The sequence below is a fragment of the Pseudomonas sp. H3_C08 genome, assembly GCF_054669455.1.
Genome location: NZ_CP162803.1, coordinates 6,274,632 through 6,386,502 on the forward strand (window position 1 = coordinate 6,274,632; position 111,871 = coordinate 6,386,502).

108 protein-coding genes and 1 pseudogene (2 of these 109 only partly in view) are annotated in these 111,871 nt (G+C 59.2%); 63 read left to right on the forward strand and 46 right to left on the reverse strand.

The annotated features are described in order from the left end of the window. Window positions 1-622, forward strand: the 3' portion of a protein-coding gene (locus tag AB4N74_RS28400) for a FadR/GntR family transcriptional regulator (RefSeq protein ID WP_175559635.1). It extends 128 nt beyond the left edge of the window; the window shows 622 of its 750 coding nt (coding positions 129-750); the start codon falls outside the window, past its left edge; it ends in the stop codon at window positions 620-622. Between the two features lie 4 nt (window positions 623-626). On the opposite strand, the gene AB4N74_RS28405 is transcribed toward AB4N74_RS28400, so the two are convergent. After that, window positions 627-1,007, reverse strand: coding sequence for a hypothetical protein (locus AB4N74_RS28405; RefSeq protein WP_099757993.1), 381 nt, complete (start codon window positions 1,005-1,007; stop codon window positions 627-629). Window positions 1,008-1,303: 296 nt separating this feature from the next. Between AB4N74_RS28405 and kdgD the strand changes: the two genes are divergently transcribed. The 5 genes from kdgD (at window position 1,304) to AB4N74_RS28430 (ending at window position 7,980) form a co-directional block, all read left to right on the forward strand. Further along, a complete protein-coding gene (gene kdgD, locus AB4N74_RS28410; protein WP_016984321.1) occupies window positions 1,304-2,215 on the forward strand; it encodes a 5-dehydro-4-deoxyglucarate dehydratase in 912 nt (303 codons plus the stop codon). Between the two features lie 75 nt (window positions 2,216-2,290). Next, window positions 2,291-3,736 carry an aldehyde dehydrogenase family protein gene (locus AB4N74_RS28415; RefSeq protein WP_093435896.1) on the forward strand — a complete coding sequence of 482 codons (1,446 nt, stop codon included), beginning with the start codon at window positions 2,291-2,293 and terminating at the stop codon, window positions 3,734-3,736. Between the two features lie 100 nt (window positions 3,737-3,836). Continuing rightward, on the forward strand, window positions 3,837-5,201 hold the full coding sequence (locus tag AB4N74_RS28420) for an MFS transporter (RefSeq protein WP_034154459.1): 1,365 nt from the start codon (window positions 3,837-3,839) through the stop codon (window positions 5,199-5,201). An 11-nt stretch (window positions 5,202-5,212) separates the two neighbouring features. After that, window positions 5,213-6,766, forward strand: coding sequence for a galactarate dehydratase (gene garD, locus AB4N74_RS28425; RefSeq protein WP_460097905.1), 1,554 nt, complete (start codon window positions 5,213-5,215; stop codon window positions 6,764-6,766). 272 nt (window positions 6,767-7,038) lie between these two features. Next, window positions 7,039-7,980, forward strand: coding sequence for an AEC family transporter (locus AB4N74_RS28430; RefSeq protein WP_186624814.1), 942 nt, complete (start codon window positions 7,039-7,041; stop codon window positions 7,978-7,980). A gap of 108 nt (window positions 7,981-8,088) precedes the next feature. Here the strand turns inward: AB4N74_RS28430 and AB4N74_RS28435 are convergent, their stop codons facing one another. The 6 genes from AB4N74_RS28435 to gatC all read right to left on the reverse strand — a co-directional run bounded on the left by AB4N74_RS28435 (window position 8,089) and on the right by gatC (window position 13,308). Beyond that, window positions 8,089-8,469: a carboxymuconolactone decarboxylase family protein gene (locus AB4N74_RS28435; RefSeq protein ID WP_093435910.1), complete on the reverse strand. Its 381-nt coding sequence runs from the start codon at window positions 8,467-8,469 to the stop codon at window positions 8,089-8,091. Further along, window positions 8,466-9,527: a calcium/sodium antiporter gene (locus AB4N74_RS28440; protein ID WP_093435915.1), complete on the reverse strand. Its 1,062-nt coding sequence runs from the start codon at window positions 9,525-9,527 to the stop codon at window positions 8,466-8,468. The genes AB4N74_RS28435 and AB4N74_RS28440 overlap by 4 nt, the downstream gene beginning before the upstream one ends. 46 nt (window positions 9,528-9,573) lie before the next feature. Next, a complete protein-coding gene (locus AB4N74_RS28445; protein ID WP_093435918.1) occupies window positions 9,574-9,948 on the reverse strand; it encodes a septal ring lytic transglycosylase RlpA family protein in 375 nt (124 codons plus the stop codon). 148 nt (window positions 9,949-10,096) lie between these two features. Then, complete coding sequence (gene gatB / locus AB4N74_RS28450; RefSeq protein ID WP_099757997.1) at window positions 10,097-11,542, reverse strand: Asp-tRNA(Asn)/Glu-tRNA(Gln) amidotransferase subunit GatB; 1,446 nt, start codon at window positions 11,540-11,542, stop codon at window positions 10,097-10,099. A gap of 10 nt (window positions 11,543-11,552) precedes the next feature. Next, complete coding sequence (gatA, locus tag AB4N74_RS28455) at window positions 11,553-13,004, reverse strand: Asp-tRNA(Asn)/Glu-tRNA(Gln) amidotransferase subunit GatA (RefSeq protein WP_093435926.1); 1,452 nt, start codon at window positions 13,002-13,004, stop codon at window positions 11,553-11,555. Window positions 13,005-13,020: 16 nt separating this feature from the next. Continuing rightward, entirely contained in the window at window positions 13,021-13,308 is a 288-nt protein-coding gene (gene gatC, locus AB4N74_RS28460; RefSeq protein ID WP_007901429.1) for an Asp-tRNA(Asn)/Glu-tRNA(Gln) amidotransferase subunit GatC, read from the reverse strand. Between the two features lie 211 nt (window positions 13,309-13,519). Between gatC and mreB the strand changes: the two genes are divergently transcribed. From mreB to tldD, 8 genes are all read left to right on the forward strand, one after another. Then, the gene (mreB, locus tag AB4N74_RS28465) at window positions 13,520-14,557 is read left to right on the forward strand and encodes a rod shape-determining protein MreB (RefSeq protein ID WP_002555108.1); all 1,038 of its coding nucleotides are present in this window, start codon (window positions 13,520-13,522) and stop codon (window positions 14,555-14,557) included. Between the two features lie 177 nt (window positions 14,558-14,734). Beyond that, complete coding sequence (gene mreC / locus AB4N74_RS28470) at window positions 14,735-15,841, forward strand: rod shape-determining protein MreC (RefSeq protein ID WP_460092316.1); 1,107 nt, start codon at window positions 14,735-14,737, stop codon at window positions 15,839-15,841. After that, complete coding sequence (gene mreD / locus AB4N74_RS28475) at window positions 15,841-16,332, forward strand: rod shape-determining protein MreD (RefSeq protein ID WP_034154468.1); 492 nt, start codon at window positions 15,841-15,843, stop codon at window positions 16,330-16,332. The genes mreC and mreD overlap by 1 nt, the downstream gene beginning before the upstream one ends. 37 nt (window positions 16,333-16,369) lie before the next feature. Further along, entirely contained in the window at window positions 16,370-16,966 is a 597-nt protein-coding gene (locus AB4N74_RS28480; protein WP_320335786.1) for a Maf family protein, read from the forward strand. Window positions 16,967-17,024: 58 nt separating this feature from the next. Continuing rightward, window positions 17,025-18,482: a ribonuclease G gene (rng, locus tag AB4N74_RS28485; protein WP_034154470.1), complete on the forward strand. Its 1,458-nt coding sequence runs from the start codon at window positions 17,025-17,027 to the stop codon at window positions 18,480-18,482. A gap of 75 nt (window positions 18,483-18,557) precedes the next feature. Continuing rightward, entirely contained in the window at window positions 18,558-22,364 is a 3,807-nt protein-coding gene (locus tag AB4N74_RS28490; RefSeq protein WP_460097906.1) for a YhdP family protein, read from the forward strand. 58 nt (window positions 22,365-22,422) lie between these two features. Continuing rightward, window positions 22,423-23,283, forward strand: a complete 861-nt coding sequence (locus tag AB4N74_RS28495) for a carbon-nitrogen hydrolase family protein (RefSeq protein WP_099758001.1) — start codon at window positions 22,423-22,425, stop codon at window positions 23,281-23,283. A 4-nt stretch (window positions 23,284-23,287) separates the two neighbouring features. Then, on the forward strand, window positions 23,288-24,730 hold the full coding sequence (tldD, locus tag AB4N74_RS28500; RefSeq protein WP_460097907.1) for a metalloprotease TldD: 1,443 nt from the start codon (window positions 23,288-23,290) through the stop codon (window positions 24,728-24,730). Between the two features lie 51 nt (window positions 24,731-24,781). Here tldD and yjgA read toward each other — a convergent pair whose 3' ends face one another. Continuing rightward, window positions 24,782-25,306: a ribosome biogenesis factor YjgA gene (gene yjgA, locus AB4N74_RS28505; RefSeq protein ID WP_007915377.1), complete on the reverse strand. Its 525-nt coding sequence runs from the start codon at window positions 25,304-25,306 to the stop codon at window positions 24,782-24,784. Between the two features lie 108 nt (window positions 25,307-25,414). On the opposite strand from yjgA, the gene pmbA reads away from it, so the two are divergent. The 6 genes from pmbA (at window position 25,415) to AB4N74_RS28535 (ending at window position 30,782) form a co-directional block, all read left to right on the forward strand. Further along, a complete protein-coding gene (gene pmbA / locus AB4N74_RS28510) occupies window positions 25,415-26,761 on the forward strand; it encodes a metalloprotease PmbA (RefSeq protein WP_093435945.1) in 1,347 nt (448 codons plus the stop codon). A 251-nt stretch (window positions 26,762-27,012) separates the two neighbouring features. Beyond that, on the forward strand, window positions 27,013-27,420 hold the full coding sequence (locus AB4N74_RS28515; protein ID WP_460097908.1) for a FagA protein: 408 nt from the start codon (window positions 27,013-27,015) through the stop codon (window positions 27,418-27,420). Next, window positions 27,401-28,777, forward strand: coding sequence for a class II fumarate hydratase (locus AB4N74_RS28520; RefSeq protein ID WP_460097909.1), 1,377 nt, complete (start codon window positions 27,401-27,403; stop codon window positions 28,775-28,777). The genes AB4N74_RS28515 and AB4N74_RS28520 overlap by 20 nt, the downstream gene beginning before the upstream one ends. A gap of 27 nt (window positions 28,778-28,804) precedes the next feature. Beyond that, window positions 28,805-29,245 (forward strand): hypothetical protein, encoded by a 441-nt coding sequence (locus AB4N74_RS28525; protein ID WP_016984162.1) that lies wholly within the window; start codon window positions 28,805-28,807, stop codon window positions 29,243-29,245. A gap of 1 nt (window position 29,246) precedes the next feature. Continuing rightward, window positions 29,247-29,858, forward strand: coding sequence for a superoxide dismutase (locus AB4N74_RS28530; protein WP_116254665.1), 612 nt, complete (start codon window positions 29,247-29,249; stop codon window positions 29,856-29,858). 30 nt (window positions 29,859-29,888) lie between these two features. Then, window positions 29,889-30,782, forward strand: a complete 894-nt coding sequence (locus AB4N74_RS28535) for a ZIP family metal transporter (RefSeq protein ID WP_257357012.1) — start codon at window positions 29,889-29,891, stop codon at window positions 30,780-30,782. 94 nt (window positions 30,783-30,876) lie between these two features. Here AB4N74_RS28535 and AB4N74_RS28540 read toward each other — a convergent pair whose 3' ends face one another. From AB4N74_RS28540 to AB4N74_RS28585, 10 genes are all read right to left on the reverse strand, one after another. Continuing rightward, window positions 30,877-31,152 (reverse strand): HPr family phosphocarrier protein, encoded by a 276-nt coding sequence (locus tag AB4N74_RS28540; protein ID WP_008085079.1) that lies wholly within the window; start codon window positions 31,150-31,152, stop codon window positions 30,877-30,879. Window positions 31,153-31,167: 15 nt separating this feature from the next. Beyond that, a complete protein-coding gene (rapZ, locus tag AB4N74_RS28545) occupies window positions 31,168-32,025 on the reverse strand; it encodes an RNase adapter RapZ (RefSeq protein ID WP_038357533.1) in 858 nt (285 codons plus the stop codon). A 2-nt stretch (window positions 32,026-32,027) separates the two neighbouring features. Further along, window positions 32,028-32,492, reverse strand: a complete 465-nt coding sequence (gene ptsN, locus AB4N74_RS28550; RefSeq protein WP_093435969.1) for a PTS IIA-like nitrogen regulatory protein PtsN — start codon at window positions 32,490-32,492, stop codon at window positions 32,028-32,030. An 11-nt stretch (window positions 32,493-32,503) separates the two neighbouring features. After that, window positions 32,504-32,812, reverse strand: a complete 309-nt coding sequence (gene hpf / locus AB4N74_RS28555; protein WP_093435973.1) for a ribosome hibernation-promoting factor, HPF/YfiA family — start codon at window positions 32,810-32,812, stop codon at window positions 32,504-32,506. Window positions 32,813-32,885: 73 nt separating this feature from the next. After that, the gene (locus AB4N74_RS28560; protein WP_093435977.1) at window positions 32,886-34,379 is read right to left on the reverse strand and encodes an RNA polymerase factor sigma-54; all 1,494 of its coding nucleotides are present in this window, start codon (window positions 34,377-34,379) and stop codon (window positions 32,886-32,888) included. A 187-nt stretch (window positions 34,380-34,566) separates the two neighbouring features. Further along, complete coding sequence (gene lptB / locus AB4N74_RS28565; RefSeq protein ID WP_008085069.1) at window positions 34,567-35,292, reverse strand: LPS export ABC transporter ATP-binding protein; 726 nt, start codon at window positions 35,290-35,292, stop codon at window positions 34,567-34,569. Further along, window positions 35,292-35,837 (reverse strand): lipopolysaccharide transport periplasmic protein LptA, encoded by a 546-nt coding sequence (gene lptA / locus AB4N74_RS28570; protein WP_016984154.1) that lies wholly within the window; start codon window positions 35,835-35,837, stop codon window positions 35,292-35,294. Before lptA ends, lptB begins: the two co-directional genes overlap by 1 nt. Further along, window positions 35,824-36,396 (reverse strand): LPS export ABC transporter periplasmic protein LptC, encoded by a 573-nt coding sequence (lptC, locus tag AB4N74_RS28575; RefSeq protein ID WP_038357537.1) that lies wholly within the window; start codon window positions 36,394-36,396, stop codon window positions 35,824-35,826. The genes lptA and lptC overlap by 14 nt, the downstream gene beginning before the upstream one ends. A gap of 8 nt (window positions 36,397-36,404) precedes the next feature. After that, window positions 36,405-36,929: a KdsC family phosphatase gene (locus AB4N74_RS28580; RefSeq protein ID WP_460097910.1), complete on the reverse strand. Its 525-nt coding sequence runs from the start codon at window positions 36,927-36,929 to the stop codon at window positions 36,405-36,407. Then, complete coding sequence (locus tag AB4N74_RS28585) at window positions 36,929-37,903, reverse strand: KpsF/GutQ family sugar-phosphate isomerase (protein ID WP_007912405.1); 975 nt, start codon at window positions 37,901-37,903, stop codon at window positions 36,929-36,931. Before AB4N74_RS28585 ends, AB4N74_RS28580 begins: the two co-directional genes overlap by 1 nt. Window positions 37,904-38,178: 275 nt before the next feature. Here AB4N74_RS28585 and AB4N74_RS28590 point away from each other — a divergent pair, with 275 nt between their 5' ends. The 10 genes from AB4N74_RS28590 (at window position 38,179) to hisC (ending at window position 46,135) form a co-directional block, all read left to right on the forward strand. Further along, a complete protein-coding gene (locus AB4N74_RS28590) occupies window positions 38,179-38,988 on the forward strand; it encodes an ATP-binding cassette domain-containing protein (RefSeq protein WP_007912403.1) in 810 nt (269 codons plus the stop codon). Next, on the forward strand, window positions 38,988-39,785 hold the full coding sequence (gene mlaE / locus AB4N74_RS28595; protein ID WP_003221704.1) for a lipid asymmetry maintenance ABC transporter permease subunit MlaE: 798 nt from the start codon (window positions 38,988-38,990) through the stop codon (window positions 39,783-39,785). Before AB4N74_RS28590 ends, mlaE begins: the two co-directional genes overlap by 1 nt. Continuing rightward, window positions 39,785-40,252, forward strand: coding sequence for an outer membrane lipid asymmetry maintenance protein MlaD (gene mlaD, locus AB4N74_RS28600; protein ID WP_007912400.1), 468 nt, complete (start codon window positions 39,785-39,787; stop codon window positions 40,250-40,252). Before mlaE ends, mlaD begins: the two co-directional genes overlap by 1 nt. 11 nt (window positions 40,253-40,263) lie before the next feature. Continuing rightward, the gene (locus AB4N74_RS28605) at window positions 40,264-40,911 is read left to right on the forward strand and encodes an MlaC/ttg2D family ABC transporter substrate-binding protein (protein WP_007912390.1); all 648 of its coding nucleotides are present in this window, start codon (window positions 40,264-40,266) and stop codon (window positions 40,909-40,911) included. Further along, window positions 40,908-41,213, forward strand: coding sequence for an STAS domain-containing protein (locus AB4N74_RS28610; protein ID WP_034154488.1), 306 nt, complete (start codon window positions 40,908-40,910; stop codon window positions 41,211-41,213). The genes AB4N74_RS28605 and AB4N74_RS28610 overlap by 4 nt, the downstream gene beginning before the upstream one ends. A gap of 115 nt (window positions 41,214-41,328) precedes the next feature. Then, complete coding sequence (locus AB4N74_RS28615) at window positions 41,329-41,568, forward strand: BolA family protein (RefSeq protein WP_008085051.1); 240 nt, start codon at window positions 41,329-41,331, stop codon at window positions 41,566-41,568. Window positions 41,569-41,590: 22 nt separating this feature from the next. Then, entirely contained in the window at window positions 41,591-42,856 is a 1,266-nt protein-coding gene (gene murA / locus AB4N74_RS28620; RefSeq protein ID WP_007912385.1) for a UDP-N-acetylglucosamine 1-carboxyvinyltransferase, read from the forward strand. 124 nt (window positions 42,857-42,980) lie between these two features. Continuing rightward, complete coding sequence (hisG, locus tag AB4N74_RS28625; protein ID WP_007912384.1) at window positions 42,981-43,616, forward strand: ATP phosphoribosyltransferase; 636 nt, start codon at window positions 42,981-42,983, stop codon at window positions 43,614-43,616. Window positions 43,617-43,741: 125 nt separating this feature from the next. Then, a complete protein-coding gene (gene hisD, locus AB4N74_RS28630; RefSeq protein WP_414926667.1) occupies window positions 43,742-45,079 on the forward strand; it encodes a histidinol dehydrogenase in 1,338 nt (445 codons plus the stop codon). Between the two features lie 3 nt (window positions 45,080-45,082). Continuing rightward, entirely contained in the window at window positions 45,083-46,135 is a 1,053-nt protein-coding gene (gene hisC / locus AB4N74_RS28635) for a histidinol-phosphate transaminase (protein WP_460097911.1), read from the forward strand. Between the two features lie 193 nt (window positions 46,136-46,328). Here hisC and AB4N74_RS28640 read toward each other — a convergent pair whose 3' ends face one another. From AB4N74_RS28640 to algW, 3 genes are all read right to left on the reverse strand, one after another. Continuing rightward, the gene (locus tag AB4N74_RS28640; RefSeq protein ID WP_460097912.1) at window positions 46,329-47,048 is read right to left on the reverse strand and encodes a DUF4198 domain-containing protein; all 720 of its coding nucleotides are present in this window, start codon (window positions 47,046-47,048) and stop codon (window positions 46,329-46,331) included. A 12-nt stretch (window positions 47,049-47,060) separates the two neighbouring features. Then, window positions 47,061-49,166 carry a TonB-dependent siderophore receptor gene (locus AB4N74_RS28645; protein ID WP_460097913.1) on the reverse strand — a complete coding sequence of 702 codons (2,106 nt, stop codon included), beginning with the start codon at window positions 49,164-49,166 and terminating at the stop codon, window positions 47,061-47,063. An 88-nt stretch (window positions 49,167-49,254) separates the two neighbouring features. Continuing rightward, a complete protein-coding gene (algW, locus tag AB4N74_RS28650; RefSeq protein ID WP_093436001.1) occupies window positions 49,255-50,412 on the reverse strand; it encodes a Do family serine endopeptidase AlgW in 1,158 nt (385 codons plus the stop codon). Window positions 50,413-50,515: 103 nt separating this feature from the next. On the opposite strand from algW, the gene AB4N74_RS28655 reads away from it, so the two are divergent. From AB4N74_RS28655 to cysN, 3 genes are all read left to right on the forward strand, one after another. After that, the gene (locus AB4N74_RS28655; RefSeq protein ID WP_099758011.1) at window positions 50,516-51,274 is read left to right on the forward strand and encodes a Nif3-like dinuclear metal center hexameric protein; all 759 of its coding nucleotides are present in this window, start codon (window positions 50,516-50,518) and stop codon (window positions 51,272-51,274) included. A gap of 253 nt (window positions 51,275-51,527) precedes the next feature. Next, complete coding sequence (gene cysD, locus AB4N74_RS28660; RefSeq protein ID WP_007912374.1) at window positions 51,528-52,445, forward strand: sulfate adenylyltransferase subunit CysD; 918 nt, start codon at window positions 51,528-51,530, stop codon at window positions 52,443-52,445. A 9-nt stretch (window positions 52,446-52,454) separates the two neighbouring features. Further along, a complete protein-coding gene (gene cysN, locus AB4N74_RS28665; protein ID WP_460097914.1) occupies window positions 52,455-54,353 on the forward strand; it encodes a sulfate adenylyltransferase subunit CysN in 1,899 nt (632 codons plus the stop codon). A 173-nt stretch (window positions 54,354-54,526) separates the two neighbouring features. Here the strand turns inward: cysN and AB4N74_RS28670 are convergent, their stop codons facing one another. Genes AB4N74_RS28670 through AB4N74_RS28680 form a run of 3 tightly spaced genes read right to left on the reverse strand, consistent with a single transcriptional unit; the run spans window position 54,527 to window position 57,919 of the window. Next, entirely contained in the window at window positions 54,527-55,432 is a 906-nt protein-coding gene (locus tag AB4N74_RS28670; RefSeq protein ID WP_460097915.1) for an acyltransferase, read from the reverse strand. Continuing rightward, window positions 55,433-57,532, reverse strand: a complete 2,100-nt coding sequence (pta, locus tag AB4N74_RS28675; RefSeq protein ID WP_460097916.1) for a phosphate acetyltransferase — start codon at window positions 57,530-57,532, stop codon at window positions 55,433-55,435. Window positions 57,533-57,592: 60 nt separating this feature from the next. Continuing rightward, complete coding sequence (locus AB4N74_RS28680) at window positions 57,593-57,919, reverse strand: DUF3565 domain-containing protein (RefSeq protein WP_320335777.1); 327 nt, start codon at window positions 57,917-57,919, stop codon at window positions 57,593-57,595. Between AB4N74_RS28680 and AB4N74_RS28685 the strand changes: the two genes are divergently transcribed. From AB4N74_RS28685 to AB4N74_RS28695, 3 genes are all read left to right on the forward strand, one after another. After that, window positions 57,888-58,373, forward strand: a complete 486-nt coding sequence (locus tag AB4N74_RS28685; RefSeq protein ID WP_008085027.1) for an FKBP-type peptidyl-prolyl cis-trans isomerase — start codon at window positions 57,888-57,890, stop codon at window positions 58,371-58,373. The genes AB4N74_RS28680 and AB4N74_RS28685 overlap by 32 nt on opposite strands. 123 nt (window positions 58,374-58,496) lie before the next feature. Then, window positions 58,497-58,979: a glutathione peroxidase gene (locus AB4N74_RS28690; RefSeq protein ID WP_093436016.1), complete on the forward strand. Its 483-nt coding sequence runs from the start codon at window positions 58,497-58,499 to the stop codon at window positions 58,977-58,979. Between the two features lie 166 nt (window positions 58,980-59,145). Then, complete coding sequence (locus AB4N74_RS28695) at window positions 59,146-60,249, forward strand: NADH:flavin oxidoreductase (RefSeq protein WP_093436019.1); 1,104 nt, start codon at window positions 59,146-59,148, stop codon at window positions 60,247-60,249. Window positions 60,250-60,385: 136 nt separating this feature from the next. Here AB4N74_RS28695 and AB4N74_RS28700 read toward each other — a convergent pair whose 3' ends face one another. After that, entirely contained in the window at window positions 60,386-61,585 is a 1,200-nt protein-coding gene (locus tag AB4N74_RS28700; RefSeq protein ID WP_093436022.1) for a glycosyltransferase family 4 protein, read from the reverse strand. 116 nt (window positions 61,586-61,701) lie between these two features. Here AB4N74_RS28700 and AB4N74_RS28705 point away from each other — a divergent pair, with 116 nt between their 5' ends. Next, window positions 61,702-62,277, forward strand: coding sequence for a hypothetical protein (locus AB4N74_RS28705; protein WP_414926663.1), 576 nt, complete (start codon window positions 61,702-61,704; stop codon window positions 62,275-62,277). Between the two features lie 27 nt (window positions 62,278-62,304). Here AB4N74_RS28705 and cysZ read toward each other — a convergent pair whose 3' ends face one another. After that, window positions 62,305-63,060 carry a sulfate transporter CysZ gene (cysZ, locus tag AB4N74_RS28710; protein ID WP_064119384.1) on the reverse strand — a complete coding sequence of 252 codons (756 nt, stop codon included), beginning with the start codon at window positions 63,058-63,060 and terminating at the stop codon, window positions 62,305-62,307. A gap of 311 nt (window positions 63,061-63,371) precedes the next feature. Between cysZ and trxB the strand changes: the two genes are divergently transcribed. Beyond that, the gene (gene trxB / locus AB4N74_RS28715) at window positions 63,372-64,334 is read left to right on the forward strand and encodes a thioredoxin-disulfide reductase (RefSeq protein WP_007912350.1); all 963 of its coding nucleotides are present in this window, start codon (window positions 63,372-63,374) and stop codon (window positions 64,332-64,334) included. 187 nt (window positions 64,335-64,521) lie between these two features. Here the strand turns inward: trxB and AB4N74_RS28720 are convergent, their stop codons facing one another. The 6 genes from AB4N74_RS28720 to AB4N74_RS28745 all read right to left on the reverse strand — a co-directional run bounded on the left by AB4N74_RS28720 (window position 64,522) and on the right by AB4N74_RS28745 (window position 67,610). Continuing rightward, on the reverse strand, window positions 64,522-64,860 hold the full coding sequence (locus AB4N74_RS28720) for a HopJ type III effector protein (RefSeq protein WP_093436028.1): 339 nt from the start codon (window positions 64,858-64,860) through the stop codon (window positions 64,522-64,524). Beyond that, the gene (locus AB4N74_RS28725) at window positions 64,853-65,149 is read right to left on the reverse strand and encodes a DUF1244 domain-containing protein (protein ID WP_093436032.1); all 297 of its coding nucleotides are present in this window, start codon (window positions 65,147-65,149) and stop codon (window positions 64,853-64,855) included. The genes AB4N74_RS28720 and AB4N74_RS28725 overlap by 8 nt, the downstream gene beginning before the upstream one ends. A 96-nt stretch (window positions 65,150-65,245) precedes the next feature. Then, window positions 65,246-65,617 (reverse strand): dihydroneopterin triphosphate 2'-epimerase, encoded by a 372-nt coding sequence (gene folX / locus AB4N74_RS28730; RefSeq protein WP_093436035.1) that lies wholly within the window; start codon window positions 65,615-65,617, stop codon window positions 65,246-65,248. After that, window positions 65,618-66,178: a GTP cyclohydrolase I FolE gene (gene folE, locus AB4N74_RS28735; RefSeq protein ID WP_093436038.1), complete on the reverse strand. Its 561-nt coding sequence runs from the start codon at window positions 66,176-66,178 to the stop codon at window positions 65,618-65,620. A 21-nt stretch (window positions 66,179-66,199) separates the two neighbouring features. Continuing rightward, window positions 66,200-66,910, reverse strand: coding sequence for a dihydromonapterin reductase (gene folM / locus AB4N74_RS28740; protein ID WP_460097917.1), 711 nt, complete (start codon window positions 66,908-66,910; stop codon window positions 66,200-66,202). A 133-nt stretch (window positions 66,911-67,043) separates the two neighbouring features. Further along, a complete protein-coding gene (locus tag AB4N74_RS28745) occupies window positions 67,044-67,610 on the reverse strand; it encodes an antibiotic biosynthesis monooxygenase (protein ID WP_093436046.1) in 567 nt (188 codons plus the stop codon). Between the two features lie 214 nt (window positions 67,611-67,824). On the opposite strand from AB4N74_RS28745, the gene AB4N74_RS28750 reads away from it, so the two are divergent. Further along, on the forward strand, window positions 67,825-68,784 hold the full coding sequence (locus AB4N74_RS28750; RefSeq protein WP_320335772.1) for a MerR family transcriptional regulator: 960 nt from the start codon (window positions 67,825-67,827) through the stop codon (window positions 68,782-68,784). A gap of 3 nt (window positions 68,785-68,787) precedes the next feature. On the opposite strand, the gene AB4N74_RS28755 is transcribed toward AB4N74_RS28750, so the two are convergent. Next, a complete protein-coding gene (locus AB4N74_RS28755; protein WP_016987019.1) occupies window positions 68,788-69,393 on the reverse strand; it encodes a hypothetical protein in 606 nt (201 codons plus the stop codon). Between the two features lie 54 nt (window positions 69,394-69,447). Beyond that, window positions 69,448-69,924: a PAS domain-containing protein gene (locus AB4N74_RS28760; RefSeq protein ID WP_095049774.1), complete on the reverse strand. Its 477-nt coding sequence runs from the start codon at window positions 69,922-69,924 to the stop codon at window positions 69,448-69,450. 153 nt (window positions 69,925-70,077) lie between these two features. Between AB4N74_RS28760 and AB4N74_RS28765 the strand changes: the two genes are divergently transcribed. Further along, window positions 70,078-70,533, forward strand: coding sequence for a flavodoxin (locus tag AB4N74_RS28765; RefSeq protein WP_093436056.1), 456 nt, complete (start codon window positions 70,078-70,080; stop codon window positions 70,531-70,533). On the opposite strand, the gene AB4N74_RS28770 is transcribed toward AB4N74_RS28765, so the two are convergent. Then, window positions 70,523-71,410 (reverse strand): LysR family transcriptional regulator, encoded by an 888-nt coding sequence (locus AB4N74_RS28770; protein WP_186625403.1) that lies wholly within the window; start codon window positions 71,408-71,410, stop codon window positions 70,523-70,525. The two genes, AB4N74_RS28765 and AB4N74_RS28770, sit on opposite strands and share 11 nt — an antisense overlap. A gap of 95 nt (window positions 71,411-71,505) precedes the next feature. Here AB4N74_RS28770 and AB4N74_RS28775 point away from each other — a divergent pair, with 95 nt between their 5' ends. The 5 genes from AB4N74_RS28775 (at window position 71,506) to AB4N74_RS28795 (ending at window position 75,497) form a co-directional block, all read left to right on the forward strand. Beyond that, entirely contained in the window at window positions 71,506-71,892 is a 387-nt protein-coding gene (locus tag AB4N74_RS28775) for a CidA/LrgA family protein (RefSeq protein ID WP_095049777.1), read from the forward strand. Continuing rightward, complete coding sequence (locus AB4N74_RS28780) at window positions 71,882-72,568, forward strand: LrgB family protein (protein WP_093436067.1); 687 nt, start codon at window positions 71,882-71,884, stop codon at window positions 72,566-72,568. The genes AB4N74_RS28775 and AB4N74_RS28780 overlap by 11 nt, the downstream gene beginning before the upstream one ends. A gap of 131 nt (window positions 72,569-72,699) precedes the next feature. Then, entirely contained in the window at window positions 72,700-73,482 is a 783-nt protein-coding gene (locus AB4N74_RS28785) for a class II aldolase/adducin family protein (RefSeq protein ID WP_093436071.1), read from the forward strand. Further along, on the forward strand, window positions 73,482-74,384 hold the full coding sequence (locus tag AB4N74_RS28790) for an alpha/beta fold hydrolase (protein ID WP_099758022.1): 903 nt from the start codon (window positions 73,482-73,484) through the stop codon (window positions 74,382-74,384). The genes AB4N74_RS28785 and AB4N74_RS28790 overlap by 1 nt, the downstream gene beginning before the upstream one ends. A gap of 201 nt (window positions 74,385-74,585) precedes the next feature. After that, window positions 74,586-75,497, forward strand: a complete 912-nt coding sequence (locus tag AB4N74_RS28795) for an SDR family oxidoreductase (protein WP_099758023.1) — start codon at window positions 74,586-74,588, stop codon at window positions 75,495-75,497. A gap of 48 nt (window positions 75,498-75,545) precedes the next feature. Here AB4N74_RS28795 and AB4N74_RS28800 read toward each other — a convergent pair whose 3' ends face one another. Then, the gene (locus AB4N74_RS28800) at window positions 75,546-76,169 is read right to left on the reverse strand and encodes a hypothetical protein (RefSeq protein ID WP_225919964.1); all 624 of its coding nucleotides are present in this window, start codon (window positions 76,167-76,169) and stop codon (window positions 75,546-75,548) included. A 669-nt stretch (window positions 76,170-76,838) separates the two neighbouring features. On the opposite strand from AB4N74_RS28800, the gene AB4N74_RS28805 reads away from it, so the two are divergent. The 4 genes from AB4N74_RS28805 (at window position 76,839) to AB4N74_RS28820 (ending at window position 86,412) form a co-directional block, all read left to right on the forward strand. After that, window positions 76,839-78,632, forward strand: a complete 1,794-nt coding sequence (locus AB4N74_RS28805) for a DUF1302 domain-containing protein (RefSeq protein ID WP_093436084.1) — start codon at window positions 76,839-76,841, stop codon at window positions 78,630-78,632. A gap of 23 nt (window positions 78,633-78,655) precedes the next feature. Next, entirely contained in the window at window positions 78,656-80,023 is a 1,368-nt protein-coding gene (locus AB4N74_RS28810; protein WP_093436089.1) for a DUF1329 domain-containing protein, read from the forward strand. Window positions 80,024-80,162: 139 nt separating this feature from the next. Beyond that, the gene (locus tag AB4N74_RS28815; RefSeq protein WP_460097918.1) at window positions 80,163-82,715 is read left to right on the forward strand and encodes a helix-turn-helix transcriptional regulator; all 2,553 of its coding nucleotides are present in this window, start codon (window positions 80,163-80,165) and stop codon (window positions 82,713-82,715) included. Window positions 82,716-82,896: 181 nt separating this feature from the next. After that, window positions 82,897-86,412, forward strand: coding sequence for a dermonecrotic toxin domain-containing protein (locus AB4N74_RS28820; protein WP_460097919.1), 3,516 nt, complete (start codon window positions 82,897-82,899; stop codon window positions 86,410-86,412). A gap of 52 nt (window positions 86,413-86,464) precedes the next feature. Here the strand turns inward: AB4N74_RS28820 and AB4N74_RS28825 are convergent, their stop codons facing one another. Next, window positions 86,465-87,253 (reverse strand): IclR family transcriptional regulator, encoded by a 789-nt coding sequence (locus AB4N74_RS28825; protein WP_093436103.1) that lies wholly within the window; start codon window positions 87,251-87,253, stop codon window positions 86,465-86,467. Window positions 87,254-87,417: 164 nt separating this feature from the next. On the opposite strand from AB4N74_RS28825, the gene hmgA reads away from it, so the two are divergent. The 4 genes from hmgA (at window position 87,418) to AB4N74_RS28845 (ending at window position 92,197) form a co-directional block, all read left to right on the forward strand. Continuing rightward, on the forward strand, window positions 87,418-88,722 hold the full coding sequence (gene hmgA, locus AB4N74_RS28830; RefSeq protein ID WP_095049786.1) for a homogentisate 1,2-dioxygenase: 1,305 nt from the start codon (window positions 87,418-87,420) through the stop codon (window positions 88,720-88,722). Between the two features lie 3 nt (window positions 88,723-88,725). Next, window positions 88,726-90,030 (forward strand): fumarylacetoacetase, encoded by a 1,305-nt coding sequence (gene fahA, locus AB4N74_RS28835; RefSeq protein ID WP_186625426.1) that lies wholly within the window; start codon window positions 88,726-88,728, stop codon window positions 90,028-90,030. 12 nt (window positions 90,031-90,042) lie between these two features. Beyond that, window positions 90,043-90,678 (forward strand): maleylacetoacetate isomerase, encoded by a 636-nt coding sequence (maiA, locus tag AB4N74_RS28840; RefSeq protein ID WP_460097920.1) that lies wholly within the window; start codon window positions 90,043-90,045, stop codon window positions 90,676-90,678. Window positions 90,679-90,826: 148 nt separating this feature from the next. Beyond that, entirely contained in the window at window positions 90,827-92,197 is a 1,371-nt protein-coding gene (locus tag AB4N74_RS28845; protein WP_460097921.1) for an MFS transporter, read from the forward strand. A gap of 165 nt (window positions 92,198-92,362) precedes the next feature. Here AB4N74_RS28845 and AB4N74_RS28850 read toward each other — a convergent pair whose 3' ends face one another. Beyond that, complete coding sequence (locus AB4N74_RS28850) at window positions 92,363-93,166, reverse strand: SirB1 family protein (protein ID WP_460089905.1); 804 nt, start codon at window positions 93,164-93,166, stop codon at window positions 92,363-92,365. A gap of 185 nt (window positions 93,167-93,351) precedes the next feature. On the opposite strand from AB4N74_RS28850, the gene AB4N74_RS28855 reads away from it, so the two are divergent. Next, window positions 93,352-94,371 (forward strand): Leu/Phe/Val dehydrogenase, encoded by a 1,020-nt coding sequence (locus AB4N74_RS28855; RefSeq protein WP_093436130.1) that lies wholly within the window; start codon window positions 93,352-93,354, stop codon window positions 94,369-94,371. 145 nt (window positions 94,372-94,516) lie between these two features. Here the strand turns inward: AB4N74_RS28855 and AB4N74_RS28860 are convergent. Further along, window positions 94,517-94,771, reverse strand: a pseudogene (locus AB4N74_RS28860) (YebG family protein); the annotation flags it as partial. Window positions 94,772-95,098: 327 nt separating this feature from the next. On the opposite strand from AB4N74_RS28860, the gene AB4N74_RS28865 reads away from it, so the two are divergent. After that, window positions 95,099-95,599 carry a phosphate-starvation-inducible protein PsiE gene (locus AB4N74_RS28865; RefSeq protein ID WP_026000737.1) on the forward strand — a complete coding sequence of 167 codons (501 nt, stop codon included), beginning with the start codon at window positions 95,099-95,101 and terminating at the stop codon, window positions 95,597-95,599. Here the strand turns inward: AB4N74_RS28865 and AB4N74_RS28870 are convergent. The 3 genes from AB4N74_RS28870 to AB4N74_RS28880 form a co-directional block, all read right to left on the reverse strand. Further along, on the reverse strand, window positions 95,596-95,913 hold the full coding sequence (locus AB4N74_RS28870) for a DUF3509 domain-containing protein (protein ID WP_093436161.1): 318 nt from the start codon (window positions 95,911-95,913) through the stop codon (window positions 95,596-95,598). The genes AB4N74_RS28865 and AB4N74_RS28870 overlap by 4 nt on opposite strands. Window positions 95,914-96,216: 303 nt before the next feature. Continuing rightward, the gene (locus tag AB4N74_RS28875) at window positions 96,217-97,518 is read right to left on the reverse strand and encodes a serine/threonine transporter (protein WP_257357029.1); all 1,302 of its coding nucleotides are present in this window, start codon (window positions 97,516-97,518) and stop codon (window positions 96,217-96,219) included. Window positions 97,519-97,604: 86 nt separating this feature from the next. Continuing rightward, window positions 97,605-98,981: an L-serine ammonia-lyase gene (locus AB4N74_RS28880; protein ID WP_460089907.1), complete on the reverse strand. Its 1,377-nt coding sequence runs from the start codon at window positions 98,979-98,981 to the stop codon at window positions 97,605-97,607. A 135-nt stretch (window positions 98,982-99,116) separates the two neighbouring features. Between AB4N74_RS28880 and AB4N74_RS28885 the strand changes: the two genes are divergently transcribed. After that, window positions 99,117-100,064 (forward strand): LysR substrate-binding domain-containing protein, encoded by a 948-nt coding sequence (locus AB4N74_RS28885; RefSeq protein ID WP_093436172.1) that lies wholly within the window; start codon window positions 99,117-99,119, stop codon window positions 100,062-100,064. A 200-nt stretch (window positions 100,065-100,264) separates the two neighbouring features. Next, entirely contained in the window at window positions 100,265-100,669 is a 405-nt protein-coding gene (locus tag AB4N74_RS28890) for an HPF/RaiA family ribosome-associated protein (protein WP_034154535.1), read from the forward strand. 409 nt (window positions 100,670-101,078) lie between these two features. On the opposite strand, the gene AB4N74_RS28895 is transcribed toward AB4N74_RS28890, so the two are convergent. The 4 genes from AB4N74_RS28895 to AB4N74_RS28910 all read right to left on the reverse strand — a co-directional run bounded on the left by AB4N74_RS28895 (window position 101,079) and on the right by AB4N74_RS28910 (window position 105,539). Beyond that, window positions 101,079-101,447, reverse strand: coding sequence for an endonuclease domain-containing protein (locus AB4N74_RS28895; RefSeq protein WP_460097922.1), 369 nt, complete (start codon window positions 101,445-101,447; stop codon window positions 101,079-101,081). A gap of 250 nt (window positions 101,448-101,697) precedes the next feature. Further along, window positions 101,698-104,031: a TonB-dependent Fe(3+) dicitrate receptor FecA gene (gene fecA, locus AB4N74_RS28900; RefSeq protein ID WP_460097923.1), complete on the reverse strand. Its 2,334-nt coding sequence runs from the start codon at window positions 104,029-104,031 to the stop codon at window positions 101,698-101,700. 90 nt (window positions 104,032-104,121) lie between these two features. Beyond that, window positions 104,122-105,054, reverse strand: a complete 933-nt coding sequence (locus tag AB4N74_RS28905; protein ID WP_460097924.1) for a DUF4880 domain-containing protein — start codon at window positions 105,052-105,054, stop codon at window positions 104,122-104,124. Beyond that, the gene (locus AB4N74_RS28910) at window positions 105,051-105,539 is read right to left on the reverse strand and encodes a sigma-70 family RNA polymerase sigma factor (protein WP_093436181.1); all 489 of its coding nucleotides are present in this window, start codon (window positions 105,537-105,539) and stop codon (window positions 105,051-105,053) included. Before AB4N74_RS28910 ends, AB4N74_RS28905 begins: the two co-directional genes overlap by 4 nt. Window positions 105,540-105,729: 190 nt before the next feature. Between AB4N74_RS28910 and AB4N74_RS28915 the strand changes: the two genes are divergently transcribed. The 6 genes from AB4N74_RS28915 to AB4N74_RS28940 form a co-directional block, all read left to right on the forward strand. Further along, window positions 105,730-106,035, forward strand: a complete 306-nt coding sequence (locus AB4N74_RS28915) for a DUF3649 domain-containing protein (RefSeq protein WP_016986986.1) — start codon at window positions 105,730-105,732, stop codon at window positions 106,033-106,035. Further along, window positions 106,032-107,618, forward strand: coding sequence for a PepSY-associated TM helix domain-containing protein (locus AB4N74_RS28920; protein WP_460097925.1), 1,587 nt, complete (start codon window positions 106,032-106,034; stop codon window positions 107,616-107,618). The genes AB4N74_RS28915 and AB4N74_RS28920 overlap by 4 nt, the downstream gene beginning before the upstream one ends. Then, on the forward strand, window positions 107,618-107,944 hold the full coding sequence (locus AB4N74_RS28925) for a DUF3325 domain-containing protein (RefSeq protein WP_093436188.1): 327 nt from the start codon (window positions 107,618-107,620) through the stop codon (window positions 107,942-107,944). Before AB4N74_RS28920 ends, AB4N74_RS28925 begins: the two co-directional genes overlap by 1 nt. Window position 107,945: 1 nt before the next feature. Continuing rightward, window positions 107,946-108,512: an RNA polymerase sigma factor gene (locus AB4N74_RS28930; RefSeq protein ID WP_093436192.1), complete on the forward strand. Its 567-nt coding sequence runs from the start codon at window positions 107,946-107,948 to the stop codon at window positions 108,510-108,512. Continuing rightward, window positions 108,509-109,498, forward strand: a complete 990-nt coding sequence (locus AB4N74_RS28935) for a FecR family protein (RefSeq protein WP_320335757.1) — start codon at window positions 108,509-108,511, stop codon at window positions 109,496-109,498. Before AB4N74_RS28930 ends, AB4N74_RS28935 begins: the two co-directional genes overlap by 4 nt. A 206-nt stretch (window positions 109,499-109,704) precedes the next feature. Continuing rightward, window positions 109,705-111,871, forward strand: the 5' portion of a protein-coding gene (locus AB4N74_RS28940; RefSeq protein ID WP_460097926.1) for a TonB-dependent siderophore receptor. Its footprint extends 263 nt past the window's final position; the window shows 2,167 of its 2,430 coding nt (coding positions 1-2,167); its start codon is at window positions 109,705-109,707; its stop codon lies beyond the right edge, outside the window.

Here is a 111,871-nt window from a genome sequence, read left to right on the forward strand (position 1 = left end):
GTCGGCGATCATGGAAGCCCATGGCGTTAGCCGCACCGTGGTGCGCGAGGCGATTTCCCGTTTGCAGGCGGCCGGTCAAGTTGAGACCCGCCACGGCATCGGCACGTTTGTGCTCGACACGCCAAGCCCGAGTGGTTTCCGCATCGACCCGGCCACTGTCGTCACCCTGCGTGATGTTCTGGCCATTCTCGAATTGCGCATCAGCCTCGAAGTCGAATCTGCCGGCCTCGCCGCGCAACGTCGCAGCGCCGAGCAACTGGCGACCATGCGCGCCGCCCTCGATGCACTCAACGAAAGCGCTGCCCATGCCAGTGATGCTGTTGCTTCGGACTTTGCCTTCCACCTGGAAATCGCCCTGTCCACCGGCAACCGTTACTTCACCGACATCATGACCCACTTGGGCACCAGCATCATTCCGCGTACGCGGCTGAATTCGGCACGACTGGCCCATGATGATCAGCAGCACTACATGAGCCGCCTGAGCCGTGAGCACGAAGAAATCTACGACGCGATTGCCCGCCAGGATTCAGATGCCGCGCGTGCGGCGATGCGTCTGCACCTGACCAACAGCCGTGAAAGACTGCGCCAGGCTCATGAAGAGGCACAGGCGCAGCGGGGTTAAGCCGTCAGGCCTCGATCCGCAACGTCAACGCCTGCGAAAACGGCTCCATACTCGACTCATCGACAAACTTGTAGCGCAATTCGACGTCCGTGTTCAGGTACGGACGCAGTGCCTCTTTGGGGATCTGCAATTCGATCCCCATTAGTTTCTCCATCTCGTCTTCAGCATCGTCCCAGGTGCCGGTATCCACTTCTTCGCCTGCCCACAGGGGCGTTTCCGGGTCGTCGCCGAGAATCGGGTAAACGCTCCAGTTCGCCGGGAAGTCGCTGGAATCCGGGACGAGTGCGGTCAACACATCGGGCAGTGTCGATAGCTGAAGCGTGAGGATGTCGGAGGACGAAGCGGCGATTTGCGAAAGGGTCGGTGCAGCGTAATTCGTGGACATTTCGGTTTCCTTCGGTGGTCCGCCACGATCCTTCGTGGCGGTCGTCGCACCTTACCCGGCGTGGTAGCTGCGCTCAGTAAACGAATCTTGACCAGACATTTCTGCAATGTAGCCCAGTAAAAACAGGCCTTTACGCTGATTCGCCATTTGGCTTAAACACTTTTGTCCGACAAAAAACCACCCACAACGATGAAATGCAGTTGACGGTTATCTTTTAAGTTGTACGATGACCTACAACTTCAGCGAAGGCTGAACGGACCAATCACAAAAAACGTTGCTACCAGGGTGTTCGAATAATGAATCCACAAGAACTGAAGTCCATCCTCTCTGCCGGCCTGCTGTCCTTCCCGGTGACCGATTTCAACGCGCAGGGCGATTTCAACCGCGCGGGCTACATCAAACGCCTGGAATGGCTGGCTCCGTATGGCGCTTCAGCCTTGTTCGCCGCCGGCGGCACCGGTGAGTTCTTCTCCCTGGCCGCCAGCGAATACTCGGAAATCATCAAGACTGCCGTCGACACTTGCGAAACCAGCGTGCCGATCCTCGCCGGTGTCGGTGGTTCGACCCGTCAGGCCATCGAATACGCTCAGGAAGCCGAGCGTCTGGGCGCCAAAGGCCTGTTGCTGCTGCCACACTACCTGACCGAAGCCAGCCAGGACGGGGTTGCCGCCCACGTTGAAGCCGTGTGTAAATCGGTCAACATCGGCGTAGTCGTGTACAACCGCAACGTTTGCCGCTTGACCGCGCCGCTGCTGGAACGTCTGGCCGAGCGCTGCCCGAACCTGATCGGTTACAAGGACGGTCTGGGTGATATCGAGTTGATGGTGTCGATCCGTCGCCGCCTCGGTGATCGCTTCAGCTACCTGGGTGGTCTGCCGACCGCCGAAGTCTACGCCGCGGCCTACAAGGCGCTGGGCGTGCCGGTTTACTCCTCGGCGGTGTTCAACTTCATCCCGAAAACCGCGATGGACTTCTACCACGCGATCGCCCGTGAAGATCACGCCACTGTCGGCAAGATCATCGACGACTTCTTCCTGCCTTACCTCGACATCCGCAACCGCAAGGCCGGTTACGCCGTGAGCATCGTCAAGGCTGGCGCGAAAATCGCCGGCTATGACGCAGGCCCGGTGCGGGCGCCGCTGACCGATCTGACCGGCGAAGAGTACGAAATGCTCGCCGCGCTGATCGACAAGCAAGGTGCGCAGTAACACCCGATAAAAGCGAGGCCGCTGAGCAATCAGCGGCTTTTTGCGTGAAGGCTTTGAGATGTGAGGGCTGCCCCTGTGACAACTGCAAAACGCTACGACAACTACATCAACGGTGAATGGGTTGCCGGTGCCGACTACTCGGCCAACATCAACCCTTCGGAACTGAGCGACACCATCGGCGACTACGCCAAGGCTGATCTGACTCAGGTTCACGCCGCCATCGACGCCGCCCGCGCCGCGTTCCCGGCGTACTCGACTTCGGGCATTCAGGCCCGTCACGATTCGCTGGATAAAGTCGGCAGCGAAATTCTCGCCCGTCGCGAAGAGCTCGGCACCCTGCTGGCCCGGGAAGAGGGCAAGACCCTGCCCGAAGCCATCGGTGAAGTGACCCGCGCCGGCAACATCTTCAAATTCTTCGCCGGTGAATGCCTGCGCTTGTCCGGCGACTACGTGCCGTCGGTGCGCCCGGGCGTCAACGTTGAAGTGACTCGCGAAGCGCTGGGCGTGGTCGGTCTGATCACCCCGTGGAACTTCCCGATCGCGATTCCTGCGTGGAAAATCGCCCCAGCCCTGGCCTACGGCAACTGCGTGGTATTGAAACCCGCCGATCTGGTTCCGGGCTGTGCCTGGGCATTGGCGGAAATCATCTCCCGCGCCGGCTTCCCGGCTGGCGTGTTCAACCTGGTGATGGGCAGCGGTCGCGTGGTTGGCGATGCGTTGGTGCAGAGCCCGAAAGTCGACGGCATCAGCTTCACCGGTTCGGTGGGCGTGGGTCGTCAGATCGCCGTTAACTGCGTGTCGCGTCAGGCGAAAGTGCAGCTGGAAATGGGCGGCAAGAACCCGCAGATCATTCTCGACGACGCCGACCTCAAACAAGCGGTCGAGCTGTCGGTGCAGAGCGCGTTCTACTCCACCGGTCAGCGTTGCACGGCTTCCAGCCGCTTGATCGTCACTGCCGGGATTCACGACAAGTTCGTTGAAGCCATGGCCGAGCGCATGAAGTCGATCAAGGTCGGCCACGCGCTGAAATCCGGTACCGATATTGGTCCAGTGGTTTCGCAAGCGCAGCTGGAACAGGACATGAAGTACATCGACATCGGCCAGTCCGAAGGTGCGCGTCTGGTCAGCGGCGGCGGTCTGGTGACCTGCGACACCGAAGGCTACTTCCTCGCGCCAACGCTGTTTGCCGACAGTGAAGCGTCGATGCGCATCAGCCGCGAAGAAATCTTTGGCCCGGTGGCCAACATCGTTCGCGTGGCCGATTACGACGCGGCGCTGGCGATGGCCAACGACACCGAGTTCGGTCTGTCGGCGGGTATTGCGACCACCTCGCTGAAGTACGCCAACCACTTCAAACGTCATTCGCAGGCCGGGATGGTGATGGTCAACCTGCCGACCGCTGGCGTCGATTACCACGTTCCGTTCGGTGGCCGTAAAGGTTCATCCTATGGCTCACGTGAGCAAGGCCGTTATGCGCAAGAGTTCTACACGGTCGTGAAGACCAGTTACATCGGTTCCTGATAAGGCAATACCCCTGTAGGAGCAGTCTTCGGCAGCTCCTACAGGGAAGACCAAAGAAGATTCACCCGCGCATAAAAATAATCAGTGGGAGTACATCTACATGCAATCGTCCAAGCCGACTCACGTCCGCTATTTGATCCTGCTCATGCTGTTTCTGGTGACCACGATCAACTACGCCGACCGCGCCACGATCGCCATCGCCGGCTCCAGCCTGCAAAAAGATCTGGGCATTGACGCGGTTACCCTCGGCTATATCTTCTCCGCATTCGGTTGGGCCTATGTGGCCGGGCAAATCCCCGGTGGCTGGCTGCTCGATCGCTTCGGCTCGAAAAAAGTCTATGCCCTGAGCATTTTCACCTGGTCGCTGTTCACCGTGCTGCAAGGCTTTGTCGGTGAGTTCGGCATGTCCACGGCGATCGTTGCGCTGTTCATGCTGCGCTTTCTGGTCGGTCTGGCTGAAGCGCCGTCGTTCCCCGGTAATGCGCGCATCGTGGCGGCATGGTTCCCGACCGCCGAGCGTGGTACGGCTTCGGCGATCTTCAACTCGGCGCAATACTTTGCCACCGTGTTGTTCGCTCCGCTCATGGGCTGGATCGTTTACTCCTTCGGCTGGGAACACGTGTTTATCGTCATGGGCGTGTTCGGCATCGTCTTCTCTGGCATCTGGCTGAAGGTTATCCACAGCCCGCGTCAACACCCGCTGGCCAACGAAGCGGAAGTGCAGTTCATTGCCGACAACGGCGGCATGGTCGACATGGACGTTAAGCAAGGCAAAAAGGCTGATGGTCCGAAATGGGATTACATCCGTCAGTTGCTGACCAACCGCATGATGCTCGGTGTGTATCTGGGTCAATACTGCATCAACGGCATCACCTATTTCTTTCTGACCTGGTTTCCGGTGTACCTGGTGCAAGAGCGTGGCATGACCATTCTCAAGGCCGGTTTCATCGCCTCGTTGCCGGCCATCTGCGGCTTTATCGGCGGCGTACTCGGCGGGGTAATTTCCGACTACCTGCTGCGCAAGGGCCACTCGCTGACCTTCGCCCGCAAGGCACCGATCATCGCTGGCCTGCTGGTTTCCAGCAGTATCGTCGCCTGCAACTATGTTGATGTGGAATGGATGGTGGTTGGCTTCATGGCTCTGGCCTTCTTCGGCAAAGGCGTTGGCGCACTCGGTTGGGCAGTGGTCTCCGACACTTCGCCAAAACAGATCGCCGGCCTGAGCGGTGGCCTGTTCAACACTTTCGGCAACATCGCTTCGATTACCACGCCGATCGTGATTGGCTACATCATCAGCTCCACTGGCTCGTTCAAATGGGCGCTGGTGTTTGTCGGTGCCAACGCACTGGTGGCGGTGTTCAGCTACCTGGTCATCGTTGGCCCGATCAAACGCGTGGTCCTCAAAGAGCCGCCAACCAATGGCGGTACTGAAGCCACCGGTAAATTGTCTCAAGCGCATTCCTAAGGAGCGGCGTCATGCAGTTGATTGAACATTCCGACTCGCCGCGCCACATCCGCCTGCACGAGCGGGACAATGTGGTGGTCGTGGTCAACGACCAGGGCGCACCGGCCGGCACTGAATTTGCCGATGGCCTGGTGACGCTGGAATTTGTGCCGCAGAGCCACAAGGTCACCCTCGAAGATATTCCCGAGGGCGGCCAGGTGATTCGCTACGGTCAGGTGATTGGCTACGCGTTGCAGCCGATTCGCCGTGGCAGTTGGGTCAAGGAAGATCAACTGCGCATGCCGACCGCGCCGCCGCTGGACAGCCTGCCGCTGTCCACCGAGGTGCCGGACGCGCAGGCACCGCTGGAAGGCTTCACGTTCGAGGGTTATCGCAACGCTGACGGTACCGTCGGCACGCGCAATATTCTCGGCATTACCACCACGGTGCAGTGCGTCACCGGCGTGCTCGATCACGCGGTGAAACGCATCAAGGAAGAACTGCTGCCGAAGTACCCGCATGTCGATGACGTGGTGGCGCTGACTCACAGTTATGGCTGCGGCGTGGCGATCACTGCCACTGACGCCTACATCCCGATTCGTACCGTGCGCAACCTGGCGCGCAACCCGAACCTCGGTGGTGAAGCGCTGGTGATCAGTCTGGGCTGCGAGAAGTTGCAGGCCGGGCAGGTGATGCACGAGGACGACGCCTCCGTCGATCTCAGCGATCCGTGGCTGTATCGCTTGCAGGATTCCAGTCACGGTTTCACCGAGATGATCGAGCAGATCATGGCGCTGGCCGAAGTCCGTTTGAAGAAACTCGACCAGCGCCGCCGCGAAACCGTGCCGGCCTCCGAGTTGATCCTCGGCATGCAGTGCGGCGGCAGCGATGCGTTTTCCGGAATCACGGCCAACCCGGCGCTGGGCTACGCCTCGGATTTGCTGTTGCGGGCGGGGGCGACGGTGATGTTTTCCGAAGTCACCGAAGTGCGCGATGCGATTTACCTGCTGACATCGCGTGCCGAAAGCAAAACCGTCGCCGAGGAATTGGTGCGTGAGATGGACTGGTACGACCGTTATCTGGCCAAGGGTGAAGCGGATCGTAGCGCCAATACCACGCCCGGTAACAAGAAGGGTGGGCTGTCGAACATTGTCGAGAAGTCGCTGGGGTCGATCGTCAAATCCGGCAGCAGCGCGATCAATGGCGTGCTTGGCCCTGGCGAGCGGTTCAAGCAGAAGGGGCTGATTTTCTGTGCGACCCCAGCGAGTGATTTTGTTTGCGGCACGTTGCAGTTGGCGGCGGGGATGAACCTGCATGTGTTCACCACCGGGCGGGGTACGCCGTATGGGTTGGCGATGGCGCCAGTGGTGAAGGTCTCTACGCGTACGGAGCTGGCGCAGCGTTGGCCTGATTTGATCGATATCGACGCCGGGCGAATTGCTACCGGGCGGGCGACCATCGAGGAGTTGGGTTGGGAGTTGTTCCACTTTTACCTGGATGTGGCGAGCGGCAAGCAGCAGACGTGGGCGGAGAAGCACAAGTTGCATAACGACATTACGTTGTTCAATCCGGCGCCGATTACTTGATGGTTTGGGGGGTGGGTCAAAAGCTACCCTCACCCCAGCCCTCTCCCGGAGGGAGAGGGGGCCGACCGAGTTGTCTTGCGCTGTACATCGACCTGAAATACCGAGTTGATTATGGACTCGACGAGCAATTCTGGATTCAGTGGTGCCCTTTCAGGTCGGTGGATTTACTGAATATCCCCCGATCGGTCCCCTCTCCCTCGGGGAGAGGGCTAGGGTGAGGGGCTTTTGCTTTATCATTGGCATCCAACGACGCTCACCCAAGGCTTCCCGGCATGCTGGCAATCTTCCTCGAAACCCTGAACATCACCGCGCCGGTGTTTGCCATGCTGTTTCTCGGTGTGCTGCTCAAGCGCATCGACTGGATCAACGACAACTTCATCCACACGGCCTCGTCGCTGGTGTTCAACGTCACCATGCCGGCGCTGCTGTTCCTCGGCATTCTGCACGCCGACCTGCACGCCGCGTTGCAACCGTCCCTGCTGATCTACTTTTCTCTCGCCACGCTGGTGAGTTTTGCCCTGGCCTGGGGCTGGGCGATTTTCAAATGCCCGCGTGAAGATCGCGGCATCTACACCCAAGGCGCGTTTCGCGGCAATAACGGCGTGATCGGTCTGGCACTGGCGGCGAGCATGTACGGCGATTACGGGATTTCCCTCGGGGCGATTCTCGCGGCGCTGGTGATCCTTTTCTACAACACCCTGTCGACCATCGTGCTGGCGGTATACAGCCCGGTGATCAAGTCCGATCCGTGGAGCATCTGCAAAAGCGTGTTCAGCAATCCGTTGATCATCAGCGTGATTGCGGCGGCGCCGTTTGCCTATTTCAAGATCGGTTTGCCGGGCTGGCTGGAGACTTCCGGCCAGTATCTGGCGCAGACCACCTTGCCATTGGCGCTGATCTGCATTGGCGGCACGTTGTCGCTGGCGGCATTGCGCAAGAGCGGTAGCATGGCGCTCAGTTCCAGCCTGGTGAAGATGATCGGTCTACCGGTGCTGGCGACGCTGGGGGCGTGGTTGTGGGGCTTTCGTGGGGCGGAGTTGGGGATTCTGTTTCTGTACTTCGGCAGCCCGACGGCGGCGGCGAGTTTTGTCATGGCCCGGGCGGCGCAGGGCAATCATGAGCTGGCGGCGGCGATCATTGTGTTGACCACGTTGATGGCGGCGATTACCACCAATATCGGGATCTTTGTTTTGCAATGGGGTGGGTGGATCTAGCCTGAATCTTGGGTTGCTCTCCCGGGCCTCTTCGCGAGCAAGCTCGCTCCCACATTTGAAATGCATTCCAATGTGGGAGCGAGCTTGCTCGCGAAGGCGTCAGTTCAATCACACAGGCTTCTGGTAGGTATCGATCACTTCCTGAGCTGCACGAAACGCATCGATCGCCGCCGGCACGCCGGCATACACTGCGCAATGCAGCAGCGCCTCACGAATCTCGTCGACCGTGCAGCCATTGTTCAGCGCACCGCGCACGTGGCCCTTCAACTCTTGCGGGCACTTCAGCGCCGTCAACGCCGCGAGTGTGATCAAACTGCGGGTTTTCAGCGGCAGGCCTTCGCGATTCCACACGCCACCCCAGGCATGTTCATTGACGAAATCCTGCAACGGCTGGGTGAACTCGGTGGCGTTGCCCAGCGCGCGATCAACAAACGCATCGCCCATTACCTGGCGACGTACTTCTACCCCGGACTTCTTCGATTCGGTCATGGCGTATCACTCTTGTGGTGTTGGCGGCGCCAAGCGCGGATCGACGTGAACAGCAGAAACGTCAACAGCGTCGGCAAGACATAAAACAGCATCAGCCGCTCAAGCTTGCCGGCCAGCGGCATGCCGGTGGTGAACGACACCACGTGCAGCCCGTACGCGAGGTACAAACCGAGCAACAGCAAACCTTCGGCGCGCGTCACGCGGTAGCCGGAATAGAACACCGGCAGGCACAGTGCGGCGACGCCGAGCATCACCGGCAGGTCGAAATCCAGCGCGTTCGGGGACACCGACAGCGGCGTCGGTGCGATCAATGCGGTCAGGCCGAGCACCCCGAGCAGGTTGAACAGGTTGGCGCCGATCACGTTGCCGACGGCGATGTCGCGTTGTCCGCGCAAGGCTGCGATCAATGACGTAGCCAGTTCCGGCAGCGACGTGCCGACGGCGACCACAGTCAGGCCAATCACTCGCTCGGAGAATCCCAGGTCGGTGGCCACCACGACAGCGGCGCCCAGCAGCAGATGCCCGGCAAACACCAGCATCGCCAGACCGATAACGATCATCAACAGGCTGCTGAACCACGAGGCATGCGCCGTTTCAGGATGTTCCGAATGCGGTCGCGTCGAATGCCGTGACTGGCGCAGCAGTAAACCGAGATACAGCGCCAAAGCCGCCAACAACAGAATGCCGTCGAAGCGCCCGATCTCTTCATTCCATGCCAGCACGAATACCAGCAGGCTGGCACCGATCATCAGCGGAATATCCAGGCGCACCAGTTGCCGCGAGACGCGCAGAGGAATGATCAGCGCGGAAAGCCCTAGGGTGACAAGGATGTTGAAGATGCTGCTGCCGACCACACTGCCGACGGCGATGTCCGGGTTATGCGCCAGCGCCGCTTGCAGGCTGACGGCCATTTGCGGTGCGCTGCTGCCGAGGGCGACGATGGTCAGGCCGATGATCAGCGGTCGCACATGCAGGCGTGCTGCCAGACGTACCGCTGCGCGCACCATCAATTCGGCGCCGAAGATCAGCAGGCACAGGCCAGCGAGCAGTTCGATCACGCTGATCAGGGGTAAATCGGCTAATCCGAAAATGGTCAGCGCTCCATCAGTCGTCGAGGGCCTGCACGCGAACCCGCGCGGTGCCGCTGCGCAGCATGCCGAGTTGTTCGGCGGCCTCGCGGGACACATCGATCAGGCGTCCACGGGTATGCGGGCCACGGTCGTTGATGCGGACCACAACGGATTCATCGTTTTTCAGGTTGGTGACCTTCACCCGTGTGCCAAAGGGTAGCTGGCGGTGGGCGGCGGTCAGGGAATTCTGGTTGAACGGCTCGCCACTGGCGGTCCGTTTACCGTGGTGCTTGGCACCGTAATAAGAGGCGACACCGGTCTGGTCGTAACCGTGCGGGTCGATGATATCGGTACTGGCGCAACCGGCCAGCAAGGAGAGCAGGGCGAAAAGGCTGAGCAGACGCTTCATTCAAGGTTTCCCAAAAACAAATGTAGGAGTGAGCCTGCTCGCGATAGCGCAATGTCAGACACCGGAAAAGTGACTGTCAAATCGCTATCGCGAGCAGGCTCACTCCTACAGGGGATGGAGCCAGGCTGTTTGTCTGGCTCCATTTTCATCAGCCTTCGAGCTTGCTTTTCAGCAGTTCGTTCACTTGCTGCGGGTTGGCTTTGCCTTTCGACGCTTTCATCGCCTGACCGACAAAGAAGCCGAACATCTTGCCGCGTTTGGCTTCATCCGCCGCACGATACTGTTCAACCTGCTCGGCGTTGGCCGCGAGCATTTCGTCCAGCACTGCAGAGATCGCGCCGCTGTCGGTAACCTGTTTCAGGCCACGTTTCTCGATGATTTCGTCCGCGCTGCCTTCACCGTTGGCCATCGCTTCGAACACCACTTTGGCGATCTTGCCGGAGATGGTGTTGTCCTTGATGCGCTGCAGCATGCCGCCCAGCAGTTCAGCGGAAACCGGCGACTCGTCGATGTCCACGCCTTGCTTGTTGAGCAGGCTGCCCAACTCGACCATCACCCAGTTCGCCGCCAGTTTCGCGTCGCCGCCGATGGCTGCAACTTTCTCGAAGTAGTCCGCTTGCTCACGGCTGGTGGCCAGCACGTTGGCGTCGTAGGCCGACAGACCGAACTGGCTCTGGAAGCGCTCGCGTTTCTGCGGTGGCAGTTCCGGCAGGGTGGCGCGCACCTCGCCGAGGAACGACTCTTCGATGACTACGGGCAGCAGGTCCGGATCGGGGAAGTAACGGTAGTCGTTGGCTTCCTCTTTCGAACGCATCGGACGGGTCTCGTCCTTGTTTGGATCGTACAGACGGGTCTGCTGGATCACTTTGCCGCCGTCTTCGATCAGCTCGATCTGACGCTGGATCTCGGTGTTGATTGCCTTCTCGATGAAGCGGAACGAGTTGACGTTCTTGATCTCGCAGCGCGTGCCGAACTCAACCTGACCTTTCGGGCGTACCGATACGTTGCAGTCGCAACGCAGCGAACCTTCGGCCATGTTGCCGTCGCAAATACCCAGGTAACGCACCAGTGCGTGGATCGCCTTGACGTAAGCCACGGCTTCCTTGGCGCTGCGCATGTCCGGCTCGGAGACGATTTCCAGCAGCGGTGTGCCGGCACGGTTCAGGTCGATGCCGGTGGCACCGTTGAATTCTTCGTGCAGGCTCTTGCCGGCGTCTTCTTCCAGGTGCGCGCGGGTGATGCCAACACGCTTGACCGTGCCGTCTTCCAGGGCGATGTCCAGGTGGCCCTTGCCGACGATCGGCAACTCCATCTGGCTGATCTGGTAGCCCTTCGGCAGGTCCGGGTAGAAGTAGTTTTTACGGGCGAACACGTTGTGCTGACCGATCTCGGCGTCAATCGCCAGACCGAACATCACCGCCATGCGCACCGCTTCCTGGTTCAGCACCGGCAGAACGCCGGGCATGCCCAGGTCGATCAGGCTGGCCTGGGTGTTCGGCTCAGAGCCGAACGTGGTGGAACTACCGGAAAAGATTTTCGACCGGGTAGTGAGCTGAGTGTGAATCTCCAGCCCGATCACGACTTCCCATTGCATGTGTGTCTCCTCAGAAGCCGGTTGGGGTGCGGGTGTGCCAGTCAGTGTTGAGCTGATACTGGTGGGCAACGTTCAACAGGCGACCTTCCTGGAAATACGGCGCGAGCAACTGCACGCCCACCGGCAGACCGTCGACAAAACCGGCCGGCATCGACAGGCCCGGCAGGCCCGCGAGGTTGGCGGTGATGGTGTAGACGTCTTCCAGATAGGCAGCGACCGGGTCGCTGTTCTTGGCGCCGAGTTTCCAGGCCGGGTTCGGCGTGGTTGGGCCGAGGATGATGTCGACCTCATTAAAGGCAGCCATGAAGTCGTTCTTCACCAGGCGACGGATCTTCTGCGCTTTCAGGTAGTAGGCGTCGTAGTAACCGGCGGACAGCGCGTAGGCACCGACCATGATCCGGCGCTGTACTTCCGCGCCGAAGCCTTCGCCACGGGAACGCTTGTACAGGTCGATCAGGTTTTCCGGGTTCTCGCAGCGATGGCCGAAGCGCACGCCGTCGAAACGCGACAGGTTCGAGGAAGCCTCTGCCGGGGCGATCACGTAGTACGCAGGAATTGCGTGCTGCATGTTCGGCAGGCTGATTTCCTTGATCACCGCACCGAGCTTCTGCAGCTCTTTAATGCTGTTCTGGATCAGCTCGGCGATGCGTGGGTCGAGACCGGCGCTGAAGTATTCCTTCGGCACGCCGATGCGCAGGCCTTGCAGCGAGTCGCCCAGGCTGGCGGAGTAATCCGGAACCGGCTCATCGATGCTGGTGGAGTCGTTCTGATCGAAGCCAGCCATACCTTGCAACAAAATTGCGCAGTCTTCGGCGGTGCGCGCCAACGGCCCGCCCTGATCGAGGCTGGAGGCGTAAGCGATCATGCCCCAGCGCGAAACACGACCGTAGGTCGGTTTCAGGCCGGTGAGGTTGGTGAAGGCTGCCGGCTGACGGATCGAACCGCCAGTGTCGGTGGCCGTGGCCGCAGGCAACAGACGAGCGGCTACTGCCGCCGCCGAACCGCCGGACGAACCGCCCGGCACGTGTTCCAGGTTCCACGGGTTTTTCACCGCGCCGTACCAGCTCGACTCGTTGGCCGAACCCATGGCGAATTCGTCCATGTTGGTCTTGCCCAGGGTCACCGCGCCGGCAGCCGCCAGCTTCGCGACCACGGTGGCGTCGTACGGGGCTTTGAAGTTGTCGAGCATCTTCGAGCCGCAGCTGGTGCGAATGCCCTGGGTGCAGAACAGGTCTTTGTGAGCGATCGGCGCACCGAGCAGGGCGCCGCTCTCACCGTTGGCGCGGCGTGCATCGGCGGCTTTCGCCTGCTCGAGCGCCAGCTCTTCGGTGAGGCTGATGAAACTGTTGAGCTGCGGATCGAGCTGGGTGATGCGCGCCAGCAGGACTTTGGTCAGCTCTTCGGAGGAAAACTTTTTATCGGCGAGACCGCGGGCGATCTCGGCCAGAGTCATTTGATGCATTGCAGGCTCTTTCCCTTTAGTCGATGACTTTCGGAACCAGATACAGGCCGTTTTCGACCGCTGGTGCGATGGACTGGTAGGCCTCGCGGTGATTGGTCTCGGTCACAACGTCGGCGCGCAGGCGCTGACTGGCTTCCAGCGGGTGGGCCAGAGGCTCGATTCCGTCGGTATTAACAGCCTGCATTTCGTCGACCAGACCGAGAATGCTGTTGAGAGCGGAAGTAATGTGTGGAAGATCGGCATCATTGAGGCCAAGGCAGGCCAGATGAGCGATTTTTTCCACGTCGGAGCGTTCTAGCGCCATCGGGATTCTCCTGTGGAAAACAGAACGGACGGCGTCCGTGTGTTAGATTGTCGGAACACTACCGCACTTCTACGGTCATAAGGCCGCGATTGTGGGGCTTGGTGCACAGAAAAGCGGCCAATTTAACATATTGGCGCCTTGCCCAAAATCCCTGTCGTTGTTAGAGTTTGCCGCACTTTTTTACCCACGCGTTGCCTAGGGTCCCTTTCCCATGTTCAAGAAACTGCGTGGCATGTTTTCCAGCGATCTTTCCATTGACCTGGGCACTGCCAACACCCTTATTTACGTGCGCGAGCGCGGTATCGTCCTGAATGAGCCATCGGTTGTGGCCATTCGGACACACGGTAACCAGAAAAGTGTCGTTGCTGTCGGCACCGAGGCCAAGCGCATGCTCGGCCGTACGCCGGGCAACATTGCTGCCATTCGTCCGATGAAAGACGGCGTGATCGCCGACTTCAGCGTCTGCGAAAAGATGCTGCAATACTTTATTAACAAGGTTCACGAAAACAGCTTTCTGCAGCCTAGCCCTCGTGTGCTGATCTGCGTTCCATGCAAATCCACCCAGGTTGAGCGTCGCGCCATCCGTGAATCGGCCCTTGGTGCCGGTGCCCGTGAAGTATTCCTGATCGAAGAGCCAATGGCCGCTGCGATCGGTGCCGGCCTGCCGGTCGAAGAAGCGCGCGGTTCGATGGTCGTGGATATCGGTGGTGGTACCACTGAAATCGCGCTGATCTCCCTGAACGGTGTGGTGTATGCCGAATCCGTCCGCGTTGGCGGCGACCGCTTCGACGAAGCGATCATCACTTACGTGCGTCGTAACTACGGCAGCCTGATCGGTGAATCCACCGCTGAGCGCATCAAACAGGAAATCGGCACGGCCTACCCGGGCGGCGAAGTTCGCGAAGTCGACGTTCGCGGTCGCAACCTGGCCGAAGGCGTTCCACGCGCATTCACCCTGAACTCCAACGAAGTGCTGGAAGCTCTGCAAGAGTCCCTGGCAACCATCGTTCAGGCTGTGAAAAGTGCTCTGGAGCAATCGCCGCCGGAACTGGCTTCCGACATCGCCGAGCGTGGCCTGGTGCTGACCGGTGGTGGCGCGCTGCTGCGTGATCTCGACAAGTTGCTGGCCCAGGAAACCGGTCTGCCAGTGATCGTTGCCGAAGATCCGCTGACCTGTGTGGCTCGCGGCGGTGGCCGTGCATTGGAAATGATGGATAAGCACACCATGGACCTGCTCTCGAGCGAATAAGTCGCCGAGTGCAATACGTGGGTGAGCGCGCAGGCAGCACTTTGCAGTGCTGCCTGTTGGCGTTTATCTTCTGTCAGTCTTCATCCAGGCCGGTTTGATGCCGTATGAATAAACAGAACATTTGCCTGGGAGGAGCGGCTTATTAAACCGCTTTTCGCCAAGGGCCCTTCGTTGGGCGTGCGCCTGTTGGTGCTGGCCGTGCTATCGATCGCGCTGATGGTGGTCGATGCCCGCTTTGACCTGCTCAAGCCTGCGCGCAAACAAGCGTCGCTGGTGCTGATGGATGCCTACTGGATCACAGACCTGCCAGGTCGCTTGTGGGAAGGTGTCGCCAGCCAGTTCGGCAGCCGCACCGAGCTCGTCGCCGAAAACGAAAAACTCAAGACCGAAAACCTGCTGTTGCAGGGCCGCATGCAAAAGCTTGCCGCCCTTACCGAGCAGAACGTTCGGCTGCGCGAGTTGCTCAATTCTTCTGCACTGGTCAACGAAAAGGTCGAAGTGGCCGAGTTGATCGGTATGGACCCCAACCCGTTCACCCATCGCATCATCATCAATAAAGGTGAGCGCGACGGCGTGGTGCTCGGTCAGCCGGTGCTCGATGCGCGCGGTCTGATGGGCCAGGTGGTCGAGTTGATGCCTTACACCTCGCGTGTCTTGCTGCTCACTGACAGCACACACAGCATTCCGGTACAGGTCAATCGCAACGGGCTGCGGGCCATTGCCAGCGGCACCGGCAACCCTGAACGCCTGGAATTGCGCCACGTCGCCGACACTGCCGATATCAAGGAAGGCGACCTGTTGGTCAGTTCCGGCCTTGGCCAGCGTTTCCCGGCAGGCTATCCGGTCGCGACCGTGAAGGAAGTGATCCACGATTCCGGTCAGCCGTTCGCCATCGTCCGCGCCGTGCCGACCGCCGCGCTGAATCGCAGCCGTTACATGTTGCTGGTGTTCAGCGACAACCGCACCGCCGAAGAACGTGCCAACGATGCGGCGCAAGCGCAGGAAAATCTTGATGCCTTTGGCGGCGGTCCGATTATTCCGGCCACTGTACCGAAAACCGTGACCCCGCCTGCCGCAGCGGCTACGACGCCCGCGACGCCTGCCGCACCGACCGCCGCCGCTAGCGCCACACCGGCCAAACCCGCGGCAAGCAAACCGCCAGCGGCTGCCAAACCACCGGCAGCGACGCCAGCGGCGGCCAAACCTCCAGCTGCCCAGCCGGCTGCGCGACCTGCGGCCAAACCGCCCGTCAATGCACCAGCGACAACCGGGAGACAAGAATAATGGTCGGGGCTACCGCATCGCGTAACGGCTGGATTGTCTGGCTGACGTTTGTTGTCGGCATACTCCTGAGCGTGTCTCCATTGCCGATTTTCATGGAAATCCTGCGCCCGCTATGGCTGGCCTTGCTCCTGACATTCTGGGCTTTGTATATGCCGCACACAGTGGGCATGGTCACGGCGTTTTGCCTGGGCCTGGCCGAAGACGTGCTGCAGGGCGATCTGCTCGGTCAGAACGCGCTGATCCTGACACTGATCACCTTCCTCGTATTGTCATTGCAACAACGCCTGCGGATGTTCCCGATGTGGCAACAATGCCTGGTGATTCTGGTGATCTTCGGCCTCGCGCAACTGGTGCAACTGTGGCTCAGTGCCTTGACCGGTAACCGTCAACCAACCCTGGCGCTGGTACTTCCGGCGCTGGTCAGTGCCTTGCTCTGGCCTTGGGTCAGCTTTGCCCTACGCGGATTGCGCCGACGCTACAAAATCAATTGAACCGGTGAAGTTGGGCACTGAACAGGGAGATGTTTTGATGAAGCCGCTTTACCTCGCCTCCGGATCGCCGCGTCGGCGTGAATTGCTCACGCAGATCGGCGTTCCGTTCTCCGCCATCAGTGCGGATATCGACGAAACCCCATCACCCGAAGAGTCGCCCTCGGCCTATGTCGATCGCTTGGCGCGCGGCAAAGCCGAGGCCGGACGCCGCACGGTCGTGTCCACTCAGCCATTCTGCGTGCTGGGTGCTGACACTGCCGTGGTGCTGGACGGCAAAATTCTGGGCAAACCGGTGGACGAAGCCGATGCATGCGCCATGCTGATGATGTTGTCCGGCAAGGAGCATGAAGTGCTGACCGCCATCGCCGTGCTTGAAGACGAGCGCTGCGAGTCGCGGGTGGTGCGCAGTCTGGTGCGGTTTCGCGCGATCAGCATTGAGGAAGCGGCCGCTTACTGGGCCTGTGGCGAGCCACGGGACAAGGCCGGTGGTTATGGCATTCAGGGGCTCGGCGCGGTGTTTGTCGCGGGCCTTAATGGCAGTTACTCGGCGGTGGTCGGGTTGCCGATTTGCGAAACCGCAGAACTGTTAGGCCATTTCGGCATACCCTGTTGGCAAAACCTGAACGCGCAATAAGCGTCGTACGAATCCAGATGCGGCCATTATCGTGAACACGCCTGAACGAGATCCTGCCATGAGTGAAGAGATTCTGATCAACATCACGCCGATGGAGTCGCGCGTGGCGGTGGTCGAAAACGGTGTGCTGCAAGAAGTCCACGTTGAGCGCACACAAAAGCGCGGGATTGTCGGCAACATCTATAAAGGCAAGATCGTCCGCGTGCTGCCGGGTATGCAGGCAGCGTTTGTCGACATCGGCCTGGACCGCGCGGCATTCATTCACGCCGCCGAAATCTCTCTACGTGAAGGTCCTGCGGTCGAAAGTATCAGCGCGCTGGTGCACGAAGGTCAAAGCCTGGTGGTGCAAGTCACCAAGGACCCGATTGGTTCCAAAGGCGCGCGCTTGACCACGCAGCTGTCGATACCTTCGCGTTATCTGGTGTACATGCCGCGCACCGCCCACGTCGGCATCTCGTTGAAGATCGAAGACGAAGCCGAGCGCGAACGCCTCAAGCAGGTGGTCAGCGATTGCGTGGCCAAAGAAGGCATCAAGGAGGCCGGTGGTTTCATTCTGCGCACCGCCGCCGAAGGCGCTGGCGCCGATGAAATCCTCATGGACATCCGTTACCTGCGGCGCCTGTGGGACCAGATCAACGAGCAGATCAAAACCATCTCCGCGCCTAGCGTGATTTACGAGGACCTCGGTCTGGCGCTGCGTACGCTGCGTGACCTGGTCAACCCGAAGATCGAGAAGATTCGCATCGATTCCCGGGAAACCTTCCAGAAAACCACGCAGTTCGTCGCCGAACTGATGCCGGAAATCGCCGATCGTCTGGAACACTACCCGGGTGAACGACCGATTTTCGACCTCTATGGTGTCGAAGACGAAATCCAGAAAGCCCTCGAACGCAAGGTGCCGCTGAAATCCGGTGGCTATCTGGTGGTGGATCCGGCGGAAGCCATGACCACCATCGACGTGAACACCGGAGCTTTCGTCGGCCATCGCAACCTCGAAGAAACCATCTTCAAGACCAATCTCGAAGCGGCCACCGCGATCGCCCGGCAAATGCGCCTGCGCAACCTGGGCGGGATCATCATCATCGACTTCATCGACATGGAAGATGAAGAGCATCAACGCCAAGTGTTGCGCACCCTGGAAAAACAGCTGGAGCGTGATCACGCCAAGACCAACATCATCGGCATCACCGAGTTGGGCCTGGTGCAGATGACCCGCAAGCGTACCCGCGAAAGTCTCGAACAGGTGCTGTGCGAGCCGTGCAGCAGTTGTCAGGGGCGTGGCAAACTCAAGACTGCGGAAACCATCTGTTACGAGATCTTCCGCGAGATCCTCCGTGAAGCGCGCGCCTATCAGGCCGAGGGTTATCGGGTGTTGGCGAACCAGAAAGTGGTGGATCGCTTGCTTGACGAAGAATCCGGTAACGTCGCCGAGCTTGAAGGGTTTATCGGTCGCACCATACGCTTCCAGGTGGAAACCATGTATTCCCAGGAACAATATGACGTGGTGCTGCTCTGATCCCCTGCGTCACTTTTATTCCACCGCGGCTGGCCTCAGCTTTTCGCAGTATTTTTGTCATGGGAGCCAACTGACATGGAGCGTCTGACACGCATTCTGGCCACACTCACCCGCTGGGGGCTGGGCCTGTGCGCGTTGGTTCTGGTGTTGATGGCGTTGTACGTCAGTCTCGGTCGTGAGCTGACCCCGTTGGTGGCCGAATATCGCGCCGACATCGAAGACAAAGCGAGTGCCGCCCTCGGCATGCCGTTGCAGATCGGCGAACTTGAAGGCAACTGGAGCGGTTTTGCGCCGATCCTGCTGGCCCATGATGTGATGGTCGGCGCTGGCGCCAATGCGTTGCGTCTGGATCGAGTGCGCGCGGTACCGGATCTTTGGGCCAGCTTGTTGGCGCGCGAAGTGCGCATTGCCCATCTTGAACTCAACGGCCTGAAAATCAGCCTCAAGGAAGCCGAGGACGGCAGTTGGGCGCTGGAAGGTCTGCCGGTGCAGCACGATCAGCCGCTCGACCCGCAGCAACTGTTCAATCGCTCGCAAATGATTCAGCAACTGTCGGTGCTCGACAGTCAGGTGACCCTGCAACCGCTGGATCATGCGCCGCTGACTCTCACCTATGTCGGCCTCAATCTGAAAACCGGCGCCAGCCGTCAACGGCTCGATGCGCGTTTGACCTTGCCGGATGGCCAGCCCGTTGCACTGAGCCTGCGCACGCGGATTCGCCCGGAGCAATGGCAGGACAGTGTGGTGGACGGTTATGCCAGCCTGCCGCAAAGCGACTGGTCGAAGTGGCTGCCAGAACGTCTGACCCAGCAGTGGAATTTTTCCGAAATCAAAGCCGGCGGCGAACTTTGGGTCAATTGGGCCAAGGGCACGCTGCAGAGTGCCGCGTTACGCTTGAATGCTCCGCAACTGACCGGCGCCTATGCCGATCGCAAGCCGATCCAGATCAATAATCTGGCGCTTAACGCCTACTACGAGAACAGTGATGAGGGTGCGACCATTACCCTTGATTCACTGGCGATGAGTTTTGGCGAAAACCGTTGGGAGTCTCATGTCCAACTGAAGCAGACGCGCGCGACCGACAAGGTGGACGAGCTCTGGCACTTGCAGGCGGATCGTCTCGATCTGACTCCGATCACTCCGTTGCTCAATGCGTTGGGTCCGTTGCCGCAAGGTTTCGCCACGGCCGTCGATCATCTGAAAGTCACCGGTGGTCTGCGCAACGTGCTGCTGGATTTTCGCCCCAATGCCACCGATGGCAACAAATTCAGTTTCGCCACCAATCTGGACAATGTTGGTTTCGATGCCTATCACGGCGCTCCGGCAGCACGAAACGTCAGTGGTAGCCTCAGCGGCAACCTGGACGGTGGCGAGTTGCGCATGGACAGCAAGGATTTTGTCCTGCACCTCGACCCGATTTTCGCCAAGCCATGGCAGTACATTCAGGCCAATGCGCGGCTGACCTGGAAGCTCGACAAAGACGGCTTCACCCTGATCGCTCCGTACCTGAAGGTGCTTGGCGAGGAAGGCAAGATTGCCGGCGATTTCCTGATACGCCTGCATTTCGACCATAGTCAGGAAGACTATATGGACCTGCGGGTCGGTCTGGTCGATGGCGACGGTCGCTACACGGCCAAGTACCTGCCTCAAGTGCTCAGCCCGGCGCTCGACGAGTGGCTGCGTACGGCCATCCTCAAAGGTGCAGTCGATCAGGGTTTCTTTCAGTATCAGGGTTCGCTGAGCAAAAATGCCGGGGAGGCCGATCGCAGCATCAGTCTGTTCTTCAAAGTGCACGCCGCTGAACTGGCGTTCCAGCCGGGCTGGCCGCACGTGAGCAAGGTCAGTGGCGACGTGTTCATCGAAGACAGTGGTGTGCGGATCGTGGCCGACAAGGGCCAGTTGCTTGACACTCAAGTCAGCGATGTCTTCGTCAATATTCCCCATGTGCCGGCCGGACAACATACGCATATGTTCCTCGATGGCGCCTTTGCCGGTGGGTTGGGGGATGGCTTGAAGATTCTTCAGGAAGCGCCGATCGGCACCGGTGAGACCTTTGCCGGATGGGAAGGGGCGGGTGATCTGCAAGGCAAGCTCAAGCTGGACATCCCGCTGGACAAGGGCGGCGATCTGCCGAAGATTCTGGTCGACTTCAAAACCGCCAATGCGCGCCTGAAACTCGCCGAGCCGAAGCTGGAGCTGACCCAACTCAAGGGTGATTTCCGCTTCGACAGCGCCAAAGGACTCAGCGGGCAGAACATCGCCGCGCGGGCGTTCGACAAACCGGTGACCGCGCAGATCTTCGCTGATGGCAGCCCCGGCAAGCTCAAGACCCGAGTTGCCGCATCCGGTCAGGTCGAAGTGAAGAAACTCACCGACTGGCTGGGCGTGACGCAACCATTGCCGGTTTCCGGGACCATTCCTTATCAGTTGCAATTGAATCTGGACGGCGCCGACAGCCAGTTGATGGTCAGTTCCAGCATGAAGGGTGTGGCGGTGGATCTGCCGGCACCGTTCGGTATGGCGGCAGATGTCGGACGCGATACCGTGTTCCGCATGACTTTGCAGGGGCAGGAGCGGCGTTATTGGGTCAACTACGACCAACTGGCCAATTTCACCTTCGCAGCACCGCCGAGCAATTTTGCCGAGGGCCGTGGCGAATTGTTCCTCGGTGCCGGCGAAGCGGTACTGCCGGGCGCCAAAGGCTTGCGGGTTCGCGGGGTGCTCTCGGAACTGGACGTAGCGCCGTGGCAGGATCTGGTGAACAAATATGCCGGGCAGGATCCGGGCGGCAGCGCCAAGCAATTGCTCAACAGTGCTGATTTCAAAGTCGGCAAGCTCACGGCACTCGGGACCACGCTGGATCAGGCATCGGTGCAGGTCAATCGCAAACCAGGCGCATGGAATCTGGCTCTCGACAGCCAGCAGGCCAAGGGCTCGGCGAGCCTGCCGGACGCCAAGGGCGTGCCGATTGCGGTGAATTTGCAGTACGTGAAACTGCCAGCGCCGGACCCGACGGTACAGGCTGACGAAAATTCGCCAGACCCGTTGGCGTCGGTCGATCCGACGAAGGTTCCGGCGCTGGACATCACCATCAATCAACTGTTTCTCGGGCCGGATCTGGTCGGCGGCTGGTCGCTCAAAGTGCGACCGACCGCGAAAGGCATCGCCCTGAACAACCTCGACATGGGCCTCAAAGGCATCCTGTTGCAGGGCAACGGCGGCTGGGAAGGTGCGCCGGGGGCGACCAATAGCTGGTTCAAGGGCCGGATTGGCGGCAAGAATCTTGCCGATGTCCTCAAGGGGTGGGGCTTTGCGCCGAGCGTGACCAGCGAAGAATTTCATATGGACGTCGATGGCCGCTGGCCGGGCTCGCCGGCCTGGCTGGCGACCAAGCGCTTCTCCGGCACCCTTGATGCGTCGTTGAACAAAGGTCAGTTTGTTGAAGTGGAGGGCGGCGCGCAGGCGTTGCGAGTGTTTGGCCTGCTTAACTTCAACTCCATCGGCCGGCGTCTGCGTCTGGACTTCTCCGATCTGTTCGGCAAAGGCTTGAGCTACGACCGGGTCAAAGGCCTGTTGGTGGCAAATAACGGTGTGTATGTCACCCGCGAACCGATTCGCCTGACCGGTCCTTCGAGCAACATTGAGCTGGACGGTACGCTGGATCTGGTCGGTGATCAGGTGGACGCCAAGTTGCTGGTGACCTTGCCGGTGACCAACAACTTGCCGATTGCGGCGCTGATCGTCGGCGCACCGGCGGTCGGCGGCGCGTTGTTCCTGATCGACAAGCTGATCGGTGACCGCGTGGCGCGCTTTGCCAGTGTGAAATACACCGTCAAAGGCCCATGGAAAGAGCCGAAAATCACCTTCGACAAGCCTTTTTGAACAGCCAGCCACTGAACCGATGGAGTAGCATGGCCGCATATCTCTTGCGGAGTTCGCCATGTCTTTAGCGGTGATTCAAATGGTCAGCCAGAGCGATGTGCTGGCCAATCTGGCTCAGGCCCGGCGCCTGCTCGAACAGGCAGCGGCCGGTGGCGCGAAGCTGGCGGTGCTGCCGGAAAACTTCGCCGCCATGGGCCGTCGCGACATCGCTGATATCGGCCGCGCCGAAGCATTGGGCGAAGGGCCGATCCTGCCGTGGTTGAAACAGACCGCCCGCGACCTCAAGTTATGGATAGTTGCCGGCACCTTGCCGTTGCCTCCAGTGGATCAGCCGACGGCCAAAGCCAACGCCTGCTCGCTGCTGGTCAATGAGCATGGCGAAATCGTTGCCCGCTATGACAAGTTGCATCTGTTCGATGTGGATGTGGCGGACAATCGCGGCCGTTATCGCGAATCCGATGACTATGCTTATGGCAGTGGCGTTGTCGTTGCCGATACGCCCGTGGGGCGAGTCGGTCTGACCGTGTGTTACGACTTGCGCTTTCCCGAGCTGTACAGCGAATTACGTGCCGCCGGTGCCGAGTTGATTACCGCACCGTCAGCCTTTACTGCGGTGACCGGCGCAGCGCATTGGGATGTGCTGATTCGCGCACGCGCCATCGAGACACAGTGTTATGTGCTTGCCGCAGCACAAGGCGGAACCCATCCGGGACCGCGAGAAACGTTCGGCCATGCGGCAATCATCGACCCGTGGGGCCGGGTGCTGGCGAGTCAGGATCAAGGCGAAGCGGTGTTGTTGGCCGAGCGCGATAGCAATGAACAAGCGTCCATCAGGGCGCGAATGCCGGTGACGCGTCATCGGCGGTTTTTCTCGCAGGGCGCACAGCGGCCTGCCTCAGAACACGAATTTAAGGCGTAAACCTATGAGCGAGTTGTTGTCCTCAGTCAGTGATCACCTGTTGGCGCCCGGCGGCGTGACGATCGAGAGCCTGCAAGGCGTGCTCGGCGACCTGGCCGGCCCCGGCATCGACGCCGCCGACCTGTATTTCCAGGGCCAGATTTCCGAATCCTGGGCGCTGGAAGACGGCATCGTCAAGGAAGGCAGCTTCAACCTTGATCAGGGTGTCGGCGTGCGCGCGCAGTCCGGTGAGAAAACCGGTTTTGCCTACAGCAACGCGATCACCCTCGAAGCCCTCGGCGCAGCGGCCCGTGCCGCGCGTTCGATCTCCCGGGCCGGGCAGAACGGCACAGTCCAGGCGTTTACCACTCAAGATGTTGCACAGTTATACGCGCCGGATAACCCGCTGGAAGTGTTGAGCCGGGCCGAGAAAGTCGAGCTGCTCAAGCGCATCGATGTCGCCACCCGCGCACTTGACCCGCGTATCCAGCAGGTCAGCGTCAGCATGGCGGGTGTGTGGGAGCGGATTCTGGTGGCGTCCACCGACGGCGGTCTGGCCGCCGATGTGCGTCCACTGGTGCGTTTCAACGTTAGTGTGATCGTCGAACAGAATGGCCGTCGCGAGCGTGGCGGGCATGGCGGCGGCGGGCGTACCGATTACCGCTATTTCCTCGCCGAAGATCGCGCCGTGGGCTATGCCCGTGAAGCGTTGCGCCAAGCGCTGGTGAATCTGGAAGCGATTCCGGCACCGGCTGGCACCTTGCCGGTGGTATTGGGTTCGGGCTGGTCCGGCGTGCTGTTGCACGAAGCGGTCGGTCATGGTCTGGAAGGCGATTTCAACCGCAAGGGCAGCTCGGCGTACAGCGGTCGCATGGGTGAAATGGTTGCCTCGAAGCTTTGCACCATTGTCGATGACGGCACCTTGAGCGGCCGTCGCGGTTCGCTCAGCGTCGACGACGAAGGCACGCCAACAGAGTGCACCACGCTGATCGAAAACGGCGTACTCAAGGGCTATATGCAAGACAAGCTCAACGCGCGGTTGATGGGCGTGGCCCGCACCGGTAACGGTCGTCGTGAATCCTATGCGCATCTGCCGATGCCACGCATGACCAACACTTACATGCTCGGTGGCGAAAGCGATCCGGCAGAAATCATCGCGTCGGTGAAGAAGGGCATCTACTGCGCCAACCTCGGCGGCGGTCAGGTCGATATCACCAGCGGCAAGTTTGTGTTCTCCACCAGCGAGGCGTACCTGATCGAAGACGGCAAGATCACTGCGCCGGTCAAAGGCGCGACGTTGATCGGCAACGGCCCCGAGGCGATGAGCCGGGTGTCGATGGTCGGTAACGATCTGGCGCTGGACAGCGGTGTGGGCACGTGCGGCAAGGATGGGCAATCGGTGCCGGTAGGTGTCGGTCAGCCGACGCTGAAAATCGATGCGATCACCGTGGGTGGCACGGGCGCATAAGAGGAGGTGGAGCTTCGGGTGGCGCGCAGGGCGACCACCCGGTGGCGAATATCAACGCAGACCGCGTTGAGTCTCGTCCAGCTCACGGATGTACTTGAAGATCTTGCGGCTGGAAGCAGGAGGTTTGTTTTGCGCAACCTCGTGCTGAGCCTGACGGATCAGGGAACGCAGTTGCTGGCGATCGGCGTCCGGATACTCGACGACGAATTTTTCCAGCACGGCATCGTCGCCCGCGATCAGGCGATCACGCCAGCGTTCGAGATTGTGGAAACGCTCGTTGTACTGACGAGTCGAGGCATCGAGTTGATCGAGCAAGGTCAGAATTGCGTCAGTGTCCTGATCGCGCATCAGTTTGCCGATGAACTGCAAGTGCCGTTTACGCGCGATGTTCGCGGTGTGCTTGGGCGCATCGGCCAACGCCCGGCGCATAGCGTCGGTCAGCGGCAGTTTTGCGATCAAGTCTGGCTTGAGTGTTGTCAGGCGCTCGCCGAGGTCAACCAGAGCATGCAGCTCGCGTTTGACCTGAGATTTGCTTTTTTCTCCCGTATCGAGGGAGTCGTCGTAAGAATCAACCATGGTGGCAGTCCGCAAAGAAACGCCGCCATGATAACCAGTCGGGGGCCGCTTGTCCGGCCCGGTCGCTCGATGACCCCAGCCGAAAGCAGAATTTGAGTGGAGATGAGCATGAGTGCAGTTCAAAGCGTCGGCCCGCAGGCATTGCCGGCACTGCAGGAACAAGTCGAGCAGATCATCGCCGAAGCCAAGCGTCAGGGCGCCAGTGCCTGCGAAGTCGCGGTGTCGCTGGAGCAGGGACTGTCGACGTCGGTGCGTCAGCGCGAAGTCGAAACGGTCGAATTCAACCGCGATCAGGGCTTTGGCATCACCCTGTATGTGGGCCAGCGCAAAGGCTCGGCCAGCACGTCGGCGACCGGTCCAGATGCGATTCGCGAAACCGTCGCTGCCGCACTGGCAATCGCCAAACACACTTCCGAAGACGAAGCCTCGGGCCTGGCCGATGCGGCGTTGATGGCCAAGGAACAGCACGATTTCGACCTGTTCCACGAGTGGGACATCACCCCGGAGCAGGCCATCGAGAAGGCCTTGCTCTGTGAAGCGGCAGCATTCGACGCCGATGCGCGGATCAAGAATGCCGACGGCACCACCCTCAGCACTCATCAGGGCTGCCGCGTGTACGGCAACAGCCACGGTTTCATTGGTGGCTACGCATCGACGCGGCACAGCCTGAGTTGCGTGATGATTGCCGAGGCCGATGGCCAGATGCAGCGCGATTACTGGTATGACGTAAACCGTCAGGGCACTCTGCTCGCGGATCCGGTAAGCATCGGCCAGCGTGCTGCGCAACGGGCGGCGAGCCGTCTGGGCGCACGCCCGGTGCCGACTTGCGAAGTGCCGGTGCTGTTTTCCGCAGAACTGGCGGGTGGTCTGTTTGGCAGTTTCCTCTCGGCGGTGTCCGGTGGCAGCCTGTATCGCAAGTCGTCCTTCCTTGAAGGCACCCTGGGGCAGAAGCTGTTCCCGGAATGGCTGACCATCGACGAGCGTCCGCATCTGATGCGCGCGATGGGCAGTGCTTCCTACGACGGTGATGGTCTGGCGACGTATGCCAAACCGTTCGTCGAAAAGGGCGAGTTGGTGTCGTACATCCTTGGCACGTACTCCGGACGTAAACTCGGTATGCCGAGCACGGCCAACGCAGGTGGCGTACACAACCTGTTCGTCACCCATGGCGATGAAGACCAGGCTGCACTGTTGAAGCGCATGGGCCGTGGCTTGCTGGTCACCGAATTGATGGGCCATGGCTTGAACATGGTCACCGGCGACTATTCGCGCGGGGCGGCGGGTTTCTGGGTCGAGAACGGTGAAATTCAGTTCGCCGTACAGGAAGTGACCATCGCCGGCAATATGCGCGATATGTTCAAGCAGATCGTCGCGGTCGGTAATGATCTGGAGCTGCGCAGCAACATTCGCACCGGTTCGGTGTTGATCGAACGGATGACTGTCGCGGGCAGCTAAACCCCGGCCGTCACACACAAAAGGCGCGCCACCTCATCGGGTGGCGCGCCTTTTTTATTGGCTCCATACAAAACCAATGTGGGAGCGAGCCTGCTCGCGAAAGCGATTTCACGGCCGACCGCAGTGGTGACCGGCACGACGCCTTCGCGAGCAGGCTCGCTCTCACAATGAGATCTGCATGGTTCGACGCTCTTGTTTTGGTTCTCATTATCATCTAATAATAAATCTCATTATCGGATGAGCCCCGGATCATGAGTTCTGCCTTGCACGAGCAGCCGTACCTCGAAAGCTGGCGCTGGATGAGTCGCCAGATCCGTTGCGCGATGGATCCCGACGAACCGCGCCTGATCGAACACTATCTGGCCGAGGGCCGGTATCTGGCCTGTTGTACGGCGACTTCTCCCTGGACCATCGCTGAAACCTCCTTCCATCTGCTGCTCGACACGGCCACCGACATCGCCTTGCCGTGGCATTGGCGCAGCTTCTGTCTCGATCAAGCCTGGCGTCCACTGCGTGAAATGGAGCGCCTGTCCCTGTGCAAATGCCGGCTCCAGCGTTGGCAACGCTATACCTGGCAGCTCGCCACCTGCGAACTGCTGCCCTCGATTCCTCTTATTGAACTGGTGCAAGGACTTTCAGATGACCAAGACACGTATTGAGCGCGACAGCATGGGCGAACTGCAGGTGCCGGTGGACGCTCTCTACGGCGCGCAAACCCAGCGCGCGGTGGATAACTTCCCGATTAGCGGCAAACCGATGCCGACGCAATTCATCCGCGCGCTGATCCTCGCCAAAGCCGCCGCCGCCCGCGCCAACGTTGAACTCAACCAGATCAGCGCCGCGCAGGGCAAAGCCATCAGCGACGCCGCGCAAGGCTTGCTCGAAGGCGACTTCATGCCGCATTTCCCGGTGGACATCTTCCAGACCGGTTCCGGCACCAGTTCCAACATGAACGCCAACGAAGTGATCGCCACCCTGGCCAGCCGTCTGCTCGGCGAGCCGGTCAACGCCAACGATCACGTCAACTGCGGCCAGAGCAGCAACGACATCATCCCGACCACCATTCACGTCAGTGCTGCGCTGGCCCTGCACGAACAACTGCTGCCGGCGCTGCTGCACCTGGTGCAAGTGATCGAGCACAAAGCCACGCACGTACATCGCCACGTCAAAACCGGCCGCACGCATTTGATGGACGCGATGCCGGTGCGCATGAGCCAGGTACTGAACGGTTGGGCGCAGCAGCTCAAGGCCAACATCAGTCATCTGCAGGATTTGCTGCCAAGCCTGCAATCCCTGGCGCAGGGTGGCACGGCGGTCGGCACCGGGATCAACGCGCATCCTGAATTCGCCGCCCGTTTCAGCCGCCAGTTGAGTCAATTGACCGACGTGGAATTCACCCCGGGCAAGGATCTGTTCGCGCTGATCGGCTCGCAGGACACCGCCGTCGCCGTCTCCGGCCAGCTCAAGGCCACTGCGGTGTCGCTGATGAAAATCGCCAACGACCTGCGCTGGATGAACTCAGGCCCGCTTGCCGGCCTCGGTGAAATCGAACTCGAAGCCCTGCAACCGGGCTCGTCGATCATGCCGGGCAAAGTCAATCCGGTGATCCCGGAAGCCACCGCCATGGTTGCCGCGCAGGTGATCGGCAACGATTCGGTGATCACCATTGCCGGTCAGTCGGGCAATTTCGAACTGAACGTGATGCTGCCGATCATCGCGCAGAACCTGCTGAGCAGCATCGAGCTGCTGGCCAATTCCAGCCGCTTGCTCGGCGACAAAGCCATCGCCAGCTTCAAGGTGAACGAGTCGCGCCTTAAAGAAGCGTTGTCGCGCAACCCGATTCTGGTGACCGCGCTCAACCCGATCATCGGTTACCAGAAAGCCGCCGAAATCGCCAAGCAGGCCTACAAGGAAGGCCGTGAGGTAATCGACGTCGCCCTGGAACACACCGACCTGTCGCGCAGCCAACTGGAAGAGTTGCTCAACCCCGAGAAACTCACCGCCGGCGGCGTGTAAACCCCGCAACCGCTTTGGAGGCTCACCATGGAGCACTGGAAACGCACGATCGAACGGGCCAATCGCTGCTTCATGCTCGGCGAACTGATCGACGCCCGTGAGGCTTACCTGCAAGCCCTGGCCCTGGCGCAAGTGTTGTTCGAACGCTGGGCGGATGCCGACGAAGCGGTGGCGGCTTGCGTCATCTCCCACCACAACCTGGCCGATCTGCACTTGCGCCTGAATCAGCCGGAGGAGAGCGCCGAATACCTCTGCGCCATCCATCAACGCTTGTTGCAGACCATGCAGGACGAACGTCAGCGCCTGGCCTTGCGTGAAGCAGCGCTGCGCCAGAGCAGCAAGACTTACGTCGAGCTGTTGAATTTCATCAGCGAGCACGGTGAATACCCGCGCACCCAACGCCTGCTGCATCCGGATACCGGCAATGCGCGCCGCGCGCCTGCCCCCCATCACCATGGAGTCCATTGAAATGGCTTTTACCTTGCCTGCTTTGCCTTACGCCTACGACGCGCTCGAACCGCACATCGATGCGCAGACTATGGAGATCCACTACACCAAGCATCACCAGACCTACATCAACAACCTCAACGCCGCCGTAGAAGGCACTGAATACGCCGAGTGGCCGGTGGAAAAACTGGTCGCCAGCGTCAAGGATCTGCCGGAAAAACTCCGTGCGGCAGTGATCAATCAGGGCGGCGGTCACGCCAATCACTCGCTGTTCTGGGAAGTGATGGTGCCAAGCGGCGGCGGCAAACCGGACGGCGCGCTGGCCAAAGCCATCGATGAGCAATTGGGCGGTCTCGACAGCTTCAAGGAAGCCTTCACCAAAGCCGCGCTGACCCGCTTCGGTAGCGGCTGGGCCTGGCTGAGCGTGACCCCGGAGAAAAAACTGCTGGTGGAAAGCAGCGGCAACCAGGACAGCCCCTTGATGAACGGCAACACGCCGATTCTCGGCCTCGATGTCTGGGAGCACGCCTACTACCTGCGCTACCAGAACCGTCGGCCGGAATACATCAACGCCTTTTACAACGTGATCAATTGGCCTGAAGTCGCTGCGCGTTATCAGGCTGCGCTGGTTTAAGTCTTCTATAAAAACAATCCAAGGCTGACTATGGGCACTGAAACGCTGGCGATCGGAAGTGGGCGTATGTTTCGTTACGCAGTGGGATCGCTGTTGCTGTTGGCGGGCATGACTTTGCTGGTCGCCCACGGACTGGAATGGCTGAATCTCGAGCCGAGGCTGTTGCGCGCGTTGCAGGGCGGCGCGATCTGCGCCCTCGGCACGGCGCTCGGGGCTGTGCCAGTGCTGGTGATCCGGCGGATGCCGCAGACACTCAGTGATACCTTGCTGGGTTTTGGTGCCGGGGTGATGCTCGCGGCGACGGCGTTTTCGTTGATCGTGCCGGGCATTGCTGCCGCCGAAAGCCTCGGACTGACACCGTGGGGTGCCAGCGGCCTGATCTGCATCGGCATCATGCTGGGTGCGTTCGGGCTGTATCTGGTCGATCGGAAGGTTTCCGGCGCGTCCCCGGAAATGCTCGTCGGCACCGTCGAGCATCCGGTGATTCCACCACGGATCTGGCTGTTCGTGTTCGCCATCATTGCCCATAACATCCCTGAAGGCATGGCTGTCGGCGTTTCTGCTGGCGGCGGCATGCCGGATGCGGACAGCCTGGCCATGGGTATCGCTTTGCAGGATGTCCCGGAAGGTCTGGTGATCGCGTTGGTGTTGGCCGGGGCGGGGATGTCGCGGGTCAGGGCGTTCCTGATCGGTGCGGCGTCAGGTCTGGTCGAACCGGTGTTTGCGTTGTTATGTGCGTGGCTGGTCAGTCTGGCGCAGGTGTTGTTGCCATTAGGACTAGCTCTGGCGGCGGGGGCGATGTTGCTGGTGGTGACCCATGAAGTGATTCCCGAGTCGCGACGCAATGGTCATGACAAACTGGCCAGTCTTGGCCTGTTGATCGGGTTTTGTCTGATGATGGTGATGGATACGGCGTTGGGTTGAAGCAGGGTAAAAGATCGCAGCCTGCGGCAGTTCCTGCAGGGAACGCATTCCAATGCAGGCGCTGCAGCAGGCTGCGATCTTTTGACCTTGGCTGTCAGCCGCCTTCGTCGAAGTAGTTGTTGATCAACGCCACCAGCGCATCCAGCGCTTCCTGTTCCTGATGCCCTTCGGTACTCAGATAGATCTTGGTGCCCTTGCCAGCCGCCAGCATCATCATCGCCATGATGCTTTTGCCATCAACCGTGGTCTCTGGTGTACGACCCACTCTGATCGTGCAATCCGGATACTGCCCGGCCACTCCAACAAACTTGGCCGATGCGCGGGCATGCAGGCCCAGCTTGTTGATGATTTCGATTTCCAGAGCAGGCATCGCGGTGTGAATCCTTTAAGTGAGGTCGCGGTGGCGAACCTGGACGTTCTTCAGGGTTTTCTGCAGGGCCTGACCCAGACGTTCGGTCAGGTAGACGGAGCGGTGATGCCCGCCGGTGCAGCCAATGGCAATGGTGACGTAAGCGCGGTTGCTCGCGGCGAAGCGCGGCAGCCACTTGTGCAGGTAGGTGAAGATGTCCTGAAACATTTCTTCGACCTCCGGCTGTGCCGCCAGGTATTCAGCCACCGGCGCATCGAGACCCGATTGCGCGCGCAGTTCCGGCTTCCAGTACGGATTGGGCAGGCAGCGCACATCGAACACCAGATCCGCATCCACCGGCATGCCGCGCTTGAAGCCGAAGGACTCGACCAGAAATGCGGTCCCCGGCTCCGGCTGGTTCAGCAGACGCAGCTTGATGGAGTCGCGCAACTGGTACAGGTTCAAATTGGTGGTGTTGATCTTCAGGTCCGCGAGGTCGGCAATCGGGCCGAGCAGGGCGGTTTCATCCTGGATCGCCTCGGCCAGTGAGCGGTTGGCGTTGCTCAGCGGGTGACGACGGCGGGTTTCGGAGAAACGCTTGAGCAGGGTTTCTTCGTCGGCGTCCAGATACAGGACGTCGCACTGGATGTGTTTGGCCCGGACATCTTCAAGCAGTTCGGGAAAGCGTGTCAGGTGGCTCGGCAGGTTGCGCGCATCGATGGACACGGCTACCAGCGGCTGCGCCAGTTCCGTGTGAATCAGCGCGCGTTCGGCCAGTTCCGGCAGCAAGCCTGCGGGCAGGTTGTCGATGCAGTAATAGCCGTTGTCCTCAAGGACATCCAGAGCCGTACTTTTACCCGAGCCGGAACGGCCACTGACGATGATCAAGCGCATGATTAGTGCCCGTTCTGCTCGTCCAGGACAACCTGATACAACGCTTCATTGCTTGGAGCGCTGCGCAGTTTTTCACGCACTTCCTTGCGATCGAGCATGCTGGCGATCTGGCGCAGCAGCTCCAGGTGCGCATCGGTGGCAGCCTCCGGGACCAGCAAAACAAACAGCAGGTCAACCGGTGCGCCGTCAATGGCGTCGAAATCAATCGGAGCATCAAGGTGCATCAGCGCACTGATCGGTGCTGTGCAACCCTTGAGGCGGCAATGGGGAATGGCGATGCCGTTACCAAAACCGGTGGAACCGAGTTTTTCACGGGCAATCAGTGCCTCGTAGACATCTTGCATCTCCAGATCCGCCACTTCGCGGGCGATCAGGTTGGCAATTTGTTCGAGGGCTTTCTTTTTACTGCCGCCCGGCACGTTCACGAGGGAACGGCCGGGGGTCAGGATACTTTCAAGTCGGATCATGGAATGGGGGGTTATCGACCGGTCGCGCCCTGGAGGAGGCTCTGGGTCTTTTCCTTATGCTTTTTGAGTTGGCGATCCAGCTTGTCGGTCAGCAGGTCAATGGCGGCATACATGTCGTCATGCTCGGCATTGGCAACCACTTCTCCGCCGGGAATATGCAAGGTGGCTTCGATTTTCTGCTTCAGCTTTTCGACGCACATCGTGACTTGCACGTTGGTGATCTTGTCGAAATGGCGCTCTAATCGGTCGAGTTTTTCGTTGATGTAGGTGCGCAGAGGTTCGGTCACTTCCAGTTGGTGTCCACTGATGTTGACTTGCATACAGCTTCTCCTTCGTTGCCAGTGCATAAAGCGGCAGGCTGGATAGCCTGCCACTGGAACGCTGTAACGTGGCTTACATCAACCGCTTGCGTTCGCTCGAAGGCGCGATCCCGAGGGATTCGCGGTACTTGGCGACGGTGCGGCGAGCCACCTGAATGCCTTGTGCCTCCAGTAAACCAGCGATCTTGCTGTCACTCAACGGCTTTTTCTGATTTTCCGCGGCAACCAGTTTTTTGATGATCGCGCGGATCGCCGTGGACGAGCATTCGCCGCCTTCGGAGGTGCTGACGTGGCTGGAGAAAAAGTATTTCAGTTCATAAATACCGCGCGGGGTATGCATGAATTTCTGTGTGGTCACCCGGGAAATGGTCGATTCGTGCATGCCGACCGCTTCAGCGATGTCGTGCAGAACCAACGGCTTCATGGCCTCGTCGCCGTACTCCAGAAAACCGCGCTGATGCTCGACGATCTGGGTGGCTACTTTCATCAGGGTTTCGTTGCGGCTCTGCAGGCTCTTGATGAACCAGCGGGCTTCCTGCAACTGATTGCGCATGAAGGTGTTGTCGGCGCTGGTGTCGGCACGGCGGACGAAACCGGCGTACTGGGCGTTGACGCGCAGACGCGGCACCGATTCCTGATTCAACTCGACCAGCCAGCGCTCGTTGTCCTTGCGCACGATGACGTCAGGGACAACGTATTCGGCCTCAGTGGATTCGATTTGCGAGCCAGGGCGCGGATTGAGGCTTTGCACCAGTTCGATGACCTGGCGCAGCTCGTCTTCCTTGAGCTTCATGCGGCGCATCAACTGGCTGTAATCGCGGCTGCCGAGCAGGTCGATGTAATCGCTGACCAAACGTTTCGCTTCAGCCAGCCAAGGCGTCTTGGCGGGTAGCTGACGCAATTGCAGCAGCAGGCATTCACTAAGGTTGCGCGCGCCGATACCAGCAGGTTCGAATTGCTGAATGCGGTGCAGGACGGCTTCGATTTCATCGAGTTCGATGTCGAGTTCCGGATCGAACGCCTCGAGGATTTCTTCGAGGGTTTCGTCCAGGTAGCCCTGATTGTTGATGCAATCGATCAGGGTGACGGCGATCAGGCGATCGGTGTCGGACATCGGTGCCAGGTTCAGTTGCCACAGCAGGTGGCTTTGCAGGCTCTCGCCGGCGGACGTGCGGGTGGTGAAGTCCCATTCGTCGTCATCGCTGCTGGGCAGGCTGCTGGCGCTGGTCTGATAGACGTCTTCCCAGGCGGTATCGACCGGCAGTTCGTTGGGGATACGCTCGCTCCAGTCACCTTCCTCCAGGTTGTCCACCGTCGGCGCGGTTTCCTGATACGAGGGTTCCTGGATCTCGGTGTTGGGCTTCTGTTCGGCGTTGTCGGCCATAGGGTCGGAATTGTCGAAGTCTTCGCCTTCTTCCTGGCGTTCGAGCATCGGATTGGATTCCAGAGCCTCCTGGATTTCCTGTTGCAGATCCAGGGTCGACAATTGGAGCAGGCGGATGGCCTGTTGCAGCTGCGGTGTCATCGTCAGCTGCTGGCCCATTCTCAAGACTAGCGATGGTTTCATGGCAGGGGCTTAACACCTTATTCGCCGGCGCTATGCGCCATCCACTACAGGGCGCCGGGGCGCCAAACTTAAGCAAATTATATGCCTGAAACTGAAGTGTTTGCCTAGAGCGCTGTAACAATTAAAGCGTATTAATTCCTGCTTGAATCGATACAGCGCCCGGGCGGCGCACCGGGCACTGTTACGCTTACAAGCGGAACTCGTGGCCCAGATACACTTCCTTGACCAGATCGTTGGCCAGGATGGTTTCTGCATCGCCTTCGGCGATCAGTTGACCATCGTTGACGATGTAAGCGGTTTCGCAGATGTCCAGCGTCTCACGGACGTTGTGGTCGGTGATCAATACACCGATGCCCTTGGCCTTGAGGTGGTGGATGATCTGCTTGATGTCGCCGACCGAGATCGGGTCGACACCGGCGAACGGTTCGTCGAGCAGGATGAATTTCGGTGCCGTTGCCAGCGCGCGAGCGATTTCCACTCGGCGGCGTTCACCACCGGACAGGCTCATGCCAAGGTTGTCGCGGATGTGGCTGATGTGGAATTCCTGCAGCAGGCTTTCCAGCTCCTTGCGACGGCCGGCCTTGTCGAGCTCCTGACGGGTCTCGAGGATGGCCATGATGTTGTCGGCCACCGACAGTTTTCGGAAGATCGACGCTTCTTGCGGCAGATAGCCGATACCGGCCTTGGCGCGACCGTGCATCGGCTGGTGGCTGACGTCCAGATCGTCGATCAGCACGCGACCCTGATCGGCCTGTACCAGGCCGACGATCATGTAGAAGCACGTGGTCTTGCCGGCACCGTTCGGGCCGAGCAGGCCGACGATCTGGCCGCTGTCGATCGACAGGCTGACGTCACGCACGACCTGGCGGCTTTTATAGGCCTTGGCCAGGTGCTGAGCTTTCAGAGTTGCCATTACTGGGTTTTCTCGTCGGTTTTCTTCTTCGGCTGGATCACCATGTCGATGCGCGGACGCGTTTCGGTGACCTTGCTGCCGGTAGCGCGACCAGCGCTGGCCAGTTTCTTCACGGTGTCGTAGACGATTTTCTCGCCCTGAGTGACGTTGCCGTCTTTGTCGACGACCTTGGCCTTGTCGATCAGCACGACGCGGTTTTGCTGGGCATGGTATTGAATCGTCACGCCGTAGCCTTGAACCGGTTTGGTGTCGCCCTGGGTTTGCAACTGCTCGAAATAAGCCAGGTTGCCCACGGAGGTCACCACGTCGATATCTCCATTCGGCGCGCGAGTCATGGTGACGGTGTTGCCTTTAACGATCATCGAACCTTGGGTGATGATCACATCACCTTTATAGGTGGCGATGCCGTTCTTGTCGTCCAGTTGGGCGTCGTCGGCCTGAATGCGGATAGGTTGCTGCTGATCGTTCGGCAGAGCCCAGGCGCTCACGCTTCCCAGTGCTGCGCCCAGACTGAGCAAAATAGGGAGGGTTTTAACGAGCCTCATACTGTCCTCTTACGTTCGATAGCAGGTGTATCCTGCTTTCCTTCAGGTACGCTTTCATTCCAACGCCAGTCGATACACCGCCAGCGCCGTCGATTCTAACGGGTTGCTCGGTCTGCGCATATTCCTGCTGCGGGAACACGGTCATGCGAGTGGACGTGATCAGGATGTCACGCTTCTTTTCATCGGTGCGCGCAACGCGTACCGAGTCGATCAGTTCGACTTCGGTGCCGCCTGAGTTCACTTCACCGCGCTCACTGGTAACGTGCCACGGAAATTCTGTTCCGCGATACATGTTCAGGTCGGGTTTGGTCACGAGCGTGACGTCGGTTGCCTTCACGTGCTCGGCTTTTTCGGACGTCATCTCATACTGCACCTTGCCATCCGGCAGGTATTGCAGGGTATGCGTGTTGGTTGCATACCAGTCGATAGGCGTTTCAACCGAGGTGACCGGTGGTTTGTCGAGAAAGCGTTCCGGGCTGATATTCCAATAGCCGACCGCTGCGAAAATCGCAGCGATGCAGCCGAACAGCAGGAAGTTACGAAATTTTTTGCTGAACATGGTTTGGCTCACAGGTACGCGGCGTTGGCCGCATCGAGGCGGCCCTGGGCGCGCAGGATCAATTCGCAGAATTCGCGGGCGGCGCCTTCGCCACCACGGGCGCGGGTAACGCCATGGGCGTGTTCGCGGACGAAATCGGCAGCGTTGGCCACGGCCATGCCCAAGCCTACCCGGCGAATCACCGGCAGGTCGGGCAGATCGTCACCGAGGTAGGCGACTTCTTCATAGCTTAGGCCCAGTTGCGCAAGCAGGCCGTCGAGCACGACCAGTTTGTCTTCACGGCCCTGAAACAGGTGGGGAATCCCCAGGTTTTTCGCTCGACGTTCAACGACGGGTGTCTTGCGGCCGCTGATGATAGCGGTCTGCACGCCGGCGTTCATCAGCATTTTGATGCCTTGACCGTCGAGGGTGTTGAAGGTCTTGAACTCGCTGCCGTCTTCAAGGAAGTACAGGCGCCCGTCGGTGAGGACGCCGTCGACGTCGAAAACCGCCAGTTTGATCGCTTTGCCGCGTTGCAGCAGATCGTTGTTCATTACATGACTCCTGCGCGCAGCAGGTCGGAGAGGTTGAAGGCGCCGACCGGGCGATCTTCCTCGTCTACGACTACCAATGCGTTGATTCGGTGATCTTCCATGATTTTCAGGGCTTCGGCGGCCAGCATTTCCGGGCGGGCAGTCTTACCGTGGGCCGTCATTACCTGGTCGATGGTGGCGCTGCGGATGTCGATGCTGCGATCCAGCGTGCGGCGCAAGTCGCCGTCGGTGAAGATCCCGGCGAGTTTACCGTCGGTTTCAAGGATGACGGTCATGCCCAGACCTTTACGGGTCATTTCCATCAGTGCGTCCTTGAGCAGCGTGCCGCGTTGGACTTGCGGCAACTCTTGTCCGGCGTGCATGACGTTTTCCACTTTCAGCAGCAGGCGACGGCCGAGGGCGCCACCCGGGTGCGAGAAAGCGAAATCTTCGGCGGTGAAGCCGCGTGCTTCCAGCAGTGCCACGGCCAGCGCATCGCCCATGACCAGTGCTGCGGTCGTCGACGAGGTCGGTGCCAGGTTCAGCGGGCAGGCTTCATGCTCGACATGAACATTGAGATTGACCTCGGCAGCCTTGGCCAGCGGCGATTGCGGGTTGCCGGTGACGCTGATCAGCTGGATGCCCAGACGTTTGATCAACGGCAGCAGGGTTACGATTTCATTGGTCGAGCCGGAGTTCGACAGGGCCAGAATCACATCGTCACGAGTGATCATGCCCATGTCGCCATGACTGGCTTCGGCCGGGTGGACAAAAAAGGCCGGGGTGCCGGTGCTGGCCAGGGTGGCTGCAATCTTGTTGCCGATGTGCCCGGACTTGCCCATGCCAACCACGACTACACGGCCTTTACTGGCCAGAATCATCTCGCAAGCGCGTACGAAATCGGCGTCGATATGGGGCAACAAGCCTTGTACGGCTTCCACTTCGAGTTGGATGGTGCGTTGTGCCGATTGAATCAGGTCGCTGGATTGGCTCATGTCAGAAATCGTATAGCCCGATGAAAAGGCGGCGATTATAGCGGTTATGTTGCAAAGCCTCACGCAAGTTCGTCGTGCTTTGTCATTACTCGTTACCAAAACCCGGGAAAAGAGCCTGCGCACCTGTCATATCGCCGAACACAGGCTGGTACAAGCCTTGGGCGCGTAGCCTTTGCAGTGATATAGTTCGCCGCCAGTTCGGCCTGCCCGGGATGTACGTACTTTTTAAGTAAAGACAGGCGTCCGAGTGAGAGGCTGCATCGCAAGGAGTTTAGATGAGTGCCGATAACGCCTACGCGGTCGAGCTGAAGGGAGTCTCCTTCAAGCGCGGTGCGCGCAGCATTTTCAATAACGTCGATATTCGCATCCCGCGCGGCAAGGTCACCGGCATCATGGGACCTTCCGGGTGTGGCAAGACCACGCTGCTGCGATTGATGGGGGCACAACTGCGCCCTGCCAGCGGCGAAGTCTGGGTCAACGGCCAGAACCTGCCTGCGCTTTCGCGCAGCGATCTGTTCGATGCGCGAAAGCACATGGGTGTGCTGTTTCAAAGCGGCGCACTGTTCACCGATCTCGATGTTTTCGAGAACGTGGCTTTCCCCCTGCGTGTTCATACCGATTTGCCGGAAGAAATGATCCGCGACATCGTCCTGCTCAAATTGCAGGCGGTCGGTCTGCGCGGTGCCATCGAGCTGATGCCGGACGAACTGTCCGGTGGCATGAAGCGCCGCGTCGCACTGGCGCGAGCGATTGCGCTCGATCCGCAGATCCTCATGTACGACGAACCGTTCGTCGGGCAGGACCCGATCGCCATGGGCGTGCTGGTCCGCCTGATCCGCCTGCTCAACGATGCACTGGGGATAACCAGTATCGTGGTGTCCCACGATCTGGCCGAAACCGCGAGCATTGCCGACTACATCTATGTCGTCGGTGATGGTCAGGTGCTGGGGCAGGGTACGCCGGACGAGTTGATGAACTCGGACGAGCCGCGTATCCGTCAGTTCATGACCGGCGATCCCGATGGCCCGGTGCCGTACCATTTTCCAGCGACGGATTACCGCGCAGATCTTCTGGGGAAGCGCTGATGCGCAGAATTTCATTAATAGAACGCGTACGCCGGTTCGGCGAGGCGGCGATCGATGCCGTCGCGGTGTTCGGTCGTGCGACGCTGTTTCTGTTTCACGCGTTGTTGGGTCGCGGTGGCATCAGTGGTGGCTTCGGCCTGCTGGTCAAGCAACTGCATTCGGTCGGCGTAATGTCGCTGGTGATCATTGTTGTTTCCGGGATCTTCATCGGCATGGTGCTGGCGCTGCAGGGTTTCAGCATTCTGTCGAGCTACGGTTCGGAGCAGGCGGTGGGGCAGATGGTTGCGCTGACCCTGCTGCGTGAACTCGGCCCGGTGGTGACGGCGCTGTTGTTCGCCGGTCGTGCCGGTTCGGCACTGACCGCCGAGATCGGCAACATGAAGTCCACCGAACAGCTGTCCAGCCTGGAAATGATCGGTGTCGATCCGCTCAAGTACATCATTGCCCCGCGCCTGTGGGCCGGCTTCATTTCCCTGCCGGTGCTGGCGATGATTTTCAGCGTGGTAGGCATCTGGGGCGGTTCGTGGGTGGCTGTCGACTGGCTGGGTGTGTATGAAGGCTCTTATTGGGCGAACATGCAGAACAGCGTGAATTTCACCAGTGATGTGCTCAATGGCGTGATCAAAAGTATTGTTTTCGCCTTTGTAGTGACCTGGATTGCCGTATTCCAAGGCTATGACTGTGAGCCCACTTCCGAGGGTATCAGTCGTGCTACCACCAAGACCGTGGTGTTTGCCTCGCTGGCAGTGCTCGGCCTGGACTTTATTCTGACCGCTTTGATGTTTGGAGATTTCTGATGCAAAACCGCACCCTGGAAATCGGTGTCGGCCTGTTCCTGCTGGCAGGGATCCTGGCCTTGTTGCTGCTTGCTTTGCGGGTCAGTGGTCTGTCTCCGACGTCGACCACCGACACCTATAAACTTTATGCCTACTTTGACAATATCGCCGGTTTGACGGTCAGAGCCAAAGTGACCATGGCCGGTGTGACCATCGGCAAGGTTACGGCGATCGATCTGGATCGCGACAGCTTCACCGGTCGGGTCACCCTGCAAGTGGATAAAAAGGTCGACAATCTTCCGACCGACTCCACAGCGTCTATCCTGACCGCTGGTCTGCTGGGCGAGAAGTACATCGGTATCAGCGTAGGCGGAGAAGACAAACCGCTGAAGGATGGTGGAACCATCCATGACACGCAGTCGTCACTGGTACTGGAAGACCTTATCGGTAAATTCCTGCTCAATACCGTTAGCAAAGACGCCAAATGAGGAGCTTTTGAATGATCTCTATCTTGCGACGCAGCCTGTTGGTGCTGTTGGCGGCCTTGCCGTTGATGGGTAACGCCGTGGCTGCTGCGACTTCGGCACATGATCTGGTGCAGGACACCACCACCCGGTTGCTGGCCGACCTGGCTGCCAACAAAGAGAAATACAAGCAGGACCCGACGGATTTCTACACGGCGCTCAACAACATCGTCGGGCCAGTGGTGGATGCCGAAGGCATTTCCAAGAGCATCATGACGGTCAAGTACTCGCGCAAGGCCACGCCTGCGCAGATGCAGACCTTCCAGGAAAACTTCAAGAAAGGCCTGTTCCAGTTCTACGGCAACGCTCTGCTTGAGTACAACAACCAGGGCATCACCGTTGACCCTGCCAAGGACGAATCGGGCGATCGCACCAGCGTAAACATGACCGTCAAGGGCAGCAGCGGCGCAATCTATCCTGTGCAGTACACGCTGGAGAAGATCAACGGCGAGTGGAAACTGCGCAACGTGATCATCAACGGCATCAACATCGGCAAACTGTTCCGCGATCAGTTCGCCGACGCGATGCAGCGCAATGGCAACGATCTGGACAAAACCATCAATGGTTGGGCCGGGGAAGTGGCCAAGGCCAAAGAAGCCACCGAAAAGAACCCCGCGCAATGAATGAGGCCGCAGTTCGTATGAGTGATGTCGACGAGCTTCTGCTTAGCGGAGTGCTGGACTATCGCACCGGCGCTGACCTGCGCAAGCAAGGCCAGGCGCTGATCAAGTCCAGCAAGGCCTCTTCGCTGGTGATCGATTGCTCGGCGGTGAAGAAGTCCAGCAGCGTCGGTTTATCGTTGCTGCTGTGCTTCATGCGCGATGCGAATGCGGCCGGCAAGGCTGTCAGCATCCGTGCGATGCCCGAAGATATGCGCGAAATTGCTCAGGTCAGTGAACTGACCGAACTGTTGGCGCACCCCTGAACCCACATCTCTAAAGAAGCCCCCCGTCAGAGTCCTGCCATGCGGGGTTCGCAGGCGCGGGGCTTTTTTGTATGATGTCCGACCCGTGCGCACAGGGCGCCGATTGAGGTTGAGCATGCAGGCCGTAGAAGTGAAGAGCTTCCTTGAAGGAAAGCTGCCCGGAACGTTGGTAGAAGTTGAGGGCGAAGGCTGCAATTTCCAGCTGAACGTGATTAGCGATGAACTGGCGGCGTTGAGCCCGGTGAAGCGTCAGCAGCAGGTCTATGCCCATTTGAACCCATGGATCACCGATGGCAGCATCCATGCGGTCACTATGAAATTTTTCAGCAGCGCGGCCTGGGCCGAGCGCACCTGAGCCTAAGGGCGTCGAGATTCTTATGGATAAATTGATTATTACCGGTGGCGCTCGTCTTGATGGCGAGATCCGCATTTCCGGCGCAAAAAACTCCGCCCTGCCGATCCTGGCCGCCACCCTGCTGTGCGATGGCCCGGTGACCGTTGGCAACCTGCCGCACCTACACGACATCACCACCATGATCGAGCTGTTCGGTCGCATGGGCATCGAGCCGGTGATCGACGAAAAACTCAGCGTCGAAATCGACCCGCGCACCATCAAGACCCTGATCGCGCCGTACGAACTGGTGAAAACCATGCGTGCGTCGATCCTGGTACTGGGCCCGATGGTTGCCCGTTTCGGTGAAGCCGAAGTGGCACTGCCTGGCGGTTGCGCTATCGGTTCGCGTCCGGTTGACCTGCACATCCGTGGCCTCGAAGCCATGGGCGCGGTGATCGACGTTGAAGGCGGCTACATCAAGGCCAAGGCGCCTGAAGGTGGCCTGCGCGGTGCACACTTCTTCTTCGACACCGTCAGTGTGACCGGTACCGAGAACATCATGATGGCCGCTGCACTGGCCAAGGGCCGCAGCGTGTTGCAGAACGCCGCCCGTGAACCTGAAGTGGTTGACCTGGCGAACTTCCTCAACGCCATGGGTGCCAAGGTGTCCGGCGCTGGTACTGACACCATCACTATTGATGGCGTCGAGCGTCTGGGTTCGGCTTTCTATAAGGTCATGCCTGACCGTATCGAAACCGGCACCTATCTGGTCGCCGCTGCCGTGACCGGCGGTCGCGTCAAGGTCAAGGACACTGATCCGACCATCCTCGAAGCCGTTCTGGAAAAACTCCGTGAAGCCGGCGCAGAAATCACCTGCGGTGAAGACTGGATCGAGCTGAACATGCACGGCAAGCGTCCGAAAGCGGTCAACGTGCGCACCGCGCCATACCCGGCGTTCCCGACTGACATGCAAGCGCAGTTCATCTCGCTCAACGCCATTGCCGAAGGCACCGGTGCCGTGATCGAGACGATCTTCGAAAACCGTTTCATGCACGTGTACGAACTGCACCGCATGGGCGCCAAGATCCAGGTCGAAGGCAACACTGCCATCGTCACCGGTACTGAAGTTCTGAAAGGCGCGCCAGTCATGGCGACCGACCTGCGTGCTTCGGCCAGCCTGGTAATCTCGGCACTGGTTGCCGAAGGCGATACCCTGATCGACCGCATCTACCACATCGACCGTGGTTACGAGTGCATCGAAGAAAAACTGCAGATGCTGGGCGCCAAGATCCGTCGCGTTCCGGGCTGATTGCTGCATTGGGACACAGGGACGTGTCCACTGATTTTAAGAGTCGAGCCGGTTTCCGGCTCGATGTGTGTCCGGCGCCGATTGCGACCGGACATGAGTACCTTGATAAGGACTGACGTTTCCCATGTTGACCATCGCACTGTCCAAGGGCCGCATCCTTGACGACACCCTGCCGCTTCTTGCCGAAGCGGGCATCGTGCCGACCGAGAATCCGGACAAGAGCCGCAAGCTGATCATTCCCACGACCCAGGACGACGTTCGTCTGCTGATCGTGCGCGCCACCGATGTGCCGACCTATGTCGAGCATGGCGCGGCCGACCTTGGCGTTGCCGGCAAAGACGTGTTGATGGAGTACACCGGCCAGGGCCTCTACGAGCCACTGGATCTGCAGATCGCCCAGTGCAAGCTGATGACCGCCGGCAAGATCGGCGCGCCGGAGCCAAAAGGCCGTCTGCGCGTGGCGACCAAATTCGTCAATGTGGCTAAGCGTTACTACGCCGAGCAGGGCCGTCAGGTCGACATCATCAAGCTGTACGGCTCGATGGAGCTGGCGCCACTGATCGGTCTCGCTGACAAGATCATCGACGTGGTCGACACCGGCAACACCCTGCGCGCCAACGGCCTGGAACCTCAGGAACTGATCGCCACGATCAGCTCGCGCCTGGTGGTCAACAAGGCTTCGATGAAAATGCAGCACGCCCGAATCCAGGCGTTGATCGATACCCTGCGCAACGCAGTGGAATCGCGACACCGCGGCTGATTCACCTGCGCGACGTTAAGTCGCGCCCGTCTATCCGCCTCATAGCCAGAATCTCAGGTGCCCAAGCGGAAACGACTGCTAAGTTAGGGCGCCTGAGTTTTTGCCATTCCTATGAGGCTCTCGCTATGACCGCACCGACTGCAATTCGCCGACTCAACGCTGCTGACCCGGATTTCGCGCATCATCTGGATCATCTGCTGAGCTGGGAAAGTGTGTCTGACGACTCGGTCAATCAGCGCGTGCTGGACATCATCAAGGCTGTGCGCGAACGCGGTGACGCGGCGCTGGTCGAGTTCACCCAGAAGTTTGATGGCCTTGAAGTCGCTTCGATGGCTGACCTGATCCTGCCGCGTGAGCGTCTGGAACTGGCTTTGACCCGCATCACCGTGCCCCAGCGCGAAGCCCTGGAAAAAGCCGCGGCCCGTGTGCGCAGCTATCACGAAAAACAGAAGCAGGATTCCTGGAGCTACACCGAAGCCGACGGCACCGTGCTGGGCCAGAAGGTCACGCCGCTGGATCGCGCAGGCCTGTATGTGCCGGGTGGCAAGGCGTCGTACCCGTCGTCGGTGCTGATGAACGCGATTCCGGCCAAGGTCGCCGGCGTGACCGAAGTGGTCATGGTCGTGCCGACCCCGCGCGGTGAAATCAACGAACTGGTGCTGGCGGCCGCATGCATTGCGGGTGTCGACCGGGTGTTCACCATCGGTGGCGCACAAGCGGTTGCTGCTTTGGCCTATGGCACCGAAAGCGTGCCGCAGGTTGACAAGGTTGTTGGCCCGGGCAACATCTATGTCGCCACTGCCAAGCGCCACGTGTTCGGTCAGGTCGGCATCGACATGATCGCCGGGCCTTCGGAGATCCTCGTGGTGTGCGACGGCCAGACCGATCCGGACTGGATCGCCATGGACCTGTTCTCGCAAGCCGAGCACGACGAAGACGCCCAGGCGATTCTGGTCAGCCCGGATGCCGAGTTCCTCGACAAGGTCGCCGCCAGCATCAACAAACTGCTGCCGACCATGGACCGCGCGACCATCATCGAAACCTCGATCAATGGCCGTGGTGCATTGATTCACGTGAAGGACATGGCCCAAGCCATCGAAGTCGCCAATCGCATTGCCCCTGAGCACCTGGAATTGTCGGTCGCCGATCCGCAAGCCTGGCTGCCGCAGATCCGCCACGCCGGTGCGATCTTCATGGGCCGTCACACCTCCGAAGCCCTGGGCGATTACTGCGCAGGCCCGAACCACGTGCTGCCGACCTCGGGCACCGCGCGGTTCTCCTCGCCGCTGGGCGTGTACGACTTCCAGAAGCGTTCGTCGATCATCTTTTGCTCCGAGGCCGGTGCTTCCGAGCTGGGTAAAACGGCGTCGGTATTGGCCCGTGGCGAGTCGCTGAGCGCCCACGCGCGCAGTGCTGAATACCGCATCAAAGACGAAGACTTTCTACAAGGGCAGGGGAACTGAGCGATGAGCAAATTCTGGAGCCCGTTCGTCAAGGATCTGGTGCCGTACGTACCGGGCGAACAGCCGAAGCTGACCAAACTGGTCAAGCTCAACACCAACGAAAACCCGTACGGCCCGTCGCCAAAAGCCTTGGCAGCGATGCAGGTCGAACTGAATGACAACCTGCGTCTGTACCCGGACCCGAACAGCGACCTGCTGAAAACCGCCGTCGCCCAGTATTACGGTGTGCAGAGCAATCAGGTGTTCCTTGGCAACGGTTCGGACGAAGTGCTCGCGCACATTTTCCACGGTTTGCTGCAACACGATCAGCCGCTGTTGTTCCCGGACATCAGTTACAGCTTCTATCCGGTTTACTGCGGTTTGTACGGCATCGAGTTTGATGCGGTGCCGCTGGACGCGCAGTTCCAGATCGATCCGGCCGACTACGCCAAGCCGAATGGCGGGATCATCTTCCCTAACCCGAACGCGCCAACTGGCTGCCTGCTGGCGCTGGACGCGGTTGAGCAGATCCTCAAGGCCAGCCCGGATTCGGTAGTGGTTGTGGATGAGGCGTACATCGACTTCGGCGGCGAGACGGCGATCAGTCTGGTGGACCGTTATCCGAACCTGCTGATTACACAGACCCTGTCCAAGTCGCGCTCGCTGGCTGGTTTGCGCGTTGGTTTTGCGGTCGGCCATCCCGATCTCATCGAGGCGCTGGAGCGGATCAAGAACAGCTTCAACTCCTATCCGTTGGATCGTCTGGCGATTGTCGGGGCGGCAGCGGCGTTTGAAGATCGTGAGCACTTCGACAAGACCTGCCGTCTGGTCATCGAGAGCCGTGAGTGGGTGATTGCACAGTTGCAGGCCAAGGGTTTTGAAGTGCTGCCGTCGGCGGCTAACTTCATTTTTGCCCGGCATCCGCAGCATGATGCGGCGGGGCTGGCGGCCAAGCTGCGTGAGCAGGGCGTGATTGTGCGGCACTTCAAGCAGGAGCGGATTGCGCAGTTCCTGCGGATTTCGATTGGCACGCCGGAGCAGAATCAGGCGTTGATCGACGGGCTTGGCGACCTATAAAAGCAAAAGCCCCTCACCCTAGCCCTCTCCCAGAGGGAGAGGGGACTGATTGGGGGATGCTCCCGAGTTGCACCGACCTGAACTTGCTTTACCGAATCCATAATCGACTCGGTAATTCAGGTCGATGCATGACGCCTTACAACTCGGTCGGCTCCCTCTCCCTCCGGGAGAGGGCTGGGGTGAGGGTCTGCTCTTATTCGTGATGCGCTTCGCCAAGGAAGGTCAGTGAGCTAAACAAGCCGCGACTGTTCACATCCGCACTGTCCTTCACCGGCACCTCGACCTGCGCCGCAATCACATTCAACCCTTCATTCCTCACCAATACCTGCGCCCGACCATCCTTGTCAGTCTCGGTGCTCAACGTGTTCGGCGCATTGCGATAGTCGCCAATCAACTTCACACCCGCCGCCGGTTTGCCATCGAGCAGCACCCGCACCGGTAATGATTTCCCTGGCCCCACGCTGAGCGGATCAACCTCCGGAAGAATCAGCAATTTGATCTGATCCAGTTTTGGCAACTTCGCTCCCGGCTGATAAATCGCCAGGCTGTATTTGAACGTCTGCGTCGCTTCGACAGCGCCCGGCACTTTGCTCCGGCCTTCGTTGACCCACTTTTTGTCAGCAGTCTGCGACCACATGCCGTTGTTCAGCGCCACGGCCAGGACGGCCGGAGCTTTCAGTGGTTTCAGTCGTGCGTGATCCGTCAGGCGCTCGACGCTCACCGGAATCATCTTGCCGCTCGCGTCGTAAGCCCACGCGCCGCTGATCTTCTGCGCCTTGAACGCGTTGTCCTCAGCGCCATGACCGTAGACCACTTCGATATTGCCGCGCCGTTGCTCAGTCCACAGGCCATGGGCCGAGACCTGACCGGCGAACAGCGCGGCGATAAGTACAAGGGATTTGCCGTATTGCATGGTGACGTCCTTTTACAGGTTGAGAGTCAGGCTGACGGTGAAATTGCGCGGCTCACCGGGGTTGACCCAGTAGTTGCTGTAGGAGCGCTCGTAATACTTCTCGTCGAAGAGGTTGTTCAGGTTCAGGCCGACAGTGACGTTATCGCTGGCCTTGTAATGCGCGAGCAGGTCGACGGTGTGATACGCCGGCAATTCGAAGTCGCTGCCGGATTCTCCCGAGCGATCGCCGACGTAGGTGAACGCTGCACCGACGTCCGAACCACGCAAATGGCCATCCTGAAATTCGTAAACACCGAGCAGACTGCCGCTACGCTTGGCCACGCCGAGGATGCGGCTGCCGGTGGAAATCACCGCGTCGCCCTTGGTCACTTCGGCGTCGATGTAGGCGAAGGCGCCGATGACTCGCACCGCATCGGTGACTTGCCCGGTGACCTGCCAATCGAAGCCGCGACTGCGTGCCTTGCCCATGGCGCGGCTGGTGTCGGTGGCCGGGTCGAGGGCGAGAACGTTTTCTTTGTCGATGTGGAAGAAGGCGAGGGTGCTGCTCAGGCGTTCGTCGAACAGCTCGTTCTTGATCCCGACTTCGTAGCCGACGCCTTCTTCCGGGTCGAAGGATTTGCCGGCGGCGTCGAGGCCATTGTTCGGTTTGAACGAGGTCGAGGCGTTGGCGAACAATCCGGTTTCCGGCGTCAATTGATAGAGCAGGCCGACCCGCTGGGTGAGCGCGTCGTGGCGTTGGTTGCTGGTGGCGTTGCGGCTGTGATCGTCGATGTGCTGATCAAAATGCTCGAAGCGTGCGCCGATCATCCCGCGCAGTTTGTCGGTGAAGACGATCTGGTCCTGCAGGTTCAGTGCATGACTTTCGACCTGTTCGAAGAAGTCAGTGCCCGACCGCGCACCGCTGGGTTTCGGTTGGCCGTAGATCGGCTTGTAGATGTCGATGGCGTAGGGGCCGCCAGCAATAGTGGTGACGCGCTCGTTCTTGCGGAAGTTTTCGTACTCGGTGCCAATCAGCAATTCGTGTTGCCACGGGCCGAGATCGAATAAGCCGCGCAGTTCCAGTTGGGTGATGCTGTCGTGCCAATTGGTGTCGCGCTCGCGATAGCGGCGGTTGACGGTGCGGCCGTTGGCGTTCAATGGACGACTTTCCGAAGCATCGCCCCAGAGTTTGCCTTCCTTGTAATGACTGGCCAGACGCAGCTTCCAGCTGTCGTTGAGGTGATGTTCTAGCGTGGCCTGAAGCAGATTGTTGTGATTATCGATGTTGCCGTCGTTGGGTTCGCCAAGGAAAGTCGAGCGCGAAACACCGCTCCATTTATTGTTGGGCGCGACGATACCGCGATCAAAGGTCGAGCTGTGGCGGACGATTTCGCTTTCCACCAGCAACGACGTGTCCGGGTTCAATTGCCAACTGATCGAGGGCGCGACGAATACGCGCTGGCTGTCGACGTGATCGCGAAAACTGTTGTTGTCCTCAACCGCGAGGTTGATTCGCGACAGCACATCACCCTCATCATCCAGCGGTGTGTTGACGTCCAGCGCGGTGCGATAGCGATCCCAACTGCCGGCGCTGGTTTGCAGAGTGGTGAAGGCTTCGGCCTGCGGTTTTTTGGTGACGATGTTCACCGTGCCGCCGGGATCGCCTCGACCATACAGACTGGCGGCCGGGCCTTTGAGTACTTCGATGCGCTCGATATTCGCCGCGTCCGGCGTGCTCGGATAACCCCGGTTGGCACTGAAGCCGTCCTTGTAGAACTCCGAGGTGGTGAAGCCGCGCACGCTGTATTCGTAAAGCGTCATGCCGCCGAAGTTGTTTTGCTTGGATACGCCGCCGGCGAAATCCAGCGCGCGCTCGACACTGCTGCTGCCCAGATCCTTGAGCACGCTGGCGGGCACTACGCTGATCGCCTGCGGGATATCACGGATCGCCGTGTCGGTTTTGGTCGCGCTGGACGAGCGCGTGGCGCGGTAGCCTTTGACCGGGCCGGTCGGCGATTCGTAGTCGGAGATGACGCTGATGGCGTCGAGTTCAAGCGGCTTGGGTTCTTCGGCGAAGGCTGGATCGACCAGCAGACCAAGGCTCAGGCCGAGCAGGGAAGCCTTTGTTCGAGACGACATGTTATGTTGTTCCAATTCTTAGAATTGAAACAATATAACATGCCTGTTGAGAATGTCTTTTATTAGCGTGCTTGGCGCGAACGAAGTTTTATTCTTCTTTTTCTTTCACTGGCGCCGGTGGCGGACGCAGGCCGATTTCTGCGGTGAGCTTCAGTTCTTTGCCGTTGCGCATCACCTGGATCGTCACTTTGTCGGTCGGCTTGATCCGCGCGACCTGGTTCATCGACTTGCGACCATCTCCGGCCGGCTCGCCATCGATGCTCAAAATAACGTCACCCAGTTGCAGGCCGGCCTTCTGCGCCGGGCCATCGCGGAAGATCCCCGCGACGACAATCCCCGGACGCCCGGACAAGCCGAACGACTCGGCCAGTTCCTGGGTCAGCGGCTGCACCTCGATGCCGAGCCAGCCACGAATTACCTGACCGTGCTCGATGATCGACTTCATCACTTCCATTGCCAGTTTCACCGGAATCGCAAAGCCGATGCCCTGCGAGCCACCGGACTTGGAAAAGATCGCCGTGTTGATGCCGGTAAGGTTGCCGTTGGCATCGACCAGCGCTCCGCCGGAGTTACCCGGGTTAATCGCCGCGTCGGTCTGGATGAAGTCTTCGTAGTTGTTCAGGCCCAACTGGTTACGCCCGGTGGCGCTGATGATGCCCATGGTCACGGTCTGGCCAACGCCGAACGGGTTGCCGATGGCCAATGCAACGTCGCCGATGCGAATGTTGTCGGAGCGGCCGACAGTGATGGCCGGCAGGGTTTTCAGATCGATTTTCAACACCGCGAGATCGGTTTCCGGGTCGCTGCCGATGACGCGCGCGAGGGTTTCGCGGCCATCTTTCAGGGCGACCACAATCTGATCCGCGCCGCTGGTCACGTGGTTGTTGGTCAGAATGTAGCCTTCCGGGCTCATGATCACGCCTGAACCGAGGCTCGATTCCATGCGTTTCTGCTTTGGCGAGTTGTCACCGAAGAAGCGCCGAAACTGCGGATCCTCAAACAGCGGATGCGCCGGTTTGTTGATGACTTTGGTGGTGTAGAGGTTGACCACCGAAGGCGCGGCAATGGTCACCGCGTCGGCATAGGACACCGGGCCCTGTTGCACGCTGGTGGTTTGCGGGGCCTGTTGCAGGTTGACGTCGAGGCTCGGAAGCCCGACCCACTGCGGGTAACGCTGAATAATCAACAGAGCGATAAGCACACCGGCCAACAACGGCCAGCCGAAAAAACGCAGCGCCTTGAGCATTAAGCACGTCCTGGAAAAGTTGCAGGCGGGGTCAGACCGCCCATAATGTCGCGCATTATACGAGGCCGCGCGCGCCTCTGAACGGGATATTTAGGAGTCTTTCATGGCCGTTGCCCTCAGCACCCTCGTCGAAGAAGCCGACCGTTACCTCAGCAGCTCGAAAATTGCCGATTATTGCCCCAACGGCTTGCAGGTCGAAGGCCGGCCGCAAGTGATGCGCATCGTCAGCGGCGTCACCGCCAGTCAGGCGTTGCTGGATGCTGCCGTCGAAGCCGAGGCGGATCTGGTGCTGGTGCACCACGGTTACTTCTGGAAGGGCGAGAACCCGTGCATCACAGGCATGAAGCAGCGTCGACTGAAGACATTGCTCAAGCACGACATCAGTCTGCTCGCGTACCACTTGCCACTGGATCTGCATCCGGATGTCGGCAACAACGTGCAGCTTGCTCGCCAACTGGACATCACCGTTGAAGGGCCGCTGGATCCGGACAATCTGAAAATTGTCGGTCTGGTCGGGTCTTTGAAGGATCCGATGACCGCGCGCGATTTCGCCCGCAAGGTGCAAGAAGTCATGGGCCGCGAGCCGTTATTGATTGAAGGCAGCCCGATGATTCGCCGAGTAGGCTGGTGCACCGGTGGCGGTCAGGGCTATATCGATCAGGCCGTCGCGGCAGGCGTTGATCTGTACCTGAGCGGAGAAGCCTCCGAGCAGACCTTTCACAGCGCCCGCGAAAACGACATCAGCTTCATCGCCGCCGGCCACCACGCCACCGAACGCTACGGCGTACAGGCCTTGGGTGACTATCTGGCAAAACGCTTTGCTGTCGAACACATCTTCATCGACTGCCCTAACCCGATCTGAAAACCACCGCAAATCCCTGTGGGAGCGAGCTTGCTCGCGAAGAGGCCGTATCAGTCGCCTTCATTGTTGAATGGCACACCGCTTTCGCGAGCAAGCTCGCTCCCACATTGATCCCCATCGGCCGAACTGGTGGGCATATTCATATGCCCTTTCGTTCTAGCTAGCGTCCTGATTAGAAGAAGGTCGCTGTGCTAGGATTCCTCGCTCGAACACGGCCCGCTGGCCGTTCATAAGAAAGTTTTCGTGAGTAGCCATGGTCGACAAACTGACGCATCTGAAACAGCTGGAGGCGGAAAGCATCCACATCATCCGCGAGGTGGCCGCCGAGTTCGATAACCCGGTGATGCTGTACTCCATCGGTAAAGACTCCGCCGTGATGCTGCACCTGGCACGCAAGGCGTTCTTCCCGGGCAAACTGCCGTTTCCGGTGATGCACGTCGACACCCGCTGGAAATTCCAGGAAATGTACAAGTTCCGCGACAAGATGGTCGAAGAACTGGGCCTGGACCTGATCACCCATATCAACCCCGATGGCGTGGCGCAGAACATCAACCCGTTCACCCACGGCAGCGCCAAGCACACCGACATCATGAAAACCGAAGGCCTGAAACAGGCGCTCGACAAACATGGTTTCGACGCAGCGTTCGGCGGCGCCCGTCGCGATGAAGAGAAATCCCGCGCCAAAGAGCGCGTGTACTCGTTCCGCGACAGCAAGCACCGCTGGGACCCGAAAAACCAGCGCCCGGAGCTGTGGAACGTCTACAACGGCAAGGTCAACAAGGGTGAATCCATTCGTGTGTTCCCTCTGTCGAACTGGACCGAACTGGACATCTGGCAGTACATCTACCTCGAAGGCATCCCGATTGTGCCGCTGTACTTCGCCGCTGAACGCGAAGTGATCGAGAAGAACGGCACGCTGATCATGATCGACGACGAGCGCATCCTCGAGCACCTGTCCGATGAGGACAAGGCTCGCATCGTCAAAAAGAAAGTGCGTTTCCGTACCCTTGGCTGCTACCCGTTGACGGGCGCGGTGGAGTCCGAGGCCGAAAGCCTCACGGACATCATTCAGGAAATGCTCCTGACGCGAACTTCCGAGCGCCAGGGCCGTGTCATCGACCACGATGGCGCCGGCTCGATGGAAGACAAAAAACGTCAAGGCTATTTCTAAGGGGCTGTCATGTCGCACGCATCTGATTTGATCAGCGAGGACATCCTCGCCTACCTGGGCCAGCACGAACGTAAAGAACTGCTGCGCTTTTTGACCTGCGGTAACGTCGATGACGGCAAGAGCACCCTGATCGGGCGCCTGCTGCACGACTCGAAGATGATCTACGAAGATCACCTCGAAGCGATCACCCGCGACTCGAAGAAAGTCGGCACCACCGGTGACGACATCGATCTGGCATTGCTGGTCGACGGTCTGCAGGCCGAGCGTGAGCAGGGCATCACCATCGATGTCGCCTACCGCTATTTCTCCACCGCCAAACGCAAATTCATCATCGCCGACACCCCCGGCCATGAGCAGTACACCCGCAACATGGCCACCGGTGCGTCCACCTGTGACCTGGCGATCATTCTGGTCGACGCGCGTTACGGCGTGCAGACCCAGACCCGTCGCCACAGCTTCATTGCGTCCTTGCTGGGGATCAAACACATCGTCGTCGCCATCAACAAGATGGACCTGAAAGACTTCGATGAAGGCGTGTTCGAGTCGATCAAGGCTGACTACCTGAAGTTCGCCGAAGGCTTGAAGATGAAGCCGACCAGCATGCACTTCGTGCCGATGTCTGCCCTCAAGGGCGACAACGTGGTGAACAAGTCCGAGCGCTCGCCGTGGTACACCGGCCAGTCGCTGATGGAAATCCTCGAGACCGTGGAAGTCGCGGGCGATCGCAACTTCACCGATCTGCGTTTCCCGGTGCAGTACGTCAACCGTCCGAACCTGAACTTCCGTGGTTTCGCCGGCACCCTGGCCAGCGGCATCGTGCACAAGGGTGACGAAGTCGTGGTGCTGCCGTCGGGCAAAAGCAGCCGGGTGAAATCCATCGTCACCTTCGAAGGTGAGCTGGAGCACGCCGGTCCGGGTCAAGCGGTGACGCTGACCATGGAAGACGAAATCGACATCTCCCGTGGCGACCTGTTGGTGCATGCCGACAACGTGCCGCCGGTCACCGACAGCTTCGAAGCGATGCTGGTGTGGATGGCTGAAGAGCCGATGCTGCCGGGCAAGAAATACGACATCAAACGCGCCACCAGTTACGTGCCGGGTTCGATTGCCAGCATCGTCAACAAGGTCGACGTGAACACGTTGGAAGAAGGCCCGGCGAGCGCGTTGCAGCTCAACGAAATCGGCAAGGTGAAGATTGCGCTCGACGCGCCGATCGCCCTCGACGGTTACGAAAGCAACCGCACCACCGGCGCGTTCATCGTCATTGATCGCTTGACCAACGGCACCGTCGGCGCCGGCATGATCGTCGCGCAACCGGTGACGCATGGCATTGCCACGCATCACGGCAAACTGGCGCACGTGGCCACTGAAGAACGTGCCCAGCGCTTCGGCCAGCAACCGGCGACCGTGCTGTTCAGCGGCCTGTCGGGCGCGGGCAAGAGCACGCTGGCTTACGCCGTCGAGCGCAAGTTGTTCGACATGGGTCGTGCGGTGTTTGTACTGGATGGTCAGAACCTGCGCCATGACTTGAACAAAGGTCTGCCACAGGATCGCGCCGGCCGTACCGAAAACTGGCGTCGTGCCGCGCACGTCGCGCGTCAGTTCAACGAAGCCGGTTTGCTGACGTTGGCCGCGTTCGTCGCGCCAAGCGCTGAAGGTCGCGAGCAGGCCAAGGACCTGATCGGCAAGGATCGTCTATTGACGGTCTACGTACAGGCCTCGCCGGCTGTCTGCGCCGAGCGTGATCCGCAAGGTCTGTATGCCGCCGCTGGCGACAACATCCCGGGCGAATCCTTCCCGTACGACGTGCCGCTGAATGCCGATCTGGTGATCGACACGCAAACGCTGAGTCTGGAAGACAGCGTCAAGCAAGTGCTGGATCTGCTGCGCAAGCGTGGCGCGATCTAAGCGTTAGCGACAAACAAAAAGCCCGCCGATGAGCAATCATCGGCGGGCTTTTTTATTCGGGCATACGGCGATCAAAACTGTGGGAGCGAGCCTGCTCGCGATAGCGGTGTGTCATTCAACATTGTTGGTGGCTGATCAACCGCTATCGCGAGCAGGCTCACTCCTACAAGGGATCAGTGTTTGGCTGGGTATTCGCGGTGCATCTGTTCGAGCAACGCATCCTTGTCCAGCCACAGTTGATTGATCCAGCCCTGGAACTGCAGGCGATACTCGCCGTCCTGGTCGTAGTTCTTGCCAATGAACTGCTGGGGAATCTTCAGCTCTTCAAAGTGCACCACCACATCGCGCACATTGCCGCAGAGCAAATCCCAGAACCCCGGACGCCCGGCCGGGTAGTGGATGGTCACGTTGACGATCGACTCCAGTTGCTCGCCCATTGCATCCAGCACAAAGGCGATCCCGCCAGCCTTGGGCTTGAGCAGATATTTGAACGGCGACTGCTGCTGCGCATGCTTGCCTTCGGTGAAGCGTGTGCCTTCGACGAAGTTGAAAATCCCCACCGGGTTATCGCGAAATTTCGCACACGTCTTGCGGGTGGTTTCGAGGTCTTTGCCTTTCTTCTCCGGATGCTTGGCCAGGTAGGCCTTGGAGTAGCGCTTCATGAACGGAAAGCCCAGTGCCCACCAGGCCAGACCGATCACCGGCACCCAGATCAGCTCCTGCTTGAGGAAGAACTTCAGCGGCTGGATCTTTCGGTTGAGCACGTATTGCAGCACCAGAATATCCACCCAGCTCTGGTGATTGCTGGTGATCAGGTATGAGTGCTGGTAGTCGAGACCTTGCAGGCCGCTGATGTGCCAGCGGGTGCGGCGCACCAGGTTCATCCAGCCCTTGTTATTGCTGATCCACGCTTCGTGGGTGTGGCTCATCAACCACAGCGAGGCACGCCGGGCAAAGTCGAACGGCAGCACTTTGATCAGCGCCACGCAGAACAGAAACGAGCACAGCAGAATGGTGTTGAGTGCCAACAGCAGCGAGGCGATCACGCCGCGCACGGGTGCAGGTAGAAAATCCAGCATTTACACATCCATAGGTCGGTTGGCGGCTTGAATCGCGGTGAGGGCGATGGTGTAGACGATGTCATCGACTTGCGCACCACGCGGCAAGTCATTCACCGGTTTACGCAGGCCTTGCAGCATTGGGCCGAGGCTGACGCAATCAGCGCTGCGTTGCACGGCTTTGTGCGTGGTGTTGCCGGTGTTCAGATCGGGGAACACAAACACCGTGGCGCGACCGGCCACCTGACTGTTCGGTGCCAGTTGCCGGGCGACTTCGGCGTTGGCCGCGGCGTCGTATTGCAGCGGGCCGTCGATCAGCAGTGAGTGCTGTTGTTCGTGGGCGAGCAGGGTGGCTTCACGCACTTTCTCGACTTCTTCACCGGTGGCCGATTCGCCGCTGGAGTAACTGATCATCGCCACGCGCGGGGTGATGCCGAACGCTGCGGCCGAGTCGGCGCTTTGCAGGGCAATCTCGGCCAGTTCGGTGGCGCTTGGGTGCGGGTTCATCACGCAGTCGCCGTAGACCAGTACTTCCTCCGGGAAGAGCATGAAGAACACCGATGACACCAGCGTGCAGCCCGGCGCGGTCTTGATCAATTGCAGAGCCGGGCGGATGGTATTGGCAGTGGTGTTGATCACGCCCGAGACCAGGCCGTCGACCTCGTCCAGCGCCAGCATCATGGTGCCGATCACTACGGTGTCTTCCAGTTGCTGTTCGGCCATCGGCGCGTTGAGGCTTTTAGTCTTGCGCAAGGCAACCATCGGCTCGATGTAGCGCTCGCGAATCAGGTCTGGATCAAGAATCTCCAGCCCTGGCGGCAAGGCGATGCCTTGGGCGCGGGCCACGGCTTCGACATCTTCCGGTTTGGCGAGTAACACGCAACGGGCGATCCCGCGTTCCTGGCAGATCGCCGCCGCTTGCACGGTGAACGGCTCGCTGCCTTCAGGCAGGACGATGCGTTTGTTCGCCGCTTGCGCACGCTGGATCAACTGATAGCGGAACACCGCCGGCGACAGGCGCATTTCCCGTGGCGTGCCACAGCGCTGGTGCAGCCATTTGGCGTCGAGATGGCTGGCGACGAAATCGGTGATGATCTCCGCACGCTCGCGGTCGTCAATCGGGATTTCCTTGTTCAGGCCGTTGAGCAGATTGGCGGTGTCGTAGGAGCCAGTACTCACCGATAGCACCGGCAAACCGGCCTGCAACGCGCCACGGCAGAGGTCCATGATGCGCGGATCGGGCAGGGTGTCGCTGGTCAGCAGCAGGCCTGCCAGCGGCACGCCGTTGATCGCTGCCAGACTGACGGCGAGGATGATGTCGTCGCGATCGCCCGGCGTCACCACCAGCACGCCGGGCTTGAGCAGCTCAACGGTGTTGCGCATGGTCCGCGCGCAGATGATGATTTTGGTCATCCGGCGGGTTTCGTAATCACCGGCATTAAGCACTTGTGCGCCCATCAGGTCGGCAACGTCACGGGTACGTGGTGCGTTGAGTTCCGGCTGATAGGGAATGCAGCCGAGCAGGCGGAAATCACCGCTGCGCAGCAACGGCGAATGCTCCTTCAGGCGCGCAGCGAAGGCGTCCATGCTCTCTTCGGTCTTGACCTTGTTGAGGATCACCCCGAGGACTTTCGGGTCTTTCGGGCCGCCGAACAATTGCGCCTGCAATTCGACACGGCCGGAGAGTTCGGCGAGTACTTCGTTTTCTGGCGCCGAGACCAGAATCACCTCGGCATCCAGGCTTTTGGCCAGGTGCAAGTTGACCCGCGCGGCATAACTGGCGCTGCGGGTCGGCACCATGCCTTCGACGACCAGCACGTCTTTGCCGATGGCGGCTTGCTGATACAGCGTGATGATTTCTTCGAGCAGCTCATCGAGCTGACCGTCGCCGAGCATCCGCTCGACGTGCGCCAGGCCCAACGGTTGTGGCGGTTTCAACCCGTGGGTGCGCGCCACCAGTTCGGTGGAACGCTCGGGGCCGGTGTCACCCGGATGCGGCTGGGCAATCGGTTTGAAGAAACCGACTTTCAGCCCGGCTCGCTCAAGCGTGCGCACCAGCCCGAGGCTGATGGAGGTCAGACCCACACCAAAATCGGTGGGCGCGATAAAAAAAGTTTGCATGCGAATTCTCTAAAGTTGCATGGCAATGGCGATCGCCTATAGCTGACGACCTACCGAAATTCAGTCGCCAAGGTTATCGCTAACCGAGCCTTGTGCGCACCAACCGCAGGCAAAGGGTTGGCCTATTTTTTCAATACGTTGCGCCGGGTCCAGCACCCAGGCGCGCGATTGCCAGGGCGGCTGATGGCGCAGGTGCTGGGTGTGGCCACAGGAAAGCTCGACGACCCAGTGACCGTCCTCGTCCTGATGAAAGGCTGCGATCGTCGAAACCCGTTTGTCCGGGTTGTGTTCGCTTTCGCGCGATTGCTTCGCTAAACTTGGCCTTTCTATATTCTTATGCAAAAGGTCTCGCCCCATGCTGATCGCCGCCAATAAGGCTGTCTCCATCGACTATACCCTGACCAACGACGCTGGTGAGGTCATCGACAGCTCCGCCGGCGGCGCTCCGCTGGTCTACCTGCAAGGCGCAGGCAACATCATCCCGGGCCTGGAAAAAGCTCTGGATGGCAAAGCTGTTGGTGACGAGCTGGAAGTTTCCGTTGAGCCGGAAGACGCTTACGGCGAATACGCCGCTGAGCTGGTCAGCACCCTGAGCCGCAGCATGTTCGAAGGCGTTGACGAGCTGGAAGTCGGCATGCAGTTCCACGCTTCGGCGCCGGACGGCCAGATGCAAATCGTCACCATCCGTGACCTCGACGGCGATGACGTGACCGTTGATGGCAACCACCCACTGGCCGGTCAGCGCCTGAACTTCAAAGTGAAGATCGTTGACATCCGTGATGCCAGCCAGGAAGAAATCGCTCATGGCCACGTCCATGGCGAAGGTGGCCATCACCACTGATTTTCTGCGCTAAGCTTCGAGTACTGGAGAGGCGCCTGCGGGCGCCTTTTTAGTCCGCGGCTGTCCTTGGTGACCTCGCCAAGTGGCTGTTTCGAGTAGAACACGGGAATCTTGGAGTTCGTCATGAGTGCTTTTCACGACCTTAAGTTGACAGCCCTGGATGGTCAGGAGCTACCGCTGGCGCCGTTCAAGGGCCAAGTCGTGCTGGTGGTCAACGTCGCCTCCAAATGCGGCTTGACCCCACAGTACGCGGCGCTGGAAAACCTCTATCAGCAATACAAAGGCAAAGGTTTCAGCGTGCTGGGCCTGCCGTGCAACCAGTTTGCCGGCCAGGAACCAGGCAGCGAAAAGGAAATTCAGGATTTCTGCAGCCTCAACTATGGCGTGACATTCCCGTTGTCGAGCAAGCTCGAAGTCAACGGTCATGATCGTCACCAGCTCTACCGTCTGCTGGCGGGCGAGGGGGCGGAGTTTCCTGGGGACATCACCTGGAATTTCGAGAAGTTTCTGCTCGGCAAGGACGGCCGGGTGCTGGCCCGGTTCTCGCCGCGCACGGCGCCGGATGATCCGACCATTGTGCATGCGATTGAAAAAGCGCTGAGCTGAAACAGCAAGATCAAAAGATCGCAGCCTTCGGCAGCTCTTAAAGGGCCTGCCGGTGCTGCGATCTTTTCGTTTCTGATCCTTGATCATTCAAATCAATAGTGCTGTTCAAAGCCTTTGACTGTCCATATTATCGCCGTCATAAAGTCATTCCCTGTGGAGCCTTCCAATGCCGGTTCAAGCCCTGTTCAAACCGTTCCAACTCGGTGCCCTCGAACTGCCGACCCGCGTGGTCATGGCGCCGATGACTCGCTCCTTTTCCCCGGGCGGCGTGCCTAATTCGAAAGTCATTGAGTACTACCGTCGTCGCGCGGCCGCCGGCGTTGGCCTGATCATCACCGAAGGCACTACCGTCGGCCACATTGCCTCCAATGGCTATCCGAACGTACCGCAGTTCTTTGGCGACGCGCCATTGGCCGGCTGGAAGAAGGTCGTCGATGCGGTTCACGCCGAAGGGGGCAAGATCGTTCCGCAACTGTGGCATGTGGGCAGCGTGCGTCGCATCGGCACCGAGCCGGACGCCAGCGTGCCGGGTTACGGTCCGTCGGAAAAAATCAAGGACGGTCAGGTCGTGGTGCACGGCATGACTAAACAAGACATTCAGGATGTGATCGCAGCCTTCGCCCAAGCGGCCAAAGATGCACAGAGCATCGGCATGGACGGCGTGGAAATCCACGGCGCCCACGGTTACCTGATCGACCAGTTTTTCTGGGAGGGCAGCAACCAGCGCACCGACGAATACGGTGGCAGCCTGGCCAACCGTTCGCGTTTCGCCATTGAATTGATTCAAGCCGTGCGTGCGGCGGTCGGTGAAGGCTTCCCGATCATCTTCCGTTTCTCGCAATGGAAACAGCAGGACTACACGGCGCGTCTGGTGCAAACCCCGCAAGCGCTGGGCGAATTCCTCAAGCCGCTGTCTGACGCTGGCGTGGATATTTTCCACTGCTCGACGCGCCGCTTCTGGGAGCCGGAATTTGACGGTTCCGAGCTGAACCTGGCCGGCTGGACCCGCAAACTCACCGGCAAGCCGACCATCACCGTTGGCAGTGTTGGCCTTGATGGCGAGTTCCTGCAATTCATGGTCAACACCGACAAGGTCGCACAACCGGCCAGTCTGGAGAATCTGCTGGAGCGTCTGAATAAAGAGGAGTTCGATCTGGTGGCGGTGGGGCGTGCGTTGCTGGTCGATCCGGATTGGGCGCAGAAAGTCCGCGAAGGGCGTGAACAGGATATTTTGCCGTTCAGCCGTGAGGCGTTGATGACGCTGGTTTAAGCGGCGCTCTCACTGACCCCTTCGCGAGCAAGCTCGCTCCCACAGGTTTCTCTGCTGTTCACAAAATTTGTGTTCACTGGAGATCCCCTGTGGGAGCGAGCTTGCTCGCGAAGGCGGTTCTAACGTCAGCAGAGAATCAGGGCAATGTCTGCGCATTCGGCACCACTTGCTCCCCTACACAAGCCCCGCGCAAATGCTTTTCAAACTGCTCGATAACCGCCGGCCAGCCCTGGCGACTCGCATGCTGCCGCGCATTCAGGCGCACGCAGCGCAACCTCTCATCCTCTTCCAGCAACCATGCCGCCGCCTCGCAAAAGGCTGGCTCATCACCAGGCATCGCCAGCACGCCGTTGTAGCCATGGCGAATATGCTGCGCCGCCGCAGCCTGATCGTAAGCCACCACACCCAGCCCGGATGCCAGCGCCTCCAGCACCACATTACCGAAGGTTTCGGTCAGACTCGGAAATAGAAACAAATCACCAGACGCATAGTGCGCCGCCAACGCTTCACCGCGTTGCGCGCCGCAGAAAATCGCCTCGGGCACATCCTTTTCCAGCGCTAGCCGCTGCGGCCCGTCGCCGACGACGATCAGTTTCAGATTGCGCTGTGGATAAGTGTCGCGCAGTTTTTCGAAGCAGCGTTTTAGCAGGCCAAGGTTCTTCTCCGGCGCGAGTCGTCCTACGTGAATCACTGCAATGTCCTGCTCGGACAGGCCCCATTGCTCACGCAAGGCGTTCAGCCGTTTGCTCGGATGAAACAACTGGCTGTCGACCCCGCGCGACAACAGCGCCAAGCGCTCGAAATGCCGCCGTTCCAGTTCCAGGCGCTGGCTGACGCTCGGCACCAGCGTCATGGCCGAGCGATTGTGAAACCAGCGCAGATAATGCGTGAGCATCCGCGTCAGCAGACCGAGCCCGTATTGGCTGGTGTATTGCTGAAAATTGGTGTGAAAACCGCTGACCACCGATATCCCCAAACGGCGCGCCGCACGCAGCGCCGACAACCCGAGCGGGCCTTCCGTGGCGATGTACAACACGTCGGGACGCTGGCGCTTCCAGCGCCGCAGCAGTTTGTGCATCGACGACTGACCCCATTGCAGCCCCGGATATCCCGGCAACGGCCAGCCCCTACACAGTAGCAGCGCGTCATCTTCACTGCGCTGCGGATCACCGGCCTGACGCGGCCGCACCAGTTCAACCTGATGCCCACGCGCGCGCAGTCCATCGCACAAGCGGCCAAGGGTATTGGCCACGCCGTTGATTTCCGGTGGGAAGGTTTCGCTGATCAGAGTGATATGTAGAGCTGTCGTCATGACCCCAGTGTCGACTGAGGCCATGTCGTCATTGTGTCGAGTTGATGATGGATTGATGACAGCCACTGGCCCCGCTGGGCTCAATATTTTCGCCAGTCGGTCGTTAGCCTTGATTGAACGTTTGAACCAAGGAAATGGCTATGGCGGAAAATGTCTACGCTTCCCCTGAGGCGAATCTGTTGAACGAAGATGTGCAGGCTGCGGGATTTTACGTGGTTGCCAGATGGAAATTCATTCTGCTGTCGGTGCTCAGTTTTGGCCTGTATTTCTATTATTGGTCGTACAAAAACTGGAGCCTGTACAAGCAGCGGACGCAGGAAGAGCTGTGGCCAGTGGCGCGCGGTATCTTCTATATATTTTTCGTGCACAGGCTGTATCGTCATGCAGACAAGACGATTCACGACAGCGGTCGAAAATCCAGCTGGGATCTTGAGCAGTGGGCAACGGTGTTTGTGGTATTGACGTTGCTTGCAGTGGTGCTCGATAAACTATCGAGCCATTTCGAAGGCTTGTTGTACCTGAGTTTGTTTGCTATGGCACTGCTGCCACTCAGAGCTTATGTCGCCAGTGAAGGCCAGCAACTGATCAACCTGGCCGCCAACGATCCGCAAGGTTTGGGCAACAACCGCCTGAATGCCTGGAATTTTTTGATCATCGTTCCAGGCATCGCCCTGTGGGCATTGGTGCTGATCGGGACGTGGAGCTTTTTCCACTGAGGCAGCGGCAAAACCACAGCGTCTGGCTCAGGCCTTTTCCTGAGCCAGCACCTCGGCACCGCGCTCACGCACCCAGAACAACGTCGCCCCGGCCACCGCCGCCGGCATCATCAGGATGTTGACCACCGGAATCAGCAGCACCAGATAGACGATCCCGCCAAAGCTCATGCTCTGCCAGCGCTTTTGCCGCAACCAGGCAAGCATTTCGTTCCAGCCCAGTTTGTGGTTATCCGCCGGGTAGTCGATGTACTGGATCGCCATCATCCACACGCCGAATAACAGCCACAGCGGTGCAGCAACGATATTCACCACCGGGATGAACGAGAGAATGAACAGTCCGATCGCCCGTGGCAGGAAGTAGCCGAGTTTGCGCATTTCCCGGGCCAAGGTGCGCGGGACCATCGCGATCAGTTCGCCCCAGCTGAACGCCGGGAAGTCATCAGTGCCGCGTACCACCACTTCGACTTTTTCCGCGAGGAAGCCGTTGAACGGTGCGGCGATTACGTTGGCCAGCATAGTGAAAGTAAAGAACACCATCAGCGCCACTAGCACTACAAACAGTGGCCAGAGGATGTAACTGAGGAAGCTCAGCCATTCGGGCAGCGATGGCATCAGCGTATCGACCCATAGACTGAACTGGTGGCCGGCCAGATAAATCAATCCGACGAACAGCACCAGGTTGATCGCCAGCGGCAACAACACGAACAGGCGCAGGCCGGGGCTGAGAACCAGTTTGAGGCCTTCGCGCAGGTATTGCGGGCCGGACAGAACAGGGGCGGGCATAAGGTGCTCCGAGCAAGGGAAAACGCGCCGACCTTACCGACTTTGCAACGACGGCGAAAGCACGGTAGAGCGATCGACATTCACTGTAACAAAGACGTCCATCTCGTCAGTGTGTCGGCATAGAGACCACCTATGAGCTGGATTGTTAAACCGTATTTCCTTAATCTTGCCCCCCTCGATACGCTGCACCCAACTTTTTACAGGACTGTCGAGCTCAAGCCTTCCCCAAGGTTTTCCACGGTCCTTTTTTATTCCCGCCGGCAGTCCGGCGATCCGTGCCAGTTTTTCGGCCCGGTCAACAGGAGCAGGTCATGTCTGAAGTCCGTCATTCGCGAGTGATTATTCTCGGTTCCGGCCCAGCCGGTTACAGCGCTGCGGTATACGCGGCCCGCGCCAACCTCAAGCCACTGCTGATCACCGGCATGCAGGCTGGCGGTCAACTGACCACCACTACTGAAGTCGACAACTGGCCGGGCGATGTGCACGGTCTGACCGGTCCAGCCCTGATGGAGCGGATGCGCGAGCACGCCGAGCGTTTTGAAACCGAGATCGTTTTCGATCACATCAACGCCGTGGACTTTGCTGCCAAGCCGTACACCCTGACCGGCGACAGCGCGACCTACACCTGCGACGCCCTGATCATCGCCACCGGCGCCAGCGCGCGCTATCTGGGCCTGCCGTCGGAAGAAGCGTTCATGGGCAAAGGCGTTTCGGCCTGCGCGACCTGCGACGGTTTCTTCTACCGCAACAAGCCTGTTGCAGTGGTCGGCGGCGGCAACACCGCTGTTGAAGAAGCACTGTACCTGGCCAACATCGCCAGCACCGTGACCCTGATCCACCGTCGCGAAACCTTCCGCGCCGAGAAGATCCTGATCGACAAGCTCAACGCTCGCGTCGCAGAAGGCAAGATCATCCTCAAGTTGAACGCCAACCTCGACGAAGTGCTGGGCGACAACATGGGCGTGACCGGTGCGCGTCTGAAGAACAACGATGGCAGCTTCGACGAAATCACCGTCGACGGCGTGTTCATCGCCATCGGCCACACCCCGAACACCTCGCTGTTCGAAGGCCAGTTGACCCTCAAAGACGGTTATCTGGTAGTGCACGGCGGCCGTGAAGGCAATGCTACGGCGACCAGCGTCGAAGGCATCTTCGCTGCCGGTGACGTGGCTGACCACGTTTACCGCCAGGCGATCACCTCGGCCGGCGCTGGCTGCATGGCGGCACTGGATACCGAGCGTTACCTGGACGGTCTGCAGAACGCTTCGTTCTAAATCGCAGACATAAAAAAACCGGCCAGATTGGCCGGTTTTTTTGTGCCCGAGAATCACAGTCACCACAGATCAAATGTGGGAGCGAGCCTGCTCGCGAATGCGGTGTATCCGTCGACATCAATGTTGAATGTCAGTCCGTATTCGCGAGCAGGCTCGCTCCCACAGGGATTTTGTGTGGATAGAGGAATCAGCGGCGGGTCAGGGGTTGAGCGGTGAATTTGACGCCGGCCAGACCGTGCTGGATCAACGCACGGATATTGCCGTGATCACTGCCCTCAGGCGTCGCCACTACCGAGCGGTAATGCTCGCCGAACGCCAGCAGCGCGTCTTCATCGCTCAGGCCTTCCAGCAGTGCCAGACCCAGGGTCTTGCAAGAACCTTCGTTCTGCCCGGCGGCGTTTTCCACGCCACCGTTGTTGAACGCCTGCGGCTGATAGTCGTAACCGGCGGCGATGAAGGCCAGCGTGTCGGCGAAAGCGTGTTCGCCGCTCTTGAGGCTGGCGCGCAGGGTGTTCAGATCACTCATGGGTTTTTCCTTTGGCGAACGCGGCTTGTTGCTCGGCGTTGGCTTCTTGCTGAAATTGGGCTTTCCACTCGGCGTACGGCATGCCGTAAACCACTTCGCGGGCGTCGTCGAGGCTGATCTCGATCTGGCGCTCGTCGGCTTCGGCCTTGTACCACTTCGACAGGCAGTTGCGGCAGAACCCGGCAAGGTTCATCAGATCGATGTTCTGCACGTCCTTGCGGCTGTCCAGGTGGGCGACCAGCCGGCGGAAGGCGGCAGCTTCGAGTTCGAGGCGTTGTTGCTCGTTCATGGGAGTCTCTGCGAGACAGCTTCAAGCGACGAGCTTCAAGCTGCAAAATGGGTGGCGGTGATACGAAGTTTACAGCTTGCCGCTTGAAGCTTGAAGCTAGCGGTTCGCTGCAAGCGTGATTGACACCGACTCGGCAAAACGCAGCGCGTGCGGCTTGTCGACTTCGACTTCGGCATACAGCACTGAACCGTTGCTCATCACCAGGTCGAGCAATTCCTGCGTCAGGCGTTCGAGCAGCGCAAAGCGGTTGCCCTCGACGTGGGCGATGATCGCTTTGGTGATCGTGCGGTAATTCAGCGCGTGGTCGATATCATTGTCACGCACCGCTTCCTGCGCGGCGTACAGAATGGTCAGGTTGATCAGCACATCCTGCTTGTTGAGGATTTCGTCCTCGTTGATCCCGATAAAGGTGCGCAAGCGCAGATCCTTGACCCGGATGCGCGCCATTCCCGGCTGAAGTTGTGGCATTTACTTGCTCCGTCCAATCAATTGCAGGAACTCCTGGCGGGTGTTGCTCGACTCGCGGAACGCGCCGAGCATGACCGAGGTGTTCATGGTCGAATTCTGTTTCTCGACACCGCGCATCATCATGCACATGTGTCTGGCCTCAATGACGACCGCGACGCCGGCGGCATCGGTGACCTGTTGCACCGCATCGGCAATTTGCCGGGTGAGGTTTTCCTGAATCTGCAGGCGTCGGGCGAACATGTCCACCAGTCGCGCGATTTTCGACAGACCCAGCACCTTGCCCGTCGGAATATAAGCCACATGGGCCTTGCCGATGAAGGGCAGCAAGTGATGTTCGCACAAAGAGTACAACTCGATGTCGGCGACGATGATCATCTCGTCACTGTCCGAGGCAAACAGCGCGCCGTTGACGATCTCATCGACGCTTTGCTCGTAACCGTGACACAGGTATTGCATGGCCTTGGCCGCGCGCACCGGGGTGTCTTGCAGTCCTTCGCGGTCGGGATCTTCACCGAGGCCAATGAGGATTTCGCGGTAATTCTCGGGCAGTGAGCGGGTCATGGGCAGCCTCGCAGGCAGGTGTTATTTGACGTGCCTTCCGCCGTTGACGGTCAGGGTCGTACCGGTGACATAAGGGTTGTCGAGCAGATAGCGCAGGCTCTGGTAGATCACTTCGCTGCCGGGTTCGATGCCCAGCGCGGACTTGGCCAGTGCCTTGGCGCGGTACGCCGCGTCGTCGTCGGGATTGAACAATAGCAGGGCCGGGGCGATGCCGTTGACCTTGATGGTCGGCGCATAGCGGGCGGCGAAGGACAGGGTCAGGCTGTCGAGCCCGGCTTTGCTGGCGCAATAGCCAATGTGCTTGCTGCTGCCCTTGCGGGTGACATCGTCGCTGATATGAATGATGTCGGCGGGCGTAGAGTGCTTTAGCAGTTCACTGCAGTGCAGGTTGATCAGGTACGGTGCGAGCATGTGCAGATTGAACATGCGCGTGAAGGCTTCGGCTTCGCTGCCCGGGGTTTCGGCCAGCCACTCGGAGGCGTTGTGCACGATGGCGCGCAAGCTGTCGGTGTGGGTTTTCAGTTCGGCGATGAAAGCGAGAATCGCGGCTTCGCTGGAAAAGTCGGCGAACAGGCCGAGGGCGCCCAGATCGCGCAGCGTTTGCACGCCGGGGCGTTCGCTGCGGTAAGTGAAGATGACGCGATAGCCATCCTCGAGCAGCCGCTGCGCACAATGCAGGCCGACACGCTGGCCGGCACCGGTGATGAGGATCGGGGCTGAGGAATCAGGCATGAACGGCTCGCATCGCGGTTGGAGCAAAAACTATAACAGCGACGAGCCTGAAAAGATCGCAGCCTGCGACAGCACCTACCCTGGTCTGTGTTCAGTCCAGCAGGAGCTGTCGAGTGCAACGAGGCTGCGATCTTTAATGTTTCTGAGGTGTCGCCGAAACAGGCAGTCGTACCGGCGTACTGTTCAGCCAGTTCGCCAGCAATCGGGTCGACAATGGAATAAAGAAGTAAACCATCAACGGCGTCAGGCACGCCGTGCTGATCAACATACGCGGCAACAGGCTCAGTTCTGCGAGCAACGGGCCGAGGACAAAGTTGAACAGCAGTGACACCGGAAAGAACGCCAGCCAGATCGCGACGGCCTGTTTCCACCGTGGAGGACGTTGCCCGGCAGCGCCGAACCAGCCTTCGATGCCACTGACTCGATGTTCTTTCGGGTGGGCAAACAGGTCGCTGCCACGGCTCAGCCACGCGGTACGTGAAACCGAATGTTCCCACGCATGCAACGTCTGCTCATCGACAAAGCGGAAGATGATCTGGAATTCGTTATCGCCGGGCGGCGGAGCGAGCACGCCAGAGCCCAGGTAACCGGGGAAATCAGTGGCCAGTTGTTCGCCTTCGCGCAGCCAGGCGATCAAGTCCTGATAACGGCCATCAGCGACGCGACGGGCAACCATCAGCGTGACAGGGGAAGTAGACATTATGTATCTCCGTATTTCATTTGCGTCGCTCCGGGTAGGAGTTTCGCCTGACGCAGGGCCGGGGTAGAGGCCTGCGTTTTTCAACAAGCAAGGATTATTCCGGTTTTTCCCGATTAAACCAGCGACTTTCGTCGCATTTCTGCACTTGATCGCAATCGGGGCATAAGCGTTAGAATGGGATCCAAATCTCTCCGACATGGAAGTTGAACAGCCTATGCCTGTCATCACGGACGCAAAGCCTGCTGCGCAGACATCTTCTGCGCTCGAGCGCGAGGATCTGTTCCCTATCCGTGAGGTCGCACGCCTGACAGGTGTAAACCCGGTGACCTTGCGCGCGTGGGAGCGGCGCTATGGTCTGATTCAGCCGACACGCACCGAAAGTGGGCATCGGCTCTATTCGATGACCGATATCGAGCGCGTGCGCAGCATCGTCGACTGGATTGATCGCGGTGTCGCCGTGAGCAAGGTCGGCAAGATCCTCGCCAAGACCGAACCGATGAAAGTATTGGCGCACATCATCCCGGATGACTTGGTGCAGGCGGATTACCTGCAATGGCAGGAGCAGATCCAGCAGGCGGTCAGTGCGTTCGACGACCAGCAACTGGACCGCGTCTATGGGCAGATTTTCTCTTCATACTCATTGCCGGTGGTGTTTCAGGACATCCTCATGCCTTTGTGGCTGCAATTGTTGCAGCGCCAGGAGGCTTTCGGGCAAACCAGCGAGTGGTTGTTCTTCGATGGATTCCTGCGGGCGCGGGTATTGCAGCGGATCGTCATGCTGCGTGGTACGCAACCGCGCCGAGTGATCGTCAGCGCGCTGGCCGGGCAATGTCGAGAGCTGGAGTTGTTGGTGGCGGCGCTGTTTCTCAGCGACAGCAATTCCGGTGTTCGGGTGCTGACCACAGGTCAGCCATTCGATGAGCTGACGTTGGTTTGCGAAAAGATCAAACCTGATGCACTCGTGCTGTTTTCCAATCACGCGCCCAGCGCCGAATTGCCTCGGCGTTTGAATCGGTTGGCATTGAGTCTCGATTGTCAGTTGATGCTGGCGGGCGACGCTTCAGATCTGGCACAGGACAGCTTGGCCGGATCCTCTGTTGCTTGCCTGGGCAATGAAGGCGCGAACATGCGTCAGCGCATGCTGCAGTTTCTGGCCGGCAATCTGGATACCTGAAACTCAGGTGTGAAGGGCAGGATGCGTCAGGCGATGTTGCTGCAGGATGAACTGGCGCAGACGCTCGGTTTCATCGGTGTCGGTCTGGCTCAGTTCGTAGGCGTAGAAACCGCTCTCGGTTTCCCGTTCGAAATTGCCGCGCAATGAAATCCGCTCGTAACCCGAAGGGCTGAACCACAGCGCGAAATGCTTGGGCGGTTTGGTCTTGTTGCGCACTTCCAGCAGCACACCTTTGTGCGAAACCTCGTGGACCCACAACGTGCCCGGCTGACCTTTGGCGTTTTCCAGAGCTACCGGCTCTTCGAGAGTCAAACGCCATGGCCGCACCATCGGGCCGTCTTCGTAAATACTCGGTACGCCGAGACGCAGGTGCAACGCGTGAAACTCGTCTTCGACCAGATGCAACGGGAAGGTCATTTGCTGATTTTCGAAGTTGGCCTGAATGGTCACTTGCTCGTGAGCGGCCAGGCGCGTGAGCAAATCACGGATTTGCGAACCGCCGTTAACCAGCAGACTCGACGTCGCATCCCGCACGTTCAGTTGCGGGTTGTGCTGCATGGTCTGGATGAAATCCAGCTCATCCTGAGTGAGGAGGGCGTCGCGCTGCATGGCTAACTCGAAAGGTATAGTTACAAAGTCATTGGTGATTGTAGTTAATGACACTTAGTTCGCGATTTTGTTTTGACCGTTTGTCGCTTTCAATGCAGCCAGTTCTGCTTTGAGGGCAACGACCTCAGCTTCCAGTTGAATCACGCGCTGTTGTGCCTTGACCTGAACGGTGACGTCCTTCTGCACGCCAACGAAATACGTCTGCCCGTCTTCGACGTTTTTCACCGTTGAAATCGACAGTTCATTCCAGAACGGCGTACCGTCCTTGCGATAGTTACGCAGGATTTCCCGGCACGAGCCGCCGTTATCCAGCGTCTCGCGAATCAGTTTCAGGCTGTCCTGATCGCGGTCTCCAGACTGCAGAAAGCGGCAGTCCTGATAGAGGATTTCCTCACTGGTGTAGCCGGTCAGTCGTTCAAAGGCCGGGTTCACATAGATCAGGATATCGTTCTGTTCACCTTCTTTCTCCGCGACCACTATCCCGTCATTCGACGCATTGATCACCATTTGCAGCAGGCTGGCGTTGATCATCTTTGAATCCTTTCAGAGTTGTCAGTGGCAGGCATTCTAGAAGAACCGCACGGCCTGTCTACTGGCCATTACCGCCAATTGAGATCCAGTCGCAGCTTTGCGCTTGAGACTGTTACTATCGCGGCTCTTTTTTTCAGTTTCAGGATCAGATTGATGAAAGTCGCCATCCTCTCCGGTTCGGTCTACGGCACCGCCGAAGAAGTCGCCCGTCACGCCCAGAACCTGTTGAAAGCCGCTGGCTTTGAAACCTTCCACAACTCGCGCGCCAGCCTGGCCGACATCCAGGCGTTCGGCCCTGAAGCATTGCTTGCGGTGACCTCGACCACCGGCATGGGCGAATTGCCCGACAACCTGCAACCGCTGTACTCAGCGATTCGCGACCAGTTGCCCGCCGCACTGCTCGGTTTGCCGGGCGCAGTGATTGCCTTGGGCGACGCCAGTTACGGCGACACTTTCTGCGGCGGTGGCGAGCAAATGCGTGAACTGTTCGGCGAGCTCGGTGTGCGCGAAGTGCAAGAGATGCTGCGCATCGACGCCAGCGAAAGCGTCACCCCGGAAACCGACGCCGAGCCTTGGCTGGCGCAGTTGATCGACACGCTCAAGGGCTGATTCCACGCTCGCGCAACAGCGCCAGCCATGCCTGCGCCGCTTTTGACAGATACGCGCCGCGACGCCAGATGAAGGCGATGTCCCAACGCAGATAATCCGGCGCGCGCAAGGTCAGGCGCACCACGCCTGGCCGCACCAGACCGCGTGCAACCACGCTGGGCAGCAGCACCACGCCTTGCCCGGCGGCCACCAGCGCCGCAAGGAAATCCGCCTGACCGCTGCGCCCGCCTTCCTTCGGCGTAAAGCCCAGTTGCTGGCACGCCTGCAGCAAGCGGTCGTTGAGCACGAAGCTGCGCTGATAGAGCAGAAAGGGCGTCTCGGCCAATTCCTCCAGACCGATTTCACCTCGATCGGCCAGTGGATGATCTACCGGTAGCAGGGCGTCGAGTTGCTCATCGCAAAACGGCTGACAGTCGAATTGCGGATCCTTTGGCAACAGACTGCCGCCCAATTCCAGTTCACCGCTCAGCACAGCCTGCTCGATATTGCGGCTACCGCCCTCGAGCAACTGAATGCTGATATTCGGGTAACGTCGCCGGTATTCGGCAAACAGCCCAGCGAACAGCGCGTCACTGCCCAGCAGCGGCAGACCGAGACGCAACTCTCCGCGTGCCAAATGACTCAGGTCGTCCAGTTCCGCGAGCAGTTCGTTGCGCAAGCGCAGCATGCCTTCGGCCCGTTGCAGCACCACGCTGCCAGCGGCCGTCAGGCGCAATTGCGAACCCAGCCGCTCCAGCAAAGGCGTGCCGAGACTTTGTTCCAGTTGCGCGATCTGTTTGCTCACCGCTGACTGGCTGATGTGCAGGGTTTTTGCGGCTTGGGTAAAACCGCCTTGATGCATGACTTCGACAAAGCTGCGCAGTTGTTTGAATTCCATTGTCCGATTCCATTTTGGAATGGTATTGAGTCTAACAATTCGCTTCGGGGATGGCAGGGCGCTTCGTAAAATAAGCGCCTGTCTGGAGCAAAATCATGAACGCCGTCCCGCTCAAACATCTGTCTCGTCTTCTCGCTGAACTCGCTGTATTGCTCGGCCTCTACTTGCTCGGCTGCCAACTCGCGGTCTGGCTGGCGTGGCCGATTCCTGGCGGTGTGATCGGTATGGCGCTGTTGCTGCTGGCCTTCGCCTTTGGCTGGATAAAACCCGCCGCCCTGCAATTGGGCGCAGGGTTGCTGATGGCCGAGATGTTGTTGTTCTTCATTCCGGCGCTGATGAGCCTGCTCGACTATGGCGCACTGTTGCGCAATGACGGCTGGCGAATCCTGTTGGTGATCGCCGCCAGTACATTGATGGTCATGCTGGTGACGGCTTTCACCGTAGAACTTGCCGTGCGCATGAGGCGTTCCCATGAAGCTTGAATGGATGCCGATGTTCTGGCTGGCCTTCACCCTGTTGGCGTATCTGTTCAGCCGCTGGTTGTATCGGCGCACCGGGCGCTACGTCTTGTCACCACTGATTCTGGTGCCGGCGTTGCTGCTGGCGCTCGCCGTGCCCCTGCACACTGCCTATGCCGAATATTCCAGCAACACCCACTGGCTGATGCTGGTGCTCGGTCCCGTCACCGTGGCTTTTGCCGTGCCGATCTGGCAGCAACGCCGTTTGTTGATGCGGCACTGGTCGGCGCTGTTGTTGGGCATGGTTGCCGGCAGTGCGGCGTCGATCGGCACTTCATTCGGGCTGGCCAGGGCGCTGGCGCTCGACAGCTCGGTGACGCTGTCACTGGTGCCGCGTTCGATCACCACACCGTTCGCCATGCCGCTGGCGCAGGATCTCGGCGGCGTGCCGGAGTTGACCGCGGTATTCGTGATGTTCACCGGAGTGTTCGGGGCGATGCTCGGTGGCGTGTTGTTGAAGTGGTTGCCGTTGCGCAGTGCTCTGGCGCGCGGTGCGCTTTTCGGGGTTGGCGCGCATGGTGCCGGTGTCAGTCGGGCCCATGAAGTGGGCGGCGAAGAAGGCTCTGTCGCCGGGCTGGTGATGGTCTTGACCGGGTTGCTCAATCTGTTTGCCGCGCCTTTGTTGGCGTCGTGGCTTTGACATGGATCCAAGGAGTTTGCCTGGCTGACCCGCTCAGTCATCAAGCTGGCTGGCAATGCAACTACGCAATGCTCTGCGCCTGACTAGACTGCTCGTACGTGCAGAACAATAAGAACGCAGAGGTGCATACAGTGAGCGTAGCCCCCGTCCAATCGTCCCTTAATGTCAAAGACCAGGTCAGTGCCGCAGAGTGGCAGACCCGTGTCGATCTCGCCGCTTGTTATCGTCTGGTCGCGCTGCATGGCTGGGACGATCTGATCTTCACCCATATTTCCGCCAAGGTGCCTGGCACCGAAGATTTCCTGATCAACCCGTTTGGTCTGATGTTTCATGAGATCACTGCGTCGAGCCTGGTGAAAGTCGATCAGGCCGGCAACAAACTCATGGACAGCCCTTACGAAATCAACCCCGCCGGCTACACCATCCACAGCGCCGTGCACGAAGTGCGGCACGATGTGGTTTGCGTGCTGCATACCCACACCGCCTCCGGTGTCGCGGTGTCGGCGCAAAAGCAGGGTGTGTTGCCGATCAGCCAGCAGTCGCTGTTCGTGCTTTCGAGCCTGGCTTATCACGGCTACGAAGGCGTGGCGCTGAACCATGAAGAGAAGGCGCGCCTGCAAGCCGATCTTGGCGAAAACAATTTCCTGATGCTGCACAACCACGGTCTGCTGACCTGTGGCGGCACCATCGCCGACACTTTTCTGATGATGTTCACCTTCCAGCGCGCCTGCGACATTCAGGTCATGGCGCAAACCGGTGGCGCTGAACTCATCGCCATCGAACCGCAAATCCTGGCAGGCGCCAAAGCGATGATCGCCGGTGTCACCAAAAGTGCTCAAGGCATGGGTGGCGCGCTGGCCTGGCCAGCGTTGCTGCGCAAACTCGATAAACAAGACCCCGGATATAAACTCTAATGCCTCTTGCCGAGATTCCTCTGTGTGTCTGGCGTAAACGCAGCCAGACGTTTGTCTTTCGTGGCCAGCCGATTCGCTACTGGACGGCCGGGCAGGGTGAGCCGCTGCTGCTGATCCACGGTTTTCCGACCGCCAGTTGGGATTGGCATTATCTGTGGCAGCCGCTGGCCCAGCGATATCGGGTGATTGCCTGCGACATGCTCGGCTTTGGCGATTCGGCCAAACCGCTCAATCACACCTACAGCCTTTTGGAGCAGGCTGACCTGCAGCAGGCATTGCTCGCGCATCTGCAGGTCGGGCAACCGGTTCACTTGCTTGCTCACGACTACGGCGACAGCGTTGCCCAGGAACTGCTCGCCAGGCACTACGAAGACAAGATCGAGATCGCCAGTTGTGTGTTCCTCAACGGCGGGTTGTTTCCGGAAACCCATCGTCCGGTGCTGATGCAGAAACTGCTGCTCAGCCCGTTGGGCTGGATGATCGGTCGGGCGTTTACCCGTGATGCTCTGGTGAAAAGCTTCCGGCAGATCTTCGGTCCGCAAACCCGGCCGAGCGAAAGCGAACTGGACGACTTCTGGAGCCTGGTCGACAGCAATCGCGGGCCACGGATCATGCACAAATTGATCAGCTACATTCCCGAGCGTCGAGTGCAGCGTGATCGTTGGGTGAGCGCGATGCAGCGTGGCGAGATTCCGTTACGGGTGATCGATGGCGAAGTCGATCCGATTTCCGGGGCGCACATGGTCGAGCGTTACCGTGAATTGATCCCCGACGCCGACACGGTGTTGCTGCCAGGCATCGGCCACTATCCACAGACCGAGGCGCCGGTGCAGGTGCTCAAGCATTATCTGGAGTTTCGCGATCGTTTTGTGCTGCCACCGCGCAAAGTCGCCTGCTCCTGAAAGATCAAAAGATCGCAGCCTGCGGCAGCGCCTACACAAATTCAATGTAGGCGCTGCCGCAGGCTGCGATCTTTTGATCTTTTGACGCCTTCATCATCCCCCAACCTTATCGCGCACCATTCAGCCTCAGCCGTATTCGTTGTGACCCAAAGCCCTGTGCCTGACACTCGGACTCAATACTGGCCTGCTGGAGTTGCTGCGATGAATGAGTCTGTGCGTTTCGAAGATAAAGTTGTCATCGTCACCGGAGCCGGTGGTGGCCTCGGACGCGCCCACGCATTGTTGTTTGCCAAACAGGGCGCCAAAGTGCTGGTCAACGACCTCGGCGGCTCGACCCAGGGCGAGGGGGCTAATGCTTCCGCTGCCGACCGCGTCGTCGCCGAAATCCGCGAGGCTGGCGGCATTGCCGAAGCCAACCACGACTCGGTCACCGACGGCGACAAACTGGTGCAAAACGCCCTTGATGTCTTCGGTCGCGTCGACGTCGTGGTGAACAACGCCGGGATCCTGCGCGACAAGACCTTCCACAAAATGGACGACGCCGACTGGGATCTGGTTTACCGCGTCCACGTCGAAGGCGCCTACAAAGTCACCCGCGCCGCGTGGCCACATATGCGCGAGCAAAACTACGGCCGGGTAATCTTCACCGCCTCGACCTCAGGCATCTACGGCAACTTCGGCCAGTCCAACTACGGCATGGCCAAACTGGGTCTTTACGGTTTGACCCGTACGCTGGCCATCGAGGGTCGCAAGAACAACATCCTCGTCAACGCGATCGCGCCTACCGGCGGCACCCGCATGACCGAAGGCTTGATCCCGCCGCAAGTATTCGAGCAATTGAAGCCAGAACTGGTCAGCCCGTTGGTGGTGTATCTGGCCAGTGAGCAATGCCAGGAAACGTCAGGGCTGTTCGAAGTCGGTGGCGGCTGGATGGGCAAGGTGCGTTGGGAGCGCAGCCTCGGTGCCGGGTTTGATCCGCGGGTGGGCTTCTCGCCGGAAGATGTCGCGGCGCACTGGCAGCAGATTTGTGATTTCGAAGGGGCGGCGCATCCGAAGGACAATATTGAGGCGTTGAAGGAAATGATGGCGAATTTGCAGAAGTATTCGCTTTAAGAAACGTTTGAGCCTCGCTGCGTTCTGGATGCGGCGAGGCTCCTTCTATTACTCCTCGTACCGCTTATCAATCATGAATTCCGGGATTTCCCAGTTTGGACCCGGAATGGCAACAGCCGCATTACCCTCAGCCAGTACACCCTCACGAAATAATTCCTCGTATGTTCTCCACAATTCACCGCGCGCGATAACTTCAAAACGATAACGTCCGAACAGTGTGTCGATGGAGGGAAATGCCAAACCGATAGCCAAAACTGATAACAAATCTCTGAGATTTTCTTGCCTGACAGCTTGTTCGAGTTTGGCAGTCGAACTCTTGGATCTGCTGACGCATTCAAATGCTTCCAACTCTTGTTTTTTCGCCGCGTCGATGGCCTCTTCCGTATAGCGTAATGACTCATCGTCGCTCAGTTTGAAGTCTTCAAGTGTGGCCGTATGGAGGTTATTCCAAAGGGACGGATTACTTTTGGGAATGTAGTCGTCGGCGAATCCCATCGCTCTGAATCGCTCCATCATTCGAAGTGAATAGGCATAGAACCGTCGATCGGTATCGGTTATCTCGAGCTTGCGCTCCAGTATGGCGTCAAGACGCTTGATCATGATGAGGTTGGCTGCAGACCCTTTTCCTTCAATTTTTGTTTCGGCGCCCTCAACAAAACTTTGCTCCAACATTCGTTTTACTCACTGCGAATTTTTCGGTTTGCGGAGCAATTAACCTACATCAGCTTTCGAACGGAAATATCTGCATCAATCGTCAGTAATGACCTGCCTGGTTGTATGAATAATGTGGAAAGCGGTTTGATAGCTTGGCATTAAAAGACCAAAAGGATATTTCCTACAGCAATGGGGGGATCTTCCCGCTGATGCAGGTGATGTGAGTAAAACGGCGCCCATAAAAAAGGCCGCTGCAAACGCAGCGGCCAAGGTAAGACGTTGGATCAAGGAGCTACAAATCAACGTCAGTGAACACCGGGGCGATAAACCGAAGTCTTCGATTCATCTGAAATCTGTCAGCAATGGCCTGAGTCGCTCAAAGGCCAGTGCTGCGCGCTTTGCGGAGTGTCCCGTGAAAGCGCGTTCAGAATAAGGTGTTGACCACGTAGGAAAAATACCGATTCCGGACATGCACTGTTGCGGGGCACGTAACAGTCCCATGTGCTGATGTGCACCATGCGCGGCACTGATGATCTTCCATCCAGCCGATCCATGAACGGCGCAAAGCCCCGTCGTTAAAGGCTATTCATCCTTTCGAGCGACAACACGAATACCTCCTTGGTGCGCTTATCGACGCGGTTGCCCGGCAGTAGGGTGGGGCCTTCTGTCACTCACCGGGGAAGACGCATGACAAAAACAACAATGCGCGCCATCTTCACACCGCAGGCGCTGGCCGCCGCGGTGGCTTTGGGTTGCTGCGCCCAGGCGCACGCGGTTGCGTTCAACATTGGCGAGATCGAGGGCACCTTCGACTCGTCGCTGTCGATCGGTGCGAGCTGGGGCATGCGCGATGCCGACAAGTCGCTGGTCGGCACGGTCAATGGCGGGACCGGGCAATCCTCGACCGGTGATGACGGGCGTTTGAATTTCAAGAAGGGCGAGACCTTCTCGAAGATCTTCAAAGGTATTCACGATCTTGAACTCAAGTACGGCGACACCGGTGTCTTCGTGCGTGGCAAGTACTGGTATGACTTCGAACTGAAGGACGAAGACCGCGAGTTCAAGCCGATCAGCGACAGCGGACGCAAGGAAGGTGCGAAGTCCTCCGGCGCACAAATTCTCGATGCATTCGTCTATCACAACTATTCCATTGCCGATCTGCCGGGCACCGTGCGCGCGGGCAAGCAGGTCGTGAGCTGGGGCGAAAGTACCTTCATCGGTAACTCGATCAACAGCATCAACCCGATCGACGTTTCGGCGTTTCGTCGCCCCGGAGCGGAGATCAAGGAAGGCCTGATTCCGGTCAACATGCTGTTTGGCTCCCAAGGCCTGACCGATCAACTGACCGTCGAAGGGTTCTATCAACTGGAATGGGACCAGACCGTTCTCGACAACTGCGGCACCTTCTTCGGTGTCGATGTGGCGGCGGACGGTTGCAACAACGGCTACACCGTTGGCAACCCGGCAATCGCACCGTTTGTCCCGCTGACCCAGGCTTTTGGCCAAGGCATTCAGGTGACTCGCGAAGGCGTGGTGATCCCCCGTGGCGGCGACCGCGATGCGCGGGATTCCGGGCAGTGGGGCACGGCATTGCGCTGGCTCGGTGACGACACCGAATATGGCCTGTATTTCATGAACTACCACAGCCGCACGCCAACGGTTGGCACTACCACGGCTGGCCTGTCGACGCTGGCGGCATTGCCGGGCATGGTCGGGATCGCCAATGGCCTGGCACCCGGCAGCGGTTCCGGCCTGGCGCAGAGCGTGATGCTCGGGCGCGGTGGTTACTACCTTGAGTACCCGGAAGACATTCGCCTCTACGGCGCGAGTTTCTCCACCACATTGCCGACCGGCACGGCATGGACTGGCGAGATCAGCTACCGCCCGAATGCACCGGTACAGGTCAACACCAATGACCTGACGCTAGCGCTGCTCAATCCGATTGCCGGTGGCGCTGCTTCGCCGGTCGCCACCACCCCGGGGGCGGACAACAAAGGTTATCGGCGCAAGGAAGTCACGCAAATCCAGAGCACCCTCACGCACTTTTTCGATCAGGTGTTGGGCGCGGAACGCCTGACCGTGGTCGGCGAAGCTGCGGTGGTGCATGTCGGTGGCCTGGAGTCGCGCAGCGAGCTGCGTTATGGCCGCGACTCGGTATACGGCCAATACGGTTTCGGTGGTGATACCGACGGTTTCGTCACCTCGACCTCGTGGGGCTACCGTGCCCGGGCGATCCTCGATTACGCCAACGTGATCGGCGGGGTCAACTTCAAACCCAACCTGTCGTGGTCGCATGACGTCGCCGGTTATGGCCCCAACGGCCTGTTCAACGAAGGTGCGAAAGCGATCAGCGTCGGCGTCGATGCCGACTACCGCAACACCTATACCGCGAGCCTCAGTTACACCGACTTTTTCGGTGGCGACTACAACGTCCTCGAAGACCGTGACTTCGTCGCCCTGAGCTTCGGCGTGAACTTCTGATCTGCCCGAGAAGGATGAATGCAATGCACAAAATGATTCTGCAATGTGGTGTGCTGGCCCTGAGTCTGCTGGCGGCCAACGTGATGGCTGCGGTGTCGCCGGAGGAGGCCAACAAACTCGGCACCAGTCTGACGCCGCTCGGCGCCGAGAAGGCCGGCAATGCTGACGGTTCGATACCGGCATGGACCGGCGGCATCCCGAAAAACGCCGGGGCGGTGGACAGCAAAGGCTTCCTCGCCGACCCGTTTGCCAATGAAAAACCGCTGTTCACCATCACTGCTTCCAACGTCGACAAGTACAAGGACAAGCTCTCGGACGGACAGGTGGCGATGTTCAAACGCTACCCGGAAACCTACAAGATCCCGGTCTATCCGACTCACCGCACGGTCGCCGTGCCAGCGGAAATCTATGAGTCGGCCAAACGCAGCGCGCTCAATGTCACCAGCATTAACGATGGTAATGGCCTGGCCAATTTCACAGGCAACCGCTACTACGCCTTCCCGATTCCGAAGACTGGCGTTGAGGTGTTGTGGAACCACATCACCCGGTATCACGGCGGTAACCTGCGGCGCATCATCACCCAGGTGACCCCGCAGACCAACGGCAGCTACACGCCGATCCGCTTCGAAGAAGAGATCGCCGTGCCACAACTGATGAAGGATCTCGACCCGGAAAAAGCCGCCAACGTGCTGACTTTCTTCAAACAGTCGGTAACGGCGCCGGCACGTCTGGCCGGTAACGTGCTGCTGGTCCACGAAACCCTCGATCAGGTGAAGGAACCGCGTCTGGCGTGGATCTACAATGCCGGCCAGCGCCGCGTGCGTCGGGCGCCGCAAGTGGCCTATGACGGCCCGGGCACCGCCGCCGATGGCCTGCGCACGTCGGACAACTTCGACATGTTCTCCGGCGCTCCGGATCGCTACGACTGGAAACTGGTCGGCAAGAAGGAAATGTACATCCCGTACAACAGCTACAAACTCGATTCGCCGAAGCTCAAGTACGACGACATCGTCAAGGCCGGGCATATCAATCAGGACCTGACCCGCTACGAACTGCACCGCGTCTGGGAAGTGATCGGCACGGTCAAGCCGAGCGAGCGGCACATCTATGCCAAGCGTCACATGTACATCGATGAAGACAGCTGGCAAGTGGCGCTGGCGGACCACTACGACGGTCGCGGGCAACTGTGGCGTGTCGCCGAAGGTCACGCTCAGTATTACTACGATCACCAGGCGCAGGCCTACACACTGGAAGCGCTCTACGACATCATTGCCGGTCGCTACATTGCCCTTGGAATGAAGAACGAAGAGAAGCACAGTTTCGAGTTCGGCTTCGAAGCCAAGGCTGCCGACTACACGCCAGCGGCCTTGCGCGCAGAGGGCGTGCGGTAACGGTTGTGATACACAAGCGAGGCAAAAGGCGACCGCTCGGTCGCCTTTTTTATGGACACCAATCAGCGCGCTGAATACTCGTCAACAAGTGCAGGGGAGAGGGCTAGGGTGAGGGCACAACGATAAAAAGGCTCACCCGATGACCGCTATGACTGCCTGTCTGGATCGCCCCGGATTCTTGCCCAGACTATCTTCCCATCATCAACTTCGCCCTCGACTGAGTGAGCCGCTACTGACATCGGTGGCGCGGATCAGGCTGATCTGCGCGCCGCCCGGCAGTGGCAAAAGCGCGTTGCTCTCCGAATGCTTGTCACAGGCACCGGCACACTGTGTGGTGCACTGGCTGCCACTGATGGGCGTGTCGTTGAGTACGGAGGAGTTCTGTCAGCGGCTGAGTCTGGCATTGGGGCTGGCAGCAATGGATGAGGCGCAATTGGCGGCGGCACTGGCACGCTGGTCAGCGCCCACCTGGCTGTTTATCGACGACTATTGTCGGCTCCCCGACCCGGCTCTCGATGCATTGTTGGACCGCTTGCTGGCGCTCAGCAGCCCGGCATTGATCTGGTGGATCGGCGCGCGTCGACGCCCCCAGTGCAATTGGCCACGGTTGCTGCTGGACGACGAATTGTTTGAATGCGAAAGCGCGACGCTGGCGCTGACCCCGGAAGAAATCGCCCAGGCGTTAAAACACCTGTCAGCGGAGCAGGCTGCCAGTGTGGCCGCGCGGATTGTTCATCGAACCGGTGGATGGTGCGCCGGGGTGCGCATGGCGCTGCTGCAAAAATGCGACTGGTCGCAGACCCTTCAGCCGCAGCAACGGGTGGAAACGCTGCTGGATTATTTGCAGCATGAATTGTTCAGCGGCCTGACGCCGGAGTTGGCCGAGGTCTGGCGGGTACTGGCGAATCTGCCGCGCTTCAATGCTGAGTTGAGTGAGCACCTGTTCGGTGCCGGAGAAGGCGCGGACTACCTGCGCACCCTGCAAACGCTGGGTTGCTTTATCGAACCATGGAATGACTCGTCCCAGTGGTTGCAGATCTTTGCACCTTTGGCTCAAGTGATGCGCGATGAGCGCTGGCCTGCGGCCCGCTCATGGCATCGTCGGGCATGCCAATGGTTCGCCGCTGCCGGGGATTGGCGCTCGGCTTTCGAGCAGGCGTTGCTTGCCGAGGAATTCGAAACGGCAGTGAGTCTGTTGCAGCACTTCAACTTCGAGCATCTTTTTGAAGAGCAAACGGTGGTGCTGTTGTTGCGCCTGCATGAATCTCAGGGCGAAGGAGTGACCTTGGGATCACCGCAATTGGTTGGGCTGATTACCGCAGCTCTTTTGTTTGCCGGCCGTTTTGAACAGGCCACGCAGTGCATCGCGCACCTGGCGAGGTTCATGCCGCAACCTTCGGCGGCACTGGAACGACAACTGATTGCACGCTGGCAAGCACAACAAGGCTGGCTGATGCATTTGCAGGGGCGTATGACGCCTGCGCGCGAACTCTTTCAGCAAGCTCTGGAAGCGCTCGATGGCGATGCCTGGGCCACAAGGCTGCTGTGCCTGTCAGGGCTGACTCAACAAGCCTTGCTCTGCGATGAACTCGAACAAGCGCACACCATCAGTCGCGAAGCGTTGTGTCTGGCGCGGGCACAAGGCTCCTTGCTGTTTGAAGGCTTGCTGGAACTTGATCACGCGCAGTTGCTTGAGCAGCGTGGTGCTCCAGCCCGCGCTGACAACCTGCTACTGAGCATCGAGCAGTTACTTGGCCAGCGCGCTGAGCGGCCATCGCCGCTGCTCGGTCGTATCGCCCTGCGTCGTGGTCGATTGGCGTTGGTCATGGGGCTGGAGGAGCAAGCCGCCGTTCTGTTCAAACGTGGCCTGGAGGATTGTCTGCGCAGTCACGATAAACGGGTGTTGTTCGGCTATCTGGGGCTGGCGCAGATAGCGGCCAACCACTGTGAATACACGCAAGCATTCGAGCGCTTGCACGAGGCCGAGCGGTTGATGCAGCAGCGCAGGATTCCAGACACGGTTTACCGTGGTGTGTTGTTACAGGTCAGTAGCCAGATCTGGCTGCAGCAGGGGCGGGCGCAGTTGGCACATGAGGCGTTGAGCCGGGTGCTGCGCCACTATCAACCGCCGAACGCGTTGCAGGCGCCTCCGGCGACGGTTCAACTGATAGCGCGTATCCAGTATTTGCTGATATTGGCCACGGCATCTTTGCAACGCGGTAGTGATCTCCCGGAGCAACTTCAGATGTTGCTGGATAAAGCCCGCAAGTGCGGGGCGCAGACACTTGAGGCGGAGTTGCATTTTGCCCTCGCCGAAGTGGCATTGCTGCACAGCGAGTCGTTACGGGTGGTTGAGCATGTGGAATGTGCGTTGAAGATCGTCCGGCGCTCGGAGGCGCAATTGCTGATACGCCAGGTCACCCTGCGCTCGCCGAACATATTTGATCGGACAAATGTGCTGGAGGAAAAGCAGCAAGTTGTAGCCGAATCTGAAGCTGAAAGTTCACTGAGTCAGCGAGAGTTACAAGTCTTGGTGTTGATTGCGGCAGGTGATTCCAATCAACAAATCGCAGAAAAACTTTTCCTTTCATTGCATACCGTTAAAACTCATGTCCGAAGGATCTATATAAAATTGGGGGTGATGCGTAGAACGCATGCGGTGGCCAGGGCCAGAACATTGGGTTTGATGTAGGTGTGAGGTTGTTAGATGTTTGTAGTTGTAACTTAGGGGGTTGTTGGTGTGGTAATTAAACACTGTTGGAAACAGTGTGGTGGGTATCTTTCTGCTCTGAATCTGAATCTGAATTAGCTTGATTTGGCGAGGCAAGTTGTAATTGGCCACTTGTCATTATCAAGCTGATAGAGATTCCATTATGGAAATTAATAAAGAAGCCGAAAGCCAAAGTCTGCGTGAAGTGGGGAAAGCCCTGGAAAGTATCTCGCAGGAATTGAAGCGTGTTCCGTCATTTTCAGTGGTGGTGCAGGACACTTTGCGTGAGGCGTTATGGAAGGTATCCGAAGGTGTGCGGCTGAGCAGCCTGTTCGTCAATGTCGTGGCGGGCGCCAAACCGAAAAATAAACAGCCGGTCGGGCGGTTGCTGGATATCGCGCTTGAGTGCCTGCAAAGTGGTCGGCCGCCAAACTATGATGTCAATGATTATGGTGTATTCGATCACCCGAATTTTACCAGCCGTGAAGACATTCTTACGCAAGTCCCGATCTCGGCTATTGAAAAATCAGTAGCAGATTTGCTGAAGAAACTGGCGGTTGATTACACGGCAACTGTGCGGCAGTACTGGGAAAACCCGACCGTTCAAAAAGCAGCTGGGGCTTATCCTCAGTTGTCGCGAAAGTCTGCTTTAGGTGTGCTCGAGGCTAGCCTTTTCGCTCGTGAGTTGGAGGCGCTGACGATTCAAGGGGTCATTACTCAGCAACAAAGCGCGCTGATCAGTACGACCGTACAACCCAGTCTGACCGGTACTTGTTACGGGGTTTTCATTGAAGGTCAGAATGGCAAATACATCGAGCAGAACGCGATGTTTGTATTGCCCCTTACAACCCCTGTCTATGAGCAGTTGATTCCCGGTGAGCAGGGCGCTGTCGTACTCTACTGCGCGAATCGTGGTCTCGAATTGTTTTCTTCCATTTGGAAGCTTGAACAAGCGTTGTTGAGCCGACTGGGCTCCGCGGAAACTCAGGAAGAGTTTCTGCAAACGCTGTCGCTCAGTGAACGCGTTGGGTTCGCCTACGTCCCTGCTATTCGTTTTTTGAAAGTTCGTGCGAATTTGTTTGAGAGATTCGTTGATAAGCGGATTCAGACGATGTACAGCGACATCACTGGGTATCTAGAATCCGTCGGCAAGCCAGACTCGGAGTTTGATAAAATTGTTGTCGCCGTAGAGGCCGCACAATCGTTGCCCGATTTGAATCGTCAGGCCAGAAAACGCCAGGTACAACTGATTAAGCATGTCGAGCGGAATGCTTGGCCGCAATGGTTGAAAAGCACTTCCGATGTCAATCAGGAAGTGTATGTTTCCCTGCAAAAAGAGCTGCTTGAAGCCGAAGTCAAACTTCATGAGGTCACTCACGGAGTTGCTTCGCTGAAAGACTACGCGCGGTTGGCCGTAGAGGACTTCATATCGCCGGGTAAAGATGAGCGTATCGACCCGGACACTGTATTCGTGAAAGTCACCCATACCGTGCCTCTGGCGGATAGAAAAAAGGTGGAACTCACCGAGCGCAAAACGCTGACTCAGGCCTTTATGCAAGGTGCTCATGATCTGGCAGGTCAATATCAGATCGTTCCGGAGGTCCCCTCCAGTCTGCCAAAGTTGAGTCCATCGAACATCCTGCGTGCCATCAAGTCGTTGGACGTTCGTGTTGCCTATACCACGGCTCAACGTCTTCTGTATTCGCAAGCCGAAGTTACCGAGTCGCTGCGATTGGTCCTTAGCCGTAAAACAGCGCTGACCCTGTTCGCGGCGATTCTGCAGAAACACGTGGGACCTTCAGCTCATAAATTGGTGATGGGTTATAACCTCGGCGATACGTCCATTGAAACGCTGGGCGTGGCGCTCAAACACTGGTTCAAGCCTTTCAATGGTTTGCTGGTTTATCGCAGGAAAGGTGTGGCAGCCGATCGCAGCGCGCATGTCCTGCATATACCGGGTTCGCCAGCCGGGCAGGAGTGGTTTGAGTTCACCGACCTGAAAAGCCTGCAGCAAAAGTTGGCGCAATGGGCGGCCAAGGCTGAAACCTGGGCGTACTTGCTGAGTCAGGCACATGCCAGCGACAGTGCGCAGATGCAAAGTGATTATCTGAGTCTAAAACCATTTGCGGTACTGAATGAATGGTGGTGGTCGAAGATTAAGTTGGTCGATTTACCCGAAGCGGAGCCTTTGTTCGGAACCGTTCAAAATCACATCTTGTGGAGTATCGATCAAACCGAGGCTGCCACCCCTCAATGGTACAGAAAGGCCAGCTCGAGCGATCAGCACCTACTCAATCGTCTGAACGCTGATTTCAAGGCTATTCATCATCATTCCCGGGAAATGCTGGCGGTCGAGCCGTTCAAACAGTTTGCCTGCCATTTGGTGAAGAAGGAGCTGAAGCAGTATTTTGCCCGGACAGGTTTATCTGTGGACATTAACCCTGACGAGGTATGGGTCAAATTTCACGCAGACTCGAAGATCAGCCTGACCGATCTGTTTATTCAGTGGCAAAAGTGGCGCAGTGACGTAAGTGCGTTCGAGAAATTTTTCACCTGGGTGAACCCTCAATTGGCCGGGATTGAAAATTTGCGAGAGCAACTCAGACAGGCCACCTTCTGGACGTTTACCGGACAGCCCATTGCCCAACTGAATGCCAGAGTTATCAATGATCTGATCGATCTGAGGCCCGGTGAAAAGTATCTTCAATATCTGAAAGATAAATTCCTCAATGCGTCCGACATTGACTTGAAAGCAAGTCTGTATCGAAAAACAAAACAAAATGAAATGCTCCGGACCGCGTTGATTCAGAAAATCAAAGGCGAGCTCTCCCTCGACCAATTCAGCTGGTTGCAGGGACTCATTAACGGATTTGATCGCGATCTGCCTCGTCAGGGCATCATCACCACGGGTGGGATGCCGGGCATTGGCGTTTACGAGTTCACTCTCAGGGGACGCGCCCTTGTCGGGGCTTACGTTTTTGGGCGCAAAGTCAGCGGGCGTGATGAGTTTTTTGTCTATATTCCCGATACGCCTGATGGCAAGGATTTCTTCCCTGTCCAGGAACTTGCTGGTCGATTGAAAAGCGTGGCCTTCAACAAAAAGGTCTTGAGCCTCGCTCGTCTGGAACATCAGCAGGCAGTGAAAAACCTCCTGGACACTTACTGGGACTCGAACCCGGTAGCGACCAGCACTCCGGAATTGACCAACAGTTATCCAGTACTGGCTTTCAAACAGGAGTACCTGGCTAAAATCGGGCAACTCGTCGCTGATGTGGATTTTCAGACGAGCAGTTATCTGGAAGCGCTGTGGAAGGATGTGAGGGTACTGGCCGAATTTGCCCTGGATGTAGCTTCGATGTTCATTGCGCCACTTGGCCTGGCACTGACCGTACTGCGCATTACTCAGTCGGTTGTGCTGGGCATTGTGGCTTCCAGTCAGGGCTCCGATGAGGCTGCGAACGCACACTTTGCATCGGCGTGGCGAGGGGCGATTCTGTTGTACGTTGGCAAAGTGGCGGCGATCGGCACGCCCGTGAACCCGATTGCTCTGCTATCGAGCGTCAGGGATTTCGCCGATGTGATGGCAGGCGTCACCGGTGTTGAAGTCAGCATCAACTACGTGACAGCAATCACCGCACCTCCTGCGGTCGTGAACAGCACCACTCGTCTGCTCAACTGAGAGATGAAACTGCGCGAGTAACGGCCCTCGTTACTCGCTCGATTGGCGCCATTCAGCCCTGCAGAGGTTCATAACCCATCCGCCAACTCACGGCCCGCGTCGCCGCCAGCAACCGCTGCGCCGCCGGGCCGTTTTCGTCGGCGTGGAACAATGAAGTGGGGCCAACGATGGTCAACACGGCGGCGACCTGGCCGACGGCGTTGAACACCGGGGCGGACAACGCATCCACACCCGGCATCAGCAGGCCATGCACATGATGCAGACCGCGTTCGCGGATCTGTTCGCACAGGGTTGCGTAGGTTTTTTCATCCTTCAATGGATGATCCACAGCGGCAATTTCCTGCTCGCGCAACTCATCGGTTTCCCGATGGGGCAAGTAGGCGCTGAACACCAGTCCAGTCGATGAACTGAGCAGTGGCAACACTGAACCCAGTTGCGTCACCACCGTCACCGCGCGCACCGCCGGTTCGATATGCACCACGGTCGCGCCCTGATTGCCCCACACCGCCAGAAAGCAGGTTTCGTTGAGTTCGTCGCGCAGTTCGGCCAACGGCAGGGCGGCGACTTTCAGCACGTCCATACTGTTGAGTGCGGCCAGGCCTACACGCAAGGCTTCGCGGCCGAGCCCGTAATGGTTGGTTGCGGTGTTCTGCTCGGCGAATCCTGAAGCAATCAACGCTTGCAGATAGCGATGAACCTTGCTCGCTGGCATCTGCACATGTTCGGCCAGACGCGACAACGAAGTGGACGGCGACAGCTCGGCCAGAGCCTTGAGGATGTCGGTGCCGACTTCGGCGGAGCGGACTTTCTGTTTGCCGTTGCTGTCGCTGGTTTTTTCCATGGTGCGGCCGGGTTCCGAAACGAATGGGCGTCTTTATAGCTTGACGCTGGATAGCGAGCAAATTACGTTATGCGTAATCGAATTACGATAATAACAACCCCGGCGTGCCGAAACCTCTGAGCCAGAGCGATGGGCCACTGCCGACTCCCTGTTCAGGAGGCTCCATGAACCTCGATTCAACCGCCCAGGCGCTGGCGTATCAGTCCGGTTTCGGCAACGAATTCAGCTCTGAAGCGTTGCCCGGTGCGCTGCCCGTTGGCCAGAACTCCCCGCAAAAAGCCCCCTACGGCCTCTACACCGAATTGTTTTCCGGCACAGCATTCACCATGACCCGCAGTGAAGCGCGGCGCACCTGGATGTACCGGATTCAGCCGTCGGCCAATCACCCGGCCTTCGTCAAACTGGAGCGGCAACTGGCCGGTGGGCCGTTGGGTGAAGTGACACCCAATCGCCTGCGCTGGAACCCGCTGGAGATCCCGGCCGAGCCGACCGATTTCATCGACGGTCTGGTGAGCATGGCCGCTAATGCGGGTGCAGAGAAACCGGCCGGCATCAGCATCTACAACTATGTTGCCAACCGCTCGATGGAGCGGGTGTTCTTCAACGCCGACGGCGAACTGCTGCTGGTGCCGCAACTCGGTCGTCTGCGCATCGCCACCGAATTGGGTGTGCTGGAAGTCGCGCCGCTGGAAATCGCCGTGCTGCCGCGCGGCCTGAAATTCCGTGTTGAATTGCTCGACCCACAAGCGCGCGGCTATGTCGCCGAGAACCACGGCGCGCCGCTGCGTCTGCCGGATCTGGGACCGATCGGCAGCAACGGTCTGGCCAACCCGCGTGACTTCCTGACCCCGGTTGCCGCTTACGAGAACCTCCAGCAACCGACCACGCTGGTACAGAAGTTCCTTGGCCAGTTGTGGGCCACCGAACTCAATCACTCGCCGCTGAACGTGGTCGCCTGGCACGGCAATAACGTGCCGTACAAATACGACCTGCGCCGTTTCAACACCATCGGCACCGTCAGTTTCGATCACCCGGACCCGTCAATCTTCACCGTGCTGACTTCGCCGACCAGCGTGCACGGTCTGGCCAACCTCGACTTCGTGATATTCCCGCCGCGCTGGATGGTCGCCGAGAACACCTTCCGTCCGCCGTGGTTTCACCGCAACCTGATGAACGAATTCATGGGCCTGATCCAGGGCGAATACGACGCCAAGGCCGAAGGCTTCGTGCCCGGCGGTGCGTCGTTGCACAGCTGTATGAGCGCCCACGGCCCTGATGGCGAGACTTGCACCAAAGCAATCAACGCCGAACTCAAACCGGCGAAGATCGACAACACCATGGCCTTCATGTTCGAGACCAGTCAGGTGCTGCGCCCGAGCCGCTTCGCCCTCGACTGTCCGCAACTGCAATCCACTTATGACGCCTGCTGGGCCACTTTGCCCGCCACGTTCGACCCGACCCGGAGATAACCCATGACGCAGAATTCCATCACCCGCAGCTGGGTTGCCTCGGCCAACGGCCACGCTGATTTCCCGCTGCAGAACCTGCCGCTGGGTGTGTTCAGCAGTAACGGTGCGATGCCGCGCGCTGGCGTGGCGATTGGCGACCATATCTTCGATCTGCAAGTAGCACTGGAAGCCGGGCTGTTCGACGGTGTCGCGCGCAGCGCTGTCGAAGCCATGCACGGCGGCCAGTTGAACGCATTCTTCGAACTCGGTCGTGAGGGGCGTGTGGCACTGCGCACCCGTCTGCTGGAACTGTTCAGCGAAGGCAGCACGCACCGCGGCAACATCGAAGCCCAAGGCGCGAAACTGCTACCCCTGGCCGCCGATTGCCAGCTGCATCTGCCGGCACGCATCAGCGATTACACCGATTTCTACGTCGGCATCGAGCACGCGCAGAACGTCGGCAAACTGTTCCGCCCGGATAACCCGCTGCTGCCGAACTACAAGCATGTGCCGATCGGTTATCACGGTCGCGCCTCCACCGTGCGTGCTTCCGGTACCGACGTGCGTCGCCCTAAAGGCCAGACGCTACCGGCCGGTCAGACCGAGCCTGTGTTTGGCCCGTGCGCGCGCCTGGACTATGAGCTGGAACTGGGCATCTGGATCGGTCAAGGCAACGAGATGGGTGACTCGATCGCCATCGGTGACGCGGCTGATCATATTGCCGGTTTCTGCTTGCTCAACGACTGGTCGGCGCGCGATATCCAGGCCTGGGAATACCAGCCACTGGGGCCGTTCCTGTCGAAGAGTTTCATCACCAGCGTCTCGCCGTGGGTGGTCACCGCCGAAGCGCTGGAACCGTTCCGCACCGCGCAGCCGAAGCGTCCTGAAGGTGATCCGCAGCCGCTGCCGTACCTGTTCGATAAACGCGATCAGGACGGCGGTGCCTTCGACATCGAACTGGAAGTTTTGCTGCTCACCGAAGCCATGCGCGAGCAGAACCTGCCGGCCCATCGCCTGACCCTGAGCAACACCCGCTACATGTACTGGACCGTCGCGCAAATGGTCGCGCACCACAGCGTCAACGGTTGCCAATTGCAGGCCGGCGATCTGTTCGGTTCGGGCACCTTGTCCGGCCCTGAAAACGGTCAGTTCGGCAGCCTGCTGGAAATCACCGAGGGCGGTAAAAAGCCAATCGAGCTGGCTTCCGGAGAAGTGCGTAAGTTCCTTGAAGATGGCGACGAAATCATCCTGCGCGCACGTTGCGCTCGCGACGGTTTTGCCTCGATCGGCTTCGGCGAATGCCGCGGCAAAGTGCTGGCGGCGCGCTGACAGGAGCGGGTTATGGATCTCTATACCTATTACCGTTCGACCTCGTCGTACCGCGTGCGAATCGCGCTGGCGCTGAAGGGCCTCGACTATCAGGCGCTGCCGGTCAATCTGATCGCGCCACCCGGTGGCGAGCATCGGCAAGCGGCGTATCTGGCGATCAATCCACAGGGGCGGGTGCCGGCCCTGCGCACTGACGAAGGCGGTTTACTGATTCAATCGCCGGCCATCATCGAGTACCTGGAAGAACGTTATCCACAGGTGCCGTTGCTGCCGGAAGATTTGTTCGCCCGCGCGCAGGTGCGCGGTGTGGCGGCGGTGATCGGTTGCGATGTGCATCCGCTGCACAACGTCAGCGTGCTCAATCGCCTGCGCCAGTCGGGGCACGACGAGCCGCAGGTGATCGAGTGGATCAGTCACTGGATCAGCCTAGGGCTGGCGACGGTGGAGCAATTGATTGGCGACGAGGGCTTCTGTTTCGGCGAGTGGCCGTGCGTGGCCGATGTGTACCTGATTCCGCAGTTGTATGCAGCGGAGCGGTTCAATGTCTCGTTGGATGCCTACCCGAAAGTCCGCCGCGTTGCCGCACTGGCGGCTGAACATCCGGCGTTCATCAAGGCGCATCCCGCCAACCAACCCGATACCCCGTAATTCCCCTGTGGGAGCGAGCCTGCTCGCGAAGGCTGAGTGTCAGTCACCATTCATTTTGCTGACACAGCGCATTCGCGAGCAGGCTCGCTCCCACAGGGTTCGGCGTTGAACTACCCCAAAATCATAAAAACAAAACAGGTACCTTGCGATGCACAACCAGATTGCCAGCTTCCGGGCGGCACTCGACGCCCGTCCTGTGTCCCGTTATCAGTGGTTGCTCTTGATCCTGCTCGCCTTGCTGCTGGTCACCGATGGCTATGACGCCCAGGTGCTCGGTTATGTGGTGCCCGCGCTGGCGCAGGATTGGGGTCTGGAAAAGTCTGCATTCGGGCCTGTTTTCAGTGCCAACCTGCTCGGTCTCACCCTTGGTTCACTGGCGGTTACGCCGCTGGCTGACCGCTTTGGCGTACGACGGATTCTGCTCGCTTGCGTACTGATCTACGCCACGCTGACCGTGCTGATGGTCTTCGCAGACTCGCTCAATACGCTGATGATCGCGCGCTTTATCTGCGGCATCGGCATGGGCGGGGCGATGCCCAGTGCTATGGCGTTGATGTCGGAATATTCGCCACCGCGCCTGCGCACCTTGATGGTGACGCTGGCGGCCTGTGGCTTCTCGTTCGGTGGCGCAGCCGGTGGTTTCGTCGCGGCAGGCTTCATCGACCAATTCGGTTGGCAAGCGGTGTTCCTCGCCGGTGGCGTCACGCCGTTGCTGCTGTTTCCGTTTCTCTGGTGGATGCTGCCGGAGTCGTTGCCGCGTTTGCTGCGTGATGCGCCACCGTATGCGCGACTGCGCAAAGTCACCGCGCGGATGTTGCCGGATTGGCAACCGCCCGTTGCCAGCCTCGAACAGAACGAGCGGGAGCAGGGCAGCAAACTGACGGTGGTCGAGTTGTTCCGCAATGGCTACGCGCGACCGACGTTGCTGATCTGGGCAACGTTTTTCGTCAGCCTGATTCTGTTGTATTTCATGATCAGCTGGCTGCCGACGCTGCTCCTGGAAAGCGGCCTGAAACTCAACGAAGCCAATCTGGTGACGTCGATGTTCCTGTTCGCCGGCACCATGGGCGCGATCTGCATGGCCTGGTTCGCTGACCGCTTGAAGCGCAAGGTGCGGTTGTTGTCAGCGGTGTTGGCAGGGGCGGCGCTGTGCACGATCCTGCTGGGGCTTAATCACGACAATCCGCGATATCTGGTCGCCTGCGTGTTCGCCGCCGGGTTCTGCATCATCGGCGGGCAACTGACGCTGAATGCGTTTGCCAGCAATTTCTATCCGGCGCATGTGCGTGCGACCGGCACCGGTTGGGCATTGGGCGTGGGGCGTTTCGGTTCGATTCTCGGGCCGCTGTTCGGCAGCCTGTTGTTGGCGATGCATATTCCAGTGGCGCAGATTTTCTTCTTCTGTGCGATTCCGGCGGTCATCGCCGCGTTGCTGATTATTCAGGTGAGTTCGCCCACCGACACAGTGCAATCTCCTGTGGGAGCTAGGCTGCTAGCGAAGAACGATAACGCGGTTTAACTGAAAGGCCGAGCCGCCTGCTTCGCGAGCAAGCTCGCTCCCACAGTGATGTGTGCCGAGCCGATAATTTAGGTCCACACCAAACCTGTGGGAGCGAGCTTGCTCGCGAAGGCCGTGTTTCTGTCACTACATTCGTTGCCTGACACACAGCCATCGCGAGCGTATTCAGTGGACGACGGAGTTGGGCGGCAGGTGGCTGAGGCGTTCAGTCAGGCGCAGTCGCTGAATCGGGTCGTCGCTGAGCATCAGCGCATGCTCCAGATCAAAGCGCTCGGCATTCGGGCAGTCGAGCCGCTGATAAAGACTGGCCCGTGCCAGGTAATCGACGGCGCCAGCGTCACCCAGTTCGAGCACCCGTTCGGCGTCGATCAGCGCGGCGATAAAATCATCATGAGTCAGGTGCAGCTGGCGCAGGTTGCGCGACAGGCGCTGGAGCATCTGCTTGGGGCTGGCGGTCAGCAGATGCTCGGCGGTCAGCTTCATGTTCGGCCCGTACTGGCGCTGCAACAGTTCGCGACAATCGTTTGGGTACAAACGCCGGCCGCCGCACGGATCCAGCAAGTGATCAGCGCCGGGCACCCGCAACAGGAAGTGTCCGGGGAAGTTGACCCCGACCAGCGGAATCTCCAGGCCACGCGCCAGCTCCAGGGCAATCAGCGCCAGTGCCAACGGCTGGCCGCGACGGGTCTGCAACACTTTGTGCAACAGCGCCGCTTGCGGGCGCAGCGGCAGGAAGTGGTCCTGGGCAAAGCCCAGATCAGTCATGCGGCGCAACAGGGGCTGCGCCAGTTCACTGACCGGCAACATCGGCAAGCCGTAACTGACTCGTTGTTGCAGGTCTTTGAATTCTTGTAACAGCGCGTCGGGATCGACCGCTTTTTCATGCTCGGCCGCCATCCACAGCGCGGCTTCGAACAGCGCGGGCGGTGAACGGTACAGGCATTCGAAAAAACGTTGACGCGCACTCATCGAAATCTCCGGGGAATGCCTCGTTTTAGCCCCGCCCGCAAGATTCGTCCAGTCCCCTGCTGCGCAGGTGTCGGGTTATGCCGCAAAACCGTTGTCGGCGCGGGCGCTTATTCCGGCGCGCTCCAGCAATTTTCAGGCGCAGGCCTATACTGGCGTTCTACAAGAAGTGATTCGGGAGCCCAACGATGTTTGCGCTCATGCAAAGCACTCGCCTGGAATCGCTGCACCTTAGCGTTGATCCGGTCACCGGGTTGAAGGCGGTCATTGCCATCCATAACAGTCGCCTCGGGCCAGCCTTGGGCGGATGTCGTTATCTCGCCTATCCCAATGACGAATCCGCCGTCGAAGATGCCATTCGCCTCGCTCAGGGCATGAGCTACAAGGCTGCGCTGGCGGGGCTGCCGCAGGGCGGAGGCGTGGCAGTGATCGTGCGCCCGGCTCATGTGGAAAACCGTGGCTCGCTGTTCGAAGCTTTTGGTCGTTGCATCGAACAGCTCGACGGTCGCTACATCACCGCCATCGACAGCGGCACCTCGGTGGCGGATATGGATTGCATCGCCCAACAGACTCAGCACGTCACCAGCACCACCTCGGCCGGCGACCCCGCTCCGCATGCCGCGATGGGTGTATTTGCCGGCATTCGCTCAACGGCCATGGCGCGGCTGGGCAGCGACAACCTCGAAGGCTTGCGCATCGCGATTCAGGGCCTGGGCAATGTCGGCTTTGCTTTGGCCGAACAACTCCATGCCGCCGGGGCTGAGTTGCTGGTCAGCGATATCGATCACGGCAAGGTGCAACTGGCGATGGAACAACTCAACGCTCACCCGATCGCCAACGACGCGTTGCTCAGTACGCCGTGTGACATCCTCGCGCCGTGCGGTCTGGGCGGGGTTTTGAACAGCCATACCGTCACGCAATTACGCTGTTCGGCAGTGGCAGGCTCTGCCAATAACCAGCTGACACATCTGGATGTGGCCGATCAACTGGAACGGCGCGGGATTCTGTATGCGCCAGACTACGTGATCAATGCCGGTGGCTTGATCTACGTCTCGCTGAAACATCGTGGTGAAGAGTTGTCGACGATTACCGCGCATCTTTCGAAAATCAGCTCGCGGCTGACTGAAGTCTTCGCCCATGCGCAGGCGGAAAAGCGTTCGCCGGCGCGGGTGGCGGATGAGTTGGCGGAGAAAGTTTTGTATCGCTGAGTTTCACAGGCATGAAAAAGGCCCTGAGCCATTCGACTCAGGGCCTATTCAATTCGGTCATTGCTTACTTAGCCGCTTTTGCCGCTTTGGCTGGCTTCGCCGGCGTTTCCGCAGGTTCTGCAGCTTCGGCATTATCGACCGGTTCGGCCGGTGCATTGAGCAGTTCGGACAGTGCATCCGGCTGGCTCTTGAACGCCCGGGCGAACACATCGCGATTCTTCGCCATGTAGATCCCGGCTTCTTCCACTTGCTGTTCAGTCAGGGACGGAACGGCTTTTTGCAGGACATCGGCCAGATATTCGGCCAGTTCGAGCATTTTGTCATGACGGTCAGCTTCGGCTTTATCCATGAACAAGCGCTCCAGATCTCGGCTGCTGCGGTATACCACTTCGACGGCCATTCACCACCTCACATGCCTTCACATTAAGTTGTCTTGACGACTACTGTATCCATATACAGCGAAAAGGATAAGCGAATCCCTGCGCCATGGGTAGTGGCTTTTCAATGTAGACCGGATTTCGGGTTTGTCAGGCCGACCGTGTCGCTGCATTCGCGAGCAGGCTCGCTCCCACAAAAGCACATCGGTGCGACCAAACGCCACGGCGCGGGTTTGGCGGCGGCTCGCCATGATGGCGTGGCCTCTTTTCTGCATGAAAACCGTTACGTGCAGAAAACCGTCACGTCCAACACGCATCATCCGCTCGCATTCGAGCTAAGGAACATCATCGTGAAAATCAACTGGGCCGAGAAACTGCGGCAAAACGTGCATCAACTGGCCGAGTCCCTGGGCAACCTGTTCGTCGAAACCTTCCACTATCTGGCGTTGTTCGCCATCGGTGCGGTGACGGCATGGGCGGCGGTGATGGAATTTCTCGGGATGCTCGAGGAAGGCCATATCAAGATCGATGACATTCTGCTGCTGTTCATCTATCTCGAATTGGGGGCAATGGTCGGGATCTACTTCAAGACCAACCACATGCCGGTGCGCTTCCTGATCTACGTGGCGATCACCGCGCTGACCCGTTTGCTGATCTCCAACGTCTCGCACCACAATCCGCCGGACATGGGCATCATCTACCTGTGCGGCGGCATTCTGTTGCTGGCGTTCTCGATTCTGGTGGTGCGTTACGCCTCGTCACAATTTCCTTCGGTGAAGATCGAGAAACCGCAGCGCAAACTTGGTGCCGGTTCCAGCGAGCATCCGGAAGTCGAGAAGGGCGAGCTTTAAAGCCCGGCTGCTTGCCCGGGCTGGCCGATGACGCGTGGCGGTGGCGGGGTCAGCCCGTCGCCGCTGGTCATCGCTTCGAGGATTGCCATGGCGCTGTGGCCTTGCTCGATGGCAATGCCGAACTGGATGCTTTGCACCAGGCGCTTGAGGCGCGCGGGGTCGTTGCGCTGCTCGGCGCTGATCATGCGCTTGGCCACGATCCGGCCGCTGTTGGACAGGGTCAGCATGATGCTGCCGTCCAGGCCTTGAATGCTCAGGTTGATCTGATAGTCCGGCGCGAAGGCATCGGTAATGATCTGAAAAGGATTGTCCATGATGCGTCACCGCCTGATTGAACGTGCAGTTGTTGACCGGCCGTGATCGGGTTGGTTCGCCCAACCGGATCATCGGCCATTCCGTGGCCTGTATTTGTTGCTTCATGTAGAGCTGTCGAGTGAAACGAGGCTGCGATCTTTTGATCTTCGGTGTTTTGATTTCGATTATGAAGATCAAAAGATCGCAGCCTGCGACAGTTCCCACAGGGGAGTAGCAAGGGCTGTGCCGGGAAAATTGTCGAACAATGAACACGGGGATTAAAAAGGCGAGCCACGCGGCTCGCCTTTTTTAATGGCCCGTTTTCAGGGCAGAACCGAGTAGATGATCGCTGACAGTGCAATCAGGCCGATCAGCACCACAAACACGTTGGACACCTGCCCCGAATACTGGCGCAAGGCCGGCACGCGGCGGATGGCGTACATCGGCATCAGGAACAACAGGCAGGCAATCACCGGCCCGCCGAGGGTTTCGATCATGCCAAGGATGCTCGGGTTGAACGTTGCCACGGCCCAGCAACTGAGGATCATGAACACGGCGGTCGCACGGTTCAGCCAGCTCGCTGACATCACCCGGCCACGGCTGCGCAGGCTTTTCACGATCATGCCCTGGAAGCCTTCACTGGCGCCGATGTAGTGGCCGAGGAAGGATTTGGTGATCGCCACCAGCGCAATCAGCGGCGCGGCGTAAGCAATGACCGGGGTCTGAAAGTGGTTGGCCAGGTACGACAGGATCGAAATGTTCTGCGCCTTGGCCGCTGCCAGATCCGCCGGCGACAGCGCCAGCACACAGCTGAAGCAGAAGAACATCACCGTGACGACCATCATGCCGTGAGCCATAGCGAGGATGCCGCTGCTTTTGCGTTCTGCCTGCTCGCCGTAACGTTGTTTCTGCTCAACCGCGAACGCGGAAATGATCGGCGAATGGTTGAACGAAAACACCATCACCGGAATCGCCAGCCACATTGTCTTGAAGAAAGCGGACATTGGCATGGCTTCTTGGGCACTGGCAAAAAACGCACCGTTCCAGTTTGGAATCAGGCTGAGCGCCAGTAGCAGCAATGCGGCAACAAATGGATAAACCAGCACGCTCATGGCTTTGACGATGACGCTTTGACCGCAGCGCACAATCGCCATCAAACCGAGGATCAACACCAGCGAGAGGATCGCCCGTGGTGGCGGGGCGATGTGCAATTGATGCTCGAGGAAACTGCTCAGGGTGTTGGTCAGCGCCACGCTGTACACCAGCAGAATCGGGAAGATCGCGAAGAAATACAGGAGCGTGATCAGCTTGCCGGCACCGATGCCGAAGTGTTCTTCGACCACTTCGGTGATGTCCCCTGAGCGCCCGGACAACACGAAACGGGTCAGCCCACGGTGGGCAAAAAACGTCATCGGGAAAGCCAGTACGGCGAGAATCAGCAAAGGCCAGAAACCGCCGACACCGGCATTGATCGGCAGGAACAAGGTGCCAGCACCGATCGCAGTGCCGTACAGACCGAGCATCCAGGTGGTGTCGAATTTGTTCCAGCCCTTGTGGGCCGTTTCTGCATTGCGTGTGCGGTCTACAGCGGGATTTTCGGCAGCAGGTGTACGTACATCGGTCATCGGTATCGCCTCGTTATTATTTTTGCTCGGGCTCACGGTTGGCAGGCGGCTTCGTGCGGCCTGCCGGGGCGGTCAGGGAATGGGCCTCAGCATTCCACCCAGTTCACAGCCAGGCCGCCCCGTGAAGTCTCTTTGTATTTGTCGTGCATGTCGGCGCCGGTATCGCGCATGGTGCGGATCACCCGGTCGAGGGAAATGAAGTGTTTGCCGTCGCCGCGCAGGGCCATTTGCGTGGCGTTGATCGCTTTCACGGCGGCGATGGCATTGCGCTCGATGCACGGCACCTGCACGAGGCCGCCGACCGGGTCGCAGGTCAGGCCAAGGTTGTGTTCCAGGCCGATTTCGGCGGCGTTCTCCAGTTGTTCCGGGGTGGCACCGAGCACGTCGGCCAAGCCAGCAGCGGCCATCGCACAGGCCGAACCGACTTCGCCCTGGCAGCCCACTTCAGCGCCGGAGATCGAAGCATTTTTCTTACACAAAATGCCGACAGCCGCCGCGCCCAGAAAGAAAGCGACGACATCATCGTCAGACGCGTCCGGATTGAATTTCATGTAGTAGTGCAGAACGGCCGGGATGATTCCGGCTGCACCGTTGGTCGGTGCGGTGACCATGCGCCCGCCGGCGGCGTTCTCTTCGTTGACGGCGAGGGCGAACAGGTTGACCCACTCCATTGCCGACAGAGTGGAACTGATCACGTTCGGCTTGCCGATCTCCAACAGGCTGCGATGCAATTTCGCGGCGCGGCGCGGCACGTTCAGACCACCGGGCAGAATCCCCTCGTGGCGCAGGCCTTGTTCGACGCATTCGCGCATCACCGACCAAATGTGCAGCAGGCCCTGGCGGATTTCCGCGTCAGTGCGCCACGCGCGTTCGTTGGCCATCATCAGTTCGGACACGCGCAGGTTGTGCTGTTTGCACAGCGATAGCAGTTCGGCGGCGCTGGAGAAATCGTACGGCAACACCACTTCACTCGCCGGGGCGACACCGGACTCGGCTTCTTCCGCTTCGATGATGAAACCGCCGCCAACCGAGTAATAGGTCTGCTCGAACAGCTCGGCCGTTTCGCCAAAGGCCGTCAGCGACATGGCGTTGGGGTGGTAGGGCAGGCTCTCGTCCAGCAGCAGGAGATCACGTTGCCAGTCGAAGGCAATTTCTCTCTGACCGGCGAGGGACAGTTGGCCTGTCTCGCGCAGTTGCTGGATACGTGGATCGATGGTCGCCGGATCGATGCTGTCCGGCCATTCGCCCATCAGGCCCATCACCGTTGCGCGGTCGGTGGCGTGCCCGACGCCGGTGGCCGACAGTGAGCCGTATAAACGGATTTCCACACGACGCACATCGTTCAACAAACGTTGATCAATCAGCGCCTGAGCGAAGGTCGCGGCGGCGCGCATCGGGCCTACGGTGTGGGAACTGGACGGGCCGATGCCGACTTTGAATAGATCGAAAACACTGATAGCCATGCTAAACCCTTACAAGCAATGGAGTAGGAATCGCTGCCATTTTTTGTAGGACAAGCGCAATGTCGGCGATACTGCCTACCTCAGTCCAATGTGACTAACGAAACTTCCTAAGTAAGCCTTTAGCAGGACTAAACGATGAGCCGTCAATTGCATGCGCAGACCTATGTCTGGCTGCAGGTGTTTTCCTGTGCCGCGCGGCACCTGTCGTTCACCCGTTGCGCCGAAGAACTGCACATCACCCCGGGGGCGGTCAGTCAGCAAATTCGTCAACTTGAAGAACGACTTGGTTTCCGTCTGTTTCATCGGCGCGCGCGTGGTGTGGAGCTGAGTGCGGAGGGGCAGCGGCTGGCTATCACGGTCAACGAGGCGTATGGCAGCATTGATGCCGAACTACGTCGACTGGACGCCGGGATGATCAGCGGGATTTTGCGTGTGCGCTCGATTCCGTCGTTCCTCAGCAAGTGGCTGACGCCGCGCTTGCCACGCCTGCAGCAACGCTATCCGGACATTCAGTTGCGCTTGGTGGCAGAGGACAGCAGCGTGCCCTTGCACGAAGGCGATTTTGATCTGGCGATCGATTTGAACGACGGCAGCTACCCGGGATTGTTATCCACAGCCTTGCTCGACGAGCAGATTTTCCCGGTGTGCGCACCGAGCCTGTTGCGCGGGCGACCACCGTTGCACGGGCCGGCGGATCTGGTGCATTTCCCGGTACTGCACGACATCACCGCCTGGCGTGGCAGTTATGAATACGCGGAATGGGAATTCTATTTGAACGCGATTGGTTTTGAGGGCGCCGACGTACGGCGTGGGCATACCTTCAATCGCAATCATCTGACCATCGAAGCGGCGATTGCCGGCATGGGCGTGGCGATTGCCCGCCGCACCTTGCTTAACGATGAATTGGAGCGAGGGACGTTGATTGTGCCGTTTGGCCTGTCGGTGCCTAATCACAAACGCTATGTGTTGCTCTATGCACCGGGGGCTTTAAGCCATCCGGGTGTGCGTGCGGTGCATGATTGGCTGGTCGAGGAGGCGGGGATATTTCGCAGTTTGCACCCGTTGAACGACGGGCAGTTGTGAGCAAATTTTGCGACATTGCCAAGCGACCCAACTCCCGACCTTACCAGTGCTTTGCCCGGTTGTCCGGCTTTTTTTGCGAATGAATATTTATCTTTTTTCAGGGGTTGAAATGTTCGGCAGTCGGGCCGATTGTTGTAACCAGGAGGTCAGGAAATTCAACTCAAGGCCTCTCACGAGCTAGCTGAAATAAGGGATGAACTATGCAAATCCAAGTCAACAGCGATAACCATATTCAAAGTAGTCAACGACTGGAGGAGTGGGTACGTACAACCATTGAGAGCACGCTCGAACGTTATGAAGAAGACCTGACCCGTGTCGAAGTCCACCTGAGCGACGAGAACGGTGACAAACCAGGTCCCCATGACTTGCGCTGCCAACTGGAAGCGCGGCCAAAAGGCCATCAACCGATTTCCGTGACCCACAAGGCCGATTCGCTGGAACAGGCAATCGACGGCGCTGCCGAGAAACTCGAGCACGCCCTGGAGCATCTTTTCGGCAAACTGCGAGGTAAACCACGTGCCGCTGTGGTGCCATTTAGCAAGGCGAATGACGCTCTGCTGGAGGAAGAATTTCTTGAGAATGAACAGGCAGCGATCAACAGTTGATGCGCTGATTTTATAAGCCAGCCAATGAGAACGGGCCTGCGAATGCAGGCCCGTTTTTGTTTGTGGCGGATTTTTGCGCAAGGCACAAGAGCGCGGCCCCTCACCCCAGCCCTCTCCCACCGGGAGAGGGGGCCGACCGAGGTGTCTTATGAGTTACATCGACCTGAAATACCGAGTTGATTATGGATTCGGCACAATACTTTCAGGTCGGTGTATTGCTCAAACATCCCGAAATCAGTCCCCCTCTCTGGGAGAGGGCCGACCGAGCTGTCTGAAGAGGTCGACCGAGGTGTGTTACGTGATACATCGACCTGAAATGCCGAGTCGATTATGGATACTGCACAGCACTTTCAGGTCGGTGTATTTCTCAAGAATTCCCCGATCAGTCCCCTCTCCCTCTGGGAGAGGGTTAGGGTGAGGGCATTTTTCGATTCGCCGCAATTCTTATGATCTGCTCCAGCACATCGTCCATCTGCTGGATCACCTCGAGATTACTGAAGCGCACGACTTCAATACCCTTTTGATTCAGATAGCGCGTCCGACGCTGGTCATGAATCAGTCCCGACGTTTCGTAATGCTGACCGCCATCCAGCTCAATCGCCAATTTCAACTCCGCACAGTAAAAATCCAGCACGTAAGGCGGACAGGGAAACTGCCGATGAAATTTCAGATTGGCGATCTGGCGGGAGCGGAGTTTTTGCCAGAGCAGGTGTTCACAGTCGGTTTGGTTGACGCGTAACTGGCGGGCGAATTGGGCGAAGCTGGGGCGAGTTTGCATGCTTCACGATCCTTGTGAAGTTGGTTTGAAATTTTACTGTAGACCATTCCCCTCACCCCAGCCCTCTCCCGGAGGGAGAGGGGGCCGACCGAGTTGTGTTACGTGATACATCGACCTGAAATGCCGAGTTGATTATGGATTCTGCACAGCACTTTCAGGTCGATGAATTTCTGAAGCATCCCCAAATCAGTCCCCTCTCCCTCAGGGAGAGGGCTAGGCGGGCGGCGTTCCGATGAGGGCTTCTCAATCCTCAGAACGCCACAGAAGTCTGCACATAAACCGTACGCGGCTCACCCACATACTTGCCCTTGTTGTTGTCATCAAACGAGCGCGTGAAGTACTGCGTGTTGAAAATGTTCTTCACGCCCACCGCCACATTCAAGTCCGACAACTGCGGACCGAAGTCATACCCGGCGCGGCTGCTGAACAGCATGTAACCGGGGATCTTGCCGGTGCTGCCATCGGCGCTTTCCTTCGAGGTGTTGGCGTTGTCGGCGAACTGGTCGCTCTGGAAGCTGCTGTCGAGATTAAGCTTCCACGGTCCTTCGCTGTAACCCACACCAATCGTGCCTTTGTGTTTCGACGAGAACGGCACGCGGTTGCCCTTGTTCGGTCCGTCTTCGCGGATAGTCGCGTCAACATAAGCGTAAGTGGCGTAGACATCGAAACCGGCCAGCGCCGGGCTCAAGTCATCCAGCGCGTAATTGACGCTGGTTTCGATCCCTTGATGACGGGTTTCGCCACGGGCGATCACCGAGTCGTTGGTCTGGTTGCTTTCGTACTGGTTGTCGAAGTTGATCAGGAACGCGCCGATCTCCGCGCGCAACGCGCCGTTGTCATAGCGCGTGCCGAGTTCCCAGGTGCGGGCCTTCTCCGGTTTCACTTCGCCGCTGGTCACCCGGTTGGGCATCTGGCTGTATTGCACACTGCCGAAGGAGCCTTCGGTGTTGGCGTACAGGTTCCAGCTGTCGGTCAGGTGATAGAGCACGTTCAACGCTGGCAGTGCGGTGTTGTAGTCGCCCTTGTATTTGACGTTGGTCAGGTTGTTGGTCTGCTGCGATTCGATCATTTCGTAGCGCACGCCCGGGGTGATCGTCCATTTGCCGATGTCGATGCGGTCGTCGACGAAGAACGCATTGGCCTCGGTGCCGCCACGGGTGTCGCGGTCGTTGCGGCTGGCGGTGGTCGGGTATTGGTTGCTGCTGATCGGTGTGCGATAGCGCAGTTCGTGACCGGCCTCGTTGATGTAGCGATAGCCGACGCCGACTTCATGGCTGGTCGGGCCGAGGTCGAAACCTTGGGCGAATCGGGTTTCCAGGCCACGCACCCAATACTCGCGCGGTGACAGCGAGAGGAAGGAGCCCTGATCGAGATAACCGCTGCGCAAGGTCTTGGTGAAGAACGTGTTGGCGGTGAATTCGCGGCGATCTTCCTGATAGCGATAGCCGAAATTGAACATCGTGCGGCGGCCCCAGAACTGGTCCTTCGGGCGCGTCGATTGATAGGGATCGGCGTCGTAGTCGGCCACGTTCAGACCGCCGGGCATGTCAGCCTTGCCTTCGTAATACTGGGCCATGGCGTTGAAGCTATTGGCTTCGTCGAGCTGGTATTTGCCCTTGAGGATCAGGTCGTCGATTTCAGTGTCGCTGTGTTCGCGCCAGTCGCCGCCGCGCGTCCCGGAGTAGAGCAACGCACCGCCGAGGCCATTGGCGTTAGTGCCGCCGGCCAGCAGGTTGGCGCTGGTCTTGAAGCCGTCGTGGCTCGACGATGGGCTGGTTTCTGTCTGGAAGCCGCCCTTGACCGTTGGCTCGTCAGGAATCGCCCGGGTGACGAAGTTGACCACGCCGCCGACGTTCTGCGGACCATAACGCACGGCGCCACCGCCGCGCACCACGTCCACGGCATCCATGTTGCCCATGCTGATCGGCGCGAACGACAGTTGTGGTTGGCCATAAGGCGCGAACGGCACGGGGATGCCATCCATCAACACGGTCGAGCGGGCAGCCAGTCGCGGATTCAAACCGCGAATGCCGAAGTTCAGCGCCATGTCATGGCTGCCGGTGCCGTTGTTTTCCGGGGCGTTGACGCCGGGGATGCGGTTGAGCACATCGCGCGCCTGCGTCGCGCCCTGACGCTCGAATTCTTCGCGGCGGATCACATCGCGCGCACCGGGATGTTCGAACACATTGATCTGCGCAGCATCGCCGAGCCAGTCGCCGACGACAGTCGAGGTGTCCAGCTCTAGCGCGGCATCCGCCACCGGTTGCAGACTGAACGCGTTATTGCCCTCGGTGCGTGCTTGCAGACCGCTGCCTTCGAGCAATGCGTTCAAACCTTGTTCTGCGGTGTAACTGCCTTCCAGGCCACGGCTTTGCACGCCGCTGGTGACTTGCGAACCAAACGAAATCAGCACGCCCGCTTCACGGCCAAACTGGTTGAGGGCGTTTTCCAGTGACGACGGCGCGATGTGATAAGCCTTGGCTTCAGCGGCCAGTGCGGCGGGCAGGGCGCTGAAACTCAGACTGGCGCCGAGGACGAGATTGCGCAGGCTGCGGGCCAGTGGCGTGAGGCGGGTGGGGTGCATGGTGGATGATCCTGAGAAGGTTGAATCAAGGGGGCTTTCCTTCTCTGTCACGCCAGATCTGAAAAACGGCTCATTTATTTTTGAGTTTTTTCAAACCCGCGCTTCGACGGTCACCCAGTAGCGGGTAAAGCGCCTCACCTTCACCGGCAAACTGATTTCCAGCAGATCAAGAATCCGCTCGCTGTCGTCCAGCGGGTAAGTTCCGGAAATCAACAGGTTGGCAACGTTCCGGTCGCAATTGAGCTGGCCGCGACGATAGCGGCCGAGTTCATCGAGGAAGTCGCCGAGACGCATATGCGCGGCCACCAGCATGCCGTCGGCCCAGGCGCCGCTGTTCGCGTCCAGCGGTTTGGCCTCGCTGACCGATGCCGAGGTGAAGCTGAGCTGACGCGCGACCGGCAGCAACATCGGCGCGCGTCCATTACCGATCAGTTCGACGCGACCTTCGAACAGCGCAATCTGCGTGCGATCAGCAAACTGACGCACATTGAGGCGCGCGCCTTGGGTTTTCAGAAGGCCCTGAGCCGTGCGCACTTCGAAAGATTGCGCGGCCGTCAGGAGGATTTCGCCTTGGAGCAAGCGGATCAATCGCTGCGCACCGTCGACGTCCACGGCACTGGCGGTATTGAGTTGCAACTTATCACCGCCACCCAGGGAAATTTTGCGTCGCTGCCCCAGCGGGCTGCGGTAATCGGCGAGCAGCGACGGCACAGGATTGTGCTCGCGCATGCCCCAAGTGACCGCCGTGCCCGCGCCGAGAATCAGCAACAGTTTCAGCGCCTGACGACGGCTGCCGGACTTCGGCCCGTTCAACGCCGCGTGTGCCAGCGGCGACGACACACCGCGCAGACGCTGATTGACCCGCTGAATATGCTCCCACGCCCGGCGGTGTTCGCTGTGTGCCTCCAGCCATTGTTGCCAGGCCTGTTGCTGGCGCGGGGAGAGCGTGCCCTGCTGCATTTCCATCAGCCAGTGCACGGCCTGCTCAGCCACTTGCGAGGAGAAATCCGGCGCGCGGTTCATAGGGCGAAGTAGCAGCGCATGGCAGCTTTGTTCAGGTGACGTTTGACCGTGGCCACAGAGATGTCGAGTTCAGCGGCGATCTGTGGATACGTCAGGCCATCGACCTGCGCCAGCAAAAAGGCGCGTTTGACCTGACGCGGCAAACCGTCGAGCAATTCATCCAGCTCCATCAGGGTTTGCAAGATGATCGCCTTGTCTTCTTCCGACGGCGCGACCATGTCCGGCATCTGCGCCAAGGTGTCGAGGTAAGCGCGTTCGACATCCTGACGGCGGTAATGATTGAACAGAACGCGCTTGGCCAACGTCGTCAGAAAGGCGCGTGGCTCGATGATCATCGGCGGTTCGCGGGCGGTCAGCACCTTGATAAACGTGTCCTGCGCCAGATCCGCTGCGCTGTCCGGGCAGCCGAGTCTGCGCCGCAGCCAGCCGGTGAGCCAGCCGTGATGGGCCTGATAGAGCGATTCGACGGGATGGGCGGACGACAACGGTATTACTCCGGGCGCTTGGTGGCGCGGTAGAGAGTATGCGTTAGAGAACAAGAACTGTTCGCATTGTAAGGGGCGAAACGCTTAACCGGCAATCAGATGCTTTTGCGTATGAGAATATTTATCATTAATATTGCTCGCCTGTAGGTTCGGCTGATCGGCCGGACGTTTTTCGTTTCAGGGTCGAAACATGAAAGGCAAACTCGCCACACTTCCCATGTCCTATCGTCTGGCCGTCACCTCACGGGTGTTGGCGGCGGTGTTTGGCGGCTATCTCGTCGCGGCGTTGGCCAGTGTCACCCTGACGCTGTGGCTGCCGTTGAGCCGCGCCGAAGCGGTGGTGACCGGCATGACCATTTCCTTTCTGGTCTATCTGGTGGCGGTGCTCTGGTGTTTCGCCTGTCGTACGGCGTGGTCGGCTTGGGTCGGTTTGCTGGTGCCAAGCGTGATTCTGGCGACCATCTCTGGCGCGGCACGTGGATTGGGCCTGGCATGAAAGAGGGCTTTCGTCAGGCGATGGCCTGGCTGCACACCTGGGCCGGACTGCTGTTCGGCTGGTTGCTGTTCGCGATTTTTCTAACCGGGACGCTGGCCTATTTCAAAGATGAGATCAGCCACTGGATGCAGCCGGAAATCCCCGCGCGATCGGTGAGTGCCGAGACGAGCCTGACGCTGGCGCAGGATTACCTGCAGCAACACGCGGCTGGCGCCTCACGCTGGCTGATCGATTTGCCTGATGCCCGAGATCCCGGCCTGACTGTGCGCTGGCAGCCAGTGCCGGCCAATCCCGGTGAGCGCGGGCGCTTCGAATCGAAAACCCTCGACGCGCAGAGCGGCGCCGAAGTGCAGGGTCGCGACAGCATGGGCGGCGAGTTCTTCTATCGCTTTCACTTCCAGTTGCAAATGCCTTATCCGTGTGGCCGCTGGCTGGCGACGATTGCCGCGATGGTGATGTTCGTTACGCTGATCACCGGGATCATCACCCACAAGAAAATCTTCAAGGACTTCTTCACCTTCCGCCCGCGCAAGGGTCAGCGCTCCTGGCTCGACGGGCATAACGCGGTGGGTGTGCTGGTGTTGCCGTTTCACTTGATGATCACCTACAGCAGCCTGGTGATTTTCATGGCGATGGTCATGCCGGCGAGCATCGTCGCTTCGTACGGCAGTGACGTGCGCACGTTTTATGATGAAGTGTTCCCCGCGTCGAAAACCCCGGAGCGCGCCAATATCGCGGCACCGTTGGCAGCCATGGCGCCGCTGTTGAGCAAGGCCAGCGAGCAATGGTCGGGCGGCCACACGGCGCGTCTGTCAGTGAGCAATCCGGGGGATGCCAATGCCACGGTGGTGCTGTCCCGTGCGGGGGATCGCGTGGTGCATGATTTCGGCCGCGCCGTGACCTTCAACGGGGTGACCGGGCAAATGCTCGGCAGCACACCGGAGCAGCCAATGGCGATGGCGGTGGGTGGTGCGTTCTATGGCTTGCACATGGGCCACTTCGCCGGGCCGCTCCTGCGTTGGCTGTATTTCATTTGCGGATTGGCCGGCACTGCGATGATCGGCACCGGGCTGGTGATCTGGTTGGGCAAGCGTCAACTCAAACATGCCAAGAGCGGCGTGATGCCGTTCGAACTGCGGCTGGTTGAAGTGCTGAACATCGCCAGCATGGCCGGTTTGGTTGCGGCGGTGGCTGTATTCTTCCTGGCCAATCGTCTGTTGCCAGTGAGCCTCGCCGAGCGCGCAGATTGGGAAGTGAATGCGTTCTTTATCACTTGGGCTGTGAGTGTGCTGCACGCGCTGCTGCGTCCGGGACGAAAGGCCTGGGTTGAGCAACTCACCCTGAGCGCCGCCCTGTTTGTCGCGGTGCCGCTGGTCAATGCGCTGAACACCCCTTGGAATCTCGGCGTTACCTTGATGCAGAGGGATTGGGCATTGGCCGGTTTTGATCTGACGTGCCTCGCAACCAGTTTCTTCCTGGCTTGGGCCGCGTGGAAAATGCAGCGTGCCGGCAACACCGTCAGCATTAAAAAGCCCCGCCGCGAACAGGCCCGGCCGATCACCCTTGAACAAGGGGCGAACTGATGCTCTTGCCCTTGTTGCTCACCTACACCGGATTCACCGCGTTGTGCCTGTCGATGCCTCGCCACCACGATGAATTGCTCGGTCACAAACCGTCCACACGTCGCCGTCAGGGCCTGAAAGTCGGCGGATGGTTATTGCTGTGTTTGTCGCTTTGGGCGGCGGTGAAGGCCAACGGCTGGAGCTTCGGCCTGGTCGACTGGTTCGCCGTGCTGATGCTCAGCGCCTTGGCGTTGGTCTTGTTGCTGCCGTATCGCCCGCGTTTCGTATTGGCGCTGGCCGGGGTCAGTCTGCTGGCCAGCCCGGTCGCCGCATGGGCGCAGTGCTGAAGTGCTGATCGGTCTGCCGCCGGAATCCCGCGACGACGAGCCGCGGGGGGCGCGTGCGCATTTTCTTCAGGTGTTCCTGTCCCAGCGTTCGCAAATGGAAGCGCTGGTGAACCGGCGCGTCGGTTGTCGGGCGACGGCGGCGGACCTGGTGCAGGATCTGTTTCTGCGTTTCTGGCGGCGGCCGCTGGTGCAGGTCGAAGAGCTCAGCACCTATCTGTTGCGCTGCGCCGGCAATATTGCGATCGATCATCTGCGCAGCGAAGGCACGCGCACGCGGGTCAACGAAGGCTGGCAACCGGACGAGCCGCACAGCCACGGCAGCGAACCGCAAGCGGCGCTGGAAGCGGGCAATGATCTGAAACATGTCGAAGCGGCGTTGCGCGCCTTGCCCGAGCGCACCCGGCAAATCTTTTTGCTCAATCGCATTCACGGCCGCAAGTATGCGGAAATCGCCAAAGCCATGGGCCTGTCCCAAAGTGCCGTGGAAAAACATATGATGCGCGCCCTCGAGGCCTGCAAGGCCAGCCTGCGCGAACCCGCGCCACGCCTGCCAGGGAAAGCACCGTGAAGCCCGCCGATTCCGTTATCCCCACGCCCGCGCAAGAGCAGGCCGCGTTTGCCTGGTTGAGCCTGCTGCATGATCGGCCCAGCGCCGGCGATCAACTGACCTTCAGCCAATGGCTGCGGGCCGATCCGGCGCACGCCGAAGCTTACGCACAGGCTCAGGTTGTGTGGGAGTTGAGTGAAGGCCCGGCGCGAACATTGGCCGATGAAGAAGCCTTCGCGTTGCAGGGGTACCTTCATGCGATGGACCGCCCGCGTCGTTCGCCCGTTTTGCGCTGGTCGGGCGCGCTGGCGATGGCCGCGTGTCTGTTGCTGATGGTCAGCCTTGGCACCGGGTGGCAGCCGCAGCGCTGGATTGATGATCTGGGCGCCGATTATGTCTCGGCACCCGGTGAGATCCGCACGGTGACACTGGCCGATCAATCGCAAGTGACGCTGGATGGCGACAGTGCGATTGCCGTGGATTTCAGTCGTGGCGAACGGCATGTGCAATTGCGTCGCGGTGCCGGTTTCTTCAGCGTCACACATACGGGGGATCCGTTTGTGGTTGCGGCGGAGCAGGGTGAGGCGCGGGTGCTCGGCACGCAATTCGAAGTGCGCCTGCAACCTCACGGTGCGCAGGTTACGGTGTTGTCGGGGCGCGTTGGTGTGACGGCGGATCGTGATGCTGAGCAGCAAATTCTTACGGCCGGGCAGCAGGTCGCTTACGGTGACGGTACGGCAGAAAAACTGCATACGGTGGACAGTGAGACGCAGTTGGCCTGGCGTCAGGGCTGGCTGACTTATTACAAGTCGACACTGGCTGATGTGGTGGAGGATTTGCGCCGTTATTACCCCGGGCGGATTGTGTTGCTCAACGATGAGCTGGCGGCGCGCAAGGTCAGTGGCAGTTTTCCGAGCAAGGATCCGCAGGCCGTGTTGAGTTCGCTGCAAGGGGTGATGGGGTTTGAGCAGCATCAGGTGTTGGGTCATCTGATTATTTTGCGTTGAGGCTGCTGGCCTCTTCGCGAGCAGGCTCGCTCCCACAGGAGAACGCATTCCAAATGTAGGAGTGAGCCTGCTCGCGATGGAACCCGATCGAACACCACAAAAAATAATTTTCAAATGTTGGTGAGGTAAACCTCAGCCCCATCCGTGTAGTGACTGAAACTGCGAGTCATTCGCATCCGTTGCGGTTCTACACAGGTCATTGAGCAATGAAGTCCAGGGCAAAATCGGGTTCGGTCAAACAATGGTTAGGCGTTTCGGCACTGAGCTTTTCGGCATTGGCGCTGTTGCCGCTGAGCGTCGCGCTCGCCGCTGAAACCATCAGCAGCCAGGCGCAAAAGCAGTTCAACTTTTCCCTGGTCGCCAAACCGCTGCCGCAAGCCTTGAGCGACTTCAGCCGCGTCACCGGGCAGAGCGTGGTCTACACCGACGAAGCGCCCTACGGCCTTACAGCTCCGGCCGTCAATGGCCAGATGAGTGCCGAACAGGCACTGCAACGTCTGCTCAGCGGCTCCGGCCTCAACTTCCGCCGCACCGATAGCCACACGCTGGCGCTGGAGCCTCAGCCTACTGAAGGTGCGCTGAATCTCGGCGCCACGACCATCACCTCGACCCGCGACGAATCGATGAGTTATCAGCCACCGGAAACCAGTTCGGTGATGCGCTCCTCAGCTTCGCTTCAGGAAGTCCCGCAAACCGTCAACGTCATCCCGGCGCAAGTCATCCGCGATCAGGCGCCGCGCAATCTGGATGACGCGCTGGCCAATGTCAGCGGCATCACCCAGGGCAACACCTTGGGCAGCACTCAGGATTCGGTGATGACCCGCGGTTTCGGTGACAACCGTAACGGCTCGATCATGCGCGACGGCATGCCGATCGTGCAGGGGCGTGGCATGAACGCCACGGTCGATCGGGTTGAAGTGCTCAAAGGCCCGGCCTCGTTGCTCTACGGGATTCAAGACCCGGGCGGTGTGGTCAATATGGTCAGCAAGAAGCCTGAACTTACCCAATACAATGCGCTGACCTTGCGCGGCTCGACCTACGGCGAGGGCAAGAACGGCAGTGGCGGCACCTTCGACAGCACCGGCCCGTTGGGCGATTCCGGGCTGGCCTATCGCATGGTGCTCGACCACGAAGACGAAGATTACTGGCGCAACTTCGGCACCCACCGTGAAACCCTGATCGCCCCGTCGCTAGCTTGGTTCGGCGAGAGCACCAAGCTGTTATTCGCCTACGAACACCGCGAATTTCTCACGCCGTTCGACCGTGGCACGCTGATCGATCCACGCACCAATCACCCGCTGGACATCTCGCGCAAAGAACGTCTGGACGAGCCGTTCAACAACATGGAAGGCCGTTCGGATCTGTATCACTTTGAAGCCGATCACGACCTCAACGACGACTGGAAAGCGCACTTCGGTTACAGCTGGAACCGCGAAACCTACGACGCCAGCCAGGTCCGCGTGACCGCCATCGACACCAAAAAGGGCACGCTGACCCGCAGCATGGACGGCACCCAGAACGCGATCAGCACCGACCGTTTCACCACGGCCAGTCTTGAAGGCAAGGTCAATGTGCTGGGCATGCAGCATGACCTGGTGTTCGGCGTCGATGACGAGTACCGCAAGATCTACCGCGAGGACTTGATCCGCCAGAAAAGCCTGACCACCTTCAGCTACCTCAATCCGGTGTATGGCCGCGAAGTCGCCGGCACCACGGTCAGCGCTCCCGACAGCGCGCAGACCGATGAACTGCGCAGCGATTCGGTGTTCCTGCAGGACTCGATTCACCTCAACGACCAGTGGATTCTGGTCGCCGGCGGGCGCTTCCAGGAATACGACCAGTACGCCGGCAAAGGCGTGCCGTTCAAGGCCAACACCGACAGCAACGGCCAGAAGTTCGTCCCGCGCGCAGGTCTGGTGTATCGCTACACCGACGCCTTGTCGTTCTACGGCAGCTACACCGAATCGTTCAAACCCAACTCGACCATCGCCCCGCTGAGTGGCAGCAGCACCGTGCTCGACGGCAGCATCGCCCCGGAAGAAGCCAAGTCGTGGGAGCTGGGTGCGCGGCTGGACATGCCGGGGCGTGTCACCGGCAACATCGCATTGTTCGACATCAAGAAACGCAACGTGCTGGTGGCCAATTCCGAAGGCCCGACGACGATCTACAGCGCAGCCGGTGAGGTGCGTTCGCGCGGTCTGGAAATGGACCTGACCGGTCAGTTGAGCGACCACTGGAGCATGATTGGCAGCTACGCGTACACCGATGCCGAAGTGACCGAAGACCCGGACTACAAAGGCAAGCGCCTGCAGAACGTAGCGAAGAATTCCGGTTCGTTGTCGGCGGTGTATGACTTCGGCAGTGTGATCGGCG

What these genes read in the sequence shown, in the direction of transcription:
- AB4N74_RS28405 (WP_099757993.1), bottom strand. Translation starts at nt 1,007, where the DNA reads ATGTCCACGAATTACGCTGCACCGACCCTTTCGCAAATCGCCGCTTCG.
- kdgD (WP_016984321.1), top strand. Translation starts at nt 1,304, where the DNA reads ATGAATCCACAAGAACTGAAGTCCATCCTCTCTGCCGGCCTGCTGTCC.
- AB4N74_RS28420 (WP_034154459.1), top strand. Translation starts at nt 3,837, where the DNA reads ATGCAATCGTCCAAGCCGACTCACGTCCGCTATTTGATCCTGCTCATG.
- garD (WP_460097905.1), top strand. Translation starts at nt 5,213, where the DNA reads ATGCAGTTGATTGAACATTCCGACTCGCCGCGCCACATCCGCCTGCAC.
- AB4N74_RS28430 (WP_186624814.1), top strand. Translation starts at nt 7,039, where the DNA reads ATGCTGGCAATCTTCCTCGAAACCCTGAACATCACCGCGCCGGTGTTT.
- AB4N74_RS28435 (WP_093435910.1), bottom strand. Translation starts at nt 8,469, where the DNA reads ATGACCGAATCGAAGAAGTCCGGGGTAGAAGTACGTCGCCAGGTAATG.
- AB4N74_RS28445 (WP_093435918.1), bottom strand. Translation starts at nt 9,948, where the DNA reads ATGAAGCGTCTGCTCAGCCTTTTCGCCCTGCTCTCCTTGCTGGCCGGT.
- gatB (WP_099757997.1), bottom strand. Translation starts at nt 11,542, where the DNA reads ATGCAATGGGAAGTCGTGATCGGGCTGGAGATTCACACTCAGCTCACT.
- gatA (WP_093435926.1), bottom strand. Translation starts at nt 13,004, where the DNA reads ATGCATCAAATGACTCTGGCCGAGATCGCCCGCGGTCTCGCCGATAAA.
- gatC (WP_007901429.1), bottom strand. Translation starts at nt 13,308, where the DNA reads ATGGCGCTAGAACGCTCCGACGTGGAAAAAATCGCTCATCTGGCCTGC.
- mreB (WP_002555108.1), top strand. Translation starts at nt 13,520, where the DNA reads ATGTTCAAGAAACTGCGTGGCATGTTTTCCAGCGATCTTTCCATTGAC.
- mreD (WP_034154468.1), top strand. Translation starts at nt 15,841, where the DNA reads ATGGTCGGGGCTACCGCATCGCGTAACGGCTGGATTGTCTGGCTGACG.
- AB4N74_RS28480 (WP_320335786.1), top strand. Translation starts at nt 16,370, where the DNA reads ATGAAGCCGCTTTACCTCGCCTCCGGATCGCCGCGTCGGCGTGAATTG.
- rng (WP_034154470.1), top strand. Translation starts at nt 17,025, where the DNA reads ATGAGTGAAGAGATTCTGATCAACATCACGCCGATGGAGTCGCGCGTG.
- AB4N74_RS28490 (WP_460097906.1), top strand. Translation starts at nt 18,558, where the DNA reads ATGGAGCGTCTGACACGCATTCTGGCCACACTCACCCGCTGGGGGCTG.
- AB4N74_RS28495 (WP_099758001.1), top strand. Translation starts at nt 22,423, where the DNA reads ATGTCTTTAGCGGTGATTCAAATGGTCAGCCAGAGCGATGTGCTGGCC.
- tldD (WP_460097907.1), top strand. Translation starts at nt 23,288, where the DNA reads ATGAGCGAGTTGTTGTCCTCAGTCAGTGATCACCTGTTGGCGCCCGGC.
- yjgA (WP_007915377.1), bottom strand. Translation starts at nt 25,306, where the DNA reads ATGGTTGATTCTTACGACGACTCCCTCGATACGGGAGAAAAAAGCAAA.
- pmbA (WP_093435945.1), top strand. Translation starts at nt 25,415, where the DNA reads ATGAGTGCAGTTCAAAGCGTCGGCCCGCAGGCATTGCCGGCACTGCAG.
- AB4N74_RS28515 (WP_460097908.1), top strand. Translation starts at nt 27,013, where the DNA reads ATGAGTTCTGCCTTGCACGAGCAGCCGTACCTCGAAAGCTGGCGCTGG.
- AB4N74_RS28520 (WP_460097909.1), top strand. Translation starts at nt 27,401, where the DNA reads ATGACCAAGACACGTATTGAGCGCGACAGCATGGGCGAACTGCAGGTG.
- AB4N74_RS28525 (WP_016984162.1), top strand. Translation starts at nt 28,805, where the DNA reads ATGGAGCACTGGAAACGCACGATCGAACGGGCCAATCGCTGCTTCATG.
- AB4N74_RS28530 (WP_116254665.1), top strand. Translation starts at nt 29,247, where the DNA reads ATGGCTTTTACCTTGCCTGCTTTGCCTTACGCCTACGACGCGCTCGAA.
- AB4N74_RS28535 (WP_257357012.1), top strand. Translation starts at nt 29,889, where the DNA reads ATGGGCACTGAAACGCTGGCGATCGGAAGTGGGCGTATGTTTCGTTAC.
- AB4N74_RS28540 (WP_008085079.1), bottom strand. Translation starts at nt 31,152, where the DNA reads ATGCCTGCTCTGGAAATCGAAATCATCAACAAGCTGGGCCTGCATGCC.
- rapZ (WP_038357533.1), bottom strand. Translation starts at nt 32,025, where the DNA reads ATGCGCTTGATCATCGTCAGTGGCCGTTCCGGCTCGGGTAAAAGTACG.
- ptsN (WP_093435969.1), bottom strand. Translation starts at nt 32,492, where the DNA reads ATGATCCGACTTGAAAGTATCCTGACCCCCGGCCGTTCCCTCGTGAAC.
- hpf (WP_093435973.1), bottom strand. Translation starts at nt 32,812, where the DNA reads ATGCAAGTCAACATCAGTGGACACCAACTGGAAGTGACCGAACCTCTG.
- AB4N74_RS28560 (WP_093435977.1), bottom strand. Translation starts at nt 34,379, where the DNA reads ATGAAACCATCGCTAGTCTTGAGAATGGGCCAGCAGCTGACGATGACA.
- lptB (WP_008085069.1), bottom strand. Translation starts at nt 35,292, where the DNA reads ATGGCAACTCTGAAAGCTCAGCACCTGGCCAAGGCCTATAAAAGCCGC.
- lptA (WP_016984154.1), bottom strand. Translation starts at nt 35,837, where the DNA reads ATGAGGCTCGTTAAAACCCTCCCTATTTTGCTCAGTCTGGGCGCAGCA.
- lptC (WP_038357537.1), bottom strand. Translation starts at nt 36,396, where the DNA reads ATGTTCAGCAAAAAATTTCGTAACTTCCTGCTGTTCGGCTGCATCGCT.
- AB4N74_RS28580 (WP_460097910.1), bottom strand. Translation starts at nt 36,929, where the DNA reads ATGAACAACGATCTGCTGCAACGCGGCAAAGCGATCAAACTGGCGGTT.
- AB4N74_RS28585 (WP_007912405.1), bottom strand. Translation starts at nt 37,903, where the DNA reads ATGAGCCAATCCAGCGACCTGATTCAATCGGCACAACGCACCATCCAA.
- AB4N74_RS28590 (WP_007912403.1), top strand. Translation starts at nt 38,179, where the DNA reads ATGAGTGCCGATAACGCCTACGCGGTCGAGCTGAAGGGAGTCTCCTTC.
- mlaE (WP_003221704.1), top strand. Translation starts at nt 38,988, where the DNA reads ATGCGCAGAATTTCATTAATAGAACGCGTACGCCGGTTCGGCGAGGCG.
- mlaD (WP_007912400.1), top strand. Translation starts at nt 39,785, where the DNA reads ATGCAAAACCGCACCCTGGAAATCGGTGTCGGCCTGTTCCTGCTGGCA.
- AB4N74_RS28605 (WP_007912390.1), top strand. Translation starts at nt 40,264, where the DNA reads ATGATCTCTATCTTGCGACGCAGCCTGTTGGTGCTGTTGGCGGCCTTG.
- AB4N74_RS28610 (WP_034154488.1), top strand. Translation starts at nt 40,908, where the DNA reads ATGAATGAGGCCGCAGTTCGTATGAGTGATGTCGACGAGCTTCTGCTT.
- AB4N74_RS28615 (WP_008085051.1), top strand. Translation starts at nt 41,329, where the DNA reads ATGCAGGCCGTAGAAGTGAAGAGCTTCCTTGAAGGAAAGCTGCCCGGA.
- murA (WP_007912385.1), top strand. Translation starts at nt 41,591, where the DNA reads ATGGATAAATTGATTATTACCGGTGGCGCTCGTCTTGATGGCGAGATC.
- hisG (WP_007912384.1), top strand. Translation starts at nt 42,981, where the DNA reads ATGTTGACCATCGCACTGTCCAAGGGCCGCATCCTTGACGACACCCTG.
- hisD (WP_414926667.1), top strand. Translation starts at nt 43,742, where the DNA reads ATGACCGCACCGACTGCAATTCGCCGACTCAACGCTGCTGACCCGGAT.
- hisC (WP_460097911.1), top strand. Translation starts at nt 45,083, where the DNA reads ATGAGCAAATTCTGGAGCCCGTTCGTCAAGGATCTGGTGCCGTACGTA.
- AB4N74_RS28640 (WP_460097912.1), bottom strand. Translation starts at nt 47,048, where the DNA reads ATGCAATACGGCAAATCCCTTGTACTTATCGCCGCGCTGTTCGCCGGT.
- AB4N74_RS28645 (WP_460097913.1), bottom strand. Translation starts at nt 49,166, where the DNA reads ATGTCGTCTCGAACAAAGGCTTCCCTGCTCGGCCTGAGCCTTGGTCTG.
- algW (WP_093436001.1), bottom strand. Translation starts at nt 50,412, where the DNA reads ATGCTCAAGGCGCTGCGTTTTTTCGGCTGGCCGTTGTTGGCCGGTGTG.
- AB4N74_RS28655 (WP_099758011.1), top strand. Translation starts at nt 50,516, where the DNA reads ATGGCCGTTGCCCTCAGCACCCTCGTCGAAGAAGCCGACCGTTACCTC.
- cysD (WP_007912374.1), top strand. Translation starts at nt 51,528, where the DNA reads ATGGTCGACAAACTGACGCATCTGAAACAGCTGGAGGCGGAAAGCATC.
- cysN (WP_460097914.1), top strand. Translation starts at nt 52,455, where the DNA reads ATGTCGCACGCATCTGATTTGATCAGCGAGGACATCCTCGCCTACCTG.
- AB4N74_RS28670 (WP_460097915.1), bottom strand. Translation starts at nt 55,432, where the DNA reads ATGCTGGATTTTCTACCTGCACCCGTGCGCGGCGTGATCGCCTCGCTG.
- pta (WP_460097916.1), bottom strand. Translation starts at nt 57,532, where the DNA reads ATGCAAACTTTTTTTATCGCGCCCACCGATTTTGGTGTGGGTCTGACC.
- AB4N74_RS28685 (WP_008085027.1), top strand. Translation starts at nt 57,888, where the DNA reads ATGCTGATCGCCGCCAATAAGGCTGTCTCCATCGACTATACCCTGACC.
- AB4N74_RS28680 (WP_320335777.1), bottom strand. Translation starts at nt 57,919, where the DNA reads ATGGAGACAGCCTTATTGGCGGCGATCAGCATGGGGCGAGACCTTTTG.
- AB4N74_RS28690 (WP_093436016.1), top strand. Translation starts at nt 58,497, where the DNA reads ATGAGTGCTTTTCACGACCTTAAGTTGACAGCCCTGGATGGTCAGGAG.
- AB4N74_RS28695 (WP_093436019.1), top strand. Translation starts at nt 59,146, where the DNA reads ATGCCGGTTCAAGCCCTGTTCAAACCGTTCCAACTCGGTGCCCTCGAA.
- AB4N74_RS28700 (WP_093436022.1), bottom strand. Translation starts at nt 61,585, where the DNA reads ATGGCCTCAGTCGACACTGGGGTCATGACGACAGCTCTACATATCACT.
- AB4N74_RS28705 (WP_414926663.1), top strand. Translation starts at nt 61,702, where the DNA reads ATGGCGGAAAATGTCTACGCTTCCCCTGAGGCGAATCTGTTGAACGAA.
- cysZ (WP_064119384.1), bottom strand. Translation starts at nt 63,060, where the DNA reads ATGCCCGCCCCTGTTCTGTCCGGCCCGCAATACCTGCGCGAAGGCCTC.
- trxB (WP_007912350.1), top strand. Translation starts at nt 63,372, where the DNA reads ATGTCTGAAGTCCGTCATTCGCGAGTGATTATTCTCGGTTCCGGCCCA.
- AB4N74_RS28720 (WP_093436028.1), bottom strand. Translation starts at nt 64,860, where the DNA reads ATGAGTGATCTGAACACCCTGCGCGCCAGCCTCAAGAGCGGCGAACAC.
- AB4N74_RS28725 (WP_093436032.1), bottom strand. Translation starts at nt 65,149, where the DNA reads ATGAACGAGCAACAACGCCTCGAACTCGAAGCTGCCGCCTTCCGCCGG.
- folX (WP_093436035.1), bottom strand. Translation starts at nt 65,617, where the DNA reads ATGCCACAACTTCAGCCGGGAATGGCGCGCATCCGGGTCAAGGATCTG.
- folE (WP_093436038.1), bottom strand. Translation starts at nt 66,178, where the DNA reads ATGACCCGCTCACTGCCCGAGAATTACCGCGAAATCCTCATTGGCCTC.
- folM (WP_460097917.1), bottom strand. Translation starts at nt 66,910, where the DNA reads ATGCCTGATTCCTCAGCCCCGATCCTCATCACCGGTGCCGGCCAGCGT.
- AB4N74_RS28745 (WP_093436046.1), bottom strand. Translation starts at nt 67,610, where the DNA reads ATGTCTACTTCCCCTGTCACGCTGATGGTTGCCCGTCGCGTCGCTGAT.
- AB4N74_RS28750 (WP_320335772.1), top strand. Translation starts at nt 67,825, where the DNA reads ATGCCTGTCATCACGGACGCAAAGCCTGCTGCGCAGACATCTTCTGCG.
- AB4N74_RS28755 (WP_016987019.1), bottom strand. Translation starts at nt 69,393, where the DNA reads ATGCAGCGCGACGCCCTCCTCACTCAGGATGAGCTGGATTTCATCCAG.
- AB4N74_RS28760 (WP_095049774.1), bottom strand. Translation starts at nt 69,924, where the DNA reads ATGATCAACGCCAGCCTGCTGCAAATGGTGATCAATGCGTCGAATGAC.
- AB4N74_RS28765 (WP_093436056.1), top strand. Translation starts at nt 70,078, where the DNA reads ATGAAAGTCGCCATCCTCTCCGGTTCGGTCTACGGCACCGCCGAAGAA.
- AB4N74_RS28770 (WP_186625403.1), bottom strand. Translation starts at nt 71,410, where the DNA reads ATGGAATTCAAACAACTGCGCAGCTTTGTCGAAGTCATGCATCAAGGC.
- AB4N74_RS28775 (WP_095049777.1), top strand. Translation starts at nt 71,506, where the DNA reads ATGAACGCCGTCCCGCTCAAACATCTGTCTCGTCTTCTCGCTGAACTC.
- AB4N74_RS28780 (WP_093436067.1), top strand. Translation starts at nt 71,882, where the DNA reads ATGAAGCTTGAATGGATGCCGATGTTCTGGCTGGCCTTCACCCTGTTG.
- AB4N74_RS28790 (WP_099758022.1), top strand. Translation starts at nt 73,482, where the DNA reads ATGCCTCTTGCCGAGATTCCTCTGTGTGTCTGGCGTAAACGCAGCCAG.
- AB4N74_RS28795 (WP_099758023.1), top strand. Translation starts at nt 74,586, where the DNA reads ATGAATGAGTCTGTGCGTTTCGAAGATAAAGTTGTCATCGTCACCGGA.
- AB4N74_RS28800 (WP_225919964.1), bottom strand. Translation starts at nt 76,169, where the DNA reads ATGTTGGAGCAAAGTTTTGTTGAGGGCGCCGAAACAAAAATTGAAGGA.
- AB4N74_RS28805 (WP_093436084.1), top strand. Translation starts at nt 76,839, where the DNA reads ATGACAAAAACAACAATGCGCGCCATCTTCACACCGCAGGCGCTGGCC.
- AB4N74_RS28810 (WP_093436089.1), top strand. Translation starts at nt 78,656, where the DNA reads ATGCACAAAATGATTCTGCAATGTGGTGTGCTGGCCCTGAGTCTGCTG.
- AB4N74_RS28815 (WP_460097918.1), top strand. Translation starts at nt 80,163, where the DNA reads ATGACCGCTATGACTGCCTGTCTGGATCGCCCCGGATTCTTGCCCAGA.
- AB4N74_RS28820 (WP_460097919.1), top strand. Translation starts at nt 82,897, where the DNA reads ATGGAAATTAATAAAGAAGCCGAAAGCCAAAGTCTGCGTGAAGTGGGG.
- AB4N74_RS28825 (WP_093436103.1), bottom strand. Translation starts at nt 87,253, where the DNA reads ATGGAAAAAACCAGCGACAGCAACGGCAAACAGAAAGTCCGCTCCGCC.
- hmgA (WP_095049786.1), top strand. Translation starts at nt 87,418, where the DNA reads ATGAACCTCGATTCAACCGCCCAGGCGCTGGCGTATCAGTCCGGTTTC.
- fahA (WP_186625426.1), top strand. Translation starts at nt 88,726, where the DNA reads ATGACGCAGAATTCCATCACCCGCAGCTGGGTTGCCTCGGCCAACGGC.
- maiA (WP_460097920.1), top strand. Translation starts at nt 90,043, where the DNA reads ATGGATCTCTATACCTATTACCGTTCGACCTCGTCGTACCGCGTGCGA.
- AB4N74_RS28845 (WP_460097921.1), top strand. Translation starts at nt 90,827, where the DNA reads ATGCACAACCAGATTGCCAGCTTCCGGGCGGCACTCGACGCCCGTCCT.
- AB4N74_RS28850 (WP_460089905.1), bottom strand. Translation starts at nt 93,166, where the DNA reads ATGAGTGCGCGTCAACGTTTTTTCGAATGCCTGTACCGTTCACCGCCC.
- AB4N74_RS28855 (WP_093436130.1), top strand. Translation starts at nt 93,352, where the DNA reads ATGTTTGCGCTCATGCAAAGCACTCGCCTGGAATCGCTGCACCTTAGC.
- AB4N74_RS28870 (WP_093436161.1), bottom strand. Translation starts at nt 95,913, where the DNA reads ATGGACAATCCTTTTCAGATCATTACCGATGCCTTCGCGCCGGACTAT.
- AB4N74_RS28875 (WP_257357029.1), bottom strand. Translation starts at nt 97,518, where the DNA reads ATGACCGATGTACGTACACCTGCTGCCGAAAATCCCGCTGTAGACCGC.
- AB4N74_RS28880 (WP_460089907.1), bottom strand. Translation starts at nt 98,981, where the DNA reads ATGGCTATCAGTGTTTTCGATCTATTCAAAGTCGGCATCGGCCCGTCC.
- AB4N74_RS28885 (WP_093436172.1), top strand. Translation starts at nt 99,117, where the DNA reads ATGAGCCGTCAATTGCATGCGCAGACCTATGTCTGGCTGCAGGTGTTT.
- AB4N74_RS28890 (WP_034154535.1), top strand. Translation starts at nt 100,265, where the DNA reads ATGCAAATCCAAGTCAACAGCGATAACCATATTCAAAGTAGTCAACGA.
- AB4N74_RS28895 (WP_460097922.1), bottom strand. Translation starts at nt 101,447, where the DNA reads ATGCAAACTCGCCCCAGCTTCGCCCAATTCGCCCGCCAGTTACGCGTC.
- fecA (WP_460097923.1), bottom strand. Translation starts at nt 104,031, where the DNA reads ATGCACCCCACCCGCCTCACGCCACTGGCCCGCAGCCTGCGCAATCTC.
- AB4N74_RS28905 (WP_460097924.1), bottom strand. Translation starts at nt 105,054, where the DNA reads ATGAACCGCGCGCCGGATTTCTCCTCGCAAGTGGCTGAGCAGGCCGTG.
- AB4N74_RS28915 (WP_016986986.1), top strand. Translation starts at nt 105,730, where the DNA reads ATGAAAGGCAAACTCGCCACACTTCCCATGTCCTATCGTCTGGCCGTC.
- AB4N74_RS28920 (WP_460097925.1), top strand. Translation starts at nt 106,032, where the DNA reads ATGAAAGAGGGCTTTCGTCAGGCGATGGCCTGGCTGCACACCTGGGCC.
- AB4N74_RS28925 (WP_093436188.1), top strand. Translation starts at nt 107,618, where the DNA reads ATGCTCTTGCCCTTGTTGCTCACCTACACCGGATTCACCGCGTTGTGC.